The organism is Nodularia chucula CCY0103, assembly GCF_963923915.1.
GTDB lineage: Bacteria > Cyanobacteriota > Cyanobacteriia > Cyanobacteriales > Nostocaceae > Nodularia > Nodularia chucula.
On record NZ_CAWUOL010000001.1, the window covers coordinates 1 to 115,343 of the forward strand.

Annotated in this window: 88 protein-coding genes and 3 pseudogenes; 47 read left to right on the forward strand and 44 right to left on the reverse strand. The window is 41.6% G+C overall.

Going from position 1 to position 115,343, the window contains the following annotated elements:
- Window positions 1-50: 50 nt before the first annotated feature.
- Both ACM0OP_RS00005 and ACM0OP_RS00010 read right to left on the reverse strand, forming a co-directional pair.
- Entirely contained in the window at window positions 51-1,436 is a 1,386-nt protein-coding gene (locus ACM0OP_RS00005; protein ID WP_414526495.1) for an IctB family putative bicarbonate transporter, read from the reverse strand.
- Between the two features lie 123 nt (window positions 1,437-1,559).
- Complete coding sequence (locus ACM0OP_RS00010; protein ID WP_414526339.1) at window positions 1,560-3,095, reverse strand: GAF domain-containing sensor histidine kinase; 1,536 nt, start codon at window positions 3,093-3,095, stop codon at window positions 1,560-1,562.
- 427 nt (window positions 3,096-3,522) lie between these two features.
- On the opposite strand from ACM0OP_RS00010, the gene ACM0OP_RS00015 reads away from it, so the two are divergent.
- From ACM0OP_RS00015 to ACM0OP_RS00035, 5 genes are all read left to right on the forward strand, one after another.
- The gene (locus ACM0OP_RS00015; RefSeq protein WP_414526340.1) at window positions 3,523-4,680 is read left to right on the forward strand and encodes a DegT/DnrJ/EryC1/StrS family aminotransferase; all 1,158 of its coding nucleotides are present in this window, start codon (window positions 3,523-3,525) and stop codon (window positions 4,678-4,680) included.
- A 41-nt stretch (window positions 4,681-4,721) separates the two neighbouring features.
- Window positions 4,722-5,621 (forward strand): cyanoexosortase B, encoded by a 900-nt coding sequence (gene crtB, locus ACM0OP_RS00020; RefSeq protein WP_414526341.1) that lies wholly within the window; start codon window positions 4,722-4,724, stop codon window positions 5,619-5,621.
- Between the two features lie 221 nt (window positions 5,622-5,842).
- Complete coding sequence (locus ACM0OP_RS00025) at window positions 5,843-6,565, forward strand: cyanoexosortase B system-associated protein (protein ID WP_414526342.1); 723 nt, start codon at window positions 5,843-5,845, stop codon at window positions 6,563-6,565.
- A gap of 155 nt (window positions 6,566-6,720) precedes the next feature.
- Window positions 6,721-8,142: a polysaccharide biosynthesis/export family protein gene (locus ACM0OP_RS00030; RefSeq protein ID WP_414526343.1), complete on the forward strand. Its 1,422-nt coding sequence runs from the start codon at window positions 6,721-6,723 to the stop codon at window positions 8,140-8,142.
- A 138-nt stretch (window positions 8,143-8,280) separates the two neighbouring features.
- Window positions 8,281-10,440, forward strand: a complete 2,160-nt coding sequence (locus ACM0OP_RS00035) for a GumC family protein (protein ID WP_414526344.1) — start codon at window positions 8,281-8,283, stop codon at window positions 10,438-10,440.
- Between the two features lie 71 nt (window positions 10,441-10,511).
- Here ACM0OP_RS00035 and ACM0OP_RS00040 read toward each other — a convergent pair whose 3' ends face one another.
- The gene (locus tag ACM0OP_RS00040; RefSeq protein ID WP_414526345.1) at window positions 10,512-11,183 is read right to left on the reverse strand and encodes a rhomboid family intramembrane serine protease; all 672 of its coding nucleotides are present in this window, start codon (window positions 11,181-11,183) and stop codon (window positions 10,512-10,514) included.
- Between the two features lie 68 nt (window positions 11,184-11,251).
- Window positions 11,252-11,971 (reverse strand): rhomboid family intramembrane serine protease, encoded by a 720-nt coding sequence (locus tag ACM0OP_RS00045; RefSeq protein WP_414526346.1) that lies wholly within the window; start codon window positions 11,969-11,971, stop codon window positions 11,252-11,254.
- Window positions 11,972-12,192: 221 nt separating this feature from the next.
- Here ACM0OP_RS00045 and ACM0OP_RS00050 point away from each other — a divergent pair, with 221 nt between their 5' ends.
- Both ACM0OP_RS00050 and ACM0OP_RS00055 read left to right on the forward strand, forming a co-directional pair.
- Window positions 12,193-12,552 carry a VOC family protein gene (locus ACM0OP_RS00050; protein WP_414526496.1) on the forward strand — a complete coding sequence of 120 codons (360 nt, stop codon included), beginning with the start codon at window positions 12,193-12,195 and terminating at the stop codon, window positions 12,550-12,552.
- Between the two features lie 15 nt (window positions 12,553-12,567).
- The gene (locus ACM0OP_RS00055; RefSeq protein ID WP_414526347.1) at window positions 12,568-13,860 is read left to right on the forward strand and encodes a recombinase family protein; all 1,293 of its coding nucleotides are present in this window, start codon (window positions 12,568-12,570) and stop codon (window positions 13,858-13,860) included.
- On the opposite strand, the gene ACM0OP_RS00060 is transcribed toward ACM0OP_RS00055, so the two are convergent.
- Window positions 13,850-15,451 carry a hypothetical protein gene (locus tag ACM0OP_RS00060; RefSeq protein ID WP_414526348.1) on the reverse strand — a complete coding sequence of 534 codons (1,602 nt, stop codon included), beginning with the start codon at window positions 15,449-15,451 and terminating at the stop codon, window positions 13,850-13,852. The two genes, ACM0OP_RS00055 and ACM0OP_RS00060, sit on opposite strands and share 11 nt — an antisense overlap.
- A 256-nt stretch (window positions 15,452-15,707) precedes the next feature.
- On the opposite strand from ACM0OP_RS00060, the pseudogene ACM0OP_RS00065 reads away from it, so the two are divergent.
- Window positions 15,708-17,027: pseudogene (locus ACM0OP_RS00065) on the forward strand (ArnT family glycosyltransferase); the annotation flags it as partial.
- A 46-nt stretch (window positions 17,028-17,073) separates the two neighbouring features.
- Here ACM0OP_RS00065 and ACM0OP_RS00070 read toward each other — a convergent pair.
- Entirely contained in the window at window positions 17,074-17,442 is a 369-nt protein-coding gene (locus ACM0OP_RS00070) for a hypothetical protein (protein WP_414526349.1), read from the reverse strand.
- A gap of 267 nt (window positions 17,443-17,709) precedes the next feature.
- On the opposite strand from ACM0OP_RS00070, the gene ACM0OP_RS00075 reads away from it, so the two are divergent.
- Window positions 17,710-19,584, forward strand: coding sequence for a chloride channel protein (locus ACM0OP_RS00075; protein WP_414526350.1), 1,875 nt, complete (start codon window positions 17,710-17,712; stop codon window positions 19,582-19,584).
- A gap of 282 nt (window positions 19,585-19,866) precedes the next feature.
- On the opposite strand, the gene ACM0OP_RS00080 is transcribed toward ACM0OP_RS00075, so the two are convergent.
- On the reverse strand, window positions 19,867-20,289 hold the full coding sequence (locus ACM0OP_RS00080; RefSeq protein WP_414526351.1) for an AbrB family transcriptional regulator: 423 nt from the start codon (window positions 20,287-20,289) through the stop codon (window positions 19,867-19,869).
- A 448-nt stretch (window positions 20,290-20,737) separates the two neighbouring features.
- Here ACM0OP_RS00080 and ACM0OP_RS00085 point away from each other — a divergent pair, with 448 nt between their 5' ends.
- From ACM0OP_RS00085 to ACM0OP_RS00110, 6 genes are all read left to right on the forward strand, one after another.
- Window positions 20,738-21,181 carry an Rrf2 family transcriptional regulator gene (locus tag ACM0OP_RS00085; RefSeq protein ID WP_414526352.1) on the forward strand — a complete coding sequence of 148 codons (444 nt, stop codon included), beginning with the start codon at window positions 20,738-20,740 and terminating at the stop codon, window positions 21,179-21,181.
- 418 nt (window positions 21,182-21,599) lie between these two features.
- Window positions 21,600-22,592 carry an adenosylcobinamide-phosphate synthase CbiB gene (cbiB, locus tag ACM0OP_RS00090; protein ID WP_414526353.1) on the forward strand — a complete coding sequence of 331 codons (993 nt, stop codon included), beginning with the start codon at window positions 21,600-21,602 and terminating at the stop codon, window positions 22,590-22,592.
- A 99-nt stretch (window positions 22,593-22,691) separates the two neighbouring features.
- Window positions 22,692-23,234, forward strand: a complete 543-nt coding sequence (gene pyrR, locus ACM0OP_RS00095) for a bifunctional pyr operon transcriptional regulator/uracil phosphoribosyltransferase PyrR (protein ID WP_414526354.1) — start codon at window positions 22,692-22,694, stop codon at window positions 23,232-23,234.
- Window positions 23,235-23,336: 102 nt separating this feature from the next.
- Entirely contained in the window at window positions 23,337-25,505 is a 2,169-nt protein-coding gene (locus ACM0OP_RS00100; protein WP_414526355.1) for a GAF domain-containing protein, read from the forward strand.
- Window positions 25,506-25,728: 223 nt separating this feature from the next.
- The gene (locus ACM0OP_RS00105; RefSeq protein ID WP_414526356.1) at window positions 25,729-26,175 is read left to right on the forward strand and encodes a response regulator; all 447 of its coding nucleotides are present in this window, start codon (window positions 25,729-25,731) and stop codon (window positions 26,173-26,175) included.
- A gap of 19 nt (window positions 26,176-26,194) precedes the next feature.
- Complete coding sequence (locus ACM0OP_RS00110; RefSeq protein ID WP_414526357.1) at window positions 26,195-28,087, forward strand: hybrid sensor histidine kinase/response regulator; 1,893 nt, start codon at window positions 26,195-26,197, stop codon at window positions 28,085-28,087.
- 63 nt (window positions 28,088-28,150) lie between these two features.
- Here ACM0OP_RS00110 and ACM0OP_RS00115 read toward each other — a convergent pair whose 3' ends face one another.
- The 3 genes from ACM0OP_RS00115 to lysA form a co-directional block, all read right to left on the reverse strand.
- Entirely contained in the window at window positions 28,151-28,900 is a 750-nt protein-coding gene (locus ACM0OP_RS00115) for an isoprenyl transferase (RefSeq protein WP_414526358.1), read from the reverse strand.
- Entirely contained in the window at window positions 28,897-29,820 is a 924-nt protein-coding gene (cdaA, locus tag ACM0OP_RS00120) for a diadenylate cyclase CdaA (RefSeq protein WP_414526359.1), read from the reverse strand. Before cdaA ends, ACM0OP_RS00115 begins: the two co-directional genes overlap by 4 nt.
- 192 nt (window positions 29,821-30,012) lie before the next feature.
- Window positions 30,013-31,428 (reverse strand): diaminopimelate decarboxylase, encoded by a 1,416-nt coding sequence (gene lysA, locus ACM0OP_RS00125; RefSeq protein ID WP_414526360.1) that lies wholly within the window; start codon window positions 31,426-31,428, stop codon window positions 30,013-30,015.
- 312 nt (window positions 31,429-31,740) lie between these two features.
- On the opposite strand from lysA, the gene rimI reads away from it, so the two are divergent.
- The 3 genes from rimI to yhdJ all read left to right on the forward strand — a co-directional run bounded on the left by rimI (window position 31,741) and on the right by yhdJ (window position 36,535).
- Window positions 31,741-32,367, forward strand: a complete 627-nt coding sequence (gene rimI / locus ACM0OP_RS00130) for a ribosomal protein S18-alanine N-acetyltransferase (protein ID WP_414526361.1) — start codon at window positions 31,741-31,743, stop codon at window positions 32,365-32,367.
- A 698-nt stretch (window positions 32,368-33,065) separates the two neighbouring features.
- Window positions 33,066-35,537: an ATP-dependent Clp protease ATP-binding subunit gene (locus tag ACM0OP_RS00135; protein WP_414526497.1), complete on the forward strand. Its 2,472-nt coding sequence runs from the start codon at window positions 33,066-33,068 to the stop codon at window positions 35,535-35,537.
- Between the two features lie 104 nt (window positions 35,538-35,641).
- Window positions 35,642-36,535: an adenine-specific DNA-methyltransferase gene (gene yhdJ, locus ACM0OP_RS00140; RefSeq protein WP_414526362.1), complete on the forward strand. Its 894-nt coding sequence runs from the start codon at window positions 35,642-35,644 to the stop codon at window positions 36,533-36,535.
- A gap of 107 nt (window positions 36,536-36,642) precedes the next feature.
- Here the strand turns inward: yhdJ and ACM0OP_RS00145 are convergent, their stop codons facing one another.
- The gene (locus ACM0OP_RS00145) at window positions 36,643-37,395 is read right to left on the reverse strand and encodes a TspO/MBR family protein (protein ID WP_414526363.1); all 753 of its coding nucleotides are present in this window, start codon (window positions 37,393-37,395) and stop codon (window positions 36,643-36,645) included.
- A gap of 756 nt (window positions 37,396-38,151) precedes the next feature.
- On the opposite strand from ACM0OP_RS00145, the gene ACM0OP_RS00150 reads away from it, so the two are divergent.
- Both ACM0OP_RS00150 and ACM0OP_RS00155 read left to right on the forward strand, forming a co-directional pair.
- Complete coding sequence (locus ACM0OP_RS00150; RefSeq protein WP_414526364.1) at window positions 38,152-38,496, forward strand: DUF6972 family protein; 345 nt, start codon at window positions 38,152-38,154, stop codon at window positions 38,494-38,496.
- A complete protein-coding gene (locus ACM0OP_RS00155; RefSeq protein WP_414526365.1) occupies window positions 38,444-38,713 on the forward strand; it encodes a hypothetical protein in 270 nt (89 codons plus the stop codon). The genes ACM0OP_RS00150 and ACM0OP_RS00155 overlap by 53 nt, the downstream gene beginning before the upstream one ends.
- Here the strand turns inward: ACM0OP_RS00155 and ACM0OP_RS00160 are convergent.
- Window positions 38,680-38,871, reverse strand: coding sequence for a hypothetical protein (locus tag ACM0OP_RS00160; RefSeq protein ID WP_414526366.1), 192 nt, complete (start codon window positions 38,869-38,871; stop codon window positions 38,680-38,682). The genes ACM0OP_RS00155 and ACM0OP_RS00160 overlap by 34 nt on opposite strands.
- Window positions 38,872-39,074: 203 nt before the next feature.
- Here ACM0OP_RS00160 and ACM0OP_RS00165 point away from each other — a divergent pair, with 203 nt between their 5' ends.
- Window positions 39,075-39,359, forward strand: coding sequence for a hypothetical protein (locus tag ACM0OP_RS00165; RefSeq protein WP_414526367.1), 285 nt, complete (start codon window positions 39,075-39,077; stop codon window positions 39,357-39,359).
- Entirely contained in the window at window positions 39,356-39,808 is a 453-nt protein-coding gene (locus ACM0OP_RS00170) for a PIN domain-containing protein (RefSeq protein WP_414526368.1), read from the forward strand. The genes ACM0OP_RS00165 and ACM0OP_RS00170 overlap by 4 nt, the downstream gene beginning before the upstream one ends.
- A 205-nt stretch (window positions 39,809-40,013) precedes the next feature.
- Here the strand turns inward: ACM0OP_RS00170 and ACM0OP_RS00175 are convergent, their stop codons facing one another.
- From ACM0OP_RS00175 to ACM0OP_RS00190, 4 genes are all read right to left on the reverse strand, one after another.
- Window positions 40,014-40,427, reverse strand: a complete 414-nt coding sequence (locus ACM0OP_RS00175; RefSeq protein ID WP_414526369.1) for a type II toxin-antitoxin system VapC family toxin — start codon at window positions 40,425-40,427, stop codon at window positions 40,014-40,016.
- Window positions 40,427-40,648, reverse strand: coding sequence for a hypothetical protein (locus ACM0OP_RS00180; protein WP_414526370.1), 222 nt, complete (start codon window positions 40,646-40,648; stop codon window positions 40,427-40,429). The genes ACM0OP_RS00175 and ACM0OP_RS00180 overlap by 1 nt, the downstream gene beginning before the upstream one ends.
- Before the next feature lie 248 nt (window positions 40,649-40,896).
- Window positions 40,897-43,701 carry a cation-translocating P-type ATPase gene (locus ACM0OP_RS00185; RefSeq protein ID WP_414526371.1) on the reverse strand — a complete coding sequence of 935 codons (2,805 nt, stop codon included), beginning with the start codon at window positions 43,699-43,701 and terminating at the stop codon, window positions 40,897-40,899.
- A gap of 251 nt (window positions 43,702-43,952) precedes the next feature.
- A complete protein-coding gene (locus ACM0OP_RS00190; protein WP_414526372.1) occupies window positions 43,953-44,810 on the reverse strand; it encodes a hypothetical protein in 858 nt (285 codons plus the stop codon).
- Window positions 44,811-44,875: 65 nt separating this feature from the next.
- Here ACM0OP_RS00190 and ACM0OP_RS00195 point away from each other — a divergent pair, with 65 nt between their 5' ends.
- The 3 genes from ACM0OP_RS00195 to grpE are packed head-to-tail and all read left to right on the forward strand — an operon-like array spanning window position 44,876 to window position 46,358.
- On the forward strand, window positions 44,876-45,139 hold the full coding sequence (locus ACM0OP_RS00195) for a ParB N-terminal domain-containing protein (RefSeq protein ID WP_414526498.1): 264 nt from the start codon (window positions 44,876-44,878) through the stop codon (window positions 45,137-45,139).
- A 54-nt stretch (window positions 45,140-45,193) separates the two neighbouring features.
- Window positions 45,194-45,685 carry a Dps family protein gene (locus ACM0OP_RS00200; RefSeq protein WP_193997594.1) on the forward strand — a complete coding sequence of 164 codons (492 nt, stop codon included), beginning with the start codon at window positions 45,194-45,196 and terminating at the stop codon, window positions 45,683-45,685.
- Between the two features lie 37 nt (window positions 45,686-45,722).
- Entirely contained in the window at window positions 45,723-46,358 is a 636-nt protein-coding gene (gene grpE / locus ACM0OP_RS00205; protein ID WP_414526373.1) for a nucleotide exchange factor GrpE, read from the forward strand.
- Between the two features lie 76 nt (window positions 46,359-46,434).
- Here the strand turns inward: grpE and ACM0OP_RS00210 are convergent, their stop codons facing one another.
- The 4 genes from ACM0OP_RS00210 to lepB form a co-directional block, all read right to left on the reverse strand.
- Window positions 46,435-48,171, reverse strand: a complete 1,737-nt coding sequence (locus ACM0OP_RS00210) for a R3H domain-containing nucleic acid-binding protein (RefSeq protein WP_414526374.1) — start codon at window positions 48,169-48,171, stop codon at window positions 46,435-46,437.
- A gap of 65 nt (window positions 48,172-48,236) precedes the next feature.
- Complete coding sequence (ldpA, locus tag ACM0OP_RS00215; RefSeq protein WP_414526375.1) at window positions 48,237-49,340, reverse strand: circadian clock protein LdpA; 1,104 nt, start codon at window positions 49,338-49,340, stop codon at window positions 48,237-48,239.
- 89 nt (window positions 49,341-49,429) lie between these two features.
- Window positions 49,430-50,230 (reverse strand): MOSC domain-containing protein, encoded by an 801-nt coding sequence (locus ACM0OP_RS00220; protein ID WP_414526376.1) that lies wholly within the window; start codon window positions 50,228-50,230, stop codon window positions 49,430-49,432.
- Window positions 50,230-50,880, reverse strand: a complete 651-nt coding sequence (gene lepB, locus ACM0OP_RS00225) for a signal peptidase I (RefSeq protein ID WP_414526377.1) — start codon at window positions 50,878-50,880, stop codon at window positions 50,230-50,232. The genes ACM0OP_RS00220 and lepB overlap by 1 nt, the downstream gene beginning before the upstream one ends.
- A gap of 189 nt (window positions 50,881-51,069) precedes the next feature.
- Between lepB and ACM0OP_RS00230 the strand changes: the two are divergent.
- Window positions 51,070-51,334, forward strand: a pseudogene (locus ACM0OP_RS00230) (dihydroorotase); the annotation flags it as partial.
- 1,228 nt (window positions 51,335-52,562) lie between these two features.
- Here ACM0OP_RS00230 and tsaE read toward each other — a convergent pair.
- Both tsaE and ACM0OP_RS00240 read right to left on the reverse strand, forming a co-directional pair.
- Window positions 52,563-53,015: a tRNA (adenosine(37)-N6)-threonylcarbamoyltransferase complex ATPase subunit type 1 TsaE gene (tsaE, locus tag ACM0OP_RS00235; RefSeq protein ID WP_414526499.1), complete on the reverse strand. Its 453-nt coding sequence runs from the start codon at window positions 53,013-53,015 to the stop codon at window positions 52,563-52,565.
- Window positions 53,016-53,147: 132 nt separating this feature from the next.
- Window positions 53,148-54,518 (reverse strand): gluconeogenesis factor YvcK family protein, encoded by a 1,371-nt coding sequence (locus tag ACM0OP_RS00240; RefSeq protein ID WP_414526378.1) that lies wholly within the window; start codon window positions 54,516-54,518, stop codon window positions 53,148-53,150.
- Window positions 54,519-54,709: 191 nt separating this feature from the next.
- On the opposite strand from ACM0OP_RS00240, the gene ruvC reads away from it, so the two are divergent.
- Entirely contained in the window at window positions 54,710-55,201 is a 492-nt protein-coding gene (ruvC, locus tag ACM0OP_RS00245; RefSeq protein ID WP_414526379.1) for a crossover junction endodeoxyribonuclease RuvC, read from the forward strand.
- Window positions 55,202-55,217: 16 nt separating this feature from the next.
- Here ruvC and ACM0OP_RS00250 read toward each other — a convergent pair whose 3' ends face one another.
- Window positions 55,218-56,177: a glycosyltransferase gene (locus ACM0OP_RS00250; RefSeq protein WP_414526500.1), complete on the reverse strand. Its 960-nt coding sequence runs from the start codon at window positions 56,175-56,177 to the stop codon at window positions 55,218-55,220.
- A gap of 257 nt (window positions 56,178-56,434) precedes the next feature.
- The gene (locus ACM0OP_RS00255; RefSeq protein ID WP_414526380.1) at window positions 56,435-56,788 is read right to left on the reverse strand and encodes a hypothetical protein; all 354 of its coding nucleotides are present in this window, start codon (window positions 56,786-56,788) and stop codon (window positions 56,435-56,437) included.
- 304 nt (window positions 56,789-57,092) lie between these two features.
- Between ACM0OP_RS00255 and ACM0OP_RS00260 the strand changes: the two genes are divergently transcribed.
- Window positions 57,093-58,658 carry an FAD-dependent oxidoreductase gene (locus tag ACM0OP_RS00260; RefSeq protein WP_414526381.1) on the forward strand — a complete coding sequence of 522 codons (1,566 nt, stop codon included), beginning with the start codon at window positions 57,093-57,095 and terminating at the stop codon, window positions 58,656-58,658.
- Window positions 58,659-58,825: 167 nt separating this feature from the next.
- Here ACM0OP_RS00260 and nifV read toward each other — a convergent pair whose 3' ends face one another.
- The gene (nifV, locus tag ACM0OP_RS00265; protein WP_414526382.1) at window positions 58,826-59,965 is read right to left on the reverse strand and encodes a homocitrate synthase; all 1,140 of its coding nucleotides are present in this window, start codon (window positions 59,963-59,965) and stop codon (window positions 58,826-58,828) included.
- A gap of 1,146 nt (window positions 59,966-61,111) precedes the next feature.
- Between nifV and ACM0OP_RS00270 the strand changes: the two genes are divergently transcribed.
- Window positions 61,112-64,501 (forward strand): PAS domain S-box protein, encoded by a 3,390-nt coding sequence (locus tag ACM0OP_RS00270; protein WP_414526383.1) that lies wholly within the window; start codon window positions 61,112-61,114, stop codon window positions 64,499-64,501.
- Between the two features lie 17 nt (window positions 64,502-64,518).
- Here the strand turns inward: ACM0OP_RS00270 and ACM0OP_RS00275 are convergent, their stop codons facing one another.
- Window positions 64,519-64,947 carry a hypothetical protein gene (locus ACM0OP_RS00275; protein ID WP_414526384.1) on the reverse strand — a complete coding sequence of 143 codons (429 nt, stop codon included), beginning with the start codon at window positions 64,945-64,947 and terminating at the stop codon, window positions 64,519-64,521.
- Window positions 64,948-65,147: 200 nt separating this feature from the next.
- Between ACM0OP_RS00275 and ACM0OP_RS00280 the strand changes: the two genes are divergently transcribed.
- From ACM0OP_RS00280 to ACM0OP_RS00290, 3 genes are all read left to right on the forward strand, one after another.
- Window positions 65,148-65,492, forward strand: a complete 345-nt coding sequence (locus tag ACM0OP_RS00280) for a hypothetical protein (RefSeq protein WP_414526385.1) — start codon at window positions 65,148-65,150, stop codon at window positions 65,490-65,492.
- A 53-nt stretch (window positions 65,493-65,545) separates the two neighbouring features.
- Complete coding sequence (locus ACM0OP_RS00285) at window positions 65,546-67,696, forward strand: pentapeptide repeat-containing protein (protein WP_414526386.1); 2,151 nt, start codon at window positions 65,546-65,548, stop codon at window positions 67,694-67,696.
- Window positions 67,697-67,783: 87 nt separating this feature from the next.
- On the forward strand, window positions 67,784-68,278 hold the full coding sequence (locus ACM0OP_RS00290; protein WP_414526387.1) for a hypothetical protein: 495 nt from the start codon (window positions 67,784-67,786) through the stop codon (window positions 68,276-68,278).
- Between the two features lie 427 nt (window positions 68,279-68,705).
- On the opposite strand, the gene ACM0OP_RS00295 is transcribed toward ACM0OP_RS00290, so the two are convergent.
- On the reverse strand, window positions 68,706-70,223 hold the full coding sequence (locus ACM0OP_RS00295; RefSeq protein ID WP_414526388.1) for an aminotransferase-like domain-containing protein: 1,518 nt from the start codon (window positions 70,221-70,223) through the stop codon (window positions 68,706-68,708).
- Window positions 70,224-70,433: 210 nt separating this feature from the next.
- On the opposite strand from ACM0OP_RS00295, the gene ACM0OP_RS00300 reads away from it, so the two are divergent.
- The 3 genes from ACM0OP_RS00300 to ACM0OP_RS00310 all read left to right on the forward strand — a co-directional run bounded on the left by ACM0OP_RS00300 (window position 70,434) and on the right by ACM0OP_RS00310 (window position 72,707).
- The gene (locus ACM0OP_RS00300) at window positions 70,434-70,664 is read left to right on the forward strand and encodes a hypothetical protein (RefSeq protein WP_414526389.1); all 231 of its coding nucleotides are present in this window, start codon (window positions 70,434-70,436) and stop codon (window positions 70,662-70,664) included.
- A 119-nt stretch (window positions 70,665-70,783) separates the two neighbouring features.
- Window positions 70,784-71,791 (forward strand): porphobilinogen synthase, encoded by a 1,008-nt coding sequence (gene hemB, locus ACM0OP_RS00305; RefSeq protein WP_414526390.1) that lies wholly within the window; start codon window positions 70,784-70,786, stop codon window positions 71,789-71,791.
- A gap of 172 nt (window positions 71,792-71,963) precedes the next feature.
- Window positions 71,964-72,707, forward strand: coding sequence for a cobalt-precorrin-6A reductase (locus ACM0OP_RS00310; RefSeq protein WP_414526501.1), 744 nt, complete (start codon window positions 71,964-71,966; stop codon window positions 72,705-72,707).
- Between the two features lie 95 nt (window positions 72,708-72,802).
- Here the strand turns inward: ACM0OP_RS00310 and psbA are convergent, their stop codons facing one another.
- The 3 genes from psbA to ACM0OP_RS00325 all read right to left on the reverse strand — a co-directional run bounded on the left by psbA (window position 72,803) and on the right by ACM0OP_RS00325 (window position 78,893).
- Window positions 72,803-73,885, reverse strand: a complete 1,083-nt coding sequence (psbA, locus tag ACM0OP_RS00315) for a photosystem II q(b) protein (protein WP_414526391.1) — start codon at window positions 73,883-73,885, stop codon at window positions 72,803-72,805.
- A 153-nt stretch (window positions 73,886-74,038) separates the two neighbouring features.
- Entirely contained in the window at window positions 74,039-75,538 is a 1,500-nt protein-coding gene (locus ACM0OP_RS00320; protein WP_414526392.1) for an MBOAT family O-acyltransferase, read from the reverse strand.
- 355 nt (window positions 75,539-75,893) lie between these two features.
- On the reverse strand, window positions 75,894-78,893 hold the full coding sequence (locus ACM0OP_RS00325) for a DUF1574 domain-containing protein (protein WP_414526393.1): 3,000 nt from the start codon (window positions 78,891-78,893) through the stop codon (window positions 75,894-75,896).
- Window positions 78,894-79,212: 319 nt separating this feature from the next.
- Here ACM0OP_RS00325 and ACM0OP_RS00330 point away from each other — a divergent pair, with 319 nt between their 5' ends.
- From ACM0OP_RS00330 to ACM0OP_RS00340, 3 genes are all read left to right on the forward strand, one after another.
- Complete coding sequence (locus ACM0OP_RS00330; protein WP_414526394.1) at window positions 79,213-79,470, forward strand: hypothetical protein; 258 nt, start codon at window positions 79,213-79,215, stop codon at window positions 79,468-79,470.
- Between the two features lie 121 nt (window positions 79,471-79,591).
- The gene (ppc, locus tag ACM0OP_RS00335; protein ID WP_414526395.1) at window positions 79,592-82,690 is read left to right on the forward strand and encodes a phosphoenolpyruvate carboxylase; all 3,099 of its coding nucleotides are present in this window, start codon (window positions 79,592-79,594) and stop codon (window positions 82,688-82,690) included.
- A 213-nt stretch (window positions 82,691-82,903) separates the two neighbouring features.
- On the forward strand, window positions 82,904-83,209 hold the full coding sequence (locus tag ACM0OP_RS00340) for a small RNA NsiR4-regulated ssr1528 family protein (protein WP_414526396.1): 306 nt from the start codon (window positions 82,904-82,906) through the stop codon (window positions 83,207-83,209).
- A 151-nt stretch (window positions 83,210-83,360) separates the two neighbouring features.
- Here the strand turns inward: ACM0OP_RS00340 and petA are convergent, their stop codons facing one another.
- Together petA and petC are read right to left on the reverse strand one after the other, a co-directional pair.
- On the reverse strand, window positions 83,361-84,362 hold the full coding sequence (gene petA, locus ACM0OP_RS00345; protein ID WP_414526397.1) for a cytochrome f: 1,002 nt from the start codon (window positions 84,360-84,362) through the stop codon (window positions 83,361-83,363).
- A 60-nt stretch (window positions 84,363-84,422) separates the two neighbouring features.
- The gene (gene petC / locus ACM0OP_RS00350; RefSeq protein WP_414526398.1) at window positions 84,423-84,962 is read right to left on the reverse strand and encodes a cytochrome b6-f complex iron-sulfur subunit; all 540 of its coding nucleotides are present in this window, start codon (window positions 84,960-84,962) and stop codon (window positions 84,423-84,425) included.
- A gap of 233 nt (window positions 84,963-85,195) precedes the next feature.
- On the opposite strand from petC, the gene ACM0OP_RS00355 reads away from it, so the two are divergent.
- A complete protein-coding gene (locus tag ACM0OP_RS00355) occupies window positions 85,196-85,510 on the forward strand; it encodes a DUF3067 family protein (protein ID WP_414526399.1) in 315 nt (104 codons plus the stop codon).
- Between the two features lie 79 nt (window positions 85,511-85,589).
- Here the strand turns inward: ACM0OP_RS00355 and ACM0OP_RS00360 are convergent, their stop codons facing one another.
- Window positions 85,590-86,987, reverse strand: coding sequence for a cytochrome P450 (locus ACM0OP_RS00360; protein WP_414526400.1), 1,398 nt, complete (start codon window positions 86,985-86,987; stop codon window positions 85,590-85,592).
- A 283-nt stretch (window positions 86,988-87,270) separates the two neighbouring features.
- Here ACM0OP_RS00360 and ACM0OP_RS00365 point away from each other — a divergent pair, with 283 nt between their 5' ends.
- Window positions 87,271-87,849 (forward strand): hypothetical protein, encoded by a 579-nt coding sequence (locus tag ACM0OP_RS00365; protein WP_414526401.1) that lies wholly within the window; start codon window positions 87,271-87,273, stop codon window positions 87,847-87,849.
- A 137-nt stretch (window positions 87,850-87,986) separates the two neighbouring features.
- On the opposite strand, the gene ACM0OP_RS00370 is transcribed toward ACM0OP_RS00365, so the two are convergent.
- The gene (locus ACM0OP_RS00370; RefSeq protein ID WP_414526502.1) at window positions 87,987-88,874 is read right to left on the reverse strand and encodes an alpha/beta fold hydrolase; all 888 of its coding nucleotides are present in this window, start codon (window positions 88,872-88,874) and stop codon (window positions 87,987-87,989) included.
- 112 nt (window positions 88,875-88,986) lie between these two features.
- On the opposite strand from ACM0OP_RS00370, the gene ACM0OP_RS00375 reads away from it, so the two are divergent.
- The 6 genes and pseudogenes from ACM0OP_RS00375 (at window position 88,987) to ACM0OP_RS00400 (ending at window position 95,579) form a co-directional block, all read left to right on the forward strand.
- Entirely contained in the window at window positions 88,987-89,295 is a 309-nt protein-coding gene (locus tag ACM0OP_RS00375; protein ID WP_414526402.1) for a carbon dioxide-concentrating mechanism protein CcmK, read from the forward strand.
- A gap of 258 nt (window positions 89,296-89,553) precedes the next feature.
- Window positions 89,554-89,904 (forward strand): carbon dioxide-concentrating mechanism protein CcmK, encoded by a 351-nt coding sequence (locus tag ACM0OP_RS00380; protein WP_414526403.1) that lies wholly within the window; start codon window positions 89,554-89,556, stop codon window positions 89,902-89,904.
- 527 nt (window positions 89,905-90,431) lie between these two features.
- A pseudogene (locus tag ACM0OP_RS00385) lies at window positions 90,432-91,370 on the forward strand (HetZ-related protein 2); the annotation flags it as partial.
- A gap of 8 nt (window positions 91,371-91,378) precedes the next feature.
- Window positions 91,379-92,026, forward strand: a complete 648-nt coding sequence (locus tag ACM0OP_RS00390) for a Crp/Fnr family transcriptional regulator (protein ID WP_414526503.1) — start codon at window positions 91,379-91,381, stop codon at window positions 92,024-92,026.
- 138 nt (window positions 92,027-92,164) lie between these two features.
- Complete coding sequence (locus ACM0OP_RS00395; protein WP_414526404.1) at window positions 92,165-93,379, forward strand: RNA-guided endonuclease InsQ/TnpB family protein; 1,215 nt, start codon at window positions 92,165-92,167, stop codon at window positions 93,377-93,379.
- A gap of 415 nt (window positions 93,380-93,794) precedes the next feature.
- Window positions 93,795-95,579: a M61 family metallopeptidase gene (locus ACM0OP_RS00400; RefSeq protein WP_414526405.1), complete on the forward strand. Its 1,785-nt coding sequence runs from the start codon at window positions 93,795-93,797 to the stop codon at window positions 95,577-95,579.
- A gap of 139 nt (window positions 95,580-95,718) precedes the next feature.
- Here ACM0OP_RS00400 and ACM0OP_RS00405 read toward each other — a convergent pair whose 3' ends face one another.
- Together ACM0OP_RS00405 and ACM0OP_RS00410 are read right to left on the reverse strand one after the other, a co-directional pair.
- Window positions 95,719-98,745: a UPF0182 family protein gene (locus tag ACM0OP_RS00405; protein ID WP_414526406.1), complete on the reverse strand. Its 3,027-nt coding sequence runs from the start codon at window positions 98,743-98,745 to the stop codon at window positions 95,719-95,721.
- A 79-nt stretch (window positions 98,746-98,824) separates the two neighbouring features.
- The gene (locus tag ACM0OP_RS00410) at window positions 98,825-101,575 is read right to left on the reverse strand and encodes a cation-transporting P-type ATPase (protein WP_414526407.1); all 2,751 of its coding nucleotides are present in this window, start codon (window positions 101,573-101,575) and stop codon (window positions 98,825-98,827) included.
- Between the two features lie 533 nt (window positions 101,576-102,108).
- Between ACM0OP_RS00410 and ACM0OP_RS00415 the strand changes: the two genes are divergently transcribed.
- On the forward strand, window positions 102,109-102,552 hold the full coding sequence (locus tag ACM0OP_RS00415; RefSeq protein WP_414526408.1) for a cyclic nucleotide-binding domain-containing protein: 444 nt from the start codon (window positions 102,109-102,111) through the stop codon (window positions 102,550-102,552).
- Window positions 102,553-102,659: 107 nt separating this feature from the next.
- Here the strand turns inward: ACM0OP_RS00415 and ACM0OP_RS00420 are convergent, their stop codons facing one another.
- The 8 genes from ACM0OP_RS00420 to nrdJ all read right to left on the reverse strand — a co-directional run bounded on the left by ACM0OP_RS00420 (window position 102,660) and on the right by nrdJ (window position 115,332).
- A complete protein-coding gene (locus tag ACM0OP_RS00420; protein ID WP_414526409.1) occupies window positions 102,660-104,066 on the reverse strand; it encodes a cobyrinate a,c-diamide synthase in 1,407 nt (468 codons plus the stop codon).
- A gap of 290 nt (window positions 104,067-104,356) precedes the next feature.
- The gene (gene opcA / locus ACM0OP_RS00425) at window positions 104,357-105,718 is read right to left on the reverse strand and encodes a glucose-6-phosphate dehydrogenase assembly protein OpcA (protein WP_414526410.1); all 1,362 of its coding nucleotides are present in this window, start codon (window positions 105,716-105,718) and stop codon (window positions 104,357-104,359) included.
- A 158-nt stretch (window positions 105,719-105,876) separates the two neighbouring features.
- Window positions 105,877-107,406, reverse strand: a complete 1,530-nt coding sequence (gene zwf, locus ACM0OP_RS00430; RefSeq protein ID WP_414526411.1) for a glucose-6-phosphate dehydrogenase — start codon at window positions 107,404-107,406, stop codon at window positions 105,877-105,879.
- Between the two features lie 86 nt (window positions 107,407-107,492).
- A complete protein-coding gene (gene tal, locus ACM0OP_RS00435; RefSeq protein WP_414526412.1) occupies window positions 107,493-108,665 on the reverse strand; it encodes a transaldolase in 1,173 nt (390 codons plus the stop codon).
- 359 nt (window positions 108,666-109,024) lie between these two features.
- The gene (gene fbp / locus ACM0OP_RS00440; protein ID WP_414526413.1) at window positions 109,025-110,074 is read right to left on the reverse strand and encodes a class 1 fructose-bisphosphatase; all 1,050 of its coding nucleotides are present in this window, start codon (window positions 110,072-110,074) and stop codon (window positions 109,025-109,027) included.
- A 345-nt stretch (window positions 110,075-110,419) separates the two neighbouring features.
- The gene (locus ACM0OP_RS00445; protein ID WP_414526414.1) at window positions 110,420-110,677 is read right to left on the reverse strand and encodes an RNA recognition motif domain-containing protein; all 258 of its coding nucleotides are present in this window, start codon (window positions 110,675-110,677) and stop codon (window positions 110,420-110,422) included.
- Window positions 110,678-111,582: 905 nt separating this feature from the next.
- Window positions 111,583-111,801: a hypothetical protein gene (locus ACM0OP_RS00450; protein ID WP_414526415.1), complete on the reverse strand. Its 219-nt coding sequence runs from the start codon at window positions 111,799-111,801 to the stop codon at window positions 111,583-111,585.
- 135 nt (window positions 111,802-111,936) lie between these two features.
- Complete coding sequence (nrdJ, locus tag ACM0OP_RS00455; RefSeq protein ID WP_414526416.1) at window positions 111,937-115,332, reverse strand: ribonucleoside-triphosphate reductase, adenosylcobalamin-dependent; 3,396 nt, start codon at window positions 115,330-115,332, stop codon at window positions 111,937-111,939.
- Window positions 115,333-115,343: the final 11 nt, after the last annotated feature.

Here is a 115,343-nt window from a genome sequence, read left to right on the forward strand (position 1 = left end):
GACCTATATTTATCAATTCACTATTTTGTTATTCTGTCAATGCGTAACTCCTAATGCTTTTGATTTGTGGGTGTCCAGTAGCTAGCAATTACGGCCACCATTAACCACCAAAGGCTATTGACTTCAGGTCGAAACCAAATGGTATCCACAGTACCGTGAGCCAGCATTCCTGCTACAGTAGCCAATGCTCCTATTAACCAAAATCCCTCTAGATTTCTAGATTGCCGCAATCTTTGCAGTTGCACAAGTCCGTGATTTAGGGTGACAATGATCAGCCAGAGAAAACAGGCTAAACCCACAAAACCTGTTTCTACAGCGATTTGTAAGAAAAGTGAATAAGCACTTAAAGCTGTAAAACGAGGACGTTGGTATAAGGGATAGATTTGATTAAAAGAGTTGTGACCGGGGCCAATTCCGATGAGGGGGCGATCGCCAATCATCTCAAAAACAGCATCCCAAACATTGCGGCGAAAATTATTACTGCTATCTTGGCGATCTGCAAAAATACTTAAAACTCTGATTTGGACTGGCTCAACAAAAATAACTGCTAGCACCAATAAGCCAATCATCCCACCTAAAATTATTGGCATTGACCAAGTACGCCAAAAAGGAGGCATTTGCATACTCCACCAATAAACGAGCAAGGCGATCGCAGTCAAGACACTCACCACTAAACCAATCCAGCCGCCACGACTAAAAGTAAGAACCAAACAAGCCCCGTTAGCAATAAACATAGTTAACGCTAAACTCTTCTTAATCCAACTTTGCCAAGCAAAAATCGCTACCAAACTTAAAACTACAGCCGGAACAAGATATCCAGCTAATAAATTCGGGTTGCCCAAATAACTATAAACCCTCGTGGTCTTAGCCAAAGGAGATTGTGGATCTACCCAAGTAGCCAAAGCCGTAGCACCAAAAAACCATTGCCGCAACCCGTATACACTAACTATTAAAGATATATGCAAATACAGAATAATTATCCAAGACCGCAACCGGGGCGATCGCAACACCCGCGCACAAAGAGCAAACAGCAATAAATAAAGTGTTAATACCACCAAATCTTTAAACGCCGCCTGTTTTACAGGTGAAAGCGCTGTAGAAACTACCGCAATTGCCCAATAGAGTAAAACCAGCAGATGAATGGGAGTAAATAAAGGTGTATTTGCTGCCTTGGAGTCATCGGATAGAGTCAACAGCAGCCAAAATCCTACACAAGCTACTAACAATAATCCTACAAGACTACTCGATACAAAAGGGCTAAGAGCATACACCAAACTAAGTAGAGCAACTGCAATTGCATCTCCCCATTGCATCAAAAGGCTACTTTGCCGCCAAGAGCGTAAAAGCCCCACCGACAAACGATGTAAATAGCTCGTCGCTAGATATTCTTTCAGAGGTAAATAAGATAGAGTAAATCGTTGCCAGATTAAATTCATCATACCGAGTAACAACAAATTGACACTCCCACAACTAAAAGTCAGTGGGATTTTTAGGTAATAATTGCCATTGTATTCAGAATAATTTCCGGCGGATAATAATTGCGTAATTCGCCAGTGTAATTAATCGCAGATAGTGTGAGACGAAGTAGTCATCTGTAATGGTAAAGACACTACATACCTTTGTCCTGACTCTGGTGAACCTTGAACCGTAATTGTTCCCCCGTGAAATTCTGCCAGATCAACGCTTAACAACAAACCCAAGCTTTCCCGCGTCAGACTACCACAATTTGCCACCCAATCCTGAACAGAATTGATCTTCAAGGAATCTGAGTCACAATCAGTTTGCAATCTTTGATCTACTACAACCTGCATTTCTGACTCCTCCTGTCCTTCCAAATAAGTGCTATGAGTTGCAGACTCCCCCATGAAATCTAGTCCGGGGAAAGAATTAAGCTGAAAATAGGAGTCCACCTCAGTTATGCCATCTCCCAGCCAAACATGGAACACCCAAACACTAATATTCACCTGACTTTGCTGATCAGAAACATGAATCCGGACGATGCTCCCTGTAGCAGAAACTTGAATCACACTAAAAATTAAGTGATACAAGATTTGTCGCACCTTGTCTTTATCCAACAGCCAAATGCGGCTATATCCCGGTTCTATAGACAGCCGAATATTTTGCTGACGGCGGCTCGCCGCTTCTTTGAGACTATTGATAACTTGTTGACATAGCATTTCAATATCTACAGGAGATAAATTTAGCACAGATGATTCTTCATCCAGGGTTCCTAGCTCCGCAATTTCGTTAACTAAAGATAGTAAATAGCGGCCACTATGTTGAATAACATCCAGATATTCCCTCTGTTTGATCGTCAAAGGCCCATAAATCTCACGTCCTAAAATTCCCGCCATACCTAGTACAGATGTCAGTGGTGTACGTAACTCTTGAGTAATTTGTCCCAAAAGTTGCAGTTTGATTTGTTTAGTAGAACTACATTCCTTTGCCAAATCAGGAGGAGCAACCCTCACAGAACTAGTCCATTGATTATTAATTGATTTACCAGCAGGGTTTTGTAAATAAGTTTTTTCGTAATTTCTGGAGCGCAGAATGAGATTACGCTCAAATTCACTCATACACCAGCGAGCTATTATTTGTAAAAATTCAATCTCCCGATTTGTAAATTTACGTGGGACTAAATCCATCACCTCTAATGCACCCAAACAATTGCCCGCAGCATCAATTAAAGGCGCTCCTAAGTAGGCACGGATGCCATAATCCCTAACTAAAGTAAATGAGTCAGTTGATTTATGCGTATCATTAATTACGAATACTTGGGAATTTTCTATGACTTGAGTGGAAAAAGAGTCCTCCCGTGACATCTGACGGTTTTGTGCAAGATGATTCATTAGCCCCAGCCTAGATAAACCCACTGCTGACTTAAACCAATGAACTTCCTGATCTACAAATCCCAATATAGAAATAGGCAGTTCTAAAAAGTGAGCTGCCGTTTGAGTGGCTTCTTCAAATACTGGAATAGTCTCTGATTGCCGCAAACCTAATTCAGATAATGCTTCTAGGCGTTGTTTCTCCTTTGCTTGTTCAAAACCCCAACCATCATTGAAGCCAAACATTTTTTTTTCAGGCTCTACCATTGCCACTACTACCTTGATGTTTGATTAATTTTGTAATTTATATAACCCTGAGTTGGGTTTATGGTTTTCTACTTTTAAGCATTCCCCAATTTCGCTGTTAATCAACCAAATGGGAAGAAAATTTTATTCTTTATTAGTGAAAAGATGATGTAATCTGCCTTTTTTGAGGTTTTGATGGCAAATTGTGTTATGTTTATATTTATTGCGTGTAATTTAATACTAATTAAAATCTCAGAAAAATTATCTAATTTTTTATCTGTATTTGGATAATTTTTTGGTAAAATCTATCACTGAAGTTGGGAAGGATTCATTATTTTTTCTTACCTCAATAAATAATTTATGCAGACTTTACTATGACTTCATCGGTAAAGACTTGTATTTATATACAAAAATTTGATATTTATCTTTGAGGATAAATAATAAAAATATGAATTATCACATTCCTTTTGTAGACCTTAATTTACAACACGAGTCCATCCAAAAGCAATTGCAACAGGCAATACAGGATGTCTTGGCACAGGGAGATTTTATTTTAGGGAAAGCACTGTCAGATTTTGAAGCTGCTTTTGCTGTAGCATCTGGTACAGAGTATGGTGTAGGTGTGGCATCAGGCACAGATGCGATCGCACTCGGTTTACAAGCCTGTAATATTGGTACTGGCGATCAAGTGCTTTTACCAGCTAACACCTTCGTCGCCACCTTAATTGGCGTTTTAGCTGCTGGCGCTGAACCCGTCCTAGTAGATTGTGATCCCCAAACAGCCTTAATTGACTTAGAAGCCGCCGCTAAAGCCATTACCCCCAAGACCAAGGCCATTATTCCCGTACATCTCTATGGCCAGATGGTATCACCCCAAAAACTCTTAGACTTCGCTGATACTTATAAACTGCTAATTTTTGAAGATGCGGCCCAAGCCCACTTAGCAGAAAGGGAAGGATACCGTGCCGGTTCCGTGGGCATAGGAGCAGCTTTTAGTTTCTATCCCAGTAAAAATTTAGGTGCATTTGGGGATGGCGGGATGCTGCTAACCTCAAATTCAGATGTGGCTCAAAAAATGAAGCGCCTGCGGAACTATGGTGCATCCCAAAAATATTTTCATGTAGAAACAGGAACCAACAGCCGTTTAGATACATTGCAAGCGGCAGTATTATTAGCAAAACTACCACATTTGTCGGACTGGAATAGCGATCGCCTGAACATCGCCCAGCAGTATGACACTGCACTAGCAGCCTTAGAAGATGCTGGCATTATTCCCATGCAAAACCAAAGCAGCAACGGACACGTATATCATTTATACGTCATCAAAATTGATCATACTTGTACCCTAGATCGTCAACAAATTCAAACAGAACTCACAGCAGCAGGCATTCAAACAGGCATTCACTACCCCATCCCTTGCCATCTGCAACCAGCCTTCAAACACTTAGGGTATCAACCAGGAGACTTTCCCCAAGCAGAAAATCTCTGCGGACAAATATTATCCTTACCCATGTACCCAGGTTTAAAACATCACCAAATCCAAGCAGTTGTAGCAGCCATCACATCTAGTCTCAGTGATGCGAAACAAAGGTTATTATGTACTTGATTTTTAATTTTTAGCTGTTAACTTTCAATTAATTTCTGATCATGGCATTTCAGCAACAACTTAAACAAAGAAATACAGGACAATTGCTAAATATAGCAATCTGCGGATTTTTGCTCCTAATTTATGCGCCGATGTTGCTGCACTGGGTGGATGGTTGGCTCAACAAAAGCATTAGCATCGAACACGAATACTTTAGCCACGGGATCATTGGACTGCCATTTGCCGCTTATCTAATTTGGCTAAACCGAAAAAAGTGGTATCGTCTTCCAGATAAAACCCATCCTTTAGGTGCTGTATTTCTGGTAACAGGTGGGATATTTTACCTCAGTGGTGTTCCAGAGTGGGCTAATCTCTCTCTACCCACAATACTCATGGGATTATGTTTATGGTTCAAAGGTGTCAAAGGTTTGCGACTGCAAGCATTCGCGTTACTACTGATATTTTTAGCAACCCCAACCGCCTTACCTTACCTCCTAGTTCCCTATACCTTACCTCTGCAAAGCTTCATTGCCGGTACAGCAGGCTTTATCCTCAATCAATTGGGGATGGAAGTCGTGGTTGATGGCATCAACATATACGTGAATGGCCGCATAGTAGAAGTTGCGCCCTATTGTGCAGGGCTAAAAATGCTGTTTACCACCTTCTATGTCAGCTTAATGCTGTTGTATTGGACTGATTCCTTATCTTCACGGCGCACAACTACATGGTTTTTATCTTCAGCTTTAATCATTAGCATTACCGCTAATATTATTCGTAACACTTTACTCAGCTTCTTTCATGGTACTGGCCGAGAAGGTGCTTTTACATGGCTCCATGACAGTTGGGGTGGAGACCTTTATTCTGCTGGTATGCTGCTATTACTAGTGCCTTTGTTGAATTTCTTGAATAACTATTTCTCCACAGATTTAGAGATGGAGCCAGAAGCAGAAAATCTGGAATAATTGAATACACTGGCACTGGCGCACAATCGTAAACTGCAAATTAAACATCAGCCGCAGGAGACGCACAAATCAGGGTTTATGGAGTTATCGGTGTAAGTTCTATAGACAAAACCTAGAGGAAATTTCCCTGATGTTCTTCCTCTTTCGCGGAAAGATTGTATACTAAAATCCTTTAGCTGTTTTTACCAGAATATTTCGTGTCAATATGGCAAGTCTAAGCGATGAAGTCCTTATCTAAAGTTTTCCAAGAACAGCAATTCACTCAGGTCGCAGTGGTTGTGTTGTTACTACTATTATTAGTCATCGGGGGAGTTCCCGGATACTTTCAAGGACGGTGGGACTGGAAACAACCACCACCTGTTCCCAACTTAACTGCGTTGAGAGAGATACGTAAAACGGGGATCACCGTTCCTGGTTGGGAAACATTAGAACAAGCAGAACAATTTGTCAGTACTGGTAGATGGTCATTGCAGATTATCAAAGCAGAAGACACTCAAAAACAGGCAATTTTACTGTTACATCCCCAAAACGGTCCGATGGATCAACCGGAGGTAGAATGGACTGATGTGAATAGTTGGGGAAGATTGCGGTGGAAAAGATGGGATATAGCTCAATACCGTGTAGCGGAATTTACGGTAAACCAACCACCAAAATCCGGAAAAAATACTGAAACTAAGGTAAAAGCTAGATTCTTTCGCGTGTCTACCCCACGAGAAACTTTTGCTGTTTTGCAATGGTATGCTACCCCCAATGGTGGACATCCATCACCATTGCGTTGGTTTTTGGCAGACCAACTAGCACAATGGCAGAAAACTCGTGTTCCTTGGATTAGTGTTAGCATCATGATTCCTATGGAACCTCTAGGACAAGTAGAAACTACTTGGCCTTTAGCTGAGTCTCTTGGTACAACAGTACAAGGTGCTTTGATGTCTGGTCCTTTTTAAAACAATTTCAGGGTGCGTTGGTTTGTGCAGAAACAATCAATGACAAAGTTATAAGTGGCACTATACTGTTACAGATTTAAAGTATCTTCAGAGTAAAATCATCAATCGGTGAGACTTACTTTGATTTCAGTTTTACCATAATTTCATTTTTTAATATGCGTGTATCTTTAAGCACCTTGTACCTCCTGAGTTTTCCTTTAAGTATTTTATTGACAACTGCTGTCCGACCTGTTGTTGCTCAAACTTTTGCGACTCCCGACACATCCAATCAACAATTACCCGTTCTACCATCTGGAGGAGTAGATTTAGAGCAATTGTTACAACCGCCAGCACCTCCCTCTGGTGTTGTGGACTTACAACCAGGGTTACAATCTCCTGTACCTACCTCTGGTACCGAGAGTTTTAATCAAGAAACTTCTTCCCCACTCAACCGTTATCTTTTGGGACCAGGAGATGTGATTAGTGTTGTGTTTCAACGTCCACCTGGGCCATATCGCTTGGGGCCAGGAGATACAATCACGGTTGTAGTTCAACGTTTCCCTAATTTAAGTTTTCAATCTTCTATCAATCCAGAAGGAAATATTACTGTGCCACTGATTGGTACGATATCTCTACAGGGTTTGACTTTAGAAGAAGCACAGGGAAGAATTAGGGTAGCGCTAGATCGGTTTGTGATTGATCCGGTAATTGTGTTATCTCTATCCGGGTTGCGTCCAGATGCAAGTTTTCAAGCTGTAGTTGATACAGAAGGTAATATTGTAGTTCCGCAAGTGGGAACGGTTTTTGTACAAGGCTTGAGTTTGCAAGCAGCGCAAGAAAAAATTCGCCAGAGTTTAGTAGACATTTTGGTGGAACCGATGTTCGTGGTGTCACTGGCCAGGCCAAGACCTGTTCAAGTCACTATTAGTGGTGAGGTATTCCGACCAGGAATTTATCCTGTGAGTTCTTCTACACCCCGTGTGGCTGATGCTCTGTTTATTGCAGGTGGTTCCACAACTACCGCAGACCTCCGCCAAGTAAAGGTGCGTCGCAGGTTGGTAGATGGTTCTGTGATTTCAGAAACGGTAGATTTGTATGCAGTGTTGCAGAATGATGGCTCACTACCAAGTTTACGTTTACAGGATGGCGATGCGATTATTGTCCCACGTCAAGAGGTGGGTAATGATGAAGGTTACGATCGCTCCTTGGTGGCTCGTTCATCTCTGTCTGTACCACAAATTCGCGTCCGGATTCTCAACTATGCTGGCTCAGGAATTGCGACTCAAGCCCTGCCTAATGGTAGTAGTTTTGTGGATATTTTGGCAGGAATTAATCTCGACCGTGCCAACATCCGCGATATTGCTCTAATTCGTTTTGATGCTGAACAAGGTAAAGCCGTAACTCAAAAACTAGATGCAAGAAAAGCTCTGGCTGGTGATGCTTCCCAAAATGTGGCACTTCAAGATAATGATGTGATTGTTGTGGGACGAAATTTAATTGGTAGAATTACTAATCTGTTTAGCACTATTACCAGACCTTTCTTTGATGCTCAGAGCTTTATCCGCTTTTTTGAATTGTTAGATGGATCAAGAAGGTAGGATTTTGTAGTTATCAAACTAATGGCGATCGCATCCACAAAAAACCAAGGGGGTGACTAATGAAGCAGTAATAATGAATAATAAATCATAACTATTGACCATTGATTAAACTCCAATCTGTTTATATATGCTTTTGCCATGACTCCACCAATTGTTAAACGCTACTTGATTGCTTTTGATAAATACAAGTGGATGGGATTAGCTAGTTTTGCTTTAGTTGTCGCCGGAGCAACTGTAGTCGCAATTCAGCCCGAACCACCACCAAGCTATGTAGCAGATGGCGCACTTGCTTATACTCGTCCACCGGTTTCTTTCTCGGCCACTGGTACGGAAATTCAACAACAAGGACAAGAACTGAGTAAGCAAATTTTACTGTCAGACCAAATTCTGCAAACTGTATCGACAAACCTGAGTATTCCGCGAGAAACTATTAGCTCTAATGTTTCCCTAACTCTTCCTGAAAGAAATAGGTCAACAGGTGAACTGCTATCAACAATCATTGAGATTAAATTTGAGGATAGTGACGAGAAGCGAGCGCAGCAAACATTGCAAGAATTAATGCAAGCGATGATTGCTCTCAGTGGTGAAATTAATACCAGGCGATTAAACGCAATTATTGAAAAAGTTAATGAACGCTTACCCCAGGCTAAAGCCGAACTGGAAGCAGCAGAACAAAGGCTAGAACAGTATGATCGTCGAGAACGCCCGGCAATATTAGCAGCTGAAAATGGTAGCTTATTAGGTGCAGTCACTAATAGCCAAAATCAACAACGGTTAATTCAACTAACTGTTGCTGGTATTGATGCTCAAATAGGCAGTTTACAAGACAAGTTAGGTTTAAGTCCCGGACAGGCTTATGTGTCTTCAGCTTTGAGTGCTGATCCGATTCTTTCTAACTTGCGATCACAAATTTATCAGGTAGAATCTCAAATTACTTTATTAGGTAAAGATTTAAGACCAGAAAACCCCACAATGATCCAGTTGACACGTCAGAAACAATCTATTGAAGAATTGTTGCAACAACGGGCATCGGAAGTGGTAGGTGGTGACGGTACAGCCGCCCCCTTAGCTGGGAACGTTTCCGGTATCCGCGCCCAAAGTAATTTAGATCCAGCCCGACAACAATTGGCCAATCAAATGGTGGCGCTGGAAACCCAAAGAGAAACACTGGAACAGCAATTAGCCCAGCAAATTCGCGAAGAAGAACGGTTACGACAAGAATACTCGCAAATACCCAACAAACAATTGGAGCGATCGCGTTTAATCCAGGAAGTAGGCCTCAAAAAAGCCATCTTTGATCAAATGCAAGCCAAACTGACAGATGCTCAAACCGCAGAAGCAGAAACAGTCAGTAGCTTAACAGTAGCCAGAATACCTAACGTTGTCAGTAATACTGATCAACCAATGAATGTACCTCTAACTTTAGGTGTTGGTACTTTCCTGGGCTTAATAGTGGGCGGTGGAGTCATATTTTTGCTTGGTTCCCTGGAAGGAACTTTCAAAACCAGAGAAGATATCCGCGACAGCCTCAGACAACGGGAAATTCCCCTATTGGGAGAACTGCCTTTAATGCCTGTGGATGATTTAGAGCCAGGAGCATTACCTGTCATCCTTTCCCCTGATTCTCCCTATTTGGAGTTTTATGAAAAGTTGCGGAGTAATTTACGCCGAATCGGTGGTAAAAACTTCAAAGTCCTATTGATTAGCAGCACAGGTAGTAATGAAGGAAAAACCGTTACTGCTTATAACTTGGCTATAGCCTCAGCCCTAGCTGGTAAACGAACTTTGATTATTGAAACCGATTTGCGATCGCCCTCTCATGCATCATCCCTGAATATCATCCCAGATGGCGATGTCTCAGTTGAACCCCTACGCTACTACGCCAGATTGAATGAATGTATCCGCTTAGTTCCGGAAGTGGAAAATTTATACATTATTCCCAGCCCTGGTCCGGTTACTCCATCAGCCGCTATTCTTGAATCCAGCGAAATGCGGAGGCTCATGGAAGACGTGCGGGAACGTTTTGATTTAGTAATTTTAGATACCCACTACCTCGGTTTATCTAACGATCCTTTGTTAATTCAACCCTACAGTGATGGCATAGTTTTAGTAGCCCGTCCTAACCAAACCCAAGAAAATATCTTAGGAGAAGCTATTGATCAACTAGTGGAATCTGAACTAGGTTTGCTAGGAGTTATTATCAACGGTGCTGATATTCTTGTTTCTCCCTCTGAAACTTACTCAATCGACTCAGAATCAGAAATATTGTCAGAAGTGGGTGTTGGTAGCAGCATCTAGAAAACAAGAGAAAAATCAAAAACTAGGGGAGTAGAGAGTAACAATTTCTATTCTCTCACCCCCTTGAAAAATTAATCGCGCCGAAATAAGCCGAACAACGGAGAAAGAATAATCCCAAAAGCAAAGCCACCGATGTGCGCCCAGTAAGCAACTCCACCTGTTTCCACGCTCATATTAGCAGCAGCTTGTAGGCTTAAAAGACCAGACACCACATTCTGGATCACAAAAATCCCAATGAGAATAATTGCAGGGACTCTAATTGTGGTAATAAAAATCCCTAAAAACACTAAAGTTAAAATCCTAGATTTTGGGAACCGGATCACATAAGCACCCAGAACCCCAGCAATTGCACCACTAGCACCCAAAGAAGGTATAGTGGAATCCATGCTAATAAACCACTGAGATAAAGCAGCTAAAGCACCACAGCTAAGATAAAAAGTCAGATACCGGAAATGACCCATACGGTCTTCAATATTATTACCAAAGACCCAGAGAAACACCATATTTGAGATCAGATGCCACCAACCACCGTGTAAGAATTGTGACGTAAATAAAGTTGTCCATTCTGCCGCAAAGTTATTAGTTAACTCTCGTGGTACTACCGCATACATCCCAAAAAATTGCTCTAACTCTGCACTGGGTAGACTCACTTCATGTAGAAAAACTACAATATTCAAACCAATCAACCCGTAGGTTAAATACGGAGTGATTCGCGTCGGGTTTTCATCATGGAGGGGAAACACAGGTGTTTTTCCTAAATATCGATAATAGCAATATAGCCTTTAGCCCTCTAGCTTTGGGGAGTTTTCCGCTATTCAGATACAGATTCTTGATCAGATTTATCGTTAAATAAACCCAGTAGTGGCCCCAGAACTGCTCCAAATACAAAACCTGCTGCATGGGCCCAATAAGCAATACCGCCGCCTTCCATACCGATATTTGTCGGGGCTTCTAAACTTGCTATACCGTAAAACGCTTGTTGAATAAACCAGAATCCCAGAAAGAAATATGCTGGAACCCGGAAAGAGGGAAAGAAAAATCCTAAAGGTACAACACCGAGAATTTCCACTTGGGGAAACCGCAGAATATACGCGCCCATCACCCCTGCGATCGCACCACTTGCCCCTAATGAAGGAATGGTAGAATCTTGAGCGAAGAACCATTGTGCTAATGATGCCAAAGCACCGCAAGATAAATAAAATAGTAAATATTTAGCACGCCCTAGCTTTTCTTCAATATTGTTACCAAACACCCAGAGAAACAACATATTTCCCCCCAGATGCAACAAACCCCCATGTAAAAATTGTGCCGTAATTAAAGTAGCCCATTCTGGTACTGGCTGATTCACAGAGATTCCCGAAAAACTTAAACTCAGTTCCTTGGGAATCACCGCCACTAAATGAAAAAACTCATTTAATACCTGGGGAGGAAGACTGGCTTCATAAAGAAAAACTAGAACATTAGCTGTAATTAAGGCATAGGTAACATAAGGCGTAATTTGTGTAGGATTGTTATCTTTAATGGGAACCACTGGTATTTTCCTGATCTTCGACTCACAAACTCTAGATTACTTAATATTTTCAGTATTTTCTTCTATCTATGGTTTAAATTTGTCAATTATTGGTAGGGAACAGGGAACAGAGAATAGGAAATGTCCTAACTACCTTGGCGGTTGCTATGATAGGTGATCTTAAACCAATCCACACTCCCCACACTCCACACTCTGTACTCCCTACTCCCCACACTCCCCAAATGCAAATTCTCCAACCTCTCCATACAGCGATTCTCGTCACTGACTTAGCCAAATCTGAACATTTTTATGGCGAAGTTTTAGGACTTTCCAAAATACACCGCTCTTTGAAGTATGCTGGTGCATGGTACGAAGTAAATAACTATCAAATTCATCTGATAGTTGCATCTACCGTCCCCACAGATAACCCTAATGAAAAATGGGGACGGAATCCTCACATTGCTTTTGCTGTGGCTGATTTGGATGTGGCAAAACAAGAATTAATCCAGCAAAATTATCCTATACAAATGAGTGCTTCCGGTCGCGCTGCCTTATTCACTCAAGACCCCGATGGCAATATGATTGAATTGAGTCAGCTATAGTATGGGGCTGGGGTAATGAAAATTATTGCTTACTCTTACAGTAACCCCCTACTAGAACCTGCTGCTGATATCAATGATTGGGGCTGGGAGGTGGATCGAGTTTATCAAGATTTGGGTCAGAGAATCCAGTTACAACAATTAATCACAGACTGTCAAACTGAAACCACAGATTACTTGTTGATCCACCGTTTAGAGGAATTAGGAGACACTTTTGAGGAAGTGAGCGATCGCTTGCATGAATTAGAAGCAATGGGCATTATGATTATTGCCACAGAACAACCCTACACCTCGCAACATTCCCACATAGGGGGGGATTTGTGGAAATTACTTCAAGAAATTCAAAATCAACACCATAGCCGCCGCATCCGTCAAGGACACGCCTCTAATCGACTCCAAGGTTTACCCCCTCCCGGTAAAGCCCCCTATGGCTATCGTCGTAGTCAGGAGAAATATACCATTGATCGCAGCACTGCTACCGTAGTTAAAGATTTTTTTGAACACTTCTTACTTTATAGTTCCCTGCGCGGCGCAGTGCGTTACTTAGCAAAAAAATATGGTAAAAAAATTTCTGTAACGACAGGGAGACGTTGGCTAACTAATCCCGTTTATCGCGGTGATACAGCTTATCAACACAATCAAATTATTTCTGATACCCATACTCCCATAATTTCTAGAGAAGAAGCAGCCCAAATCGACCGTATTTTACGCCGTAACAGTCTATTACCATCTCGCACTGCTAGCGCACCTCGTTCTTTAGCTGGGTTAGTGGTTTGTAGTCACTGTCAGTCACATACAACAGTCACCCGTGTCACCCAGCGCCATCAAGATAAAGAGTATATTTATTTACGTCCCATTAACTGTCCTCAACTTCCCAAATGTCGGGCTATTCCCTACCAACAGGTATTAGAACAGACTATCGAAATTATTTGTCGTGACTTACCCTTGGCTGTAGATGGCATAAATTTTCCCCAATTGGATAGCATTAAAAACAGTTTAGGGCAGGCGATCGCCCGACAGCAAGAAATCCTCCAACAATTACCCAATTTAGTTACCACAGGCATTTTAGATGATCAAACAGCAAAATTAAGAGCTTACAAACTCCGCACAGAAATTTCTCAACTCCAAGCCCAACTAGCCACCCTACCCCCAGTTAACCTGCATTCCGTCGCCCAGGCTGTTTCCATTCCCCAATTTTGGTTCGATTTATCAGAAGCAGAAAGAAGGTTTTATTTCCGAGAATTTATTAAACAAATTGAAATCATTCGCAACTCCAAAGATTGGGAATTACGGATAATTTTTATCTTTTAGCAGTAGTTGTGGGTGCTTTACCTGCATTCCGCACAGACATAAATTTACTCAACACATCAAACCAAAAAGGCGCACCCATCGCAATAGCCAGCCCACTCACCATCCAGCCAAAAATCAGCCGGAAAACTTTCCATATAGAAACATTAGTTTTTTGACGATTATCCCAATCAATTTGCTGTTTTAAGTTAATCCCACTCCAACCAATAGGTAAAGCCAAATCTGCTAAAACTTGTTCAGTTTCTCTTCTTAAATTAGCTAAATTTTCCGATGTATCTAGATTACTATTCTGCACAATTTGTCCAGCATTATTAATAATAGCAGTCCGCACCGCAGAATCTTTGGATAATCTATGCATAATATACCCCGCATCAGCATTAGCAATTACCGCAATAGTCAAGCCAATTAAAATTGATACTCCTTTGGCATTTCTTCTGTACACACCAGCCGCCCGTTCCATTGATTTATCAAAATTTTGCTCTATTTCCTGTTGTAATAAATAAATTCCTGATTCTGAATTTTTAGCTTTTTTAGCGGCACGAATAGCTAAATGAGCGACATTATTAATTAACTCTGGAGGCAATTTTCTGGTAGATTCCTGTAACGCCTGGAGAGAAGCTACAAATGTTTTATAAGCCTCACTATTTTTATCACTAAATTCTTTAATTAATCCTGGATGAAAATCACCATCTAAATCAATTAACTGTACAACTTCATTAATATTTGGTCTTAACCCTTTCAGCACAATAGTTTGTTCCATATCATCAAACATATCGGCTCTGATAAATTTCAATTCTTGTAAAGCTTTGCCAGCAAAAAAATATTCTGGCATATTTTCTTGAAATAATTGTATATATCTATCTATACTTTTAGCCATCAGCTTCAGGGAAGTCAGCAAGTCAGCTTTATTTTTTTGGAAATCATCAATAATATTGGCAAAACTTTTGTCAACGATTTCGATAAAATCATTATAAATATCTACAGAGAATTTATTTTTATGATTATCCAAATTATTCACTTGTCCATGAAACTTTAATAAAATATTTTGCATCTCATGTAACAGTTCTTCTTGAAATTTGATCAGCCGGGCTTCTGTAAATTTATCCAGCAGTAATGGTATGCTTAATGTCTCTATAACTGCTGTAGCAAAAACATCCCCTGGAATATAGGATGGGGCGCTGTGTTTGATAATATTTGACTTGCCCCTGTTATCTCTGATATTCTCAGTTTCAGTATTTGTATATCCAAAAATACTTTTCTTTCTTTTTTCTCCAGATAGGGAAAATTTACCAGGAAGAGATGAAAGGAACCAAACAAAATGACGAGGTAAATTTGTTAAAAAACCTTTGGCTTCTTGATTAACACTTTTAATAGAGGGATGGTTATATAAATCATTCACAAAAGTAATTACACTATCACTGTCTGAACTGGCTGCATCACCCCCTACCAAAATTTCTAGGGATTTTTTTAGGTGAACTGCACGCCATTGTAAAACCGTAGTGATAATTTCTTGAATCTCACAAGCTAACAAACTTAAAATTAAGTAAATAAAAATTAAACCAATTGCTATATCTAAAATTAACGATAAATTCATTGACACCTTCCTCAATAAGTAGATAGCATATTTGTATTCCTACTATTTGTATCATTTTCATCACAGAATAATTGTTAAATAAATTGAACCCGACTTGGCTAAATTTCTCTAAAATTTATCGCTGGAGAGAGAAAATTAAGTTAATCTGAAAACTTAGGAATTATTCAGACTAGATATTTTGATTGGGTGACAACAACAGAGATTCCCTGAAGTCTAGCTGTAATCACACCAGCAAGTAAAATGATCATTATAGAATATGCAAGAAGGAAGCTCTATTTGGGGACATCTAGAAAAACAACATCGCCCAGTTAAGAAATGGATTGATTGGGTATGGATAGTTGTACTAACGTTGGCCGCAGTCTTATTATTTACTATCAATCTTGGGGGACTACCTCTGGGAGATGGCGATGAAACGACTGTTGCACAGGTAGCTAGGGAAATTTGGAATGCACCACCAGGCTCCACGCGATGGCTATACCCGACTCTGGGAGGTGAACCCTATTACAATAAACCCCCTTTAATTCATTTGTTGATTGCTGGGGCTTATGCTTTAGGAGGAGCAGATGAATGGACGACGCGTTTACCTAGCTCAATTGTGACATCATTATCTGTACCTTTGCTGTACTGTATTGGCAGAGAGATATTCCGTCAACCTTGGGCGGCTATTTATAGCGCTGTAATATATGTGACACTGCTACCAGTGGTGCGTTATGGCAGATTGGCCGTTTTAGATGGGGTAGTAGTCACCTTTTTCATGATCATGATGTTGTGCCTGTTGCGATCGCGCCGGGATTTACGGTACTGTCTTGGTATTGGCATCGGATTAGGGTTGATTTGTTTAACCCAAGGATTATTAGGTATATTGCTAGGTGCGATCGCCATAGTCTTTCTGTTTTGGGATACACCCAGATTACTCACCAGTCACTACTTCTGGATCGGCATCTGCATAGGTATATTACCAGTAGCTGCTTGGTATAGCGCTCAACTCCTGCACTACGGTAACAGTTTTGCTCAAGTTGGACTAATTAATCAATCCCTCAGCCCCATCGGGAGCAGCATTCCCAGAAACACCGCACCACCCTGGTACTATCTCCAGCAAATTCTCCTATGGACATGGCCTTGGTTAGTATTTTCACCCCAAACTGTGCGCCTAATTTGGGAAAATCTTAACCTTAGCTGGGCAAAACTCTTGCTGGTATGGAGTCTGCTCTATCTAGTGATCATTTCCTGCATGAGTATAAAACAACCCTGGTACTTATTCCCTATTTACCCCAGTTTAGCCTTAGCCTTTGGCGCTCAGTTAGCGGAAATAGATAATTTACCCATCACATCATCCTATCCCCGAATTTGGGTAGCTGGTTTATCAATTTTAGCGGTGGTAGCCTCTGGTGGTAGCATTTATTTCACCAGTGGCGCATTACCCAGAACCGACTTACAACTGATTTTTGCCTCTGTAGCCTTAACCATGACATTAGCCGCCATCTTAGCAGAACGGGGTAACGGGCAATTCCTCAAAGTTTTGTTGTGGGGAAGTTATGTTTCTCTACTACTACTCATGAAATCAAACTACTGGATTTGATACTTCCCCTACTAACCTAGAGGTGTAGCGGGAGATTCTTGCTTCACTTATCTTGAACATTTTCGTTAATCGGTAACTGCTGATCATAATTAGTATTTTGCTGGGTGATAGCCATCATACTGAAAACCAAAACCAAACCCACAGCCAAATTTAATATAGGACGCTTGATCAGAATAAAATCTCGTATAATTCTAGCTAAAGGACTACTTTGACGACGCAGAGACGAACAAAGCATAATTTGTTTCAGCATATACGGGTCACGGACATAATGGCCACTGGGACACACTACTAGTCTTTGATGACAATAGGGACAGCTAAACAAGCCAATATGTGATTCGGCTATTCTTTGGCTGGCATTCTTTTGACAAATTGGGCAAGCAACATAATCATTATCAAAGGTGTGTATATTCATCTACCTTGTCCGCCTAGTCTATTTACTCACTGTATAACAATAGCCATATTCCACATTGGGGGAATACTTAGTAGTTGTCGCAATTATATTTGTACGAAATATCGGTCAATGGCCGCTACACGAGTATAGCTATATTTAGCTAAACCTGTGTCAATCCATCAAATTATACTTAACTTGCCTGCTGCATCAAGAATGACTGACAATGGGAAGTAGCAGCTAAGAATTTAATTTTTTTCTTAGATTTCTAGAAAATTACCTCACCCCTGAATGACTCTCTTACCTCCCAGCGAACTGAGGAAGGTAACGGAACAACCTATATTTCCTGCACCTTCTACTCCTTTAACACAAATAATAAACAGGTTTCAACTCTCCCCAGAAACTGTCGTCCTCTTTTTAGCCCTCCTCATTGGCGGTGGTACTGGGATGGGCGTAGTCACATTTCACTATTTAATTGAGCTAATTAATTACCTGATGCAAGCCAAATTCATTGGTGCAATTAGCATTTGGGGTAATTGGACTCTCGCCTGTGTCCCCATTCTGGGGGGATTAATTGTGGGATTAATGCGTTGGTATGCTGAAGACTTTGGCCCTGGACTATCTTCGATGATTGCGGCTTCCCAGGGAACAGAACTAAAGCAACAATTACGACCAGTAACCAAAATGTTAGCTGCATCCGTATCCTTGGGAAGCGGTGCTTCCTTGGGAACTGAAGGGCCAAGTGTAGAAATTGGCGGAAATTTTGGAATGCTGTTGTCTGCAATTCTGCAAGTGTCTCAAGAGCGACAAAGGTTACTTTTAGGTGCTGGGGCGGCGGCTGGGTTAGCTGCTGGTTTTAACGCTCCCATTGCTGGGGTATTTTTTGCCCTAGAAGTAGTCATGGGAGCCACATCTTTTGCCACCTCTGCCGTCAGTGTAGTGCTGTTAGCCGCAGTAGTAGCAGCATTAATTGCTCAAATTGGCTTGGGCGCACAACCTGCTTTTGATTTACCAGTATATCAAGTCCGCAGCCTCTTGGAATTACCTCTTTATCTGGGGTTGGGTTTAGGAGCAAGTTTAGTTGCTCTCATTTATTTAGCCACAATTCGGTTCGCAAAAAATACCTTTAAGGGCTTAACTTTAGGTTTTGGGTGGTTAGGAGATATCCCTAAACCCTTTCATCCCTTAATTGGTGGTGTGATCCTGGGGGGAGTGACTTTAAAATTTCCCCAAGTTTTAGGCATCGGTTATGAAACTGTAGAAGCTATGCTTCAGGATGTAGAATTTTCTCTACAGCTCTTGCTTATCTTATTAGTCCTGAAATTATTAATCACGGCCATTAGTAGCGGTAGTGGCTTTGTGGGTGGTTTATTTGCACCAGCCATGTTTTTGGGTGCTTCTTTTGGCTCTGCTTATGCTAAAACTATAATCTTGTTATTTCCGCCAGTTGCTGAAGTGATGGCGGCTCCCCCAGCCTATGCCATGGTGGGGATGGCGGCAGTTTTAGCGGCTAGTGTCAGAGCGCCATTAACGGCTATTTTGATGTTATTTGAATTAACTCGTGACTACCGCATTGTTTTACCTTTAATGGCAGCCGTGGGTTTAAGTGTCTGGGTGACAGAACAGTTGAAGCCCAATTTTAACTCTAATTCTAATCTGCAACAAATTGGCTTGTCGGAGTTGAAAGATCAACAGGCGGAAATTGTGCAACAAATTTTAGTCGAAGATGCCATGATCACCTCCCCGAAAAAGTTACCCGCTAGTTTGGGAGTTTTAGATGCAGCTGTCGAGATGATTAGCGATCGCTGTCGTAGTGCTTTAGTAATTGATCAAGCAGAAAAACTAGTTGGTATTGTATCACTGGAAGATATTAATCGCTGGCTGTCTGCACCTTCTGTCAGCGAAATTGCTAATCATCCATCTCATCATACCCTCATGGATATTTGTACCACTGAAGTTCTTTTTGCTTGGCCTGATGAACTGTTATCAGAAGCTTTAGATCGGATGACTCTTCGAGGTTTGCACCAATTACCTGTGGTAGCCAGAGATAATTATGAATACATTTTAGGGTTACTAGAACGGGAGCAAGTTGCCTTAATATGCAGCTTGGCTGTCACACGTAAGGCAATTCAACCCTATTTATCGGAAACAATTCCTGGAATTTAACTAATATTGACATACCTCCTCTTCCTGAAGGATAGAGGATTCCTTAACGCTTCATTGGGTTGTGCTATCGAAATAGTCTGACCATCCCTCAACGTTCGTTTAAAGTCTCCCAATGCCCTATGGCGACTATATTACAATTTTAGCAGAAAGCCGTCCTAAAAGCGGCGCACTGAGCAGCTCGACAGGCTCACTGTATCACTTGCCGAAGTGAACGGGGCTTGTATCCCATTATTTTCGGTCAGTGGCCAGTGCAACATTTGACAACTGACAACTGACAACTGATTAAGCAGAGGCTTCTATGGCTTCTATGGCTTCTAAACCTTCTTTCTCATCTTCGTCTACCTGTCTCAGACGAATATGTTTTTTGCCCAGGGTGATCAAAAACTCATCTCCAGGTTTCAGATTCATCTGTTTTGTGTAAGCTGAACCTATCAGTAAATTACCATTTGATTGCACGCTAATTCTATAGCTGGCACTGCGTCCGCCACGTCCATTAGCACTGGGTGAACTGTCTAACTGAATGCCTTCAGCATCAATCAGGGCATTCAAAAATTTCATCATATTCACACGCTCTACACCATTTTTGGTAACGGTATAGTAGCCACACTGCTTGGCTTTATCGTCTTTGCTCAGGCTCTCTAGCTCTTTAACTTTCTTCAGGAGTTCTTCACCCTGTAGGGGGTCTATTTTTTTCTGTTTAGGCATCAACTTAGATGGAAAATGAGTGGTTGAAGTAGTTGAATCGATTTTATTTTAGCCGACAATGAGCTAGTAGGAACAAAATCCTTTAGTTTTTATCTCAGCTTTGCCAAGTATATTACACTCTAATGTGAAATTGTTACACAATTATCTATATTGTCAAGATAATGTATTCTCTATAATCTTGATCTAGTGATCTGCTTTGATTTATGTAGGGAGGAAGTAGGGAGTGCTGAATTTTTTCACAATCAAATATAAGTCCTATAACTATATCCACTTGGTGAATCACTGCTAAACTATATTTATTTAAGTTTCCTCAAGTCCTCACCCCAACCCCCATACTCAGTTAACTTGATCATCTTCTGTTCAGATGATCAGCAAGATTGATCTTTAATCATTTACCATTAGTAATTATTCACTGGTCAGTGGTGAAAATAAACCCACAATTCTCAGCATGAAACTAACTACCAGAGGGCATTACAGTGTAAAGGCATTGTTAGATTTAAGTTTACAGCCAGGTTATGGCCCCGCATCAGTGAGGGCGATCGCACAGCGTCAAGATATCCCCGCACCTTATCTAGAGAAGTTACTCATAGAAATGCGTCGGGCTGGATTAGTCAAATCAATTCGGGGTAGCATTGGCGGATATCAACTAGCATTAAAGCCAGCCCAAATTTCTATAGGTCAAATTTTAGAATCCGTGGGCGAAACTATTACCCGTCTACCACATCATACCCCCACACCAGATCAAACTGAAGATTGGGTAACATTCACTCTTTGGCAAAGACTCAATCAAAAACTCAAAGAGGCTTTATACAGCATTACTCTCGCGGATCTCTATTATGATGCTCGCAGTTGGCAGGCTTCTTTAGGAGAAGAAGCGAGTTTTGTTGTTTAGTGATTGCATATGAACTTTAATATGCAAAATAAATCAGTCTTATGTGATTTTGATCATTGCCGCACTACTAGATTACTGCATTAGTAACCCTGGAATTGCTCTTATGTAGTGACAGTATTACTCTGGCTAATTTTAATCAAGATGTTATTAGTTGGTAAGTTTCTTGGGAAAAAGAAGCTAATTTTGTGGTTTAGTGATTGAGCATTGCCTTTCCTATCGAAAAAATAAGATCATCTGTGATTTTGATCATTGCCGCACTACTAGATTACTGCATTAGTAACCCTGGAATTGCTCTTATGTAGTGACAGTATTACTCTGGCTAATTTTAATCAAGATGTTATTAGTTGGTAAGTTTCTTGGGAAAAAGCAGCTAATTTTGTGGTTTAGTGATTGAGCATTGCCTTTCCTATCGAAAAAAATGAAATCATCTGTGATTTTGATCATTGCCGCACTCCTAGATTACTGCATTGGTGATCCGTGGGGTTGGCCTCATCCAGTGCAAGTTATGGGGTGGATAATTTCTCGCCTGACTAAATTTTTTATTTCGGTCTGTCAGCATCCTCTTACACAACGCATAGCTGGAATTTTGTTAGCTATCACCTTAATAATTGGTAGCGGCTATTGCGGTTGGTTAATAATGAAAGTTACTCAAAAGTGGCATCCATTATGGGGAATCACCCTAGAAAGCATTCTTTTAGCCAGTTGTTTTGCTGCTAAAAGTCTCCGCACAGCTGCTGAAGCAGTTTTAGAACCATTGACAGCCGGAAATTTAGCATCAGCTCGTGATGTTTTAAGTAACTATGTAGGTCGAGATACTCAACAGCTTTCAGAACCCGAAATTTTGCGGGCTGTGTTAGAAACTGTCACAGAAAATGCTACTGATGGGGTTATGGCTCCACTTTTTTATGCAACTCTGGGTGCTTGTATACCTGGTGTGGGTTTAATTCCTCTGGCTTTAGCATATAAAGCTAGTAGTACCTTGGATTCAATGGTGGGTTATCGAGAAGCGCCTTATACTTATTTAGGGTGGTTCAGTGCTAGGTTAGAAGACTACTTAACTTGGCTACCTTGTCGCCTCACAGTGATTTCCTTGGCGCTGTTATCCGGTAAACCCTTAGATGTTTGGCGGATCTGTTACCGAGATGCAGCCAAAGATCCCAGTCCTAATTCCGGCTGGAGTGAATGTGCTTATGCTGCTATTTTAGGTGTGCAAATGGGAGGTACAAATTTTTATGGTGGAGTCCCTAAACCAAAACCACTGCTAGGAGACGCTATTCATCCCATTACTCCCAGTGACATTCAAACTGCTTTATTATTGACTCGATATTGTTTTTTATTGTGGTTAGCTATAGCGATCGCATTATTAGTCATACTAGTATCCAAACCAACACTCTACCCCTTCTCTAGCTAAACTATAGTCATCGGCTTTGAATTTCCAACTTACTTATGTGAGTGGGGAGTGGGGAGTGGGGAGAGGGAAAACGGCCTCAGAAATCAAATGGAGTCTTATATGTCTGCTAAAGTAGTTGAAATTCTTTCCTCAGAAGACCTGCGCCGCACTTTAACGCGTTTGGCCTCTCAGATTGTAGAAAAGTCTCGTGATTTATCCCAACTAGTTCTGATTGGTATTTATACTAGAGGGGCGCTATTAGCAGAATTACTGGCACGTCAAATTGAAATACTAGAGGGTGTCAATGTGGCAGTGGGCGCATTAGATATTACATTCTATCGAGATGATCTTGATAAAATTGGTCTGAGGACTCCAGCCAAAACCAAGATTCCCTTTGACCTGACGGGGAAAACAGTTGTACTGGTAGATGACGTAATTTTCAAAGGTCGGACCGTTCGCGCTGCGTTGAATGCTGTGATTGAATATGGTAGACCAGAAGTTATTCGTTTAGCCGTTCTCATAGACAGAGGTCATCGAGAAGTGCCAATTCACCCAGATTTTATGGGTAAGCAGCTACCTACAGCTAAGGAAGAAATAGTTAAAGTTTATTTACAAGATTGGGATGGTAAAGATGCTGTGGAGTTGATGAGCGCAAATAACTAAAAGCTACTGTCCTATGGGTGAAAAACAGAGTAGAATTTTGACATAACACAAAAGGCTACTGAGCGCAGCCGCAGTAAAGGTTATCCCTACTCCCTAGCAATCATGCGTGCTAATCAACAAGCGATTGTCGCGGAACTTAGTCAAAGGGCGCTAGCTGGGAGAAATTTGACTACATTGATGAATCTTTGTGTCACTCTTGTTGCCCAAAATCTCAAGATTGAATATTGCAAAATTTTAGAACTGTTGCCAAGCGGTAATAAATTATTACTACGGGCGGGAGTTGGTTGGCAATCTGGTCTGGTAGGACAAGCGACTGTCAGCAATGATATTAATTCCCAAGCTGGTTATACTCTGCTATCTGAGGAACCAGTGATTGTAAGGGACTTGAATCAAGAAAGGCGATTTAGTGGCCCAGCACTGCTACAGGAACATGATGTAGTTAGTGGTATGAGTGTGGTGATTCATGGTCAAGAATCTCCTTTTGGCGTATTAGGCGCACATACGACTAGACAGCGTGTTTTTAGTAAAAATGATGTTTATTTTCTGCAAGCTGTAGCCAATGTACTAGCCACAGCCATCCAGCGTCAACAATTTGAAGACGCACTCAAAACTAGTGAAGAACGTTGGCATTTAGCTGTACGCAGTACCAATGATGGTATTTGGGATTGGAACGTAAAAAGTAATAAGGTATTTTTTTCCCGGCGCTGGAAGGAAATGCTTGGTTATAAAGATGGGGAAATTACTGAGAATATTAATGAGTGGTGTTCGCGGGTACATCCCGAACAGGCAGAATCTGTGCAACAAGCAATTGCTGACCACCGCGCCCAGAAAACGCCTTTTTTTATTAGTGAGCATCAAATTCGATGTCGGGATGGCTCTTACAAATGGATTTTGGCTCGTGGTCAGGCGGTGTGGGATGATGATGGTTACGTGGTGCGGATGATTGGCGGGATAATGGATATTAGCAAACGCCGGGAAGCTTTGGAAGAACTGCAACAGGTACAAGCAGATTTACAACGTCAAAACTGGCGATCGCAATTATTCGCTGATATCACTCTCAAAATTCGTCAGTCTTTACAAATTGATCAAATTCTCCAAACCAGTGTGACAGAAGTACAAAAACTCCTGCAAGCTGACCGAGTATTAATCTTGCGGGTGCGAGCCGATGGTACTTACATTGTTCGCAAAGAAGCAGTAGCACCTGGATTACATGAGGTGATCGGCGAAATCATTGGGGAAAATTCCCTGGGAGCAGATCACATCGAACAATATCGCCAGGGATGGATTAGTGCTATTTCTGATATAGAACAAGCTGCACTCGAACCTGCTTATGTGCAGTGGCTACAACAATTTGGCGTGAAAGCTAAACTAATTGTGCCAGTGTTCCGGGAAAATCAACTTTGGGGATTGCTAATTGCTCATCAGTGTGATTGTCCCCGACGATGGACAGAGTGGGAAATTCAACTACTACGAGAACTAGCTGATCAAATCGGTATTGCCCTGGATCAGAGTTTAGTGCTAGATAAGGAAACTCGTCAAAGCCAAGAACTAGCCCGCTCTAATCAAGAATTACAAGAATTTGCCTTTATCGCCTCTCATGATTTGCAAGAGCCACTGAGGAAAATTCTTACCTTTAGCGATCGCCTACTCACTACCTGTAACAATGACTTAAGCCCACAAGGAAAAGATTATCTTCAACGAATGCAGAATGCCGCCTTGCGGATGCAAACTTTAATTAAAGACCTCTTGACACTTTCACGGATTACCACCAGAGCGCAGCCTTTTGTGGCGGTGAATTTAAACCAAATAGTACAAGAAGTCTTATCAGATTTAGAAATCAGGATTCAGCAAAGCAATGGCAGGGTAGAAGTGGATGATTTACCTACAATTCCCGCCGATCCCCTGCAAATGCGCCAACTCCTGCAAAACCTCATCGGTAACGCCCTGAAATTTCACCGCCCCCAAATACCCCCCGTAGTCAAAATTTATAGTCAAATTTTGCAAAATCAATCAGAAGAACTTTCTGTAGTTTCCGAAATCTGCCAAATCACTGTTGAAGATAACGGAATCGGTTTTGCTCAAAAGTATGTTGACCGCATTTTTCACATTTTTCAACGTTTACATAGTCGTCAAGAATATCAAGGTACTGGTATGGGTTTAGCTATCTGTCGCAAAATTACTGAACGGCATCGTGGAACGATTACAGCTTACAGTCAGCCAGGAGAAGGAGCAAAATTTATTGTCTCCTTACCGATGAATCAACAATTTTAATTATTCTCTCTCTAGGAGGATTACTAATAAACTGCAAACTGGCATTGTCTAACTTAAGAGATATACCTGGGGAGTGGGGAGTAGGGTAAAAGCCTTTCGATGTCTAACTTTTATAATCAGTTGATCTCCTAACCTACTTGGCAGTTGCTATATCTTTAGGAAGATATTGCTATTTAATTATTTATACTTTTGGACTTCTGTAGGGAAGAGGAGACATTTCAGGGTGCAAGGTAGCCAAGCAACTATCACCATATTAATGGCTGATGATGATGAAGATGACGGTGTATTAGTTCGGGAAGCATTAGCAGAAAGTCAATTGCCTATCGATTTACATATTGTCAATAATGGTGAAGAGTTACTAGATTATTTGCATAATCGGGGCTTATACACTGATCAAAGTCAAGCCCCTCGTCCAGGATTAATTTTATTAGATTTAAATATGCCTAAAAAAAGTGGTTGGGAAGTGCTACAAGATATTAAAACAGATCCCAAACTGCGGAGTATTCCTGTAATCGTACTGTCTAGTTCCGACGATCAACAAGACATACACCATAGTTATGATTTAGGTGCAAATTCATTTATTACTAAGCCAGTGTCCTTTATCGCTTTGGTGGAAATTATCAAAAACATAGGAAAATACTGGTTTGAAATAGTACAACTGCCACTATAAGGACTGGGAGGGAGGAAAGATGAATAACAAGCCAATCAGAGTTTTGTTAGTTGATGATGATGAAGACGATTATCTGTTAACTCGTGATTGGTTTAGGGAATTTCAGGTAGCTGGCTGCGACTTGTCATGGGTAGATAATTATCCAGATGCAGAGGATGCGATCGCCCAAAACAATCATGATATCTATCTCGTAGACTATCGTTTAGGAATTGATAATGGACTAAAGTTATTGCGTCAGGCGATCGCCACAGGTTGCGCCTCCCCCATCATCTTGCTCACCGGTCAGGGAGATAGAGAAATAGACCTAGAAGCTATGAAAGCCGGCGCAGCCGATTACCTAGAAAAAAGCCAACTCACAGCACCCTTATTAGAACGTTCCATCCGTTACGCTTTAGAACGTAAACAAACAGAACTAAAAATCCGTCAACAAGCTGCACTCCTCGACATCGCCACCGATGCCATTTTTGTCCATGATATAGATGACCCTGTTTTATTTTGGAACCAAGCCGCCGAGAATTTATACGGATGGAAAAAAGCAGAAGCGATTGGTAAAAAAACACAAGAATTATGGCATGAAACTAATCAACTTCTACTACAAAAAGCATTTGATCATCTTATCCGAAATGGTGCATGGGAAGGAGAATTACATCAAATCACCAAATCCGGCCAAGAAATCATTGTAGAAAGTCGTTGGACATTAGTTCCCAACTTCGGTAATACACCTCGCTCAATCCTAGTTGTTAACACAAACATCACCGAAAAAAAACAACTAGAATCGCAATTTCTCAGAGCGCAAAGATTAGAAAGTATTGGTACTCTAGCCAGTGGTATTGCCCATGATCTTAACAATGTTTTAGCACCAATTATGATGACAGCGCAGCTTCTAGAGTCGCAAATGCACGATGAACGCTCTCGGAGACTGTTGCCAATTTTAATCTCCAATGCTAAACGTGGAGCCAGTTTAGTTAATCAAGTATTATCATTTACGCGGGGACTAGAAGGAGAGCATACAGTTTTACAATTAAAACATTTAATCATAGAAATTCAGCAAATTATTAAAGAAACATTTCCCAGATCAATACAAGTTATTACCCAAATTCCTCCCCATTTGTGGACTGTCTCCGGTGATGCTACACAATTACATCAAGTATTAATGAACTTGTGTGTTAACGCCCGTGATGCCATGCCTGACGGTGGGAAATTAACAATTTTAGCCGAAAATCTCTTAATAGATGAAAACTATGCAAAAATGAACATTGATGCTGAAATTGGTTCTTATATAGTCATTACTGTCAGTGATACAGGCATAGGGATTAACCCAGAAATACTAGATCGAATTTTTGAGCCATTTTTTACAACTAAAGCCACAGGTAAAGGCACTGGTTTAGGACTTTCCACAGTTATTGGCATTATTAAAAGCCACGGCGGTTTTGTGAAAGTATACAGCAAACTCAAAAATGGTAGTCAATTTCAAGTTTATTTGCCAGCCCAAAATCTCATAGAAACTAGAGAAGAAATAGAACAAACTTTGCCCCAAGGTAATGGAGAATTGATTTTAGTGGTAGATGATGAACCTGCTATTAGAGAAATTACCAAAACATCACTAGAAAACCATAATTACCAAGCCATCACAGCCAGTGATGGGATTGAAGCCATAGCTTTATATGTCGAGAATCAACATCAAATATCTCTTGTTTTAACCGACATGGTGATGCCCTGTATGGATGGTATAACCACCATTAAGACATTACAAAAAATTAACCCAAAGGTCAAAATTATTGCCGTTAGTGGTCTAAATACCAACGAAAAAGTAAACGCAGTTCATAATCTTGGAGTTAAGGCTTTTCTAGGGAAACCATACACCGCTCATCAGTTATTGCAAGCTATTAGCACTATTCACAGTAATCAATAGCCTAATTCATATTTGAAATCACCAACGCCAAATTTTGCATGGTTTAGTCATGATTCCGCAGAGCTAGACTTTTCCAAACCTGCGCTCTCGTTGCTGGTAGGCAGACAAAGCACGGTAAAATTCCTGTCGGTCAAAATCTGGCCAGAGAGTATCGGTGATATAAATTTCCCCATAAGCCATTTGCCACAGTAGGAAATTGGAAAGTCGCATTTCGCCACTGGTACGGATTAATAAATCGGGGTCAGTAATTCCAGCTGTATACAGATGACGCTCAAATAAATGCTCATCGATGTCATTGGGCTGAATGACACCTTGTTGTACTTTGTGGGCGATCGCCCGACAGGCTTGTAAAATTTCTTGCCTACCGCCATAATTAGTGGCTACAGTAAAGCGGATAGCTTGATTATCTCTGGTTTCTGCCATTGAGCGGGAGATTTCTGCTTGCAGCGATCGCGGCAAATCATCCAAATTACCCACAAACTGGATTTGCACATTCTCCTTCACCATTTCCCGTAATTCTTGACGGAGAACTCTTTGAAACAAAGTCATCAAAAAATCCACCTCTTCCTGGGGTCTTTTCCAATTTTCAGTGGAAAAAGCATAAGCCGTGAGTGCCTGAATACCCCAATCTTTGCAACAGCGTAGCAAATCCTTCAGCGCATCCACGCCTCGCTTATGTCCCATAATTCTGGGTAAACCTTGACGTTTAGCCCATCGACCATTCCCATCCATAATCACTGCAACGTGTTTTGGCAGTAGTTCCCGTTTTAAGTCAGAGGGTAAAAATTGTAATTCAGTTTTTTGTGCTGTCATTTTTTATTTCGAGAAGCGGTGGATGCCAATCCGAGTAAACGTGAAACCATTAATGTTGCCTTTTGACCCATCTGACGACCGAAACCCAACAGACTAGGAGCAACAGCTTCCCGATCTACAGTGGTGGATAATTGAGCCTCCAAAGACTCTTTCAATGTCCTAATCGTCAGTGGTCTATTCAGATTTCCTCGTTCCGCCAAGGAGATAGAACCAGTTTCTTCTGATACAACCACACAGATACAATTTTCGACACGCTCAGTAATTCCCATTGCCGCCCGATGGCGTGTTCCTAACTGGCGTGAGGCAGTGCGTCCTGACAGTGGTAAAATTATACCTGATGAAACAATCCGCGAGCCACGGATCAAGGTTGCCCCATCATGCAGTAAAGTTTTTGGCTGAAAAATTGTCTGTATAAGTTCTTTAGAAACATCAGCATTCAGCTTCACCCCCGGTACGGAAAAATCCCGCTCATGAATCGGACCGGTTGTTTCTAAAATCAGCAAAGCTCCAATACGATTTTTGGAAAGTTCTTTGACCGCATCCACAATTTCATCAATTACACTATCAGACTTGGGGATTGTTAAACTAGATGGTTTGAATAATTGCTGAAATTCACCACGTCCCACTTGCTCTAGAAATCGGCGAAACTCCGACTGGAGGGCAACAGCCATAGCTACAGCGCAGCCAATCACTAACTTTTCCAGAACAAAATTTAGCAGTGGTAAACCTATCCTGCCACTTAGTGCCGAGGCTAGCATTAAGATAATAAAACCCCGCACCATCCAAAGTGTTCGCCGCTCACTAATAATAACTAGTATCATATACGTCAGCGCTAACACCAAGAAGATATCCAGAGTCCCAAGCAGCAAGGACTGCGACCATCCCAGGTTTGTCAGCCATTGCTTCGGTGAATCTCTCATGACATCTGGATTAATCGTTGTTCTCCCTTAATATTCTGTCATTTCCCTAGTTATCAGTTATCAGTCAACAGTTATTAGTTATCAGTTTTATAACTAGTGAAAGACCACACCAATTAGTGGAAAACTTTGGTGGCGGGTTTCAACTTTTCACATACGCCTGTTAACTGTTAACTGTTAACTGTTTGCAATTGCTTACTTCTGCACGTTGAGTCTATCTGGTAAACAATCTTGTCTAATCAAGTCCTGATATGTTTCACGGCGCAAAATTAAATTTGCTTCGCCATTTGCCACTAGAACAGCTGCTGGGCGGGGTAAGCGATTATAGTTGGATGACATACTGTAATTGTAAGCACCAGTCCCCATAACTACGAGTATATCCCCTGGTTCAGTTTTTGGCAGTTGGGCATTTTTAATCAAAATATCCCCTGATTCGCAATGCTTACCAGCAACTGTTACTGTTTCAGTTAAAGGCGCAGACATTTTGTTAGCTACTACTGTCCGATAAACTGACTGGTAAGTAATTGGTCTGGGATTATCAGACATACCGCCGTCAACTGATACATAGGTACGAATTTCTGGTACAACTTTCGATGATCCCATAGTATAGGCCGTGATGCAGGCTGTGGCAATTAGCGATCGCCCCGGTTCACACAACAATTTTGGCAAAGGCAGATTTTCGGCTTTACAAGCTGTTTGAATGACTTCACAAATAGCCTTGACCCATTCTGCAATACTGGGGGGATCATCCGATTCGGTGTACCTAATGCCTAAACCACCACCAACGTTTAATTCGGTAATGCTTAAACCGTAATTTGCCGCTTTTTTTAACCACTGCACCATAACAGCAGCTAAATCTTGATGGGGTTGGCGTTCAAAAATTTGGGAACCAATGTGAGCGTGTAACCCGATGCAGTTTAAGCTAGGTTGCTGACTGACAAAGGTAAATACTTCGTCTAAATCATTGGGATCAAAACCAAACTTACTGTCTAAATGTCCGGTGCGGATGTATTCGTGGGTATGACATTCAATTCCTGGTGTTAAGCGCAGCATCACCCGCATAGGAGCAGATTTTTTCCCTTCTGCTTGTGCTATCTTCACCAAGGTATGTAGCTCTTGCCAGTTATCCGCCACAATGGTGCTACCGGATTCGATAGCTAATAGTAGTTCTTCTGCTGATTTATTATTACCGTGGAGGTAGAGTTTATCAGGACTAACACCAGCCTTGAGAGCTGTGTACAGTTCTCCTCCTGAAACTACATCTATTCCCAAACCTTCCGAAGCGGCGATCGCACAAACCGCTAAACAATTCCAGGCTTTTGAGGCGTATAATACTTGAGATTCTCCCTGGTAATATTCTTTAAATGTTTCCCTATATTGCTGGCAAGCTAAACGTAGGGTTGCTTCATCTAAAATATACAAAGGTGAACCAAACTGCTCTACTAGAGTTGTGACATCACACCCACCTATTTCCAGAGTATCTTGACTATTAACTTTAGCAGTTATGGGTAAAAGTTCCTGGTTGGGGGAAATATTGCCGTTGGAGTTGGGTTGTTGAGATAAATATTGACTACCAGCATCTTGAATGCTAGCGGCTTGAGTCGATACCATAATTTTTATAAATTGTCCTTGCTCAAAGTTGAAATTTGTTTGGGCGTGGTGTGGCTGAATGTCCCGATTCTCAGTTTACCTAAAAAAGGAAAAACTGAATCTAGTCTACTTTAGTAGACTTTTGTTATTCGCCAGGAACTAAAGTTCCTGGCGGAATATGGATTCAGCATCATAATTTTCGACTTCTGTGTACACGGTAGCCCTCTCTGGCGGGGTGGGGTGGGGTCTTATGGCAAAAAAAACAATTCCCGACTTGTGTGTACAGCGTAGCCTGCACCCCTGCTTACTCGATAAAACCCATTCTCCAAAAACGTGACATCATTAGATTTAAAGCTGCAATCCCTAACTTCAGAGCATCTTAGTAACATCTTGGAACTAGACCAAATTTGTTTTGGCGGTTTGTGGACTCTGGAGGGCTATCAAAGGGAGTTAAATAGTCCTAATAGTGAATTATTGGGCTTATTTTCCCCGGTTCATCCTTCAAAATTGCTAGGAATGGGTTGTTTTTGGGCGATTTTAGATGAAGCCCATATCACAATTTTGGCGGTTGATCCCCAATATCACCGTCAAGGTTTAGGACAGGTTTTACTATATTCTTTATTGGAGAGGGCGAGAGATCGCGGTTTAGAACAAGCCACCTTAGAAGTTCGGGCTTCTAATTTAGCCGCTATATCTTTATATCAAAAATTTGGCTTCCGAATAGCGGGACGGCGTAAAGGTTATTACCAAGATAATGGCGAGGATGCACTGTTGCTGTGGCTATCGGATTTACAATCTGCTCAACTTGCGGATTCTTTGGAAAAGTGGCGGATGACAATTAGCGATCGCTTCCAGGCTATTGGTCATTGGTCATTAGCCCTTGGGTTCAGAGTAAATATTGGTCAAGCAAGAGGACAAGGGGCAGGGGGCGGGGTGCAGGGAGGAGAACCCCATGCATAAATACAGGGGCTTGGGAAAAGGACGCATTATTTTTCGCACTTGCGCGTCTCGTTCGCGCAGCGTGCCGTAGGCATAATAAATATTTTGATGTTTGGCATACATAAATGCAGGGGCTTGTATCCCTGTTGGCAGGGGAATTAAAAATCCTTCTCCCTTACTCCCTGCTCCCCTACCCTTCGGGATGCTACGCAAACGACTGCGCTCAGGGCAAGCCTGCGCCCTGCTCCCCTGCCTCTTATCGTCATTGAAAATACATTTCCCCCTTGCTCCCTGCTCGCTACTCCCCTGCCTCTTTCCCCAGGCTGCTATCAAGATCACATTAATGAAAAAAAATTTAGGTTTTCACCCAACTTTTTATTTAAATATTTAATCAATTAATAAACTAACTTTAATAAAAGTAATTTGAGTTTACATATTCTTGACTAAGTATCAGGGAATATGTTATTACTGGTTTTTTGTAAATGGTTAACAAAATAATTAACCAAAATAGCGTGCTATATAGTCGTCAAAGCCAAAAACACTGGTAAACTCAAGCCCCTCAGTATAGCAGCTAAAAAAAAAGTCATACATAGTTAATAATTACGCCATCACATTCGGCGAAACTTTTTGGTAGCCTATAATCTTTATACAGGCATCCAAAAGCAGAGCCTGTGCTAAAATCAGCATACCGGCACGACGCAGGTGATGGGAAAAATGCCATGTTTGAACGCTTCACAGAAAAAGCCATTAAGGTAATCATGCTGGCCCAAGAAGAGGCCCGCCGCTTAGGTCACAACTTCGTTGGAACCGAACAGATCCTCTTGGGTCTGATTGGGGAAGGTACAGGAGTTGCGGCCAAAGTGTTGAAATCAATGGGTGTCAATCTTAAAGATGCCCGCATTGAGGTAGAAAAAATCATAGGCCGAGGTTCGGGCTTTGTAGCCGTGGAAATTCCGTTTACCCCACGGGCAAAGCGAGTTTTAGAACTATCCTTGGAAGAAGCGCGCCAATTGGGGCATAACTACATTGGCACCGAGCATCTGCTGTTGGGCCTGATCCGGGAAGGGGAAGGTGTGGCAGCCAGGGTGCTAGAAAATCTAGGGGTGGATTTATCTAAAGTCCGCACCCAAGTTATCCGTATGCTGGGAGAAACAGCAGAAGTTTCAGCCACAGGACCATCGGGACGCACCAAAACTCCAACCTTGGATGAATTTGGCTCGAACCTAACCCAAATGGCGGTAGACAACAAGCTAGACCCAGTTGTAGGACGCGCCAAAGAAATTGAACGAGTGATCCAAATTCTGGGTCGCCGGACTAAAAATAATCCAGTATTGATTGGTGAACCAGGGGTTGGTAAAACAGCGATCGCTGAAGGTTTAGCATCGCGAATTGCCAACAAAGATATCCCCGATATCCTGGAAGATAAGCGCGTAGTCACTCTAGATATTGGCTTGCTAGTAGCAGGAACCAAGTACCGGGGTGAATTTGAAGAACGCCTCAAAAAAATCATGGATGAAATCCGCTCGGCAGGTAATGTCATTCTGGTGATTGACGAGGTACACACCCTGATTGGTGCAGGTGCGGCGGAAGGAGCCATTGACGCAGCAAATATCCTCAAGCCAGCTTTGGCTAGAGGCGAGTTGCAGTGTATTGGAGCCACAACTCTAGATGAGTACCGCAAGCACATCGAGCGAGATGCAGCCCTTGAGCGACGCTTCCAGCCAGTAATGGTCGGTGAACCGTCAGTTGATGAAACTATTGAAATCTTGCATGGATTGCGCGAACGCTACGAGCAACACCACAAGCTAAAAATCTCTGATGAAGCTCTTGTAGCGGCGGCGAAATTGTCTGACCGTTACATCAGCGATCGCTACCTTCCAGACAAAGCCATCGATTTAATTGATGAAGCTGGTTCTAGGGTACGTTTGATTAACTCCCAATTGCCACCAGCAGCCAAAGAGTTAGACAAAGAACTACGTCAAATCTTAAAAGAAAAAGACGACGCTGTACGCGGACAAGACTTTGATAAAGCTGGCGAACTGCGCGATCGCGAAATGGAAATCAAAGCCGAAATCCGGGCGATCGCTCAAAGTAAAACCACCGCCACCGGCACAGAAGGTGAAGAACCTGTAGTTGGCGAAGAGGACATTGCTCACATCGTCGCTTCCTGGACAGGCGTACCGGTGAATAAACTCACCGAATCAGAATCCGAAAAGCTGTTGCACATGGAAGACACCTTGCATCAGCGCTTAATCGGTCAGGAAGACGCTGTGAAAGCAGTGTCCAGAGCAATTCGTCGCGCTCGTGTCGGTTTGAAAAATCCGAATCGACCCATCGCTAGTTTTGTCTTCTCCGGTCCCACTGGTGTAGGTAAAACCGAATTAGCGAAGTCCTTGGCTTCTTACTTCTTTGGTTCCGAAGAAGCAATGATCCGCCTGGATATGTCGGAATATATGGAACGCCACACAGTTAGTAAACTGATTGGTTCGCCTCCTGGTTATGTCGGATATAACGAAGGCGGTCAATTAACTGAAGCTGTCAGACGGCGACCCTATACAGTGGTGCTATTCGACGAAATCGAAAAAGCTCACCCCGATGTCTTCAATATGCTGCTGCAAATTTTAGAAGACGGTCGCTTAACTGATGCTAAAGGTCGCACGGTAGACTTTAAGAACACCTTGCTGATTTTGACATCTAACATTGGTTCTAAAGTAATTGAAAAAGGCGGCGGCGGTATCGGCTTTGAATTTGCCGATGATGCTACCGAAACTCAATACAACCGTATTCGCTCTTTGGTCAACGAAGAACTGAAACAATACTTCCGTCCTGAGTTCCTCAACCGACTAGATGAAATTATCGTCTTCCGTCAGTTGAACAAAGCAGAAGTCACACAAATTGCTGACATCATGCTCAAGGAAGTATTTGGTCGTCTAACTGAGAAGGGTATCACTTTAGAGGTTAGCGATCGCTTCAAAGATCGCCTGATTGAAGAAGGTTACAGTCCCAGCTACGGTGCAAGGCCGTTACGTCGAGCGATTATGCGCTTATTAGAAGATAGCCTAGCAGAAGAAATTCTCTCTGGGCGCATCAAAGATGGCGATACAGCCTTAGTTGATGTTGATGAAAATGGCGTTGTTCAAGTTAGTTCTCAGCAACGTCGGGAATTAATGTCTCAAGGCATTGAATCTTAGTTAAAATTTGTCAACTTTAAATAAACGGGAGGGAATTTCGGTTCTCTACCGTTTTTTTTGTGTCACGCAGAGGCGCAGAGACGCAGAGAGGAGGAAAAGGATTAATGATTGAGCGCTATGAGAATCAACAGCATACCATTTTTCACGGTGATACTATTACGACTTTATCAAAGTATATTTCTTCAGAATCAGTAGATTTAATTTTTATCGATCCTCCCTATAACATAGGCAAAAAATTTAGTAATTTTCATGATAAATGGGAATCAGACGCAGAATATCTAAATTGGTCATATCAATGGCTAGATGAGTGTATTCGCATTCTCAAACCAAATGGCACAATTTATCTCATGACAAGCACCCAAACAATGCCTTATTTTGACATTTACTTGCGGAAAAATTTAACTATTCTCAGTCGCATAATATGGCATTATGATAGTTCGGGAGTACAAGCCAAAAAATACTTTGGTTCCATGTATGAACCTATTCTTCATTGTATAAAAAATAAAAACAATTATATTTTTAATGCCGATGATATCAAAATTGAAGCTAAAACAGGCGCACAACGTAAATTAATAGATTATAGAAAATCTGTACCTATTCCTTATAATACAGAAAAAGTCCCCGGTAATGCTTGGTATTTTCCCCGTGTGAGATATCGCATGGACGAATACGAAAACCATCCTTCACAAAAACCAGAATCCTTACTAGAAAGAATTATTTTAGCCAGTAGTAATAAAGGAAGTTTAATACTAGATCCCTTTGCAGGAACCTTTACAACTGCTGCGGTGGCTAAACGCTTAGGGAGAAAATCTATCAGTATTGAACTACAAGAAGAATATTTAAAAATTGGTTTGAGAAGGGTTTTAGAATTACTCGAATATCACGGAGAGGAACTTTTACCACCGCAGAAAAATCATCAGGTAAAACATAGATATGGTAAAGAAATTGATTTAGATTTTATAGAAGGGAGTCTTTTTGATGCAAATAGTAAAGCATGATTTAATTAAATGATAGAGAATTAAATTTTTCTCTACCATTTTTGATGTATCGTACCCAAAAAACAACTGACATTTTTCGGGGTTTTCCTATACTAGTATTTGAGTATTTATTTCTCCACAGGTGCAAGTTTTAAAGGATACAATGGTTCAGAGCCATTTAATTGCCAAATTTTAAATACCAATGCAGTAGCTACAGTTAGCCAAACACAAGAAAAAGATAAAATCATTCCCGCTAAAGGAACTGTTTGCCAATATATTGCTGTCACCACTAGAGCAGATAACCAAGGGCCTAAAATCACTACAGGAACAGCAGCGCCTAATCTCCGTTCTACAGTAAAAATCGTATTCCAAGTATCACCTAAAGCCAGATGTACCACAAACAGAATTAAAGGTAATACCAAAAATTGGTGATTCATTGCTTGCCAAATCAATACTGAAGAAATTACGCGCAAAACTGCAATTATCATCCAAACGATGGGAAATGCTAAAGGTGGAGGAGACCACCTGGGTCTAATTACTTGGTCATAAGTTGTACGAGAACGGGTATTATCTAAAAGTGAAAAAATTCGGGAACGGATACTTAAGACAGCAAAAAATAATGCAGTCAATACAGTGCTGAACCAACTAGGAAAGGCAGAATTATTATCAATGAACATGATTAATTTTTCCATTCCCAGCAACACAAGAATCATCACTCCTATTTGTAGGACAGTTCCTAGTTTGTAAACTAAAACTGCATTGATATCTAGTTCTTGTGTGGTAGCTGCTGATGCATTAGGAAGTTGTTCTTTACCAGGTTTCACCCCCATTACTGTATTGACAAACTTTTCCAGTATTCCAGTATTGTTGGCTTGGTTCATAATTAATAGGTTCCAAGTAGTTTATAATCATCAACAATAATTCATTATATAATAGTGGGATGGTTAAAAAATAGCTTTTTGCAGTTGTGACAAGAAATGAAGTTGAAATTTATCTCATAGAGCGATATAAAAATCTGTTTAATTTAAATAAATGGTGATAGTATTTTTATTCATACTGATATAAAAATGTACGAAAACAAGCGCGAATAAAATTGATTCATGGTAGGATGATTACATAGGAATATATTAATCTGGTAATCGTATTCGTCAGCCTTTGTTGGTTTTACATTACTTGAAAATATTAGCATTAATTGATTGTAATAAAGTTTGTGCAAATTGCCAGCCTTGACTGAACTGATGTTTATTGAATAAACATAAAAAAATTAATTTTATTTAAAAAACTTTTTTTTAATAAATAAACTAATACTCACAATGAAAGTTAATAGCCAAAAGACTGTCAAGAACCAGTTTACTTGCATTCCTTAAATAACCATTCCGAAACCAGACAGAAGAAATCCGCAGGCAATAGAGGCCATCACAAGGGCTATAAATCCACTATATCCACCGTAAAAATCCATTTGCCTATTAAGTTTTTCAATTTGCTGCTTCAATTGAAGCGGTAACGTACGTCATACTTTTTGACATTCCAATAGTAATATCACTACCTATGATAACGGTATTCTCCCATGTATACTATTTTGCCGCATATCTACACGTCAGTAAGTTGGTTATGTCAAGTTAAGCTGTAAAAATTAAATGAACTCGAAACTAATTAATCGTCAAATTACCCTTGACGCTAGACACATTGCCAAGCATCTACCAGGAACACCCCAAATGCAAAGACTTCTGAAAAAAGGAATTGCCGCTCATGTATTTAATGATGAAAATACCATGAATCAAGTTGCTCAGGGCATAATAGAAGAAGGCGAGTTTATCGGCAGCATTCGAGAATATGAACGTTATGGAATGTTTTTTACTGAACCAATAGGTTATAGAATTAGTCCAGATGGTAGCCGTATTCCACTTTACTATGGCGAGATGAAAATCAATGCAGACAACCAATACCACGTCATCCCACGCACAAGACCGAGTAAAGAATAACTGGGAATTTACTGAAGTATGGATTGATCCGATGTTATCACCTCCATATATTCTTTTATTACTTTGCGACAGTGAGGGAAACTGTCAAATTTCTGATCCAAAACAGGGCGATAAGGTGATATTTTCTAGTAATAATTATGAAACTGCTAAGTTATGGTTACTTGAAGATGAGTATGAACCAGTTCAAGGTAGGCTTTTAGCTACGGAATTATTGTGAAGTGTACCTTTAGCAATACCACACAGTCGGGATAAATTACCCTTGTTTGAGACTGGTTGAGTTTCTTGTTGGATTGATTCTAATAAAGTTTGTACCAATAGCCAACGTTGACTCATTGGTAATTTCAAGACTTGTTTTTGCAATTCTTGTAATGTCATGAGCAGATATTTGAGTTTGTTTTATCTCAATCATACATAAGCGCAAAACATCTCTCTCAGTTAACCTTCAACCAGTCGCTCTAAACCTTGGATTTCCAAAGCATGGGGGTTGGTTGCATTGGTGGAGATTGTGCGATCGCATACCTTACCGTAGCTATCTCTTTCATTACTTTAAAATAGAATTTATATCTTCCAAAAGGCTTATGACCCTAACCCTTAACCTACCACCAGAATTAGAGCAATATCTTTTGCAAGAAGCTAGCAAACAAGGACTTTCGGTTGAGGCGGTGACATTGCAAGTTTTGGCAGACTCTATTTTGTTAAAACAAAAGCGAGCTGAATCGGTTAATATACTTCAGTCTTGGCTTGATGATGAGGATGTTGAAGAACAGCAAGAAACAGGCCATTACCTCATTAATGCATTAGACGAGGATCGGCTGTCTGAACGTAAGTTATTCCCACTTGAAATGAAAGGGATTACTTGGTGAACCGAGCCATAGTATTAGATACAGGACCCCTCGGACTGATCACCAATCCAAAACTGTCCCCTCAGAGTGTTGCTTGTACTCAGTGGCTCCAACTTCACCTCAGTTCAGGAAGTCGCATTATCATTCCAGAAATTGCAGACTACGAAGTTCGCCGTGAGTTGTTGCGAGCAAACAAAACAAAAGGCATTGCTCGTTTGGATGATTTAGCCAAATTAATTGAATATTTGCCAATTACAACGCTTGCAATACGTCAATCTGCACAACTTTGGGCAAAAGCTCGTCAGCGAGGGCAACCAACCGCAGGTGATAAAACGATTGACGGTGATATGATTCTGGTGGCTCAAGCCATGACTCTAGAAGTTTCAGATGTAGTAATTGCGACAACTAATGTCGGGCATCTATCGAGGTTTATCACCGCCGAACTTTGGCAGAACATCCCCCCAAGTTGACCTTCAACCAGTCGCTCTAAACCTCGGATTTCCAAAGCATGGCGGTTGGTTACATTGGTGGAGATTGTGCGATGGCGTAACCGCCCAGCGTAGCTGCTCGCCTAACCGCACCTAATATCCATACTTCTTTATATTTGTCAAGTTAATTTTTGTGCGGGCGATCGCCTAGCTTACCGAATATATCGCATCTGTTAGAAATACCTTTTCACTCGCTAGAAATATTACATAAATCCCCAGCTAACATCACTGGAATTTCTGAACCTACAAATCCAGACACATCACGAGTTACAATCACATCTACCGTAGATATCATCGCACAAGCGTACTGCACAGCATCCTCAAAATCTTTAAAATTTAAAGATATTGCTTGTTCTAAAACATTTTTATCAACCGCACAAATGTGTAAATCTGAGAGAATTTGTGATATTGCATCTTCAGCAACTTTTACACCTGCGGCTTTACGAATAATATAATAAATATTAGTAATTGTGGTAGCAGCAATAAACCCTGTAATTTCACCAGCATCAATTTTTGCAAATAACTTGACTGCATCTTCCACAAAAGGCTCTCGTTCAAGTAAAAAATCAAGAACAACATTCGTATCAATAAAAACTCGCATCACTGGTATTTCTCAGTTAAATAACTGACATAATCTGCAACAATATTTTCATTACTTGATATGTCTGTACCTTTAGCAATACCACGCAGTCGGGATAAATTACCCTTGTTTGAGACTGGTTGAGTTTCTTTTTGGATTGATTCTAATAAAGTTTGTACCAATAGCCAGCGTTGACTCATTGGTAATTTCAAGACTTGTTTTTGCAATTCTTGTAATGTCATGAGCAGATATTTGAGTTTGTTTTATCTCAATCATACATAAGCGCAGAACATCTCTCTCAGTTAACCTTCAAGCAGTCGCTCTAAACCTTAGATTTCCAAAGCATGGCGGTTGCTTGCATTGGTGGAGATTGTGCGATCGCATTAATCAAATTACATACTTATTTATAATTGTCAAGTTAATTTTTGTGAGGGCGATCGCCTAGCTTACCCCAAACTATCCCATCATTCAAAATCATCTTTCTCAATTCTCAAGTTCCTTCCCGGTGGACTTGCACAATAATTCGCTTTCGCAATTCGTCAGCCATCAAGATCAACGGCGGACAAATCAATAATATCAGCCAATGAAATGGCTTTAAAGGTGCAGTTGAGAAGATTTTTTGTAGGGTAGGAGAGTAAATAATTGCCAGAATCAGAACCCATTCCACAGCAATTCCTACCCAAATGAAGGGGTTGCTAAAAAATCCCAAGCGGAAAATTGACACCCGTTCGGAACGACAAGCAAAAACATTACCATCTTGACAAGCCACAATTACAGCTAAAGTCATTGTTGTGGCTTGATGATAAATAGCCATTGTGGCAGCATTAGCTGAGTGAGAAATAATACTGGGGGTGAAGGCTTGCAATTGGGTAATATTATAACCATGAGTCCACCAAACTAAGAAAAATCCTGTCATACCTGCCAATCCTTCCAGTAGTCCTAGAAAGCAGTAAGCACGCAGCAGCAAGGGTAAATCTAACAGTGGTTGAGATTTTTTGCGCGGAGGTAACTCCATTGAACCAGTTTCTGGTTTTTCTGCACCTAATGCCAGTGCGGGGAGCATATCTGTACCTAAGTCAATGGCTAATATCTGCAATATTACTAAGGCTGGAGGTATCTTGAGAAACACCATTGCTAGAAAAGGTATAAACTCAGCCATATTAGAAGCGAGAATATAAGTCATGAACTTGCGGATATTTTGATATACTGCCCGACCCTGTTCAATTGCTGAAACGATAGTCGCAAAATTATCATCTATCAAAACAATATCCGCAGCTTCACGGGCAACGTCTGTACCGCTAATTCCCATTGCAATCCCAATATTAGCAGCGCGTAAAGCAGGAGCATCGTTGACACCATCACCAGTTACAGCAACGACATGACCAAGGGTTTTATATGCTTCCACTAACCTGAGTTTCTGTTCTGGTATGACTCTGGCAAATACTAACCCAGTTTTATGCTTGTGGAGTATTTGCCGCAATTGAGTATCAGAAAGATGTCCTAATTGTTCTCCGGTGATGATTCTAGCTTTGCCGTTGACTAAACCAATACGTTGCGCGATCGCATTTGCTGTTAACCCATAATCACCTGTAATCATGGTAACTTGAATACCTGCACGATGACAAAGGGCGATCGCATCGGCAACTTCTGGACGTGGTGGGTCAATCATCGCCACCAACCCCAAAAAAGTCAAGTCCTGTTCTAATAAATTATTATCTTCTGGGTTTAACTCCGCCCCACCTTGACTGGTTGCCACCCCTAATACACGATAACCAAGACTAGCCAATTGATCATTAGCCGCCAGCACTTCCTCTCGCTGAGTTGGTGTCAGTTCTAGCTGTTCTCCTCCAGACCATAAATACCGCGAATGTTGCAATACATCTAAAGTTGCACCCTTGGTAAAAATTAGATACTGGGAATTTACAGTATTATCCAACTGCAAATGCCCTTCTAACAAAACCGTCATCATCCGGCGCTGGGAATCAAAAGGTATTTCTCTAATTCTGGGTGCTTGCTGTTGCAACTCCTCCAACTTCAACCCAGCCTTAATTGCTGCCACTAATAAAGCCGCTTCCGTAGGATCACCCACTTCTTGCCATTGATTAGAATTAAGTGGATGATTTAACCGCGCATTTGAACAAAGTGCCGCACCAGCCAACATTAGCTGCACCTGAGACTCATATTCAGGAGAAGGAATTTCCACTTCTCCCTTGGGTTCATAACCCACCCCAGTTACGTTAATCAGAGTATTGGGAATCCACAATTGGCGGACAGTCATTTCATTTTTAGTCAAAGTCCCTGTTTTGTCGGTGCAAATAACAGTGACTGCACTCAGAGTTTCCACCGCAGACAGACGACGCACCAAAGCATTTTGGGTAGCCATGCGCTTCACACCAATTGCTAAGGCTAGACTCACAGTAGGTAATAAGCCTTCGGGGACAAATGCCACAATAATGCCAATAGCAAAAATGAAACTTTCTCTTAGTCCCATTCCTACCAGCAACTTAGTGAGTAAAAATATCACCACACCCATACTTAAAGCAATGATGGTAATGATGTGAACGACTCTGGAAATCTGCACTTCTAAAGTGCTGGCTTCCCGCTTCACATGGGCTGTCAGATGTGCTACTTGACCAAATTCTGTATGAGTACCTGTTGCATAGACTACCGCCAGTCCCCGACCAGCCGCCACAGTAGAACCTGCAAATACTAAATTACTCGCTTCAGAAGCATGGATATTTTCTGCGGTAACAGGTTCGCAAATCCGGGGAACTGGCAAAGATTCCCCTGTAAGTATAGAGACATCTACATATAAAGACTGACTTTCCACAATTCTGGCATCAGCAGAGATTTTGTCGCCCTCTTCTAACTGCATCACATCTCCGCTAACTAACTCACGGGTAGGAATTACAGACAATTTTCCATCCCGATAAACTTTGGCTTGGGAAGGTAAGATTTTTTTTAAGGCGGCTAAAGCTTTTTCGGCTTGAAACTCCTGCCAAAAGCTAAAAATAGCATTAATCCAAATCACAGCCCAAATTGCCCAACCTAATTCTGCTGTGTGGGAAATAAAAGCTAAAATTCCCGCTACCCACAACAGTAACGCCATAAAATGGGTTAACTGATCGGTAAAACGGAGAATTAAAGGGCGTGTTTGCGGTTCGGGTAGTTCGTTGTAACCGGATTGTTTTAATCTTAAATTGGCTTCAGCCTCGCTGATACCTTGGGGAGTAGTTGTGAGAGTCTTGTAAACATCTGTAGGTGTCAACTTCCAAATATGAAAATTTGAGTTCATCTTATACCCGTTCCTACTGTCAGCACCAATCCTGTTTTCATAGCCTAGATGCTGAGTCCATACCTTTTCATCTGTCTGAGAGGATGGAGCGGCAGTGTGAGGTTAACTTGAATAAGTTGCGTATCCCCTCACTAAGTAGTATGTAGGGTGCGTTAGGAGCGCGAAAATATCATAAACTATACATTAAATTATATACGCGACGTAACGCACCAAAATTGATTCCAATTGATTTAATAAATTCATGTCGCGTTTCATAAATTACCTGAGAAAATTTTATTTCTGTTATCTCTATCAGAAAACATTCTAGTGAAAGTAGTTGCAATATATTGAGCGATACTATATCCAAACCATAATTCAGATGTTTTCCATTCTTTAGCTTTGTAACGTTCACTTATTGGTGGAAAGAAATTTAATTTATCTTTTAAAATTTCTAAGTGTTGATTATTTGCTAGTTTTATACATTGCTCGACTGCCTTATCTAAGTCATGACCAATTTTTCTTACTTGAGTTTCATCATTCCAACCGTTTTTAATGATTAAGATTGCTTTCAAGTACATTTCTACTGCCATTCTAGAAGTCTCAATGGCTTTTGCTTGAGGACTTTCCTCCAATAAAAGAGACACTTTGGCTTGCAACTCTTTATGGGCGCTTTTTATAAAACTCGTAGCTAACTCATTAAACGTATTTAATTGTAAGATATCGTTATATCCATAAGCATAATCTACACAGTTTAACCAGACTGCAATAAACTCTCTTAAAATTTGAGGTTTGGCTTGAATTTCTTTCTTCAAATTGTCTGGCATTAATGTCAGAGAATCAAACGCCTTCACAGGATAACAGCCTATTCCAATAGGAATATCAATTTGCCAAAAACACGAGTCAAAGTAGAATGTCCCTTTGTACAGTGAGCCAATCTTATGAGAACCAGGTTTAGTATTTTCATCAAACCAGGTTTCAATTGTCTTATCAATATCTGATGGGGATATCCAAGAACAATTAAATTGCTTTGAATATTCTAAAATAGCCAAGATTGGTCTTGCTTTAGGTGGTACATCTTCACTACGAAATTTTTCATTTATTGCTCTAAGCCAATCTTCGCTTGGTTTCATATATAATTCACATAACGATTATGATTTAAAGATGACACAAAACAAACGAGTTCAGTAAATTCCTGATCATGAGAGTTGAAGAAATTCCCTTGAATCAAATTAAACGGCCTTTACCCCGTGTCAACGATGCCAATAAAGTCCAAGCCTTAATGGAATCGATAGCAGCTATTGGTCAGCAAGAACCCATTGATGTCCTAGAAGTAGAAGGACAGTATTATGGCTTTTCTGGTTGCCACCGTTATGAAGCTTGTCAGCGTTTAGGCAAAGAAACAATTATCGCCAGAGTTCGTAAAGCTCCACTTAGCGTCCTCAAGATGCATTTAGCGTGATAATAGATGTTAGATATGAAATTTCTCAAACATATAACCAATTAGGAGAAAAATATGTCACCTCAAGCAACGGCCAAAAATGTAAATATCGGTATTGACGATGCAAGTAGGGCGAAAATTGCCGAGGGGCTATCTCGCCTATTGGCTGACACCTATACTTTGTATCTTAAAACACATAATTTTCATTGGAACGTTACAGGGCCGATGTTCCAAACTTTGCATTTAATGTTTGAGACTCAGTATACAGAACTAGCTTTAGCGGTTGATTTAATTGCCGAAAGAATCAGAGCGCTGGGACACTATGCACCGGGAACCTACAGCGAATATGCGAAACTCAGTTCAATTCCCGAAACTCCCGGAGTTCCCAAGGCTAAAGAAATGATTAGCTTGTTGGTGGAAGGACAAGAAGCAGTAGTGAGAACTGCACGTTCTATTTTTCCTCTATTGGAAGAAGTCAATGACGAACCCACTGCCGATTTATTAACTCAACGGATGCAAGTCCACGAAAAAACTGCTTGGATGTTGAGAAGTTTATTGGAAGAATAAAAAAGGGAGCAGGGAGCAGGGGAGAATAAACTTTCCAATGACTAATGACACTGAGAAGTTGCAAAATCTGATGCAACGTGTAAATATTTGTAGTTTTAAAGCTTTGAGTCGTGATGCTGGTGTTTCAGAACGTCAAATTTTGCGGTTGCGACAAGGGAAACTAGAACAGATGCGGGTGGATGTGCTGCTGAAGTTATCGCAAGTGTTAAAGATTTCATTGAGTGAATTAATAGAAACTTTTTCAATACTCAGCACTCCCCACTCAGCACTCCCCAAAGAACGAGAAATTGCAGAGTTAAAAATAGAGTACCAGCGATCGCAACTGCAATTAGCACAACAACAAGAAATATTAAAACAACAATTCCAGCAGTCGAGTTTACAATTACTGGAATCTTTATTATTACAATGGCCGACAGCAGCCCAGAAAGCTACGGAAAATCCTCAGTTAGCAGCCATTAAAATTGTGCCTTTGGTGCAGAAACCCTTAGAAAGATTATTACAGGATTGGGGAATACAAGCGATCGCACCAGTAGGAGCAGAAGTACCTTATGATCCTCAAATCCACCAATTAATGGCAGGAACAGCAGAACCAGGTGAAACAGTGAAAGTCCGTTACACAGGCTATCTACAAGGGGAAAAGCTACTGTATCGCGCCAAAGTCAGTCCAGTTTAGGAAACAGGGAGCAGGGAGTGGAGGAAAAGATTTGAACTATATACCCAGTCCCCAGTCCCCAGTCCCCAGTCCCTAACTAAGCTGGATAAATCCGCAAACGCCGATTTGGTTCTTCGCCAAAACTATCAGATTTGAGTCGATAGTGTTCTACCAACTCATGCTGCATTTTACGGACTTGGGAAGAACGGGGTAATAACTCGACCGGCTGGCCTTTGGGAATCACAATCTGCTCCACAGCAAGTCTGGCTTCTTCCAGAGCATCCATCTCATCATCAGTGCCACGGTGCAGAAATAATTGCAGTTCTCGGTCATCAGTCATGTCCGGATCTTCAATGTTCAGCAACCGTCTTAACCCACGGGTAATTTGGGGAATTGTACTAGACTTAATGATATGAATTGGCACATGACGGGCTTTAGCCATTTGCCTTAATTTAGCGTGGTTTTTGACGTGCGATCGCAGAGCTAAAATAGCATCCGCAGTATCAATATCTTTTGTCAATACCACTGGTAAAGTTAGCACACCAATCACCTGTTCTAATTGATGGCGACTGACACCATAAGGATAAATGTGTAAGGGTAAATCTTCACCATTTGGTCCCGCGTGTCTACTAATCTCAACATCAATAGCCTCAGAGTAATTAAAAGATTCATCCAGCAAGCGGTCAAACTCACTACGTCCAGTCACCCGCTCCCGCTCCAAAGACAAAGGAGGCAATGCTACCATTTGTCCTGATGAACGCCAACCATTCATAGGACGGGCTGGTGTCAAAGATGGTTCACTGGGGGGAACTTCCCCACCACGACCATTGACTACAGATAACTGTCGTGTAATCGCCACTTTACCTTGGTCATCAACAGTTCTAGTTTGTGGATTGGGTTGACGACCTCTCAGCAGAGTATCTACCGTATCAGCCACACTTTCATGTATTACCCAGCGCTGACGTTCCAACATTTCCACAGCAATTTCAAAAGTCGGGGGAGCTTTCCGTTCCAAAACCGTCTTTTGACTGCCTCGCCTCCTAGCTTCCTCATCCCCTAAAGTTACAGCCTGAATACCCCCAACCAAATCGGAAAGAGTCGGGTTTTTAATCAAGTTTTCGATTTGGTTCCCGTGGGCAGTACCAACCAACTGGACACCCCGTTCAGCAATGGTACGTGCCGCTAAAGCTTCTAATTCCGTGCCAATTTCATCAATGACAATCACTTCTGGCATATGGTTTTCCACCGCCTCAATCATCACCTGATGTTGCAGTTCTGGAGTGCCAACTTGCATCCGCCGCGCCCGACCAATAGCTGGGTGAGGCACATCACCATCTCCGGCAATTTCGTTGGAAGTATCAATAATAACTACACGCTTATGAAAATCATCAGCCAAAACACGGGCAATTTCTCGTAAAGCAGTAGTTTTACCAACACCTGGCCGCCCCAGCATCAGAATTGATTTACCGGTTTCCACCAAATCACGAATCATACCAATTGTGCCAAATATTGCCCGACCCACGCGACAGGTCAAGCCAATAATCCGACCACTCCGGTTACGGATAGCGCTGATCCGATGTAAAGTTAGCTCAATGCCAGCTCGATTATCTCCGCTAAAAGTTCCAACACGCTGAATGCAATCATCAATTTGTGCTTGAGTGACAGGTTTTTCGCTCAGATACTCAGCTTGATTAGGAAACCGAGCCTCTGGGAAACGACCTAGATCCAAGACCACTTCTACTAAACTATCTATTTGGGGATGATTCTCTAGTGCTTGTCGCAGGTCTTGGGGCAAAATGTCCAATAACTTTTGAAGGTCTTCTTTAATCGTCATGCTTTCTATGGTGACGTTTGTAGAGATAACGTTTACACGCTCGCGCAGCCGAAGTGAACGAGGGGTTAGCGCTCCTGCTGTGACTTGATTTGGGAAACCAGAGAATGGGCAAGCTGCACTGCTGGCCAGAGTAATTCGGGTTCTGCTTCCAGGCGCACTTTCGCCTTCATACTAGTTAAACTCACCTCCTGATTCTCTAACTGATCGAGAATTGGTGACAGCAGCACACGGGCATAGCTACCGTAAGCGATTCCAGAGACATAGTGCTGAGGGTGGTATTCACAACCTTTTAATAGTTCCATTGCCTTTAACTTAGCAACAGTGTAGCTATTAGTGCCACCTGCTAATTGCACATATCCTGGTAACTGAGCTGTCAAAACTTTTTGCCCTAATTTCACCGTTGCTAAAGTAGTACCATCCCCAATATCACCACTCATAGGACGGCCATCTGTCTGCCAAATTAAGGTACTACGCAATGGAGTAATTATTTCAATAATTGCTTTTAGGTAGTCAATCATACCCTCACCGTCAGGGCAGCTAATAGCTAACACCTTTAGTTGGTCAGCCCAAGGTAAAATTACTTGCCATAGTTCCCGAAATTTTGCCAAATGTCCGACTTTTGTATGAATTTCTACAGCATCTATTACCTTTGACATAACCAATGGGGCGATCGCACAAGGGGTAGAAATATATGATTTTGTATAAATTTTACCATAAGGACAAACAGGTATGCAACGTCCACAGCCGTAGCACTTTTCGGCTTCCACTCCCGAAAAATCTCTAGGGTTAAATACGATTGCTTGTGCTGGGCAAATGGTTTCACAGGGTCTAGGGCAATCTCTAGGACATTCACTAGAGTTAAACTCTGCTTTGCGAAAATGGGGATCTTCTCCATCATTCAAGCTGACCATCAATAAAGGTAAGCTACCTTGATAGACATAACCTCGTTCTTTCGCATCATTAAGCAAATCCTTAGCTGCTTGTAACCCTTCCTGGGCTGCGGCTATCACTGCTGGATCAGCTGCCACATCTATACAGTCAGCACCTGCCAATGTGTAGGCTAATGCTAAACTTCTCACCGACGGCAGATGTTGGAAGCTGGCTCCGCAGATCAGTTTAAACCAGTGGCCTGCTTTCAAGGATTGTAGAGGGGCTAATAAATCAGTCACATTTCTATTATGCGTTTACCAAACTAAAAATACTAGTTTCTCATAGGGAAAATTAATACTTGTGCATATTTTCAATCGGCGATACACCACTAGGCTGATGGTCTGGGCTGAGGAATTATGTTAACTTTGTTACCAACTTGCAAAATTTTTCCAGTTTCTGATGGTCTTAATCGTGTATTCACACCCAAGCGATAAAAATGATTAAAGTACGATGAGTCTACCCAGTCTGGTAAAGTTGCTTGTCGCTGCTGCACAAAGATTTTTTGAAAGTTGGGGTAAGCTTCTCCAGAGTCAGGATTGCGGATGGGGACGATACAACGCTGACAGGGGTTGACTCCAGATAAACTCACATCTCCCAATTGCAAAGAGACTGTATCGCCTTGTTGATTAAATAGCTGATCTTCCCAAAATGCTGGTACACCACCAATTTCTATATTGGCACGGATACGGCGACGCAGATCATCAACGTTCAAACCAGGGAACCAGGAAGTTACTTCTGTTAAAGTAGCGGTACTAATTACTGTTGGCCCTGGTGAGTTGAGATCATCGGGAAAGCCCAATACAGTATTTTTCCCCAATGTTACAGCAAATCCCAAAAAAACACTGAGGCTTGCTGCTATCTCTTCTTGTTCTACATCTAAATGCAAGATTTGTGGCGATTCATGCTGAGGAGTTTGCAGGGAGATGGTTCTATTGAGAATGTCAAACTGTGATCTAATTAAATGGATTTTACTATTGCGCTTCCCATTAACAAATTTACCTTGTGCATCGAAAATGGCAAATTCGCGGTCATATTCTAATGCTCCACTAGCCAGAATCTTTGCTTGCTCCACTTCAACACCATCTAGTGATTTAATCGGGTAGAGTATAATTTTGGCTAAGTGTGGCATTAATCTATGGATGGAGGTAGCGGTGGTTTATCTAGTCCACCAATATTATTCAGAGGCCAAAAACGGACTACAGCCCGACCGATGATGTTTTGTCGAGGAACCACACCCCAACAGCGACTATCGTAGCTACTGTTACGGTTATCTCCTAAAACTAAGTATGAGTTGGGGGGTATAGTTTGGGGTTGGGCTAAGAAAGCTGGCTGTGAGCCTGATGTACAAACATCAACGGCTGTTTGCTGATCAGGGGTCAGGTAAGTAACTTCATCCAGGGGTTGATTATCAATGTAAACTTTGCCGTCCTTGAGTTCTACTTTTTCTCCTGGTAAGGCGACTATACGTTTAATAAAGGCATCGTTGTATTGTTCGTTTTGCAGTGTTTCTGTAGGTGAAAAAACGACAATATCTCCCCTCTGCGGTTGAGAAAATCTGTACTTCAGCTTATCCACAATTATTTTATCTGCCTCCCACTGGTTTGGAGTACCGTTGAGTGTAGGTTCCATAGATCCGGAAGGAATCCAGCGAGCCTCTGCTACAAAGGTACGAATGCCAAGGGCTAGGACAATACTAAGGACTACTGTTCTAGCTAGTTCGGCCAGCCAGGAATTATCGGGTTGTTGACTAGAGTTGTTATCAGACACTTGATTTGGCATGAAATTACTGGGATAAGGGAAAAGTGCAGTAATTAACTGGTTGGGGGAGACGATATTCTTTAATCTTAACCAGTAAAGTCTGATTTCCTGATGGAAATTTTTTTGTTGAGGATATGCAAAAATATATGACGGCGATCGCAATCAAGTTTAACCTAAAAGCATAAGTATCTCTCTAAATTCTGTTCACTCATGTCATCTCTACACAGTTTACTGATTCGCCGCGCTAGTATTATTCTCCCGAATGGTCAGTTAATGGTAGGGGATGTGCTGACGTGCGATCGCCGCAGGCGGGGCTTTGCCCATCGCCAAATAGTTGAAATTGCACAACAGCTTATCACCCGTAACACCGACTATAGAAATCGACGCACAAGAGTTAACTTTGTTGCCGGGAGTCATAGATCACCAGGTACATTTCCGGGAACCAGGACTAGAACACAAGGAAGATTTGTTTACACAATTGGTACTCTGGCACAGATAAATCCACCATTGCGATCGCCCCACGATTATCGGTGGTGAAATTGTTTATCAGCAAGGCAAAGTAAATACAGAAGTACGCAGACAACCTTTAACTTTTGTCTAACACATATCAATTTTTATCAAACTTACCTAAATTTTGCGTAAGTCCCAAGCTGTTGTGCGATCGCGTCATAATTTCTATGACGTGATATTTTTTATATTCCAACACTGCGTATAGCAACCGGTTTTACCCCACTCGCCACTCCCTACTCCCTACTCCCTCAATAGAATTGGAAATTATTTTCATTACATTCACCACGAGATAGACAGAAACATATAAGTATAACTTCTTATAAAAATTAGTTGAATAAATTAATCTAATTAAATTACAATCAGTCATTTTTGCTTGATATATTCCCAATTTTTCAGGAAAATCCTTAACCAGAACATAACTTCAAGCAATAAACCAATAAATTTAACCATTTAACTTTTAACTACAATCTTTTTGTATTTAACTATCCGGATTTTTTCTCGAAATAACTGTAGAGAATTAGTAGGGTTAAGTAAACGGGCAAATTTCTGTGAAAACTATGTTTGATACATATAAAAATTTTCTAAGCACCGAATTTGTACGGTCTTAAAACTTAATTCTGACACTTGTGATTGTTTGAAATTTCCGTCCGGAACTTTAGCAAAAATTGTAATATTTGGCCTTAAACCGGGGCAATTCCAGACAAATTAGCATCTTAGCAAACAAACTTAATCACTATTTATAGAGATAATCAAAGCAATGAAGCAATAGGAATAACCTTAGTGTAAGCAGATGAAAAAAATACCAGTATTCACTGAGTCAGAGAAATTCATCTAACATCCCTATTCACAAATATCATCCTCTAATGTACAGATTTATGTTACCTCTCAACTAAATATGATTTCCTTTGAGGATCAGCATTCAAAAATTCTAGCAGTTTGCTAGATATGACCGATAAGAGCAATTTGCATTCATCTACTAGGAAATTATCTGCCAGAATACGCCAGTCCTAGCTAACCGCAGTGGTCACTTAGATGGTCGAAGTGCAACCAGCTAGTAGATGTGAATCATAACCAGTTCTTATGTTGAAAAATATTTCATTGATTTTTAGATAATGAAAACAACAATGTTAGTAAATTTCCTGGATGAGCGCGGTAGTGGTAGATAGAACGAGTGTGGCATTCTCCCTCGACTATCAGCAAAAATTATCTAAGTTCATGGTGCAATTAAAGGGTGTAACGTTGGCTTGACGAGTACCGTCAGCGCCATGAGTTAATATGATGCTGAGATAACTATCTGGCTCGTATGGCATTCTTTCGGCCCATTCAATAGCCACAATTCCTGGTAATACCTCAATACCTTCCCAATAAGTTTCCAGATTCAAACCTACAACTTCCGAAGGTTCAAGGCGATATAAATCTAAATGGTATAGAGGGATACGTCCAGATGTATACTCATTAATCAGAGTAAAAGTAGGACTCACAATTGATTCAGTGATGCCTAAACCTTGACCAATTCCCTGTACCAGCGTAGTTTTGCCACTGCCTAAATCACCTGATAATAAAATTACACTACCAGCAGTCAAATTTTGACCAAGTGTAATGCCTAAGCGTAGAGTTGCTTCTGTATGTGCAAGTAAAATATTCATGGAAAAGTCAAGAAGAGATATTTTTGCCGAATCCATTTTATAGCAACCGCCAAGGAATTTAGGACAAAAACAGATCATGAAACCCTTACAGTTTAGGAGTTTCAAGGCTGCTCCCTGCTCTCTGCTATAAATTTACTTCCCATGATTAGTTCTACTGTACCACCGCAACAAAACCCGTGCTAGTTTCTGGGGATTGTGACGGACACAACCTGTTTCATCTTCATATAAGACATTTGCTAGAACAATTCGCCGACCCAATAGGGTGACATTTTCCCTATCCAAGAATACTGGATGGGAATTTTGTTGAGCATAGCGCATTAGTGATTGCTCAGAGGGAGATTTTTTGTGTACTAATACAGCATCAAACAGCTGTCTTTCGCCACAAGCAGTGTCAATCGCTTTAATGTGGTCAGCAACAGTATATCCGTCAGTTTCTCCCGGTTGAGTCATGATATTGCAGATGTAAATGCTAGGGGCTGTAGATGTGGCGATCGCATCAGCAATTTCTGGTACAAGTAAATTAGGAATCAAACTAGTATAAAGACTACCCGGCCCCACAACAATATAATCAGCTTCTTTAATCGCCTTAATAGCTGCGGGTAAAGCCGGAGGAAGAGCCGGTATACAACCAATCTTGACAATTTTCCCCCCAGCTTTAGGAATACTAGACTCACCCTCAATACGACGACCATCGTCTAATTCTGCCCAGAGGCGAACATCACTCAAGGTAGCTGGTAAAACCTGTCCCCGCACCGCCAGCACCTTAGAACTAGCCGCCACAGCCCGTTCTAAATCCCCAGTAATATCAGTCATAGCAGTTAAAAACAAATTGCCAAAACTATGACCAGTCAAACCGTCCCCAGCCTTAAACCGATATTGAAATAACTCTGTTAATAATTTTTCTTCATCTGCCAAAGCAGCCAAACAATTACGAATATCTCCTGGTGGTAAAACCCCAAACTCCTGACGTAACCGCCCAGAAGACCCACCATCATCAGCCACAGTCACAATGGCGGTAATATTAGCACTATAGGTTTTTAATCCCCTTAATAACGTAGAAAGTCCCGTACCACCGCCAATTACTACTATTTTTGGCCCCCGATACAAGCGACGATGTGCCAGCAGCACGTCAATTAACTCCTCTTCGCTATTTGGTCTTAGCACCTGAGTAATTGAGCCGACAGTGCGAGTTTGTCCCCACAGCAGCAACAGCAAGCCCCCTAGCAACACCAAAGGGCCGCTGATATAGTGAGGTAAAATGCCAGCAACTACTCCCAGAAAATTCCGCACCCATTCCATAGCCCAAAAAATAGGGGTTAGCTTCACCGATATCGCCAACCCCAATATTGCTAGCAGTACACCTCCCAAGCTAATTAACATCCAGCGTTTGATAGCTAGTCCAGGAGATAACCATTTGAACCACTGGTTAACACGATGGGAAGTGCGACGGCGCGACTGCTTTTGCAGGGCTTTGAGGGCTTGTCTGAGAAAACCAATTGACATACCTGATTCGGAGCAGTGCTACAAACTAAATAATTAACAGCAAATTTACACCACTTGGTATTCACACCAAATGTACAATTCTGAAAGTTCTTAAGGACTTTAGATTAGCAGCAAGTTGTCAAACTTGCCAGTGTTGGGGCTAAATTAACAGTCTCTCTCCTAGCATCCAAGGTTTACTCGCAGATTCTCTCATGGAAAAACGTATTTTAGGATTAGATCCAGGATTAGCCATTGTCGGATTTGGGCTAATTACTTGTCAGCAAATACCCGCTAAAATTCCGGAAACATCCGTGAGTATGGTTGATTTCGGAGTTATCCAAACTTCAGCCAAAATGGAGATGGGACAGCGCCTGTGTACTTTATTTGACGATTTGCATACGGTGATACAGGAGTTACAGCCAGATTTGGTCGCGGTGGAAAAATTATTCTTTTATCGCATGGCAAATACTATTCTGGTAGCACAGGCTAGAGGTGTACTTTTGTTAGCTTTGGCACAGCATAACCTGCCCTATGTTGAATTTACTCCTGCCCAAATTAAACAAGCCCTCACGGGTTATGGTAATGCTGATAAATCTGAAGTACAAGATGCTGTGGCGCGGGAGTTGGATTTAGAAGAAATTCCCAAGCCAGATGATGCTGCTGATGCTTTGGCGGTGGCTTTGACTGCTTGGTATCAGATTTAGGTTTTCCATGAATGATCTATTTTGAGGAATTAATCGGAAATTTACCTGAAGTCACAAACTTTTTAATATATAAAAAATAACAGGCAATGCGTTCTGTTTTGCGGAAACCGAAAATGTTTTGCATAAATTTATATATAAATTTATCACTGTCTCCATCAAATTCGGGGAAGCGAATTAAGGTTTCTTCTAAAAATTTTAAATATTGTGAGTAATCAATCAATAAAGAATGTCTAGCCAGTTCAAAATATGATTTAGCTAAAGCCTGACGATACTTTATAGAAAGTTTGTTTAATTGCAATAATTTTTTTTCAGTTCTATCTACAACTATATAGTGGTTTTTTACCCAACGAATTGTAGAAGAAGTAGAAACTGTAACTGATCCATGTCTTCTATAAATTGAATAACAGCCAGGTTGGTATACAACTTTAGCTTCATTCATTGCCACTGAAATAAAAAAAGCTCTATCTTGTGCAGCAGTCAAACTTTCATCCCAAACGCCACTATTTTCTACTACATTTCTTTTATAAAGTAAAGCACTTAAAGCCACCCACCAATTAGCTAATAAAGAAGCCAAAATATCTGTTTGATATTCAGAAACTTGAATTTTATCTAATACAATAGAACCGTTAGATAAATGGCGTTGATATCTCCAATCACTATAGACAACATCGGCTTCTGTTTCTTCTAAGAATTGTACCTGTCTTGCTATTTTTTCAGGTAAAATATAATCATCTGCATCCAAATACTGAATATACTGACCTTTCGATAATTTGAATCCTTTATTTCTGGCATAGTTACCACCTTGATGAGGTAAATGCTGCCAAATTATTTTATCTCCATAACTTTTAATAATATCTAAAGAATTGTCGGTAGAGCCATCATCAATTACTATAATTTCAATATGAGGATAGGTTTGATTTAAGCAACTATTAATTGCTTCTGCTAACCATTTTTCTGCATTAAAACAGGGGATGATGACTGAAACTAGTTTTTTTTTTCATAGTAATTTTCCTACATTTTTGTTAAGGTTAGCTATTACATATACTTTTGTGAGTGCAAAAGTTCAATATCTCTAATAAAAATGCAGGCCAAGAGTTCGCCAAAGCTTAAAGGCTCCTGCTTGAAAAACATGGGAAAATTTGATTTGTCTTCTTGAATCACAAATTTTTCTAGGACTGGCTTGGTCATCAATATAAAGGTGATTTTGATGTTGATTGCCTTGGCAAAAATTTTTCAGGTTTTTTTCCTGGGTTTTTTAATCCTTTTGTTGACCTGACTGTTGAGTGTAATGGTAGTCTTATGGTCAAACAACAGAGTGATTCCAGTGGTGATTTTTTCTCTGTTGGCTGTCAAATGCTTGGTTTGAGCCACGAACCTACCCCAACTCTTCAGGTTGGCTATCCCAGGAAATTTCTGATGATCAAAAACGCCAAAATTAACTTTCAACTGATAACGTGGGATCATATCCCTGTTATCTGTCTCAGTTGTCCCAGAAACCTGATGGAAAAAAAGACCGATGATTGGTGTTTTCTCCCAGGATTTATGTTCCGGTTTTGTCTCCTCAAGTTTTGCTTTAACTACCAACATGATTACGTTAATTTAACTAAAATGATTTTATCATGAAGTTCCAGAAAGCACCTGGGAATCTAGGCATTGATGCCATATCTAGAATCATAAAGTATGTGTGGGAATGGCTGTTACTCATGATCTGAAGACTTTCATGGGTGTAATTTTGATACAGCCAACTTTTAATTTACTTATTTTATCTATATGTAATAAAACAAAGTCGGAATTATTGATAACTCATGATCACTGACTTCAACCCTAAGTTTATTTAGTAAATGTTTATACTCTAGAATTGATAGTATTAGTGGCTGGGAATTAACTAAATATGTCTCCATCTCTAACTGAAAAAGTTCTCTCTCAATTACCGGGCGATGTTTTACCAGGTTTACGTCAAGCCGATCGCCTGTTAACATCTGTGAGAGAGAATACCATACCCGTTCCCACTGTAGTTGAAGAAAGTCAGCAACCCTTAGAGGTTGTGGAGTGGGATGTAATTGTTTGTGGTGGGACTTTAGGGATTTTAATTGGTTGCGCCTTAGCGGTGAAGGGACTGCGGGTGGCGTTGATGGAAAGGGGAATTTTAAAGGGTAGAGAACAAGAATGGAATATTTCCCGCCCAGAATTAGAAGCATTTGTGGCGTTAAACTTACTCAGTCCTGAAGAATTACAGCAGGCGATCGCAACTCAATATAACCCAGCACGAGTTAGTTTTGCTAGTGGTCAAGAAATTTGGGTAGAAGATGTTTTAAACATCGGCATAGATCCAGTTTACCTGCTAGATACATTAAAAACCCGATTTCTTGCCCTGGGAGGAAAATTATTAGAAAATACACCCTTCACCGCCGCCATAATTCATCCACAGGGAGTCGTAGTTAATCAGCAATACACCACTCGCCTATTAATCGACGCAATGGGAAATTTTTCTCCCATCACCCGCCAAGCACGCCAAGGTAAAAAACCAGATGCTTTGTGCTTAGTAGTAGGAAGTTGCGCCCAAGGTTTCTCCCCCAATACCACCGGTGACTTATTATTGTCATTCACATCCTTAAAAAATCAATGTCAATACTTTTGGGAAGCATTCCCCGCCAGAGATGGGAGAACGACTTACTTATTTACCTACATGGATGCAGAACCACAACGCCTCAGTTTAGAAGCATTATTTGAAGAATATCTGCGACTATTACCAGAATATCAAGGTGTAGAACTAAACCAACTACAATTTCAACGAGCGCTGTTTGGCTTCTTTCCCAGTTATCGCCAAAGTCCCATCAAAACCCCTTGGAATCGCCTGTTAACAGTGGGAGACAGCAGTGGTAATCAATCCCCCTTGAGTTTTGGTGGCTTTGGGGCGATGGTACGTCACCTGAAGCGGTTGACATTTGGTATAGAGGAAGCACTGCAAACAAATCGACTATCAGGGCAAAGTTTAGCCCTTCTGCAACCCTATCAACCAAATCTCACCGTTACTTGGTTATTTCAAAAAGCCATGAGTGTAGGGATAAATCAAAAAATCTCCCCAGAGCAAATTAACCAATTACTCCAGGCGGTATTTCAAGAAATGCAACAACTGGGTTTACCAGTCTTAAAACCTTTTTTACAAGATGTAGTGCAATTTTCAGGACTGACACAAACACTGTTAAAAACGGGTTTATTCCATCCCCTATTAATAGCCAAAATCATTCCTCAAGTTGGTTTACTTAGCTTGCTGGATTGGATGATACATTACAGTAATTTAGGAATTTACACTGGCTTACATCAGCTAACCCCCATACTAGAAACATGGATTAAAAATCAGCCCAGAGAAAAACAATATCATTGGCATCGTTTAGTTGATGCTTGGAAATATGGTTCTGGTGCTGACTATGTTGGGGGAATAGGGAATAGGGAATAGGGAGTAGGGAGTAGGGAGTAGGGAGTGGGGTAAAAGCCTTTCGGTGTCTAACTTTTATGATCAGTTAGTTTATGTCCTAACGTTTGGCGGTTGCCATAACATCTATTTCATATCACAAAACCACAAGATATAAATATAAAACTGTTCCCTGTTCCCTGTTCCCTGATTTAGAATTTGAGACTACTATGAATCTGCTGGTGTGCTTGTGCTAAATCCAACATTTCCTGGGTAGTTAAACTGCGTTTTTTCTCCGTTGATGCTTGTCGCACAGCATCTAATACCGATTGCATCCCTTCTGGATTCAGAACAATCCCCTGTTCCCGCAACAGGTTAGTCAATAAATGTTTTCCCGAATGCTTACCTAAAACTAAACGTCGCTCTCCCCCTACCTCTTCTGGTGCAAAAGGTTCGTAGGTATCAGGGTTTTTCAGTACACCATGAGCATGGATACCTGATTCGTGAGCAAAACTATTTTCTCCCACAATGGCTTTCCAAGGATGGACATTGTACCCGGATGCTGAGGCCACAAGTCGGGAGAGTTCCAGTAAGCGAGAAGTATCAATATTTAAATTAATATTATAGATGCGTTTAAGAGCCATTACTACTTCTTCTAAAGCCGCATTTCCTGATCTTTCCCCTAAACCGTTGACTGTTGTGTTGACTGATAAAGCACCGGCTTTGATTCCAGCGAGAGTGTTAGCGGTGGCTAAACCAAAATCATTATGGCTATGCATTTCTACGGGGATGGATAATTCTGTGACTAATTGTTGAACTTGTGTGTATGTACCGAAAAAATCCAAAATTCCTACGGTGTCACAAAAACGAAACCTGGATGCACCACATTCTTGAGCGTAAAGCGCTACATCTAAGAGAAATCCTACATCGGCTCTAGATGAATCTTCGGCTCCTACGGAAACAAACAAGCCATGATCAAGGGCAAAACTGATACTCTCTCCTAGTTTTTGCAAAACTAGTTCTGCTTTTCCCTGAAATTTCGCAGCTATTTGGATTGTAGAGACGGGGATCGATATATGCACTCGCTGCAAACCACAATTTATAGAAGCTTGAATATCTGAAATTACCGCACGGTTCCAACCCAGGAGATCAGCTTGTAACCCTAAATCAGCAATGGTGGCGATCGCCTTTTGCTCTGCTTCACCCATAGCGGGAATACCAACTTCTATCTCCTGAACTCCAATAGCATCCAGTAGTTGGGCGATCGCAATTTTTTCTTCCAAGCTAAAGGCTACACCAGCAGCTTGTTCCCCGTCACGTAAAGTTGTGTCGTTGATCACAATTTGATTCATTTGCGTAGTGCCTCGTTTATCATATTTAATATACAGAAATTTTTCTCTGTAGTAAGTAAAACTACAATTCTGGCTAATAATCATGGAGTCAATAAAATCACACCCCATTTTCCAGCTATTTTTTCTTTGACATAAGACTCTAACGCATATATGTCTGAGTTTCTGGCTTCATGAAATAACTTAAATGTTGGTTAATTTACCTTCTACTATAGTCGTCGGTATATTTCCACTCGTCACAATGATGTGAAAAAAATCGGCGGAAGTCTACTGAAGGAGGTAGTGTTTTTGATTCTGTAGATGGAGGAAGTAACCAGGATACTCTCGTTAATATTTAGTTTTTATCTGAGATCAGCAGTTGTCGTTTACATCTGTTGATATAGCTTTTTGCTGCACAAGCAACACCATCTCAAAGCTAAAGATAATAGACAGAATTGATGAGAAGATTTTTGAATGATTACCATAAATTTTGTGCATCTAAAAGCACAGAAAAATCAACTGACTCATCCATTCAAATATTCCTTTTGAAATCAATTTAAAATATTTTGATGCTTTTTCCGTAATAGTATACCAAGGATACCGTAATATAAAAATTAATTATAAATACTTGGTTAATTAAATTGGCTCACCTGTTAATATTCCATATTTCGCCAAATTTAAGCAATATTTGAGTCTGAAGCGATTTTTTCAAAGGTAAAATTATCTTAATTAATTTTAACATAGATGGGTAATTATGTCGGAATTAAAAATTATTCATAAGTAATTAAACATGAATACCCTATTAATCAAGTATTTCTATAAAACAGAACCAATTCCGATAAATGTATGATTAATTACCTAATTACTTCTAAAGAATACACATAGGTGGTTTAACCCCCTCATAGCCAAATCATGAATTAGTGTAACCTCTTTAGATATAAAGATCATCTATCCTTGATTCGATAATACAATGGGTTTGAGAACTACAAAAACTACCCCAACAGCCCAACTTGTATACTGACTGCGGATAGAGCCACGACAGATTTTTTACATCCCAGAATTTTATCTTTCATAACCTCAATTTATAGTCTCCTTTCCATTAATCATCACCGATGATTAACAACTTGCTCAATATATCTGAAGCTATGTAGTTCTGATCACAGTCAGATAATGAAAATTGATGAATTGACTATGAGATCCCACAATCAGCTAATTGATTTACCCAATTTACATCACGTTATTTATCCGTATCCTTTAACGATTAGCCCTGATAGTTATATAATCGATGCCATTATCTTGATGAATCAAACTCCAGACATGACTTGTGTCTTAGTTGTAGATCAAAGGAAGTTATTAGGGATTTTTACAACTACAGATGTCATTAAAGTGACGGCGCAACGGATCAATTTATCTCAAGTCACAATGGCTGAAGTCATGGTGCAACCAGTCATTACCCTAACTGCATCCCATTCCCAAGATATCTTTAAATCTTTATCACTATTACAGCAATATCAAATTAGCCATTTGCCGATTTTAGATCAACAGGGGCAACTATTAGGAATAGTTACAGAAACTAGCTTACTCAAAACCTTTGAAACCATAAACATGGTTAGTTTTGCTCCAGACTCACCACCTTTACACACAGTCAATCACCCGCCGCAAAACTCCCACTGTCAAAGTCACAGCCATTTAAAAACATCGTGGGAAAGACAAACAGATGCAGTCATGCAAATTAATGAAGAATTGCAGCAAACTCTGGAAGAACTCCAAGTAGCAGAAGAAGAACTGCGACAACAAAACGAAGAACTAGCAGCAGCGCGTGAAATCGCCGAATTAGAGCGCCAGCGTTATCAAGACTTATTTGATTTTGCACCTTATGGTTACTTAGTTAGTGATGCTATGGGTGTAATTCAAGAAGCTAATCATGCAGTATCCACCTTGCTATCCGTACCCCAAAATTATCTAGTAGGTAAACCCTTAGTGCTGTTTATTGCCGAAGAACATCGCCAAGATTTTCTCAAGGAGCTACTGACTTTACAGCAGGTAGAAGATTGGGAAATTCACCTTCAGCCACGGGGAGGTTTATCTTTCCCAGCTAATGTGAGAGCTGCGGCCATATACGACTCACGGGGTAAGCGCCAGGGTTGGCGGTGGTTGCTTTGTGATATTACTGCCCGGAAACAAGTAGAAGCAGCATTATCTCAAGTTACCTCTGAGTTAGAACATCGCGTAGTAGAACGGACAAACAAACTTTTAATTGCTAACCAGCGTTTACAACAAGAAATCATTCAACGTCAACGGGTAGAAGAGTCATTAAAGAAAAGTGAGAAACTATACCGCCAGTTAGTAGAAACTCAAACTGACTTAATTATTCGCATCGATTTACAGGGACGGTTGACCTTCGCTAACACAGTAGTTTCCGAAGCAGTAGGTAAGGAATTGCCCAAATTACTGGGTGAGTCCCTGTGTCAGTTTTGCCATCCAGATGACTTACCTTCAGCCAAAAAAATTCTCAGCCGATTGATATCCCCACCCCATCAGGAAATCACCTATGAGCAACGTCTATTGACAGTTAAGGGTACGCGCTGGCTGCAATGGAATATGGCCGCAATCGAAAATGAAAGAGGAGAGGTTTTAGAATTGCAGGGGGTGGGGAGAGATATTACCCAACGGCGAGTCACAGAGGAGATACTGAAGCAGCAAGCACAAATTATTGACCAAATCCATGATTCAGTAATTGCCACTGACTTGAAAGGCTATATTGCTATTTGGAATCAAGGTGCAGAAAGATTAACTGGTTACTCAGCTACCGAAGTCATGGGTCAACATATCTCGCTGCTCTATCCAGATGAACTGGCTGATATACTAGAACATCAAGTGATTGCGCCTCTTTTAGAGAAAGGAGAGCATGAAACTGAAGTGATTATGCAAGATAAATTTGGCAATCGATTTGATGCCTTGGTATCACTTTCATTGCTACGTAGTCCCAATCAGAAACCCATTGGCATGATTGGCTACTCTATGGATATCACAGCCCGGAAACGAGCCGAAGAGAAAGTTAGAGAACAAGCTGCTTTACTGGATATTGCTACTGATGGGATTCTAGTTCGAGATTTGCAAAACAAAATTGTCTTCTGGAATCAAGGTGCAGAACGCATATATGGTTGGCAAGCAGAAGAGGCTTTGGATAAAGATCCCCAGCAATTGTTGTGCCTCAATACCCAGCAATTGGCAGAACCTGTGAAAACAGTGATGGAATCTGGTGCATGGCAGGGTGAGTTACGCAAAGTTACCAAATCAGGTAGAGAAATTATTGTAGAAAGTCGTTGGACTTTGATGTATGATACCGCCGGACAACCGAAGTCAATCCTTTCCGTTGACACTGATATTACAGACAAAAAACAACTAGAAGAGCAGTTTTTCCGCGCTCAACGCCTGGAAAGTCTTGGTACTTTAGCCGGGGGAATTGCTCACGACTTAAATAATATTTTGACCCCAATTTTGGCAGCATCTCAACTGCTACAGGTGAGATTCCCGCAAGAAAAAGAACATTATCAGCACCTATTAAAAATTGTTGAAAATAACAGTAAACGAGGTGCGGCTTTAGTAAAACAAGTTTTGTCATTTGCGCGGGGATTTAAGGGAGAGCGCACCATAGTTCAACTCAAGCATCTGATTTTAGAAATTACTCAGATAGCTCAACAAACGTTTCCCAAGTCTATTGAGTTTGCCATCACTATACCAGAGGATTTGTGGGCTGTTTCTGGAGATGCGACACAATTACATCAAGTGTTGATGAATCTGGTAGTTAATGCCCGTGATGCTATGCCAGCAGGTGGTATGGTGAGCATTATTATGGAAAATATGTTTATTGATCAAGCCTATGTCCAAATGAATCTGGATGCTAAAGTTGGTAATTATGTGGTGGTGACAGTTAGGGATACAGGTATGGGAATACCACCAGAAATATTAGGAAGAATTTTTGATCCCTTTTTTACGACTAAGGAAGTTGGAAAAGGGACAGGATTGGGTCTGTCTACTGTGCAGGGAATTATCAAAAGCCACGGTGGTTTTATTAATTTATCTAGCACAGTGGAAGAAGGAACTGAGTTTAAGTTGTTCTTTCCTGCGGTGGAAGTCACTCAATCAATGGAAATGAATAATAATTCAGAAACATTCTGTCCTGGACAGGGGGAACTAATTTTATTTGTGGATGATGAGCCGGAAATCTGCCAGATTGCCAAAATTGTCCTGGAAAAATACAATTATACGACTCTCACTGCTAGTAATGGGATTGAGGCGATCGCACTTTATGCCCAACATAAACATCATATCAGTGCCGTTTTCATCGATATCATGATGCCAGAAATGGATGGGATTACAGCAATTCGCACTTTACAAAAAATGAATCCGCAGGTAAAAATCATTGCTGCTAGCGGTGTTAACCCCAAAGTGGCTTTGGCAAATGCTGATCATATTTCTGTAGATTCAGTGATTTCCAAGCCTTACACCGCCCAGGATTTATTAACCAACCTACGCCATGTACTCAGCCCAAATTAGAAAATCTACTGAACAAGCTAATTTTGTTGCGAAATTGAGAGGCTATAGTTATACTGATTCTGAGATAAATCACCCACGTAAAGTGAGTATTCTCCTGCCATGAAATAACCAGTGATTTCCGGCTTGTTTTCAGATTCACTATCTGCTAAGACGCAAAATCGCCCTCCAGGGCCATCAATTAGCAGTGTTGGCTGTCCAGGACTATCAATAGTTAACCGTAAGTATGGTAGTGGATTTGTTAAGTAAATAACTTGGTTGGGTGTATCAGCAATATTGCCGCAATCACTGGCGACGGTTCCCCCGGAAGTGCCGTTTAGAACCAGTGGATCGGAATTTAAATTTTCTTGAATTTGTAGCCGTGCAACGTCAGCCAAATTAGCCTGACTCATCATCAAGCTGATTGCCATAGCTATGGGAACAACTGTGAATAGCCTCAGAGTCTTCATGATCATTACGCTCCCGACTATTTTTATTGTGATCTAAAGGTTCTAGTCTTAAAGACGAACTTGATTTGTCTAGGTTCCGGTAACAATTTTTGTGGCTTGAGTAGTTATTAGTGCTTGAAGGTGCTGTTAACTAACATATAATTTTCAGGATTTGGTAGGTTGATTGTAGAACTAGTGATTTAAGGTCAAGGTTAAAAGATATGAATCCTCAACCTGAAGAAGACTTTCAGCGTCGCCTCCAGAATCTAGAGGCAGAAATCAATTCTAAATCTGTAGGTGTGGAACAACCACCCAAAAATACAGAAAAATTACAGTCGGTATTTCTCAATTTTAAAGCTCATATTGCCAAATTTCAGCTTTGGTTTGAGAATTTGAACGGTATAACTAAGGTGATAGTTGCGGGTGTCGGGGTGATATTGGCATTGGGGATGCTCCAAGCAGTGCTGAAATTGGTTACATCTGTAATTAGTCTGGCAGTGTTGGCGTTCTTCATGTATCTTGGATACAAATTTTTTGTATCTGGTAACGGGCAAAACAAGCAATAGCTTATTTTAATTTGGCGAGAGCCACCTAAAAATAAATTCAAAGGAATTATGCAATGGCGACCCCAGTTGTGAGGACAAGTGCTAGTGAATCTAACCAGTCAAATCAACCGCGAAAAGTTAAGTCACGGCCATTAACCACTAGACGTTTGGCTGCATGGGTTACGGAAATAAGTTTAGTGGTGGTGAGTGGAATAGCACCTTTTGGCCTTGGTGTTTATCTCAATTCTCGCAGTGATCTCAAGCGTGTACCTCTTCACCCAGTGTTAGTAGTGACAGAACGGGCGATCGCCAGACCTTTGGCTCTACCTGTCAGCTATGGTATACGCAACGTTGCAGCCCCCACCAATTTTTTGTGGATTATCGCCTTGTTAGCCCCTGTCACCCTGTCATGGTGGCAATTATATTTACTGGGTAAAACAGGTAGCACTCTGCCTAAACGTAAATTTGGGGTACGAGTTGTTAATGATGCAGGTCAGTCCCCTGGAATAGCCTCAGTGGTGGCGCGGGAAGGAGTTGGTAGGTTGACTGTACCTGTTTCCATTGCTTATATTCTTTGGCGCTACAGTTTTGCTTTTCCTAATTTAGGATTGTTCACATTTTTGGCAGTGTTGATGGTGTTGGGAGAAGGACTGGCGTTACCATCTCGTCGAGGTCGTCGCGCCTTCCATGACTGGTTGGGAGGTACATACACAATTGATGCAAATCGTCCTTTACCATCTTCTGTTCAGGTTGATAAATCTCAACAGCCGCAGCCAGGTGAGGAATTAGCTCCTGTATCTATGTCTATCCTCACAGGGGATGTTAACAGTGTGCCTAACCTGTGGCAACGGATGCGGCAAAATCCCAGTTTGACTTTATTTGCTGTCTCATTGGTCAGCATGGTGGCTGTCTTGGGAACTTTAGTTGCTACCCAAGTTTATATCCAAACTCAACAAAACCAACGAGAAACTGAGCAAATAAATAGCCAAAAGTTTCTGGTACTGGTGGAAAGATTGAGTCCTAATTCTAATGCTACTACTGAGGAGCGCCAAAGTATAATTCTCGCTCTAGGTGGTTTGGATGATCCGCAGTCGATCCAATTTCTCACAGACTTGCTGGTGAAAGAAACTAACCCCATTCTCCAGAATACAATTCAACAAGCGCTCACAAGTGCGGGGCTAAAAGCTATCCCGGAGTTAAAAAAGAAGAATCAGTTTTTAGCGTCTGAATTAAAGTCTGTGGGTAGTAATAATTCATCTTCAGCAGGAGAATTGCCACAAAAGCGGTTACATCTTAATCAGCAGACAATTAACAAAATTCTCAGTGTTTACAGCACTCAAGCCACAGGTGTGGATCTGAGTCGGGCGGAATTAGGTCAAAGCGGTACTCCCCAAAGTTCATTTTTTAACTTGGTTTTAGATAACGTTGATTTATCGGGAATTAACTTTAAATCGGCAAATCTTAACCAAGCCAGCTTTAAAGGTAGTATTTTTCGTTCCCCTGGTGAGGATGGACGCTGGGATACTTATGATGATGCGATCGCCGATTTTAATCAAGCTCAACTGCAACAAGCTAACTTCAGCGATGCTAACCTCAGTCGCGTGATCATGAACCGGAGTGATTTAAGCCGCGCTACCCTCAACAGAGCTAATTTATCCTATGGGCGTTTAATCGGCACAGACCTTAGCAGCACTCAGCTAGTAGGAGCTAATCTGCGCGGTGCATTTCTAGAAAAAGCCACCTTTACCGGGGCTGACATAGGTGATGCTAAATTCAACGAAGCCAATTTGTATGCAGCCCGTTTAAGTCGAGTGATTGCCATTGGCACACATTTATCCTATGCCAACTTAACTAACACTGATTGGCGAGGCGCAGACTTATCTGGAGCCTATTTAGATCGAGCTAATCTCACCAACGCCAACCTCAGCGCTACTCGCCTGACTAATGCTGTTTTACGTTCTGCTAGGTTAGAAAATACCAATTTACAAAATGCTGACCTCAGCTTTGTAGATTTACGAGGAGCAAATGTCACAGGTGCTGATTTTAAAGGAGCAATTCTAGCTCCCGTACCACAAAATCCCGCAGACCAATTTGTGCAAATGCCAGAGTTAGGCTCAGTTTCTGCGGTAGTCCAAGGAGTTGATTTTTCTCAAGCCAAAAATTTAGACTCCAGACAAATAGCTTACATTTGTACTCAAGGAGGTCGGCATACCAATTGTCCATAGAACTGAGATCACATAATGCAACTTGAATAGCGATAATATAAGTATTGAAAATCACTTATCCATTCAAGATGGTGTGAGGCATCGGTAATGAAGCAGATTGGTTATTTAGTTACAGGGTTGCTAGTTGGTTCGGCTTTGAGTCTGGCAATCAATCACCAACCAGCACAAGCTCAAGTAGCTTACGGCAGCTACGTGGGTGTTGGTCCCACTGTGGGTGTGATTGATGATATGCAAGTAGGGGGTGTTGTCGCTGTCCGTTACAAGCTGCTAAAATCACCAATTTCTTTCCGTACTCAAGCTTTGATTGGTAAAAATACCGCAGTTGTACCTACAGTTTCTTACGATGTCCCCCTCAACTGGCAAACTGATGCCTACTTGGGGGCTGGTGTCGTGTTGGCTGGTGGTGATAATTCTTCACCTCTAGGTAACAAAGTTAGTTTCGCCTTACAACCAGGAATTGATTACGTTGTCCCCAATAGTAATACGGTGATTTTTGGTAACGCCATTATTGCTTTTGATGCCTATCGGGATGGAGGTGGCGCGGCTGTCTCTGTACAAGGTGGTGTTGGGTATAGATTCTAATATCTAATTAGCTTTGATCCCCGTAGTATAGTAGCGGGGTTTATTTTTTTATTTAAGAATTGAATTATCCACATTCATATAATTAATTAACTGCCGCGCCCAGGGCTGCTAAACGGAGGGCTAAAGGCTTATTAACGCTGATTAATTAATTAGGGTTGGCTGAATAAATATAAAACCCAGATAAATCAAAGGTTTGAGGCTGATAAACCCGAAAGTAGGTGCAAGGTTTTTGAAGGGTATACCATCAAAAGTGTGAATTTTGGGTTGAATAAATCAGAAAATTGGGGGATGACAGATCACTGAAACTGTTCCCTGTTCCCTGTTCCCTACCCCCACTAGAAGACTTTTTCCGCAAGCACTAATTAAATTAAGCCTTTTGGTAATTTCTGCGTAAGTCCTGTAAATTTTGATTTACCATGTACTTTATTTACCTGCAATCTGCTGTAGAAGTGAGATATTTTTGAATCAAACTACCAATAATTTTGATTCCTTGCTCAATATTTTCTGGTGTGTGGCAAAAGTTTAACCGCATTGCTACATAACCTCTTCCTGGAAAAAATACTGCTCCATTGGCAATGAGGACATTGTGTGATATTGCTTCTCGGCAAATTGCTTGAATAGATAAATGGTTAGGCAGATGAATCCATAAAAATAAACCACCTTTAGGAATAGTCCAGGCGATCGCGCGGAGTGCAGTGCCGGAGGCGATCGCATCGGGAAAATAATGCTCTAGTGCTTGCAGCATCATATTTCGTCCTTGTAAATTGCTACTCCTTAAACGACTCAAATGACGGCGGTAATGTCCCGATCCTAAAAATTCGCTGACAATTGCCTGAGATACAGTAGAAACGTGCAAGTCATTGAGTAATTTTTGCTTGACTAAATGCTGATAATGTTCACCTGTCACCACCATGTAACCTACTCTTAATCCTGGCATCAGGGTTTTGGAGAATGTACTAATGTAGGTAACTAAATCGTGGCGATCATCGCTGGCTTTGATGGGAGCCGGAACAGGTTCAAAATTTAACCCTTCGTAAGCATTATCTTCCAAAATGTGACATTCGTACTCTTGTGCTAATGCCAGTAATTTTTGGCGATGTTCCTGGGAAGTTGTGATCCCTGTGGGGTTATGTAGTGTGCTAATGGTGTAGATTAATTTTGGTCGGTGACTATTGAGATATTGCTCCAGTAATTCCAGATTCATCCCCTGTGCAGTCATGGGAATGCCGATGACTTTAGCGCCTAAGTTTTCCAAAATGCCCAATGCACCATGATAAGTTGGTGTCTCCACAATCGCCCAATCCCCTGGTTGGAGATAATATTGCATTGCTAGCGATAATGCTTGTTGTGAACCAGTAGTAATAATTATTTCTTCGGGAGAAACTACTAATCCTGTTTGCACTAACATCTGAGCAATCAACTGTCGCAGCAGAAGTTGTCCTTGAGGAAAGTCTTCTTTAAAAAGAATATCTCCTGCTTTAGCTAAAGCACGTTTGGCAATCCGTTGGAGATTTCCTAACCCAGGATTATGGGGAAATCCTGAACTGAAATCAATCATATCTGCTTGCCGTCGAGCCTGAATAGAAGCTGTATATTGCTCTAAAAAAGATCCTCCCCCTTCAGAAATTATTACCTCTTGGGCTGGGGCGAAGTGTGTAGATGCAACTAGGCTTGTCGCTCGATATTTTAAGTTAAAACTAGAGTTAATAATAGAGTTGACAAAATATCCTGAACCTTGACGAGCATGAATCAATCCATCGGCTTCTAGAAGACTATAAGCTTCAATTACAGTTAACTTGTTGACTTGAATACTTTCAGATAAAGCTCTAATCGAGGGCAGTTTTTGTCCAGCCGATATTTTACCAGATTGAATCAAACGGCTCAAATAACTGCGAATTTGTAGATAAATAGGGTTTTGTGAGTGCCGATCTAGGGGAATAATCACAGCGCCACCCTTCCTTAAAGACGAAAGCAGGAGAATACAGGCAATATAAGGGATTTTTCTGTGATTTAACCAGTACAGTTGCGTTGAATTTAACTATAACAGTTGAAAATCCGGCTACTGTACCAGACTAAATTTGATCAATCTGTACCTTCTCCCGCAGCTATGAACAAGGGAACCTAGAAGAAGGTATAAGAGTGAAAAGACATTTTTATGAAGATAGTTGAAGTATGGTTGCGCTTAGAGTCAAAACTTAAAATATTTTGGCAAAAATCAGTTATGGCACTGTCAGCTAGTTCAGAATTGCAAGTTTGGCAAAAACGCGATCGCAATGGTCATATTTATTGGCGAGGTTACAACCCTATCACAGGCCGTTCTGCTTGTTTTGGCTCGGAAGCAGAAATGCGAATGTGGATTGAGATGCAATATTACCAAGAAATGTGACAATTAGAATTGATGGTTATTTCCGCAATACAAGTAAAAGCGTAACAAACTAATACTTTGGATATTTTTCCATATTATTAGCAACTATAATCATCATAAATATGATCCAGTCGTTGATTATGTCATCTATAAATCCTGCTGATACAACCGATGTCCTCCGTTACCGTCCTCGTCGTCTGCGCCGGACTGAAGCTTTACGAAAAATGGTCAGGGAAACTACCCTTACTGTTAACGACCTGATTTATCCCATGTTTGTGACAGAGGGGGAGGGGCAAAAAGTTGAAATTGCTTCTATGCCTGATTGTTATCGCTATTCCCTAGATTTATTATTAAAAGAAATTCAGGAAGTTTATGATTTAGGGATTAATGCGATCGCACTGTTTCCAGTAATTCCCGAAGAACTAAAAGATGATACTGCTACTGAAAGCTACAATCCCAATGGATTAGTACAGCGAACAGTCAAAGCTATTAGACAAGCAGTTCCGGAAATGATTGTCATGACTGATGTTGCCTTAGATCCCTTCACGAATCATGGCCATGATGGTTTAATCGATGACCAGGGTACTATTTTGAATGACCCCACTGTGGAAGTGTTGGTAAAAATGGCAGTTTCCCAAGCAGCAGCCGGAGCCAGTTTTGTTGCACCTTCTGACATGATGGATGGTAGAATCGGCGCAATTCGTCGGGCTTTAGATGTAGAAGGTTATACTGATGTGGGAATTTTGGCATATTCAGCCAAGTATGCTTCTGCTTATTATGGCCCCTTCCGCGATGCTTTAGATTCTGCACCGAAATTTGGGGATAAAAAAACCTATCAAATGGACCCAGCTAACGCTAGAGAAGCTATCAAAGAAATAGAATTAGACATTGCTGAGGGAGCAGATATGGTGATGGTGAAACCTGCTCTAGCTTACCTGGATATCATTCATCAAGTCCGCAATGCCACACATCTACCTGTAGCAGCATATAATGTGAGCGGTGAATATGCCATGATTAAAGCTGCTGCCCGCATGGGTTGGATTGATGAGAAAAAAATCATTTTGGAAACTTTAACCAGCATGAAACGAGCTGGCGCTGATTTGATTTTGACTTATTTTGCTAAGGAAGTGGCTTTAATGTTGGCATAAACTTCTCTTATTCATTTCTCTGTGGTTTGTTTCTTTCCTGAGTTTATTTCTGGGAAATGCCTAATTCTAATTTTTAACGAACCGCAAAGAGCGCAAAGTACACAAAGAAAGAAGGGAAGAAGGGAAGAAAGTTATTGTTGCTTTAGAGACATAACCCAGAAAAAATCAAATGATGCGAGTTTTAATTCTGGGTGGAACCGGAGAAGCGGCAGAATTAGCTGCCAAAGTTGCTAATATCCAGGGGATTGAGGTGATCTCATCTTTAGCCGGTCGCACCCGTGAACCTTCAATCCCATTGGGTGATTTCCGCGTTGGGGGTTTTGGGGGTGTGGCTGGACTAGCTGAGTATCTGCATCAGATGAATATCAATTTGTTGATTGATGCTACTCATCCTTTTGCTACTCAGATGGCCTTGAATGGGGCTGATGCTGCAATCAGGGTGAACATACCTCGTCTGAAATTAATGCGCCCACCTTGGAAAGCAGTAAATGGCGATCGCTGGTTGGAAGTTGATAATATAAAATCTGCCGCATCCGTTCTGGAAAATCAATCCAAACGCGTCTTTTTAACCATTGGTAGGCAAGAAATCGGCACTTTTGCCCATTTAAATCAAATTTGGTTTTTGATGCGGATGATTGACCCGCCAGAGCAAAATGCTTTAGTCCCACCAGGAGTATTTTTGTGCGATCGCGGTCCTTTTCTTCTGGAGAATGAGAGAGAAATTCTGATTCAGCATCGAATTGATACCATCGTCAGCAAAAATAGTGGAGGCGTTGCTACTTATGCCAAGATTATCGCCGCGCGGGAACTAAAACTTCAAGTTGTGATGGTGAAGCGTCCACCTGTACCCCCAGGAGAACAAGTTACAGATGTTGATGCAGCTGTGACGTGGTTATTACAGCACTCGCATGGGTGAATTTCACGCAGAGGCGCAGAGAATGAGAGTTAGGGAGATACAAAAAAACGCCCCCCATTTCTGAGAGGCGCTTTTTATTTAGCTAAACTTTGAGATTAGCCGTTGATAGCAGGTGCTGTTAAAGCAACAGGAGCAACATCAGCAGCAGCCAAATCTAGGGGGAAGTTGTGAGCGTTACGCTCGTGCATTACTTCCATACCCAAGTTAGCGCGGTTGATTACGTCAGCCCAGGTAGCAATAACCCGACCTTGAGAATCAATTACTGATTGGTTGAAGTTGAAACCGTTCAAGTTGAACGCCATTGTGCTGATACCCAAAGCGGTAAACCAGATACCAATTACAGGCCAAGCAGCTAGGAAGAAGTGAAGTGAACGGCTGTTGTTGAAGGAAGCGTATTGGAAGATTAAACGACCAAAGTAACCGTGTGCAGCTACGATGTTGTAGGTTTCTTCTTCTTGTCCGAACTTGTAACCGTAGTTGAGTGATTCAGTTTCGGTTGTTTCACGTACCAAGGAAGATGTCACCAAGGAACCGTGCATTGCGGAGAACAAAGAACCACCGAAGACACCAGCTACACCCAACATATGGAAGGGGTGCATCAAGATGTTGTGTTCTGCTTGGAACACGATCATGAAGTTGAAGGTTCCGGAGATACCCAAAGGCATACCGTCAGAGAAGGAACCTTGACCAATTGGGTAGATCAAGAATACTGCTGTAGCAGATGCCAAAGGCGCAGAGTAAGCTACACAGATCCAAGGACGCATACCCAAGCGGTAAGATAGTTCCCACTGACGACCAAGGTAGCAAGCGCAACCGATCAAGAAGTGGAAAATTACCAGTTGGTAAGGACCGCCGTTGTACAACCACTCATCTAAGGAAGCTGCTTCCCAAATGGGGTAGAAGTGCAAGCCGATAGCGTTGGAGGAAGGAACAACTGCACCGGAGATGATGTTGTTTCCGTAGATTAAAGAACCAGCTACAGGTTCGCGGATACCATCGATGTCTACTGGGGGTGCAGCAACGAAAGCGATGATGAAGCAAGTTGTAGCAGCTAGTAGGGTGGGGATCATGAGAACGCCGAACCAACCGATGTAAATGCGGTTGTCGGTGCTGGTGATCCACTCGCAGAAGCGATCCCATACGTTAGCGCTTTGACGCTGTTGTAAGGTTGTGGTCATATTTCTATGATTGCGATATGTGTAATGATTCAGACGCACTGTTTGTTTGTCTGTTCTAATAAACTTAACATGAATTTACGTTCAGTAAAGTATTAATTTTATTATTAAGTTCGCTGCAAACATTAGATTTACTTATGTTATGTGTGTGAAAGTTTAAAAATCAAAGTAAATATAGGGTAAGCTGCCTTCAGGAGATAACAACCATACGGCATACAGGCAAATTGGGACAAACAACAATTTCACAGGCCAGTTGAACTCTAACTTCAGCCTGGCATTAAAGCCATAGATGATACTCATCAAGAGAGCTAGGGTTGCTAGGATTGCAGTCAGTTGATATTGGTTCATATTCAGAGATTCCACATAAACTTTCTGCACAAATTGTGAATCAGCCCCATGACCCCAGAGATGCTGAATTACCCAAGCGGAGTCTTGGAGGTTGGGGAGACGGAACCAAATCCAAGAAGTAAAAACCATTAGTTGGGTTAAAACCCAAGCCGAAACTATCCCCAGGGGATTTTGCCAGAAATCTGCTAAAGTTTCATTGCGATCGCTCATAGCATCTGTAGCACGATGAACTCCTAAAGCTAATCCGTGCAGTATCCCCCAAACAACAAAACCCCAGGCTGAACCGTGCCAAATCCCCGCAATCAGCATGACAATAAATAAATTTCCACAAGTGCGAACCAAGCCTTGACGGGAACCACCCAAAGGAAAGTAAATGTAATTGCGTAACCAATCCCCCAACGTAATATGCCAGCGCCGCCAAAAGTCAGCAATACTGGTGCTGAAATAGGGAAAGTTAAAATTCTCAGGTAAAACTAAGCCGAAAAGTAAGGCACTACCACGGGCTATGTCTACGTAACCACTAAAATCTAAATACAACTGCAAGCCGTAGGCAAATGTTGCCAACCATAAATCAGCACTACCAGCCCTTTGCAGATTGCCAAAACATAAGTCAACAAATATTCCTAAATTATCTGCTAAAATCCCTTTCTTCACTGCACCCTGAGAAATTAACCAAAGGGCTTGTGTTACTCTTTCCGCAGAGAGTAACTCTGGTTTATAAAATTGAGATGTCAAAGTGTGATAACGAGTAATTGGACCGGAAATTAGTTTAGTAAAAAATAATTTATATGTAACAAATTTCAGCAAATTTTTAGTAGCTGGCGCACCGCGATAAACATCTACTAAATAAGCGATGCATTCAAATGTAAAAAAAGAAATTCCCAAAGGTGCAATTAATCTAAATTCAGAATTGGGGGAATTTATTTGTAACCCGAAAACATATTCTCCTATAGCTGGTAAATATTTAAATCCTAATAATAATAAAACATTTAAACTGACACCCAACCACAATAATTTGAGACGGCGACGATTCCAATCACTTTGGGCAAATTGCCACTCTTCGTTAGAAAGTTGCCAATCAACAGCATATTTTCCCTGTGTAGTATTGTTACCAATTTCTCGTCCTAACATAAAGTTAATCCAAGTCAATACTAATAACAAGGGAATATACTCAGGATTTAAAGAACCATAGAAAACTAGGCTAGCGATTAATAATGTCCATAACCGTAAAGTTTGGTTAGGTACAGACCAATAAATCCCTAATGTACTTAGTAAAAAGAGTCCATAGAAAATTGATATAAAGTTCATATTTTAGTTATTATAGCTGGGGAGTAGGGAGTAGGGAGTAGGGTAAAAGCCTTTCGGTGTCTAACTTTTATGATCAGTTTATGTCCTAACGTGTATGTGTAGGGCTATAATTATTGGTCATTAGTGATTGGATAGGACTTACGCACTCGTTACGAGAAATCAGGTGTTTGGGATTGCTTCCTTACGTCGCAATGACTGTTTTTACGTTGTTCTTGCATAGCATAAGTCCTATCTAAATTCTCTGGGCTTTCTACAGCCCTAGCGGTTTGATAAATCAAGATTTTGGCAATTGCGTAAGTCCTGTAGCTGTTTTAGCCAACGCTAAATTATTACCCAGTTTCCTGTACCATACACTTTAATTTCTTGGCCAAGCAATCATGGGATCATTAGCTAGTCTTCTAGATACTTCGTAGGCTCCAAATCGGTTGAGGTGACTGGGGTCAGAAAAGTAATCATTTATTTCTGTCCAAATTTGACTGAAATCTCTATATATAAAATTGGGATTTCTGGCTTGGGATAACATATATTCTTGAAATATTTGCTCATATTTTGTGCGGACTGGATCTAAATAGTCAGATGTCAAAGGCATATTAATAAATACTAGAGGAATATTGCGGGACTGAGTGTATTGTAAAACTTCGGCAAAAGCATCATTTTGTTCTCCTTCTATCTGAAAATCTCGATAGTCATTGTCATAATTTCCAGCGACTCTAGGATGTTTTTGGTAGTGAGTTATGGGATTAAATCGTATGGATAAGGCTAAAAATCCATCAAAATCTACTGCATGATCATTAGTGTTGATCTCCGAATTTTCTCCTACTAAATCTGTTTGTAAGCCTATATTTTTAGTTTCTCTAATTAATGGCATTGACAGGATTCTTTGCATTAAAAATGCTTGGATTTGCTCACGATTGCCATAGCTCATAGAAAGGGTAGATAATCCCTGATTTAAAGAATCATCGACTGCTTGATAACTACTAGCTTTTGGGGTTTCAATGACTGGAGACTGAACTGGATAATTTTCTGGGGATTGATCACCGTTGTCTGCTGCTAATGCTTTCTGCAATACTTCTCTGTAACCTGGGGATGTAGCGATCGCCTCAAAAGTCGCATCTTGGCGGTTACTATTAAAAGCGCGGGAACCATCAGCCCACAGAATCAGTTTTGGTAGTTCTGATGGCTGTAGGACTTGACGAATAATCAAGTTAACAATTTGGGCTGTAGCACCGTTAATCCCAAAATTAAAGACATCAAGATTGGGATAACCCTGATTTGCTAAAGCCTGAGAAAGTGCCACCGGGTCAATTCCTCTCAAGGCGCGGGAAGAACCAATAATTAAGACATCGGCCGGTTTACCATTGGTGGCAATGCGCTGTTTATATAATGCAAGTTGTTCATCTAACTGTCGAGAATTAAAACTAGGTATTTGCCCCCGTGCTGCTAATAAAATCGCTACTGCATTAGCTCTAGGTCTGAGGGAAGCGGCGGGTAAAGTCTCATCATCACCAGTAAATCCAGAATCATTAAACGCTCCTCCTTGACTACCAGGAAACTTTGTTTGCAACTGGTCATTTCCAAAATCTTCATCTTCACTGGTTTCTGACTGGGAAGGAACAGGTGATAAGGGGGGAGAAACCTGAGTTACTGGTGATGCACTTGCTTGATAGCGAGTCATGACATAATTCAAAATGCCGTCAATTTGTACAGTCAGCAATAAACCCAAAGCACCCCAAACCAGAGCTACTTTTAATCCTCGATGATCAGGGTTTTCTATGAAAACTTGATTACTGGTTGTAAATATTTGTGTTTCTATGAGCCACTTTCTGAGATTAATTGCAGATAGACGATGAATCGCGTCTGTCTTCCAATTGCGTGCGGCTTCTGTCACCAAGTTGTGAACTTCTGCTGAAGTTAAATCCTGACGTAAAATTGCTTCTTGATTTTCACTGGTGATCAGATCCTGAACATATTCGGCAGTAGCAGCAAATTCTGGGGTAGCTTCTGGTACTAAACGTTCACGGGGGACTAAATCTATACCATAATGCCAAGATGGTTCCTTATGACCACCACGGCGACCGTAAACTCGCACTCCAGCGATCCCTGGCATTTTTAACTTTTGTAAAAAATCGGTAACTTTTTTAGCTACTTTGGCACGGGATGGACAGATGGGTGCATCACACATGACGTGTAACAGGTCTGCTTTCGGTAGCAGCATCACACGAATACCACCAGTTTTTAAACGCCAATCTAAATCAGTATTGAGTAAGCGCTCTAGTAAAAAAATAATTGCTGGATGATCACCATCACTGGCCAATTCTAGGGGTAATGTCGCTAGATCGGGATGATGGGTAGCAGGTAAAGTCAGCCATTGTACCCAAGTTGGTGGTTCGTCTAAGGTTTTTTGTCCATAAACAGTGGCGGCGAGAATACCTTGGGGAGCGATCGCCTCTAGCTGTCGAGAAATAATTTTTAAACATTGACCTTGAACTGGTGCAGAGGTATTTTTTGCGGGATCACCAGCGAGAATACAAAAGATATGTAAAGTGGATTGTTTCAGAGAAACTTGGACTGCAACTTGAAAATCCTCTAATTTTGACTTTAACAGCCTAGTAATGGCTTGAATATCTCCCCACCTTGCCCATTCCTTCAGCATCAGTTCTGGGGGACGCAAATCCACTCTCAGTCGCCAATCAGATCCAGTTTCCCCACTTACCTGAGACACAATCACGGCATCTTGATAGCCGACCAGTTTTAAATTTCGTAACTGCTGGGCGATGGGTTCAGCTAATAGTGAGGAATCAGGGCTATAACTGGAGTGACAAAACACCCACAAACGATTAACTGGGGGTTGATTGCTGTCTTTTGACTGATAGGGCTGAGTTTGGACTTGTACCGATACGCCCAAAGAACTGAGAGTTTCGCTGAGGTAGCGGGCGATCGCATTGGGGTCTCCCCGACGGGCCAAACTTTCATTAGAGAGAATTAAAGCCCCGCCTGTATGGTTGCTTTTCGAGCCTGCTAAGGCTTGGTCTACCTGTTGGAGATGTCGTTCTAGTTGGTTTAAATAAACTCGATGAGACCATTGGGGGCGATATTCGCCTTTCTGTCGCCCATAGACAAATACTTGGTATATTGAGGGTTGTTCTTCACTAGTCAAAAGATCCAAATCTATTTGCTGTAGTGCGTGAAGCAAATCAGACAGAGTACGCCAGCGCTGGGGGGAGTCGAAACTTTCACAAAGAATGTGGAGGTCATTTCCCCGCAATCGAACTTTGACTCCAAAAGAGTTGATTCCTGTGGCTTTGCTTACCCACTGTACTAGTGATTTTTGACTATCTAGTAATGCTGTTTTCATGAACAGTTAATTTTCGTCATTTGTTATCAGTGATCAGCCTTTCTCTGGGAGACGCTACTCTCAGGATAAATAATTGGTGAATAAAACCTTTATTGTAAAGAGGCAATTAGTTAGCTTTGTATGCAGCATTTGAAAATGGTGTTGCTGGGACTTGTAAACTAGAAGCATAGGTCTATCACACTTTGCAGTTTTTTTTAAGATTTTTGTGACTTTGTGGACTTGTAAAATCGGCCAAAATAGACATAGGGGTCTGCAAGTCTCACAGATGGTCAATGTGCGTGTTTCCTTTAACTCATTTGCCCACAATTAAGAATTAGCGATGACTTCTACTACCCCAAAATCTTCAGATCATACCGGATTTGATTTCCCTTGTTGGAATATTCCGCAATTTTTCCTGTTACAAATTGGTACAGCGTCTATAGTAATGCTCGTGACTACACAAAAAGCGACAGTAAAAACTCTAGAATCTATAGGGAAAGCCAGTGAAGAATTATTTCGAGGCGATCGCCTACCAATTCTCCCATTCCCAGAGGACAATACTGGGTATACACAGTCCAGAGGCGGAGAAAGAGGTTAAAAAATATATTTAAAACCTAAAAACCTCATGGTTTTACCCTGAGAATTAATTGTCTTGCACAGATGCGATGAATCGCGTCTCTAGGATGTAAACAGTACTTAGCTTGACAAGAGCAGAAATTATGAGTTCCCTTTTATACAGTTTGTCTCATGCAGCAAATTTTTACCCTGCGTCGGAATTATTTCTGCGTCATCGTCTCCAAGTAGTTGAGGAATTGTGGGAATCCGTACTCCGACAAGAATGCGGCCAAGCAATGGTGGATTTATTGCGCCAATTACGAGACTTGTGTTCGCCAGAAGGACAAGCAACCAACGATCAAGCCGCATCTGCTGTGAAGTTGATTGAACAACTGAATATCAACGAGGCCATTCGAGCAGCTCGCGCCTTTGCGTTGTATTTCCAGTTGATTAACATCATAGAGCAGGAATATGAACAACGTCAGCAATTAACGCGCTATTCCGAGGGGGAAACAGAAACCCTCATTGTAGAGGAGACTTTATCAAATGCTACCTACTCCTCCAATCAAAACGAAGATGATGCCAATGAAAATAGAAGCAGAGAAACTCGTACAGATACAATTAATCCATTCTCTACAAAAAGTTCAATAAGTAAATCGGTAGCGGAACAAAAAGGTACTTTTGCCACTTTGTTTCCTCATTTATTCAAGCTGAATGTCCCACCGCAACAAATTCAACGGCTGATTTCACATTTAGATGTGCGTTTAGTGTTTACAGCTCACCCCACCGAAATAGTTCGTCACACTATCCGCGAGAAACAAAGACAGGTAGTCAGCCTGCTGCAAAAATTAGATGCAGTGGAAAAACGCACAGAAAACACCCTGGGGGGATATCCTTGGGAAGCGGTAGAATTACGACAACAATTACTAGAAGAAATTCGCCTATGGTGGCGGACAGATGAACTGCACCAGTTTAAACCAACGGTAGTGGATGAGGTGGATTATGCTCTGCACTACTTCCAAGAAGTATTATTTGATGGGATTCCTCAACTATATAAGCGGTTGAAATATGCTCTGGGTAAGACATTCAGTTGGCTAGAACCGCCGCATAAAAACTTTTGTTCCTTTGGTTCTTGGGTAGGTTCAGATCGGGATGGAAACCCATCAGTGACACCAGAAATCACTTGGCAAACCGCTTGCTATCAGCGCAAAATGGTTTTGGAAAGATACATTCGCTCAGTCAAAGAATTAATTTCATTATTGAGTGTGTCCATGCACTGGAGCGATGTTTTACCAGACTTGCTGGAATCGTTGGAAGTGGATCAGTCCCAGTTAAGTGATGTGTATGATGCGTTGGCGTTGCGTTATCGCCAGGAACCCTATCGCTTAAAACTATCCTATGTGCTGAGACGGTTAGAAAATACCCGCGATCGCAATGTTTCTTTGTACAACCGCGAAACTTCCAGCAATGAAGATGTCCCCATGTATCGTTCAGGGACAGAGTTTTTAGCAGAACTGCGGTTAATTGAACATAATTTAACGGAAACAGGTTTAAGTTGTCGGGAGTTAGAAACCCTAATTTGTCAAGTGGAAATTTTTGATTTTAACTTGACTCAGTTAGATATCCGCCAAGAATCCAGCAGACATTCTGATGCTATTAATGAGATTTTAGAATATCTGCAAATCTTACCCCAATCCTATAACGAGCTATCTGAAGAGCAGCGTGTGGCTTGGCTGACAGGGGAACTGCAAACCCGCCGGCCATTAATTCCAGGGGAGTTACCATTTTCGGAAAAAACTAATGATGTCATTGAAACTTTCCGGATATTGCGATCGCTGCAACAAGAGTTTGGTGTCAACATCTGCCAAACTTACATTATTAGTATGTGTCGGGAAGTAAGTGATGTTCTGGAAGTTTTGTTATTCGCCAAAGAATCTCGACTGTTTGATCCAGTAATGGCTGTGGGAACTATTCAAGTTGTTCCCTTGTTTGAAACGGTAGAAGATTTACAACGCTCCCGTAGCGTCATGCGACAGTTGTTTGAACTACCGTTATATCGAGCTTTATTAGCAGGTGGCTATGAAGCACTGAAAGCGAGTCAAGAAGAAGGATCTGTATCCCCAATTATTCCCGCTACAGCTTCTCCCCTCACCCCAAATTTACAAGAAGTCATGCTGGGGTATTCTGATAGCAATAAAGATTCTGGTTTTTTAAGTAGTAACTGGGAAATTCATAAAGCTCAAAAATCACTCCAAACAATTGCAGAAGAATATAGCTTAAGTTTGCGAATTTTCCACGGTAGAGGCGGTTCGGTGGGACGAGGTGGTGGACCCGCTTATGAGGCGATTTTGGCTCAACCAGGACTGAGTATTAATGGACGGATTAAGATTACTGAACAAGGGGAAGTATTAGCTTCTAAATATTCATTGCTGGACTTGGCTCTGTATAATTTAGAAACAATCACCACGGCTGTAATTCAAGCTAGTCTGCTGCGGACAGGGTTTGATGATATTGAACCTTGGAATGAGATTATGGAAGAATTAGCGGTGCGATCGCGTCAACATTATCGCAATTTGATTTACGAGCAACCAGATTTTATCGACTTCTTCCACCAAGTTACTCCCATTGAAGAAATTAGCCAGTTGCAAATTAGTTCTCGTCCGGCGCGACGACCTTCAGGGAAGAAAGACTTAAGCAGTTTAAGAGCTATTCCTTGGGTATTTAGCTGGACACAAACCCGGTTTTTATTGCCTTCTTGGTATGGTATTGGCACAGCTTTACAGGGATTTTTGAATGAAGCACCAGAAGAACACTTGAAATTGCTACGCTATTTTTATCTCAAGTGGCCTTTCTTCAAAATGGTGATTTCTAAAGCAGAAATGACCCTGGCTAAAGTAGATATGCAAATGGCACATCACTATGTGGCAGAATTAGGAAATCCAGCAGATAAAGTCAGACTAGAAAAGGTATTTGAGCAAATTGCCAATGAGTTTTATCTCACAAGGGATTTAGTCCTCAAAATCACTGGTCACAGTCGGCTGTTGGATGGTGATCCTGTGTTACAACGTTCAGTACAATTACGCAACGGAACCATTGTACCTTTAGGCTTTATCCAAGTTTCCCTGCTGAAACGCTTGCGACAGTCCCGGAATATTACTGCGACTTCTGGGGTGATTCACTCTCGTTACAGCAAAGGTGAGTTACTGCGAGGGGCGTTGTTAACTATTAATGGGATTGCTGCTGGTATGAGAAATACAGGCTGATCACAGGGCGAAAATAAATTACCCCAAAACCGTAGGGTGGGTTAGCGTAGCGTAACCCACCAGATTAGTTCTATAGCACTACGCATATACGTTAGACACCGAAAGGTTTTTACCCTACTCCCTACTCCCTACTCCCTATTCCTCAACTATAATTGTCTTTTTGGGATCAGTAACACTGGTAGAATCTACTTGTAGATTAAAGAATAATTCGCCATGCCTGCTGAAACTAATGAAGTGAAGAATACAATCAAGGGTGCTGATGCTATTGATGAGGCGATCGCCCAAGGAATCGATTTTGATGGTTCGCCCATTCCCACTGCCAAGCTAGAATTATATAGTACAGTCATGGGGCTAGAGGGAAATAGACAGCGTAGTGGAGTATCTAATACCATGCGATCGCGCATTGTCCGAATTGGCGCGAAACACATTCCTCAACCAGAACTAGATAAAATGCTTGTAGAAGCAGGTTTTGCTCCCCTCAAAGACAAAGAAATTGCCTTTTTTTACGGCGGTAAATAATAAAAATCTCCAGGGAAGTTAGGATATAAACTGACCATAAAAGTTAGACACTTCCCACACTCCTCACACCTCCCACACTCCCCACTCCCCACCTATACTAAAAAAGACAGACTTTAAGCCTGTCTTCAAAAGTTTTAATTGAGCCAAGAATTTAGAAATTAAGTTCAGCAGCTTGAACTTTTTCCACTTGTTTCTTCTTCAGAACAAGCATTACTTGAGCTAACATTACAAGAGCAATGAAAGCAATTAAGCCTTGAACTCTTGTAGCATCTTGCAATACAATTTCTACATCTTTTTGACCAAATCCACCAACATTGGGGTCATTGGTTAAAGCATCACCAGCAGTTACAATTTGCCCTTCAGAAACAATCAATTCTGGGCCTGCGGGAATGGTATCAATAGTAGTATTGCCAGATTCTGTTTGGATGTTTACAAGATATTTGGCATTACCATATTCATCTTCTTCTTTGGCAATTTTGCTGATTGTGCCAGTAGCAGAAGCATTGTAAACGGTATTATTGCTCTTTTCGCCAGTGGGATAAACTTGTCCCCGTCCCCGGTTTGCGCCCAGGTGAACTGAATATTTACCGAAGTGAATATTTTTATCCGTGGCTGGGTTGGGAGAAAGAACTGGGAAAACGATTTCTTGATACTGTTCGCCGGGTATTGGTCCCACAAGAAGCACATTTTCTTGATCTTCTGTGTAGGGTTGGAAGTAAACATCGCCTACTTCTTCTTTCAATTCTTCCGAAATCCGGTCTTCAGGGGCAATTTTAAAGCCTTCTGGTAACATCAGAACAGCGCCGACGTTCAACCCAACTTTAGAACCATCAGCGCCAACCTGTTGTATGTTGGTGTCGTAGGGAATTTTCACCACTGCTTTAAACACAGTGTCAGGTAGGACTGATTGGGGAACTTCTACTTCTGCTGGTTTAGCTGCTAGGTGACAGTTAGCGCAGACAATCCGCCCTGTTGGTTCGCGGGGAGTTTCTGGATAGGTCTGTTGCGCCCAGAATGGATATGCTGCGGCGGTTTGGGGCAAGGCTAGATCGCTAGTGAAGTAAAATGTCAAGGTAGCGATCGCTATGAGCAATGTTTTGAGCATTGCTTTAGCTGTGCGAGTTAAACTCGCTGTGGTACGGGCATTTCTCATCTCTATAAGGACAATGATTCTCTGGTTAATTGGTCATTGGTCATCAGTCTCAGCACTTAATTAAGACCACCAAGGTTCTTCATCGGTGCGGAAATCGGTTTCAGTCCAAGGTGTCAAAACAATTTTGTCGTTTTCGGTTTTGGCGTGTGCGAGAGCCAAAGACTTAGGTGCAGGGCCTCTGACTACCTTACCAGTTGCATCGTACTGGGAACCGTGACAAGGACATTTAAACTTGTTCTCTGCGACATTCCAGGGGACAACACAACCTAAGTGTGTGCAGATAGCATTGATACCATAATCGGTAATGGCTTCTTTACTTTCTACCACGATATAGGTGGGGTCGCCTTTTAGCCCTTGAACTAGGGTGCGATCGCCTACGTTATGACTTGCTAGAAAGCCACTGACACTAACATCATTACCTAGTTCGTCTTTTGCATTTGTACCACCACCAGCGCCACCACTAGCAGGTGGAATGAAGTATTTGACTACAGGATACAATGCACCTAAAGCCACACCTGTCACAGTTCCAAAAGTGAGCAGGTTCATGAACTGACGACGGCCCATATCTGGCACGTCCATTGATTCAGAAAATTGAGCCATATTCTACGCGCTCTGTGTGTATTTTTTTAAGCATTCTTACAAGGGTAGCAGTAAGTAGTGCAGCTACTCCTGTTTGAGTCGAAATGCCAACGCCTACAACGATGCTAATTTTCTTTATTCCAAGATATATTGAGCATCTCTTCTGTTAGCATTACATTTCTTTATATGTCTATCATACTTGAGTTACGGAACGTAACATCATAACTAAATGTAAAATCTAATGGAGGAAAGTCATGACAGGACTGGAATTAAGGAAACTGTTACTGGATAAATGGGGATATTCTTATGATCTCCAGTTTCGGCGTACTAAAGGCAAGATATTTCTGCAAGTAATGTGGAAGTATCTCGAACAGGCTTCTTTTCCCTTAACTGAGCTAGAATATCAAGAACATTTGGATAGCATTGCTAATTATCTTCAGGCTTTAGGCGGCACTTTGCAAGTCCAAACATTTATTGCTCAAACGCGCGATCGCCCCAGATTGGGTAAAGCTGTAAGTATTCCTCTGGATTTAGATTTAGGTGAACGCGCCTCAGAATGGATTGTTTAAAATAGCTTAATTCACTATTATTGCTCATGCAGCAGCGCAGAGAGGAACAGATGAGCAAATTGTGCTTTCAGTATGCTTTCTACATAGAAGTTGTCAAAGGTGAAGTTGTCAAAGGTATATTTGCTGTTTTCACTTGAATTGTGGGTATCATTTGCATTCTCGATGGTGCAGCCAAGGTGAAACCACGTCGCACAGGATATACAGGTTTTTGGTTGACTAGAGATAATTCAAACTCTGCCAGAATAGTAGCTAAAGCGATTTTCATTTTATCCTGAGCAAAAGCCAAGCCAATACCAGGTCGATTTCCACCCCCACAAGGTAAATATTCATAAGGGGAAAATTGCCTTTCCAAAAAGCGTTCTGGTTGAAATTTCTGCGGTTGTGAGTAAGTTTGCTGACGATGATGGGCTAAATATATACTCGGAACAATGATGGTTCCTATTGGTAATTGATAACCCATAATTTTTATCGGTGTTTTCACAGTTTGCGGCAATCCATTGACTAAAATTGGATAAATTCTCAAAGTTTCTTGGCAAACTGCTGTTAAATAAGGCAATTTTATAATCTTACTGGATTCTGTATTTATATTTATAGTTTCTAGCTCTCGCTGTAACTTTTCTCGGACTTCTGGTAATTGTCCCAACCAGTAAAAAGCCCATGTCAATGCAGAAGCGGTGGTTTCGTATCCTGCAACTAATATGGTCATTAGTTCATCTCGTAATTCAATGTCTGAAATCCCTACACCGTTTTGATCATGGGCTGAAATTAAGAAGCTGAGAATATCTTGACGATATTGTCCAGATTTTATCCGGCGTTTTTGAATGAGAGTATAAATTAGTTTATCTATTTGCTGTAACAGTCTCACAACTCGCCCCCCAGGACTCCAAGCACCTAAATCTTTACCCATGAAAAAAAACAACGTGCTGGACATCAAGGGGGAAGCAATCAAGTCTAAAAGGGAAGTGATTAATCGCCCCAATTCCTGACAAATAGGTTTTTCATCTATACCAAATACTAACCGTAAACTCACTCGCCAGGTAATTTCTGACATAGAGAGGTGAATATTCAAAGGTTTCCCAATTATCCATTCGTTACTGACTTCTTGGGTAATTTTGCGGATGGTTTGACCATAACTTTCTCTTCTTTCCTCATAAAAATGTGGTATCAATAATTGCCGTTGGCTTTGGTGAAGCTCGCCATCTAGTAAAATGCCAGAATTATCCCCCAGCAAAAATTCTAAACCCCTGTTTCCTCTCACAGATTGAAAACAGCTAGGATCAGCATTAAAAATTTCTTCTAGTGCTTGGGGATGACTAAAGTATACAATGTGCTGACCACCGCGATTTTGAATAGTGAAGTTGTCACCATACACTTTGGCAAAATCTTCTACTTGTTTGACAGACTGGGTAATGAATTTAGCCAAACGCAGATAGCGCGGTAATGTGGGTCCATCGGGTAAGTTGTAAATTGATGTCATCTGATTGTTATTTTTACGAGTTTTGATCTGACGGGAGGCGACACAAAGCGATATATTTAACTAAGGGAGCCTCAGAAGTCAGGATTGCCAAAATCATCGTCACCCTTGATCATCAGGGACGAGTCGCTAAAACGAATATGGCAGTTAATTTAGCCGCATAATTTGGGCAGAAAAACAAGTTTATTCTCATTTATGCAGATATTCAAGTTTCTCCCAGTTATTGATGACACAACAGAGAGTAACCCTGGGTGGCTGATGAATGACAGCGTGATTGGAGAAAATAATGGTTAAGAAGCATCTATCTGATTTAGTACAAGAAGAGCCACAAAAACTGATACCACTGGCAAATCAATCTGTGATTGAGGTGAAAGCGGAGAAAATTACTGAAGACAATTCTTTGACAATTGATAAATTACCGACACAGACACCCAAACCAACTGCGGTCAAAGAAACTATGTCTAGTAATCATCATTTAGAAGCCACGATCCAAGAATTAAAAAAATCTCTCGCACAATCTCAAGATAAAGAAAAAATTCTGCAACAGCAAATTGTTGATTTACAATCAGCTTTGTATGAAAAGCAAGTATTAACAGAGAAGCTGACAACAGACCTGCACGCAGCTAAACAAGATGCGTTACACTTGGCAGAAGCTAATTCTAAACTGATTGCTGAAAGTAATTCTCATATTTCAGCACAACAGCAGCAGCCTAATATTACACAAAAAGAGAATAAATCAGCTATCCAAGTCAAGGAAAAATATAACCCAGTTGGTTATAAAAAATCCCATAGGGTTCCGGAACATTTATTAGAACGTCAGAAAGAGAGTGATAACTTTGCTGATAATACTTGGTTATACGACTAAGGTAACTTGCCATATCAGCCTCAGCAAGTAGAGCAGTACGCATACACATCAGGACATAAACTGAGCATAAAACTTAGACACCGAAAGGTTTTTACCCCACTCCCTACTCCCTACTCCCTACTCCCCAGCAAGTATGATCAATCACGAAATTGCAAAATGTGTTGGGCGGTAATTTCTGGCTGTTCCAAGTGGGGGACATGACCAGAGTCGGTAATCCAAATAAGTTGGCTCTGGGGAATGGCCTGTTGAAATTTCTTAGCATCAACAGTACCTAAAATTTGATCTGTATCACCCCATAAAATTAAGGTTGGTGCGACAATCGCTGAAAGTTGCGGCAATTTAAAAGCAGTGTAACCACCGCTTTTAGTAAAAGTTATGATGGACTGACTCCAATAGGGCATTTCTAGGTGTGATGCAGCACAGCATTGAGCATCCAGTGAGGCCAGGAGCTTGTTTTTGTAAGCAGCACGGGAAATGCGATCGCGGACTTGAGGATTACGCAAAAAATTAGCGGCGAAAGCATCTAAAGGGGGAAACATGAATTTGGTTAAGGGTGAACCCCCTTTTACTCCGGCGCTATCTATTAACACCAATTTTTCTACTACTTCTGGGTAAGTGAGAGTGAAATCAATCGCAGCTGCACCCCCCATTGACGCACCCACCACAATCACAGGTTGATTGATTAGGGTTTTCCAAAAGTGGTAGAGATGAGTTTTGATGGCGAGGGGACTAAATGGTGTACCGGGGATTCTTTCTGTAAACCCAAAACCCAATAAATCCACCGCCCAGGTTTCATTCTCTCTGGCTAGGAGGGGCAAAAGCCGACGAAATTCTAATACAGAACTGTCGAAGCCGTGAATTAATAAAATAGGTGTACCACCAGTACCTTGCTGCACATAGGTTGTGGTAATTGCTTGATTTGTTAAGGGGGTGGCGATCGCCTGACTTTGAATATTTTCAGCCAAGGTGATGGAGGTAGATTCGGTCAATTGCCCCACTGTACTGGGTAAAAAACTAGGAAACATCATCTTTAGTTTACGGCAGAGGATCAGAGAAAATTTTCTCAAATGTCAAAATTGGTACGAAAGCCTCGTACAATTAATATCACTTAATTTTTTCGACTCAGGAGCTAATGCCATGCCAATGGCGGTTGGCGTAATTGAAACCTTGGGCTTTCCTGCTGTGCTAGCAGCAGCCGATGCTATGGTTAAATCTGCCGCAGTCACAATTGTATATTATGGTCAAGCCGAAAGCGCTCGCTTGTTAGTAGCTGTTCGGGGACGTGTTTCGGAAGTTAACAGAGCTGTAGAGGCGGGGATAGTCGCCGGAGAACAAACTTTCGGTGGTCAAGTAATTACCCACTACATTGTTCCTAATCCTCCAGAAAACGTGGAGACCATTTTACCCATCCACTTCACCGCAACATCTGAACCTTTCCGTATGTAGGCAAATTTATGATCTGACATCTGGCATCATTTGCCATCATCTGAGGGTGAATACTGAAAAAAATATCAAAATTAAGGTTTCACCCTATAAAAATTGTCTACAAAATCTAAGCCCCCAAAATGGGCGATTTCAAACTCCAAATCCTTACTTTGTAGGGGTTTAAAAATGTGTTTTGGGAAATTCATTCAACTTCCTAAGATGACTGCGGACAAAAGATTTGTCCCCCCCACATACATTTATTCATACAGGAGATTACTAATGTCATTACAAGCCGTTGGAGCGCTCGAAACAAAAGGTTTCCCTGCTGTATTAGCAGCAGCTGATGCGATGGTGAAAGCTGGTCGTGTCACCCTTGTGGGTTATATCAGAGTCGGTAGCGCTCGTTTTACAATCAATATTCGTGGGGATGTATCTGAGGTCAAAACTGCTATGGCTGCTGGTATTGAAGCTGCCGAAAATGTTCATGGTGGTACTTTGGAATCTTGGGTGATTATTCCCCGTCCTCATGAAAATGTGGAAGCCGTTCTACCAATTGGCTATACAGAAGAAGTCCAAGAATATCGGGATTCTGTCGAAAACCCCATCGTGCGCTCATCTAATCGGTTATAAACTTCAATTCATCAGTTGCTAGTCAAAAGTTAAGGTGTTAATTATTGATTTATATTAACCTTTGACCTTTGACTATTAACTTTTGTTGCAAAAAACGATATTAACTGAATAAGTATAGGAATTATATAGCCTTTCCGAGTCTAATGAAGTACACACCAATTTATTCTCTGTTCCCTGTTCCCTAAAACTAAAAAACTTTGTACCTCACCAGCATGGGAACTGCGATATTTGATTTTTGTGGGCATAGCCTATCCTATGCTCTGAAAATCTCTGGATAGTAGAAACAAGTTTTTCCGACCCCTACTCCCAAACTCAGCAAATTTAATTAAAGAAAGAATAGAAATTGATAGGATTAATGAGGATTTTGGGTATATTTGAGTAATACTGAAACTGTAATTTAGCAAAAGCTACGTAAGTATTGCCTAAACTTAATCAATCTAAATGTAATTGAGAGTAGAAGCACTAAGATATCTTAATGTTAAAGATTTACTCATGAGCTACTACCCAAGCATCAATGAAGTATGAAAATGGGGGTTGTGATGCCAACTTTAATACAGGGTTTTGAGGAGCGCAATCTCGCTATGACCAAGGAGGTAGAGAATTTAACCAGTTTGTGGCGTAAGCGTTTAGCTGTGGAGTGTCCAGAACAAAGTTTAGCCAATAGAGAAAGTATTATTCTTTGGCTTTTAAGCACTGACTTAAAAGGCTTTGACGGTCTCAATTCGACAGAACGCCACATTGCTCAACAATCAATGGAATATCGGTGGAGAATTTTACATCAACGCTACTTAGATAAAGGGCGAGAACGTGCCTACCGGAACCTGATTGCTCGTTTGGGAAGTTTAGTTACATTACGCAATAAGATTCAGACTTGGATTTCTCTGAGCCGCGATCGCCAACGTAGTGTGATGGATGTTTTGCAAGAAGTGGTACAAGAATTACTGCAAAACGATAAATATATGCAGCAACAAATGGTTGATATCACTGAATTTACCAGTGATAAGCGACTGCGGGATGCTCTGCTGTTTGCCAGTATCGAAGAGTACGCTATGCGTCCAGTACGAAATCAACCCCTACTGGTATATAGATTTGTCAACTATCTGCGGCGGATGCAGCGTGGTGGCTTAACCCAAGTACCGGGTGGTGATTTAGTTAAGCTAGTTTCTGAAGAAATTCTGGCAGATGATGATGATTATCGGGTCAACTTAGCGGATCATCAGGCGATCGCCGAATATCAAGCTGCACAACAACTAGAAGAACAACAAACACTGCGACAGGTAGTGCAAGAAGAATTTTCCGATTATTTACAAGCAAATTTGGGACAAGAAGCAGTAGACTGGCTGCAACTGTATTTGCAAGGTAAATCTCAAGATGAAATCGCCAAAAAACTACATAAACCAATCAAAGAAATTTACCGTCTGCGAGAAAAAATTAGTTACCATGCAGTACGGGTTTTTGCCCTCAAATTCCTTTACTGAGTACAGCCAACCCACAGACCTTGGAATGGCTACTCAATGTGGCAATTGAACACGAATACCCTGTAGGGCGAGCCGTGTTGATGGAAGATGCCTGGGGTAACGCAGTTTACTTCCTCGTTTCCGGTTGGGTGAAAGTTAGACGCATTTCCGGAGATGATTCTGTTGCGCTGGCTATTTTAGGTCGGGGTGATTTTTTTGGCGAAATGGCTATTTTAGATGAATCACCCCGTTCTACTGATGTGATTGCCCTTTCTCCGGTCAATTTGTTGAGTATTTCTAGAGAGCGTTTTATTCAAATACTATTTAAAGATCCGCAGCTACATCACCGGATGCTGCAACTGATGGTGCGGCGATTGCGACAAATCAACCAACGCTTACAAATCCGCTCTTCTCCCCCTGCGGTTAAACTTGCCCATACCTTAGTCAGTTTAGGCGAAAGCTACGGACAACAATCTAGCAAGGGTAAGGAAATTTTGAATATTCCTTTTAAAGATTTAGCGGAAGTAACAGAAATTGGTGTGGCAGAAACTACCAAAATTATGGAAAAGTTGCATGAAAAAGGCTGGATCATAATTGATAGTGCCAACAATATTATTGAACTGGTTAACTGGAAACAATTGATTAACCTCGCTGCGAAGGTGTAAACTCAGTTTTATGTGTTTACCGAAAATAGTGGGTTTAAAGCCCCGTCATTCTAGGACGGCTTTTTATTTGAGCAGTTTTTATCTTTCATTCTAGCGATAGGTAAACATAATCTATAATCTACCCAAGAGGTGATAAAAGTGTTTAACCTAACCTACGAATTTAAACTCAAACCGACTCGAAAACAATCGCATACTTTTGAGCAATGGCTTGAGATTAATCGTCGAGTCTATAACTATGCTTTGCGCGAACGTAAAGATTGGTATAAATCTCGTAGTTGTCAGGTTAATGCTTGTTCCCTCCGCTCTGAATACATCATTACTGCCGAGACTCCCCGTCCCACCTACTCTAGTCAATGCAAATCATTAACCGACGCGAAAAGGACTAATCCTGATCTCAAATCGGTACAATCTCAGGTCTTGCAACAAACGTTAAAACGACTTGAAACCGCATTCACAAGTATGTGGGAACAAAATCATGGATTTCCTAGATTTAAAAAATCTGGAAAGATGCGTAGTTTTGTCTTCCCGCAAATGAAGGGGGATAGATTAAGTGATGGGAGAATTAACCTACCTGTAATTGGTTGGGTTAAATTCCGCCAATCCCGTTCAATCCCAGATGGGGGAGTAATAAAACAAGCCCGTGTAGTCAAGCGTGTTTCTGGATGGTACGTAATGTTAACTATCCAGTGGGATGTTAGTCTACCCCAACCCATGCCACAGGGGGAAGCAGTAGGAATAGATGTCGGGCTAACAAATTTTATTGCCACTTCTCATGGTCTTTTAATCAAGCGTCCGAGGTTTTTTGTAGATGCCCAACGCAAGCTGAAATTGCTGCAACAGCGTGTCAAGAGAAAACGATTAGGCTCGAACAATTGGAAAAAAGCACAAAAGAAAGTTGCTTCATTGCATGAGTACGTTGCTAATTGTCGTAAAGATTGGCACAGAAAGCTGTCTCACCAAATTTGTGACAGCGCCGGGATGGTGTTTGTTGAGGATTTGAATTTAGTTGGCTTGTCCCGTGGAATGCTGGGTAAACATTGCCTGGATGCTGGGTTCGGTCAATTCTTTAATATTCTTGAACAAACTTGTTTTAAGCGTGATGTCTATTTTCAAAAAGTAGATGCACGGAAAACAAGCCAAATTTGTCCTAACTGCGGAATTGAGACAGGAAAGAAAGAACTTTCTCAACGTACTCATGTTTGCTCGAATTGCGGCTATACCACTGATAGAGATGTTGCAGCCGCTCAAGTAGTTCTAGTTAGTGGACTTGCAGCCGTAGGGCATACGGTCAAGATGCTTGCAGAGGGTAAATTCATTGGAATCCCTAAGAAGCAAGAATCCTCGTACCTTTAGGTCGAGGAGTATCAACCTTTCTGCATGATGATAACTGTAATGGTTTGGACATGGTATTTATTAAATGTGGGAAAATACTTGTATTAGGGAAATCTTAGTCTAGTTAAATGTGTTCAGAAGTTGACCGTACTCATGTTCGTTGTAATTGCTGCAAAACAACAAATAAAACTGTGGCAAACACTCAAGACCTTCTCATTCGAGGATGTAGCGGTTCCGTAGGGTATAGGGTCAAGATGCTGGTTGGAAACAAATTCCTCGGAATCCCCATTCCATTCCACAAGCATCTTCTGGCTGTTGAGCATGGGGAGTGTCAATCAGTCAATAGTGGACAGTTGTTAACTATTGACTATTAACCATTAACTATTGACGATTGTCCATAAACTATTGACTCAAAATTTATAACTCTTAATTACAGATGACCGAAGCAACAGCACCTCGTATCGAGATTGGCATCCAGGAAACACTACCAATGATTCATTATCTGGTGGCAATGCCTCAACCAGAAACACATCTGTTTGAGGTGACACTGAAGTTAATCAATCATTCATCGACAATTCTTGATTTGAAAATGCCTGTATGGACACCAGGTTCATACTTAGTGCGAGAATACGCTAAAAATTTACAATATTTTGCTGCTTTTGCTGAGGATAAGCCTCTGCCTTGGCGGAAAATCAGTAAAAACCACTGGCAGGTAAATACAACTGGTGTTTCAAATTTAACTGTGCGTTACCGAATGTTTGCCAATGAGCTATCGGTACGGACAAATCATTTGGATACTAGCCATGCCTATTTTAATGGTGCGGCACTATTTTTTAGACTCCCTGGTTGGGAAAATTTACCAATTCAGATTACCGTTGTACCACCACGGGCAGACTGGCGGGTAACTACTCCCCTACCATCTGTGGGTGAGCAAGAGTATACTTTTTCGGCTGCGGATTTTGATACTCTTGTGGATAGCCCTTTTGAAATTGGTAGCCACAAATCTTATTACTTTGAGGTTTTGGGAAAAACCCATGAATTGGCAATTTGGGGAGAGGGTAATTTACAATTACAACGGGTAATTGCTGATATCCAGAAAATTATCGCAGTTGAAGCGGAGATGTTTGGGGGTTTGCCCTACGAGCGATATCTTTTTCTGCTACATTTGTTTGCTCAAGCTTATGGAGGTTTGGAGCATAAGAACTGTTGCTCATTAATTTACCAGCGTTTTGGGTTTCGCTCTCAGGAGAAGTACGAACGCTTTTTGCAGTTGGTGGCACATGAATTTTTCCACTTGTGGAATGTGAAGCGGATTCGTCCTCAAGGTTTAGAGGTGTTTGATTACGAGCAGGAAAACTATACACCTTCTTTGTGGTTTTGTGAGGGAACTACTAGTTACTATGACTTATTGATTCCTTTGCGGGCTGGGATTTATGATGCTAGGTCTTATTTAAATCATTTGGGTAAGGAGATTACTAGATTTCTCACAACCCCAGGACGGAAGGTGCAATCGCTGGCTGAGTCAAGTTTTGATGCTTGGATTAAACTTTATCGTCCAGATGCTAATAGTAATAATTCCCAAATGTCCTATTATTTGAAGGGCGAGATGGTGTCTTTATTGCTAGATTTGCTGATTAGAGCGCGACATGGTAATCAGCGATCGCTCGATGATGTGATGCGGCAAATGTGGCGGAAATTTGGTCAACCAGAAATTGGCTACACCCCTGAAGAATTGCAAGAGGTGTGCGAATCAGTGGCGGGTGTAGATTTGACGGATTTCTTTGAGCGCTACATTAACAGCACTGATGAATTACCTTTTAATCACTACTTGCAACCTTTTGGTTTGCATTTGTTAGCGGAACGGGAAGAGGAGCCTTATTTAGGTATCAAGGTAAAAACTGAATATGGCCGAGAAGTAATTAAATTTGTGGAAGTCGGTTCACCTGCACAGGTAGCAGGTATTGATCCAGGTGATGAATTGTTGGCGATCGCCGGAATTAGGTTAACAGCTCATCAACTGAGCGATCGCCTCAAAGATTACCAACCAAACGATACTATTGAAGTCACGGTTTTCCACCAAGATGAATTACGGACTTATTCTGTCACCCTTAGTACACCACATCCTACCAAGTTTCAGATTGTCCCAGTGCATAATCCCGATCCTTCCCAGAAGGAGAATAGCGCAGGGTGGTTAGGCGTACCGATAGTCCATCTCCGTTGATAGGCAAATCCCTACACTGTATTGGCGCGGTGTAGGTTCTTCCAATAATTAGGCTTAGTTGAGGTTAGAACATAAAAAATCGCCCGCCACTTCAAAGAAGGGCTAAAGCTATTTTTGGGTCTTGATTGAGGTTTGCTGCTTATTCTGAGGGTGCAGTTTCCTCTAAAGGACGAATAATGGCGGGTGCTGGTGTCACTTCTGCTTGAAAGATTCCCTGTAATGCTTGTTCTAGGGTAGGAGCCATGACAATGCGGTTTTCAAAGGCGACGATGACCCGGACTAGGGTGGGTAGTCTGTTTTGGGTGGCTTCTAAATAAATTGGCTCGACGTACAATAAGGATTGTTCAATGGGGATAATTAAAAGATTACCTTGAACTGCTCTTGATCCCTGGCGATTCCAGAGGGAAATTTGTTGAGAAATTATCGGATCTTGGTTGATTCTGGCTTCTATTTGCTCTGGTCCGAAAACTAAGCGTTCTTTCGGAAAGACATAGAGTAATAATTTACCGTAATTTTCGCCGTCTGACCGTGCTGCTAACCAAGCGATTAAGTTGGAGCGTTGTCTAGGTGTGTAGGGTAATAGTAGGATAAATTCTTCTCTGCGAGGGGCGGCGTTAGCCAAGGGAACTGTAGGAAGACTGGTGATTAAATAGTAGGGGTCTACTGGACGGGCTTCACTACCATAGATTTCGTTGGGTATTTGCCATTGGTCTTCTCGGTTATAAAAAACCTGGGGGTCTGTCATCTGGTAGGTCATCAATCGCTCAGATTGAATTTTGAAGAAGTCCACAGGATAACGAATATGGGTCAGAAGGGTATCTGGGAGGTCGCTGAGGGGTTTAAAGGTGTTGGGAAATATTTTTGACCAGGTGTTAATAATGGGATCTGTGGTATCGGCAATGTAAAAGTTAACTGTGCCGTGGTAAGCGTCAATTACTACTTTGACTGAGTTGCGGATGTAGTTGATTTCTTCGCTGGTGGTGTCGGAGTAGGGATAGCGATCGCTGGTGGTATAAGCATCGACAATCCAGTATAAATAATTGCTATTATCCGGATCTGAACTGGCATCGGCGGCGACTAAATAGGGGTCACTATCAAATTTTAAAAAGGGTGCGATCGCCTGAATCCGTTCTTTAATATTCCGCCGAAATAATACCTTGGTATCTGGCAAAAAGTCCCGTGTAAATAACATCTGCCAATCTCGCAGATACATGGCAAATAATAATCTCCGCCAGCCTTGACCAATGGTAATACCCCCTAAACCATCGTAAATGTTATAAACATTATCACTACCACTGGGATAATCCAACTCTCTAACTCTTGTGCCAGTCATCACATAGGTATCAGCGATTTCACCAAAGTAAATGCGGGGTTGTCCAATGGGAACGCTGTCACGAATTGCTTCACTGGAAGTAGTGAGGGGGTTTTCGTCGTCACCAGCGATATCTTTAACAAAGTATTCTGGTAGTCCTCCTGGACCGACTGTGTTCACTGGACTCATGGTAAAACCGAAACCGTGAGTATAAATTAAATGGCGGTTTACCCAAGTTTGTGCTTGTTGGGGTACGGCAGTATAATCTAGTTCTCTAGCAGCAATTAGTACCTGTCGCCTTTCTGTGCTGTCATCTTGTTCTGGGTTATCTTCTAGTTCTGCTGCTCCGGTGGGTCTTTGTGCGGGTACTTCTCTTAATAGTCTGTAGCGGTCAATATCAGCATCGGGGAAGCGGTAGTAAAGGCGAATTTGTTGCAGTTGACGGTTAGTTTCTAACAGGGGTTGTTGATCCCAAAGGCGAATATTGCGAATTGTCAAATCATTTCTTTGGATATCTGCTTCTGTTAAATCGCCTGTGGGGTTGAAGGTTTGCACATCGATGTCATCTAAATCAAATGCTTGACGAGTTAAGGCGATGGTACGCTCAATATATGGTTGTTCTCGTTGCAATTCGTTGGGCTGAACTATTAAATACTGCACTACGTTAGGTATAACAAAATCAGCTGCTAAAACTACTAATAGATATAGCCCCAACCCATAAAATACATATTGGCGATATCGAGACTGGGATTTCCAAGCAAATGTCCGCCAGAGTAGATAACAAGCGACGACAAAGGCTAAAAAGCACAAGAGGGTATAGGCTGGTAAGACGACGGTGACATCGGTATAACTAGCACCGTAAGTTACCCCACGGGGGGAATAAACTAGCTCGTAACGACTTAGCCAATAACTGAAGGCGACGACTAGCATGAATAAGCCGCCCAAGCCGTATAAATGACGCTGTTGCTCGGAGGAAAAGCCGGGAAAAATCCCTTGACTGAGGCTATCGCCGGAGAGAAGATAGGTGAGGCTGACGGAGAGAAAAGCGTATAAAAATAATCCGATCAGCCAGAGTTCTAGGAGTTCCCAAAATGGCAGAGAAAATATATAAAAGCTAATATCTTGACCAAATAAAGGCTCTGTGGAGTTGAAGGATGTGGGGCGAAAATATTGGAGGACTCTAGCCCAGTTGTGTGATATTAACCAAGCAAACAGGATACTAAAAGCCAGGGCGATCGCATTTAAGAAAAAACCAGGATAAGTTATGATGGCGATCGCCACCCCTACAACCAAACCCACATACCAAACCTGGGAGAAAATCTCCACACTAATTATTTCCCAAATTCTCCCAGGTCTAAATAAAGGTGGAACAGGTGGAATATCCCGAAGAATGGGAGAATGCCAATAAGTAACAGCTACATGACCGTAGTGAAACAGCATTAATCCCACGAAGAGGCTAAATACTAAAGTGACAGGTAGCAGCCAGAGTAATCTTAACGGCTTAGTCCGAGATTTAGGGGTTTTTATTCCATCCCCTTGAGGATAGTTGGGACTAAGAAATTTTTCTAATACAGTGTTAAACCCTGCTTCCTCACGGCGGACTTCAGCAATTTTCAGCGACTGTGCATACTTTAGTTGTTTTGCTACAGAGAGATTTCCCCAGAGAAATGTAGCAGTGACAGCTGCTATCAGTATCCACAAACCACCCTTAGTTACAATTCGCAGCAGAAATACTTGCAAGTAGCCAACATTCTCAAACCAGAAAATTTCTGCTCCCAGACGAGACAGTAGGTCTAAGGTTAGCCAAAGTCCGACAAATATTATGAGTAATCTCAAGCACCATTTCCAGAACATGACATTTTGGGGGAGTGGGGAGTGTGGGAGGTGTGGGAGGTGTTATTTCGACTCCGCTCAGTAACCGGGGGTGTGGGAATTATTCAGCCGGGTCTATGCGATTGACAAATAAAGCCACAGGAATCATCGGGACAATGGGAATCAGACAAATTAGCCACTGCTCTAAATTCAATGGCGCAGTTTTAAACAAAGTATTCATCACACTCCACTGACTAAAGATAATTTGCAGAACAATTGTACCCAGGATGGCAAAAGCCATTGATTTACCATCATTAAGGTTAGCTTTCTGACCCTTAAGTGTCCGAAATAGGGTATTTCCTAAGTGGCTGATGCTCAATAAATAAACAATTCGACCGGCTACTAAGGCTTGAATTGCCATTGTTCGGGCTAAAGCTAGATTATTTGTGTCTTGATACACCCATTGAAACATTCCAAAAATCAGAATCCAGTTAAATATAGAAACCACAGCGATGCGCTGAAACAACTTACCGGAAAGTAATGGCTCCCGTGGGTTGCGGGGCTTACGCTTCATGACTCGCTCAGATTTTGGCTCAAAGGCTAAAGGTACGGTCATGGCTACTGAGTTGACCATATTTAACCACAGCACTTGCAGTGAGAGAATGGGTAAGGGTGCGGCGATTAAGGCACTAATCAGAATGGTCATGGATTCACCACCATTCACAGGTAGAATAAAGGCGATCGCTTTGCGTAAGTTTTGATAAACTGTGCGTCCTTCTTCCACTGCGGCTTCAATAGAAGCAAAATTATCATCGGTGAGCAACATATCAGAAGCCTCTCTAGCCACATCTGTACCTGCGCCACCCATTGCGATCCCAATATCAGCCTGTCTCAGCGCTGGTGCATCATTCACACCGTCCCCAGTCATAGCGACAATTTCCCCTTGAGATTGCAGTGCTTCCACTAAGCGCAATTTTTGTTCGGGAGCAACTCTCGCAAATACTACACCATGTTCGGCCGCTTGGGTAAGTTCAGCATCATTCATTGCAGTGAGGTTTTTACCTTCAAAAGCCACTACTTTGCCGTCTTTTTCTATCCCAATCCGTTCGGCGATCGCCCTAGCTGTGATAATGTGATCACCTGTAATCATCTTAACTTGAATCCCCGCAGATTTACAGGCACGCACAGCCGCAATTACTTCTGGTCTGGGGGGGTCAATCATCCCCTGTAGCCCTAAAAACATTAACCCCGCAGCAATATCTTCATGATCTACAGTATTTCGGTCATCTGGGACAACTTTTTTCCCCAAAGCCAAAACCCGCATTCCCTGACTAGCCAAAGCTTCTACCTGCTGTTCAATTAATTCCCGGCTAACTGGTTCTGCTTCCCCGTTAGCATTTAGCATTTCCTGAGAACGGCTCAAAATTGCCTCTACAGAACCTTTCACATAAATAGTTCTGATTCCATCCCCAGATTCCTGCAAAGATTCATGGCTATCATGCAACGTCGCCATATACTGAAACTGAGATTCAAAAGGAATACCATCAATGCGGGGAATTAACTTCGCCATCTCTGACTGATTCCACCCGGCTTTATTCGCCACTGTAATTAAAGCACCTTCAGTAGGATCACCCACTACAGCCCAAGTCCCATTCTTTTGTTCTAAATGAGAATCGGTGCAGAGTAAACCCGCCATCAAACAAGCTTTGAGAGTGGGAAAATTCCCTGATCCTAAATCAACAGACTGCTGCTCAAATAAAACTTCCCCTTCAGGATTATAACCAGTGCCACTAACAGTAAATGTCTGACCTCCGGCATAAATTCCCTGCACAGTCATCTGATTTTCTGTTAAAGTTCCCGTTTTATCAGAACAAATTACCGTTGCACCGCCTAAAGTTTCCACCGCCGGTAACTTACGAATAATGGCGTGACGGCGAGCCATGCGGTCTACCCCAATGGCCATTGTGACTGTCACCACCGCAGGTAAACCCTCCGGAATTGCACTCACAGCTAAAGCCACAGCCGATTCAAACATTGCTTCCCAATCTTGTCCTCGTCCTAAGCCCACAGCAAAGGTCATAGCTGCCAAGCCGAGAATTAGGTAGAGTAATTGATGACTAAACTTCTCAAACTTCCGAGTTAAAGGGGTACTGAGATTAGTTTGACGTTCTAGAGATTGGGATATCCGCCCCATTTCTGTAGCATTGGCGGTGGAAACCACAAACCCGCTTCCTTGTCCAAAAGTGACAAAACTCCCTGCATAAGCCATGTTCACCCGCTCTGCTAGGGGTGTATCTTTCTCTACAGGTGTGATGGCTTTTTCCACAGGTACAGATTCCCCTGTCAAGGCTGACTCATCTACCTGTAAATTGCGAGAATTAAATAACCGCAAATCAGCCGGAACCTTGTCACCAGAAGTCAAAAGCACAATATCCCCAGGGACTAATTCTTGGGAAGGAATGCGCGATTTCTGCCCGTTACGCAGGACTGTAGCTTCTGTACTCACCGCTTGGGCTAAGGCGGCGATCGCCCCTTCCGCTTTTGATTCCTGAACAAAGCCAATAATGGCATTAATTACAGTTACGCCCCAAATTACTCCGGCGTTAGTCCATGAACCTAATACCGCTTTGATTAACCCGGCTACCAGTAAAATGTAGAGTAAGGCTTGATTGAATTGCAATAAAAATCTCAACCAAGCAGGCTTTCCCGGTTTACCCTTGAGTTCATTCCTGCCAAATTCTTCTAGTCGCTTGTCAACTTCAGTAGACGTTAAACCAGTCTCTGGGTCACTATTGAGGGTGAGAGCAGCTTCTGCTGCTGGTAGTGCATGATATTGGTATGACTGTCGGCCACCCATTTCAGTTGCAGACATAAATTTTCCGAAGTACTAAAGTTTGCAAAATTTGGGAACTGTTGAATATTAAGCGATGCTCCCAACACTTCTGGGTTTACACATATCTTGCACCAGGCGACTGGAAGTCACGGCTACACAGGCGAAACCCCTTCGGGTTCGGGAGTTCGCAATCGACGGGAACCGCCAAGACTGCGACTCCCTCACCGCCTACGCGGGTTAAAAACCTTAATTTTATGTTAGTCCGCGCAGGCGGACTTTGTTTGTATAGCCGCGATTTCTAATCGCCAGGGCTAGGTGCAAGATGTGGGTTTAATAATTTATCAACAACTTTATTAGGGCATAGTTTTGTTTATATACTACTATTTTTGTGTTCCCGTTGCTTCTCCCCTAAGCTATAGCCTCTTTTTTCAGGGAAATCGGGCTTTTTGAGTGACTAGCTAGGTTAACAAAATTTAGATAGTGGAGAATGAGGATGGTGACTATCAGGAAATCGATCATCCTCTTTAGTACCATTTCTGTTATTTTTAATGTATAAGTTGTAACTATTAAATATGCTGAGTAGCGTTGATCGTTTATTATTTGTGCGGCGAGTGCCGATTTTTAAAGAATTGCGAGATGATTTTATTGTGCGACTGACTGCGGTGATGCACGAACTCAAGTTTCCGGCTAATCATACTATTTTTCGTCAGGGAGAAGAAGGGCGATCGCTTTATATTGTTGTTTCAGGTAAAGTTAAAGTCCACCTGGGAAATAAACAGATTGCAGAGGTAGAACAGGGAAAATACTTTGGTGAAATGGCCGTATTTGATATTCAACCTCGTTCGGCTTCTGTCACCACTTTAGAACCCTCAGAATTTTTGGAATTAACCCAAGAGCAGTTGTATGATGCCATTGAAGAAACTCCGGAAATTGCAGTAAATATCATTCGTGAGTTGTCCCGTCTGGTGCGGAGATTAAACGATGATATGAATGTTAAAACTTCCGGGAATCCTTAAGACTGGGGATTGGGGACTGAGGATTGGGTATTAGGTATTAGGTATTAGGTATTTAACAATCTTTCCCCCTCCCACACCTCCCACACTTCCCACACTTCCCACACTCCCTACTCCCTACTCCCCACACCTCCCACAAACCTGAGACATTGCTTGATAAACTGCTTGGGAATCTCTATACTTTCTCCCCAGTGTGTATGAATATAAGAAGCGTAAATATTTTGGGGGAAAGCCCATCCTTCAGTTCCCATATTTTCTGCACAATCATAGCGATAGGTTTCAAATAAGGGTTGGTGAGGACTTACACTTAAAGAAGAGCGATGAAATTCATGTCCGTAAATGTTCGTACCTGCTGATACTAAAAAATTATCTTGTAAAGTGACAGCGCGACGATAGCCTAAAGTTAAACGTCCACCCATGACCGCAGATGTGGGTAATACTCCCGCCATTGGCCAAGATTGACCTTCAAAGTCCACAATTTGCTCACATAGATACATTAAGCCGCCACATTCAGCTATTGTGGGCATTCCTGCTAAAATTGCCGTTTTTACTGTTTGCAGGGTATTCCTGTTGGCTGCAAGTGCCGATGCAAAGACTTCTGGGAACCCACCACCAAAATACATTCCTTGTACATTCTCTGGTAGTTCCCCATCTGCTAAGGGACTCCAAAAGACTAATTCTGCACCTAAGTTTTGCAGTAAGTCGAGATTATCTTGATAGTAAAAATTAAAGGCGCGATCGCGTGCAACAGCAATTTTTATGGGGGAGTGGGGAGTAGGGAGTGGGGAGTGGGGAGTGGGGAGTGGGGAGTGGGGGGATTTTAACAGGGGGAATAATTTTGACCAGTCAAAGCAGGTATCCCCTAAATCAGCTAAACGATTAATTACACCATCCAATTCGGGAATTTCTCCGGTGGGGACTAAACCCAAGTGACGATCAGGTATGGTGATGTTATCCTGGCGACGTAATACGCCGAGAATGGGTAATTGTAATGCTTGTAGAGAATCTTGGAGTAGGGATAAATGGCGATCGCTACCCACCCGATTTAAGACCACCCCAGCAATATTAATTCTAGAATCAAAAGAGCAATAACCGTGGGCGATCGCCGCCACAGAACCAGACAAACGACTGCAATCAATCACCAACAGCACAGGTAAATCTAACAACCTAGCCACGTGTGCTGTACTAGCAAAATCAGTATTAATTAAACAATCTTCCTGACTTACAACTCCCTTCACCCCATCAAATAACCCCATCACCCCTTCCACCAGGGAATATTCACACCCTTGGCTATGAGCAGCGAAACATCTTTGAACATAAGCCTCAGAAGTCAGCACCGCATCTAAATTGCGACAAGCACGACCAGTCACATAGCTGTGAAACATCGGGTCAATATAATCCGGCCCCACCTTAAAAGATTGTACCGCCGAACCACGACGACATAAAGATGCTAAAAGGGTGAGCGTAACCGTTGTTTTGCCCACCCCACTACGTTCTCCAGCAATCACTAAAGCCATAGACTGGGGTTGTTGTCCAGGTAATTAATCACTCTAATTATCCCATTCCCCATTACCCCTTGAAAAGTCAAGACCGTAATCATCTCAACCGTAATCCGTAAAAACTTAGGACTCGCCACTGAGAAAAAACAACCAAATCAAAAATGATAATACAAGCTTATCCCTCTTAAATAGGACTTACGCAAGAACTCTCTGAAACCCTCTTAACTTAGTGTCCTTAGTGTCCTTTGTGGTTTGTTTCTTCTTAATTTTGCGTAAGTCCTGTTAAATTACGCATTACGAATTACGAATTAACTACCTAACTTCAGAGTCTTAGCAATCACCGCCAAACTTTCCTCAAACAGTGACTCCCGACCCCAACGCTGTACCTGCTGACTCAGCAAAGCCTCAGCCTTTTGTTCCGAAAGTGAACCCACCTGTTGAAACAAACCAGCTGCTTGTGCGCCACCGTGGGTTTCCATTCGCATACAACCGCCAGTTTCCGAACAAATTACCGTTCCACAATCTGCTTCCAGATTCGTTGAACTCAAGCGCAAAGCAATTACATCACCCAGAATTTCACCCACATCAGCCACTGGAACACCAGCTAACTCAGCTTCCACTTGTCTTTGGTCCTGGGAAACAAAGCGAATTTGAGTGATTTCATAATCACCCGTCTCCTTTTTATAAGCAACTGGCGACCATTCCAATCGACTAGCCAGCCAACCTAAAAACAGCAAAGCTTGGGCGGGATTACCCTTTTCATAGTCAATCGTCACCCGGTCAATTTCTTTGAGTGCAGCGCGACGATTAGGAGAGTCATAAGCTTGAGCCGTCAACTCTTGCCATGCAGACAAACGTCGCCAGTTCAAATCAGCCAAAGGAATATTACACTTGACCAACTCTTGCAGACTCAGTAAATCAGTTTCTGGCTCATTAAAGTCGCAAGAATCAACAATCACATTATTGCAGATTCCCGCCAGGCGCTTGAACAAATGATTTTGAGGATCTGGTGTCGCCTTCCACCAAAGAAACTTCGGCAAACCACCAATTAATAAAGCCGGAATCATACCTCCCACCCGTTCCAAAGCAGCAGCAGTTCCACTCAAAGTAATATATTCACAGCAAATCAGCGTACTTGAAGATTGCTTTTGAATTGGGCAGTAAGCAGAAACTTGAGCCTTTACCCCCTCATCTTCCCCAGAAATAGGAAACAAAGCAATAATCCGGCAAGGATTCCGCAAAGCAATTTCATCCGCAATTGTGGGACTAGTGGGATTGAAATTATAACTAACACTTTCTCCAGTTGCCCCATTTCCCTGACGTTTAGCGAACTCTTCCCTCAATACAGCCAGGGTTTCAGGTGTAGCTGTGCCAGTTTCCGGTAATCCGTGTTTAACCTGTACTTGCCGTAAAGCTGCCACCATTTGTGGCCCTAAAATGCCATCAATCGGACCTTCATAAAACCCCAAAGCAGCCAACAGATACTGAGTTTCTTCTGGTTCGTAAACCACCAAAGTAAATGTTGTCGCCCTAGTAGCAGCAGGAAGTCCACCATCCTCACCCGTAATACCGTAACCTTGCCAGATTTGATTCAATTCGGTTTCTATTTCACTAACCGAAATATCCTTGGGAGCCTGAAGTGAAAAAATTGTAGGAGCTTGGGAAATCATAGTATTTTAGTCATTATTCATTGGTAATCTAGTCATTAGTCATTAATCATTAGACCCCTTGCATAAATAATCATCAACGTTTATTGACGGATAATTATTACCCTTCCAGAGTTTCGCCAAAAGTCTATTATTCATGAATAACAACTAATGACTAATTTCTATAGTCTGCGCCAGTTACGACCATCTTGGTTCATCAACAATTCCGCCTCTGCTGGTTCCCAAGTACCCGCTTCATAGCGAGGAATAGTAGCAGGATCTGATGGCGCATCCCAAACAGAAAGCGCTGGAGTTACTACCTGCCAAGCAGCTTCCACCTCATCCGCCCGTGTAAACAAAGTTTGGTCGCCCATCATACAATCAAGAAATAGGCGGTCATAGGCATCAGAAGTTGCTTGAATACCAAAGGAACCATAACTAAAGTCCATATCCACAGAACGAGTGCGGAACTCTGCCCCTGGCATTTTCACATCAAAACGCAAAGAAATTCCTTCATTCGGCTGAATCCGCATTGCTAAAATGTTGGCATTTCGCTGTTGAGAAGCAGATTGAAACATCCGAGAAGGAACATCGCGGAAATGAATGGAAATTTCACTAACTTTTTTCGGCATCCGCTTACCTGTCCGGAGGTAGAAAGGAACACCCTGCCAGCGCCAGTTGTCAACCATAAACTTCATGGCTACATAGGTTGGTGTCCCGGAATTGGGGTCAACTCCCGGTTCGTCGTGATAGCCAGGCACTTGTTTGCCCTTCATCCAGCCACCACTATATTGACCGCGCACTGCTGAACGTGACAGGTTGGGAACATCAGCTAAACGAGTAGCTTGTAAAACTTTAACTTTTTCTGTACGAATACTATCAGCATCCATCGAGTTGGGTGCTTCCATTGCCGTCAGACAGTACAGTTGCATGAGGTGATTTTGCAACATATCCCTGAGTGCGCCGGCTTTTTCATAGTAACCAGCCCGGTCTTCTACCCCTACGGTTTCTGCTACAGTAATTTGTACATGGTCAACAAATTGACGATTCCACAACGGCTCAAATATGGCATTGGCGAAGCGGAACACTAGCAAATTCTGAACGGTTTCTTTACCTAAGTAGTGGTCAATCCGGTAGACTTGATTTTCTTGGCAATATTTTTGCACCACTTTGTTAAGGCTTTGAGCTGATGCTAAGTCTCGGCCAAAGGGTTTTTCAATTACCAGACGATGTTTGTCGGGGTCGTCTAGCATTCCGCCTCCCCCTAGTTGCTTGATAGCTTCCGGGAAGAAGTTAGGAGCCACCGAAAGGTAGAACATCCGGTTTCCCCGTGTGTTCCGTTTTTCGTCTAATTCGCTTAACAGGGTTTTCAGCTTTTGGTAGCTTTCCGGGTTGTCTATGTCCCCAGGACAGTAGAACAAACCTTGAGAAAAGTCTTGCCAAAGTTCCCCTAAAGGGACGCTAGCATGAGCTTCTTTCATCCCCTTTTCCATTTGCTCACGGAAGTAGTCGTGGCTCCACTCACGACGTGCTACGCCAACAATTGTCGTTTCTGCGGGAATGCGTCCTTCACGACGCAATTTGTACAATGCTGGCACTAATTTACGCCAGGTAAGGTCGCCAGAAGCGCCAAAGATGACTATAATTTGGGGTTCGGGCATCCCTTGTTGTTGCAGTCCAACGCGCAAGGGATTTTCTAGCAAACTAACCATAGAAGTTTTCAGTGGGGTGTTGAGTGGTGTGTAAATCAGACAGAGAGTTGTACCCTTCGGCTACGCTCAGGGTAAACTTTTAGGGTCTACACTGGCGACAATAACTTAACTTTGTTCTCTAAAGAGTTCATCAAGGACTGGTAGGGTTGGATGAATTTGTCAATCCCTTCCACTAATAGTTCCTCCATAACAACGTTAAGATCAATGTTAATGTCTGGTTCTTTCAGGCTTTCCATGAGGTGGTAAGCTTCTGCAACTCCTGTTTCTAGACGATTGGCTACATGGCAATGGTCAGCACAGGCGGCAATTGTTGCGGGTGGTAAGGTGTTAACGGTATCGGGGCCAATCAATTCGTCAACATACATCACATCGCTGTATGTTGGGTCTTTGGTACTGGTACTTGCCCAGAGTAACCGTTGTACTTGCGCTCCTTTAGCGGCTAAGGCTTGCCATCTTTCGCTGTGAATGATTTTTTTGTATTCCTGGTATGCAATTTTGGCGTTGGCGATCGCCACCTTCCCCTTGACAGCTCGCAGTTTTGCTTCATGGGAGATATCATCAATACCACGCTTCAATTTATCCTCAATTTTGCCATCAACATTACTATCAATCCGACTGAGAAAGAAGCTAGCCACAGCAGCAATTTTGCTAATGTCTTCACCTCTTTCTGCCCTTGTTTCTAAGCCACGCATATAAGCCTCTGCCGTGTTGATATAACTATCGACGGAAAACAGCAGCGTTGTATTAATATTGATACCTTCTGATATTGCCTGTTCTACTGCTGGTAAACCAGCAACTGTACCAGGAATTTTCACCATCACATTTTCCCGCCCAATTTCGTGAAAATAGCGTCGGGCTTCGGCTATTGATGCTTCAGTATCATGGGCAATGGTTGGTGGTACTTCTATACTCACATAACCATCCAGTCTATTAGAGGCTTCATATACCGGGCGCAGAAGATCACAAGCATTGCGAATATCTGCAAAAATGAGGGATTCGTAAATTTTATATGTGGGTAATTCAGCACGAATACCAGTTGCGATATCGGCATCATACATCGCATTATTGGCGTTGACGCTTTGCGTCTTATCGCCAGATATCGCCTTTTCAAAGATGGTTGGATTAGAGGTAATCCCAGATATACCCTGATTTTCTACCAAGTCTTTCAGTTCACCTGATTTAATAACTTCACGATTCAAGTTATCCATCCAGATGCTTTGGCCATGTTGTTTAATTTCTAGTAAATGATTAGTTGCCATAGCTCTAATTGCACTCCTGTTAATGATGTTTCTAAGTGAAAAAACGCAAAACAGATGACATCTTTATGCTTACTTTGAATTGTGACGTTGACCATCACTTATGACATCAACCAACTGAGGTAATTTTTAATTCATCACCAGAGCTATTCTGCATCCCAAATCCTAGATATTATTCAATCACACAGCCAAAATAACTTCTTATTACTGGCAGAGTTTCAACCTATCTCATACAGCACTGTGTAAATAAACGAGACATTACAAGTCAATGAAACGCTTATGGTGTCGGAATCACGTTCGCGTAGCGTGCCGGAGGCTCTATTACGAATTACGAATTACGAATTACGAATTTTGCCCTGCGGTTAGTGTCCGTTTTGAATAAAAGACTCCACCTTCGCAACATCTTCCTTACTACCAATAATTAAAGGTGTGCGTTGATGCAGTTTCTTAGGTACTACATCCAAGATATCTACTAATCCTGTAGTAGCACGACCACCGGCTTCTTGAATTAACATCGCCAAGGGAGCAGATTCATAAAGCAAGCGCAATTTACCTTCTGGGTTTTGAATTGTGCCGGGATAGAGAAATACGCCGCCTTGCACTAAAATTCGATGGATATCACTCACCATCGCGCCACTATAACGAGCCGTATAACCTTCAGTCCGATGGACATAGCGGATATATTCCCGCATAGATTCTTCCCACTGCCAAAAATTCCCTTCATTAACGCTGTAAACAGAACCGTGGTTAGGAATTTTGATATTTTCTTCCGAAAGGATAAATTCCCCTAAGCTGGGATCAAGAGTAAAGGAATGAACGCCATTTCCCATAGTATAAACCAGCATTGTGCTAGGGCCATACAGTATGTATCCGGCGGCGATTTGCTTACGTCCGTTAGTCAAAAGGTCAGTGGCTTTATGATCAAGATCATCGCCTTGTTGTTGACGAATAGAGAAAATAGAACCCAAACCCAAATTAGTATCGGTGTTTGATGAGCCATCAATTGGGTCATACAATAAGGTATAGCGACCAACGGGGCAGTTTTCTGGGATGTAGTAGGGTTCTTCCATTTCCTCAGATGCGAGGCGACAGACTAAGCCACTTTGCTTAAATACTGAGATGAATACATCATTGGCATAGACATCCATCTTTTTGACGGATTCGCCTTGGACATTCACATCTCCAGAAAATCCCAGAACACCTTCCATTAAACCAGCCCGGCTGAGGCGACGAGCAACTAGTTTACCAGCTAGAGCGATCCGATTCATCAGCGCACTCAAATCTTGTGCATCTGGGGAAAAATTTTTAAATTGTTGGAGTACGTGACGTGATAACGTTGTACAATCACGATCTAAGCTTTTATTTGTGTCATCATTCATAGACAAATCTAAAGATTCTGGCGCTTGAGTCATTTTGTTACTCCCTAGCTGGTGGGTCAGGTTTATCAGTGGCAATTTTTAGTTGCTGTCTCTATCTTAGAAAGGTATTTTGATAACTTAAATATGATTTTAGATAAACTAAAGAATTGAAATTTTGCAGATGTATAGCAGATAACAAAGAAAAACCATTAATTATCATAAAAATACCCGACTAGCTGGAAAAATTACTGCTTGTTCACAACTAGCCGGGTCTATTTTGCTGTTTTCTAGTAACTTGAAACCTAAAAACCTAATTTAGGAACTAGAAAATAATCTGGATGAGCAGAAACAAACTTGATGAATAATGTTGTTTTCAGTCCAAATCCCCGCCCGACTATCTTAGCGTCGGTTATCCTCCCTTGGTTTGGCTTTATTGACTCTCAGTTGACGACCCATCCATTCAGCACCATCTAACTCACTGATAGCAGCATCTTCTTGGGCATCTTCATTCATTTCCACAAATGCAAAGCCACGCATCCGCCCTGTTTCGCGGTCAGTAGGCAATACTACTCTTTTGACTTCGCCGTAATCTGCAAATACAGAGCGTAAGTCATCTTCAGTAGCTTGGTAAGAGAGGTTTCCAACGTAAATAGTCATTATGGGTCACGTAATTTTCAACAAAAAGCGATTAGTTCAGATGAAGAAATAACACAGCGATGTGATGCTGGCTGTCTTCTTCACCTCAAGACACCAAGGGCTGAACTGTAGAGCCACTAGGCGACATTGGGTTTTTATACAGGTTGATTACCCCTCCTGTTGCAGTAATTTTAACTTGAACCTCCCATGACTAAAAATCATGGGATTCTTGCTGCAATGATCTCTGCCAGAATTTCTTCAGGTCTGACCAGTTCTCCAGAGGCATTTTTGCAGTCTCCATCTCACCAACGGAGACCTTAAACAAGTACCTAAAAAGTTAAGTATGTTTAACTTCTATACCTTAAAGATTTTACCAATTAGAGGAACGATACCAAAGTATCTATTACCTAGTAGAACCTTTATCTTGAGTTTTCGTGGTTCAGTTGAGCTTGATTTTCGCTATATGCTAATTTTAACTGAATAGGGTCATGTTTAACTCATTAATGGAAGTCACGAGGGTGCGACTTGGATAAATCAAAGCTCCCTTGAGGGTGCATCTAGTTTACCCTGTGATCAGCAAGCTAAATCCTTGTTTTTCGAATACCTGATAGGCAACTAATTTGCTGTCTCTCAAAGGTTTTTGGTATATTCTTTATAACTGATTGTGACATTTTTAAAAGTATGAGATTTGACAATCTTTCATAAAATGAAATTAAAGGTTTTTATATGTTTTCTGGTATACATTTTTTATTTTAGTCACTCAATTCACTTGACTGCAAAAGTATTTTTAAGCCAGGGCAATATATCAATTCCCAGTAAAGCCTGGGGGGATAGCTACATTTACCTCGGTGGTTCACCGGAGACATTAACTATATGCAGTTTACCCCATCAAGGCTTAATGAACTATTAAAACTGTTCTCTGAAACTTAATCAATGGAAATTTGCTGAGGCCCGTTAGCTTTGCCGTTATGGGAGTGATTACTGGGGGTAATATAACCAGTGGAGTTGATTTGTTTATCTAGCCAGCTTTTTACGGGATCATCGTTAAGGTTTAGTCGCAGCACACCTGAAAAGAATCCCCCCATAAATGAAACTGGGTGCTTGGTCAATTGTTGAAATATTGGTGATAATTCATCAATGAACATATTTGAGAGCCTCTTGTTATTTGAATTTATCCTAACTTGGAAACTTGCTGACGAGGATGCATTTGTTTTCTCATAGAGATAGGGGAAGAAGATTTGAGCCAAGTTGACTTCTACCTCTCCCCTGTTTTTTAGTCTTTAAGACATTGGCCCCTGGTCGGGAAACATACACTTGTCAGAGTCACAGCCACTGGGGCCAGCTTCTGTTAACTCTCCGGAATCATAGCGGCTGAGAACTGCACAGAAATCATCTGTGTTACGTCGCTCTTTCACTTCTTGACTTAAACGCTCATAGGTGAGTTTGTCTATGGGTTCAAATGGTAGCCGGGGGAATGATTGCAAGTCGTCAAACCGGGCTAAAAGTGCGGCTGAAATATAACCCTCATCATTTTGGATGGTTTCGTAAATTTTCTGTCCCAGTCCTTCAACTTCTTCAGAGCGCAATTCTAAGGTTGCTGATGTGTTGTGAGTCACATACCAGCGCTGAACTTGCAGGACAAAATCAAATTGCGCTAGTACAGAAAACTGAGAAACATCAATTTGATCTGCTCCTGGGACATCAGCCCAAGATACAGCTACGGGGATTTCTACTAGCCATTCGCTCACGCGAGGGTCAAAGGGATCATTGAGCAAGTTACCCTGTTCATCTTTGTCAGATTGGGAGGGGATTACACTGTAACCATAGTCAATGCAGGCTAAGGCTACGGGGTCATTTTTACCGAAAGTGATCCGGCGAATAAATCTTTGGGCTTTGGGGGGATGCCAGCCAGAACTAGCACCTGTGAGCAAGGATTTAGTGCCACTGGGTTGGACTGTAGTACAGCGATTAGGTCGTTTTATTTGATGGCGATCGCAATATTCCCACACAACTCGATGCACGGTATCTTTCCAGAAGGTTAAATATTTCTTTTCCTCCTGCTTAAAGACTAATCCTTGGGGAGTTTCCGGTCTTCCTTCTGACCACCACCGTAACCAGTCAACACCAAAAGCATGAACAAAGAAATCAAATAAACCTGTGAAAGAAACCCCCACAATCGGGTCAAGTTCTCGACTATATTGATAGCGAGGTTCTAGGAATTTGTGATTTAAAAGTGCGGCTACAGATAACGCCCCAGCCGTGAAAGCTTCCTCTTGTTCTTTATAGTTCTTTGGGTCAATTTGATTTAAGTGTATCTCCGCCAAATTACAGTGAAAATTGCTACCAATAATTTCTCCGCAGTTGTGAGTAATGCAACCGTTAGCAATGAAGGAATGAGTCAGGGGAACATGAAGATCATAAACAGGTTCTTCGCCAAATTCTTCTATGCTTTGAACTTTTGAACTGAACCTACGGCTAATAATAGCTTCACTATATTTCCTTGATGATGGCTTGGTAGCCAGTGTTGTTAAACGTCCTTGCTTATCAGGTGTGAGAGGAAAACCAATAAATTCCCAGAATTTTCTGGCTTCATTTCCTGAATAAATTATTAGTCTCCAGCTACCCCGATTTTGACTGATTTTTTTAGTTCCATCTTTTAATGTGTATGGAACTCCTATACTTCCTGGCTTTTGTTTGATTAGGAGACTACTTTTAATGCCTAAGTTAAGTAGAATAATCTGAATTTGACTTAGTAATTGCCGTGAACGATTACGCAGTTCAATATTTCTACCTTTGACATTCACGCAACCGTCTGCGGAAAACAATCCCTGTAGGAAACCAATGATTACCTCTCTTGATTGAGAGAAAAATTGATCTGGTAAACAGTCTTTTGACTGTACACCTAGTTTCTTGAGAAATGAATCCATTAAAAATGAGCCACTATGAAATGTATAAACACCTTTCACCAGACTTGGCTTGTGACTATAACCTGTCAAAGATTCCACGGCGGAGTTCAAAAGAGGAAAAGCAGTTTCGTATTCATTTGTATTGATGTAGAATACAGCGTCTAATCCTTTAGAACCCTTGTAAATTGAGCCATCACCGTATAACCAACCAAGCATTTGTGCTTGTTCAACCGTGATAGTACCCTCACCAAAGTATCCTGCTCCTTTTTGGATATAGATATGATGGTCAGATGTTAAGTCTTTAGTTGTTACCCATCCGTGATTGGTAAAATGTTGATGATCAGCCGTGCATCTCATTTGCTGGCCATTTGCTAAAGTAATTACATAAGTTGTTTGTACTCCTGTGGGAAAAGCGATCGCATCAGTTAATTTGACTCCATCTAATCCTACAGAACGCAAGTCAACTAAAGCTTGAAATGGTTTACCAACTAAATCTTTAATGGGTACTAATCCCTGATTAGTAGATACTAAGGTATCACCTGCATGACAGGGGTTTAAGCCGTATCTACCCAAACGATGTGTTAATTCTTGAGCATCCATATTTGGGTAACGTTCTTGCATCCATTCTTTGGCTTTTCCTTGGTGATATGCTTGCAGAAAATCTGTTTTCAGTTCTGGTGTATTTAGCAAATCACAGTTGGATCGAGCAACTGCTTCACCTGCCCATTGAATCGCACCTTCGCCACTGTAGTATTGTTTACGTACAGCTTCTACACATTCTTCTAATGTGGGCTTATGGTGAAATACACGGCTATGGTTGGCCATCCGTAAAGCGTCACGCTCAGGATCAATGCGCCAGTTGCCATTTTCATCCTGTTGCCAGAGGTTATCTTTGGCAGTACCTCCTTGTTCATCGTCAGAAATAAACTGACGAATCCCCGCGCTTCTCCGTATGTTTCCTGCAACAATTGTTACAGCAGCTTGATCGATTAATAAACAGCATTCTACTGAATTTAATTGTCGTCCTCTGGCTTTATTGAGGATGGATACACAACGCTGATAGAGTCCAGGCAACTTAATAGGATTAGCCACCCCTCCAAAGCCCTTGAGAGTTTCTCCCGACTGACGAACATCGCTCAGATCAACGACTACTTCCACTTCTGCGGTAAATCGTTCATCTGTGGAAAGTTCCAATAAGCTTTTATAGGATTCTACCCAACCTTCACGGCTATCTCCCACATGGATGATAACGTTGTTACCTTCTATTTGGGTTTCAGTGTATTCACGACGTAATTCTGGAGATGTGCTACCAATATCTCCATTTACCGTCACATTTAAGTAATTGCGGATGGGAGGTAATTGATTAATATATTGCGGTTCTATAACGGCTCCCGTACCACAGCCCATCATGGCTAAATCCATCATCAACCCGAAGGCGCTCCAGTCTTGCAGGTTGGTGGAGGTGCAATTATAAGCTCCGGAAAAGTTTTTGGGTTTGCTCACCCAGTCTGTACCACCTACCCATAACCAGCGGCCACTGGGTAAGGCTTTAAGGTTACGTTGCATATTCTCTAGGATGGCAATTTCAGCAGGGGTGAGCTTCCCTAACTCAATGATGCCTTGAATAGTGCGATCGCATACCTCATCCCATGTTTCCCTTAACCCTGCCTTTGTCCGGCGGCTATAGGTTCTAAAAAATACAGGATTTGCAGCTGGGGCGGTTTCTGGAAACCTTGCACTCTGACGTTTTTTTTCTAACTCTCGAACCATAATCAAGTTTT

Bases quoted from the DNA above. Each gene is read 5' to 3' on its own strand.
- ACM0OP_RS00330 (WP_414526394.1), top strand. From the start codon at position 79,213: ATGACTTCTACTACCCCAAAATCTTCAGATCATACCGGATTTGATTTC.
- ACM0OP_RS00360 (WP_414526400.1), bottom strand. From the start codon at position 86,987: ATGACATCAATTTACAACTTACCCGATGGACCCACATTACCGCGCTAT.
- ACM0OP_RS00240 (WP_414526378.1), bottom strand. From the start codon at position 54,518: ATGTCAATTGGTTTTCTCAGACAAGCCCTCAAAGCCCTGCAAAAGCAG.
- ACM0OP_RS00005 (WP_414526495.1), bottom strand. From the start codon at position 1,436: ATGAATTTAATCTGGCAACGATTTACTCTATCTTATTTACCTCTGAAA.
- ACM0OP_RS00185 (WP_414526371.1), bottom strand. From the start codon at position 43,701: ATGAACTCAAATTTTCATATTTGGAAGTTGACACCTACAGATGTTTAC.
- ACM0OP_RS00085 (WP_414526352.1), top strand. From the start codon at position 20,738: ATGAAACTAACTACCAGAGGGCATTACAGTGTAAAGGCATTGTTAGAT.
- ACM0OP_RS00055 (WP_414526347.1), top strand. From the start codon at position 12,568: ATGAAAATTATTGCTTACTCTTACAGTAACCCCCTACTAGAACCTGCT.
- ACM0OP_RS00260 (WP_414526381.1), top strand. From the start codon at position 57,093: ATGTCTCCATCTCTAACTGAAAAAGTTCTCTCTCAATTACCGGGCGAT.
- ACM0OP_RS00175 (WP_414526369.1), bottom strand. From the start codon at position 40,427: ATGCGAGTTTTTATTGATACGAATGTTGTTCTTGATTTTTTACTTGAA.
- ACM0OP_RS00310 (WP_414526501.1), top strand. From the start codon at position 71,964: ATGCGAGTTTTAATTCTGGGTGGAACCGGAGAAGCGGCAGAATTAGCT.
- ruvC (WP_414526379.1), top strand. From the start codon at position 54,710: ATGGAAAAACGTATTTTAGGATTAGATCCAGGATTAGCCATTGTCGGA.
- ACM0OP_RS00370 (WP_414526502.1), bottom strand. From the start codon at position 88,874: ATGTTTCCTAGTTTTTTACCCAGTACAGTGGGGCAATTGACCGAATCT.
- ppc (WP_414526395.1), top strand. From the start codon at position 79,592: ATGAGTTCCCTTTTATACAGTTTGTCTCATGCAGCAAATTTTTACCCT.
- ACM0OP_RS00110 (WP_414526357.1), top strand. From the start codon at position 26,195: ATGAATAACAAGCCAATCAGAGTTTTGTTAGTTGATGATGATGAAGAC.
- ACM0OP_RS00325 (WP_414526393.1), bottom strand. From the start codon at position 78,893: ATGAAAACAGCATTACTAGATAGTCAAAAATCACTAGTACAGTGGGTA.
- nrdJ (WP_414526416.1), bottom strand. From the start codon at position 115,332: ATGGTTCGAGAGTTAGAAAAAAAACGTCAGAGTGCAAGGTTTCCAGAA.
- ACM0OP_RS00180 (WP_414526370.1), bottom strand. From the start codon at position 40,648: ATGACATTACAAGAATTGCAAAAACAAGTCTTGAAATTACCAATGAGT.
- ACM0OP_RS00010 (WP_414526339.1), bottom strand. From the start codon at position 3,095: ATGGTAGAGCCTGAAAAAAAAATGTTTGGCTTCAATGATGGTTGGGGT.
- ACM0OP_RS00160 (WP_414526366.1), bottom strand. From the start codon at position 38,871: ATGACATTACAAGAATTGCAAAAACAAGTCTTGAAATTACCAATGAGT.
- ACM0OP_RS00270 (WP_414526383.1), top strand. From the start codon at position 61,112: ATGAAAATTGATGAATTGACTATGAGATCCCACAATCAGCTAATTGAT.
- ACM0OP_RS00100 (WP_414526355.1), top strand. From the start codon at position 23,337: ATGCGTGCTAATCAACAAGCGATTGTCGCGGAACTTAGTCAAAGGGCG.
- ACM0OP_RS00050 (WP_414526496.1), top strand. From the start codon at position 12,193: ATGCAAATTCTCCAACCTCTCCATACAGCGATTCTCGTCACTGACTTA.
- cdaA (WP_414526359.1), bottom strand. From the start codon at position 29,820: ATGAGAGATTCACCGAAGCAATGGCTGACAAACCTGGGATGGTCGCAG.
- psbA (WP_414526391.1), bottom strand. From the start codon at position 73,885: ATGACCACAACCTTACAACAGCGTCAAAGCGCTAACGTATGGGATCGC.
- ACM0OP_RS00015 (WP_414526340.1), top strand. From the start codon at position 3,523: ATGAATTATCACATTCCTTTTGTAGACCTTAATTTACAACACGAGTCC.
- ACM0OP_RS00320 (WP_414526392.1), bottom strand. From the start codon at position 75,538: ATGAACTTTATATCAATTTTCTATGGACTCTTTTTACTAAGTACATTA.
- ACM0OP_RS00405 (WP_414526406.1), bottom strand. From the start codon at position 98,745: ATGTTCTGGAAATGGTGCTTGAGATTACTCATAATATTTGTCGGACTT.
- grpE (WP_414526373.1), top strand. From the start codon at position 45,723: ATGACTAATGACACTGAGAAGTTGCAAAATCTGATGCAACGTGTAAAT.
- ACM0OP_RS00365 (WP_414526401.1), top strand. From the start codon at position 87,271: ATGGTTAAGAAGCATCTATCTGATTTAGTACAAGAAGAGCCACAAAAA.
- lysA (WP_414526360.1), bottom strand. From the start codon at position 31,428: ATGGTATCGACTCAAGCCGCTAGCATTCAAGATGCTGGTAGTCAATAT.
- ACM0OP_RS00155 (WP_414526365.1), top strand. From the start codon at position 38,444: ATGCAGACAACCAATACCACGTCATCCCACGCACAAGACCGAGTAAAG.
- ACM0OP_RS00030 (WP_414526343.1), top strand. From the start codon at position 6,721: ATGCGTGTATCTTTAAGCACCTTGTACCTCCTGAGTTTTCCTTTAAGT.
- ACM0OP_RS00290 (WP_414526387.1), top strand. From the start codon at position 67,784: ATGAAGCAGATTGGTTATTTAGTTACAGGGTTGCTAGTTGGTTCGGCT.
- crtB (WP_414526341.1), top strand. From the start codon at position 4,722: ATGGCATTTCAGCAACAACTTAAACAAAGAAATACAGGACAATTGCTA.
- tsaE (WP_414526499.1), bottom strand. From the start codon at position 53,015: ATGAATATTTTACTTGCACATACAGAAGCAACTCTACGCTTAGGCATT.
- ACM0OP_RS00075 (WP_414526350.1), top strand. From the start codon at position 17,710: ATGACTCTCTTACCTCCCAGCGAACTGAGGAAGGTAACGGAACAACCT.
- ACM0OP_RS00355 (WP_414526399.1), top strand. From the start codon at position 85,196: ATGACAGGACTGGAATTAAGGAAACTGTTACTGGATAAATGGGGATAT.
- lepB (WP_414526377.1), bottom strand. From the start codon at position 50,880: ATGCCAAATCAAGTGTCTGATAACAACTCTAGTCAACAACCCGATAAT.
- ACM0OP_RS00300 (WP_414526389.1), top strand. From the start codon at position 70,434: ATGAAGATAGTTGAAGTATGGTTGCGCTTAGAGTCAAAACTTAAAATA.
- ACM0OP_RS00135 (WP_414526497.1), top strand. From the start codon at position 33,066: ATGTTTGAACGCTTCACAGAAAAAGCCATTAAGGTAATCATGCTGGCC.
- ACM0OP_RS00220 (WP_414526376.1), bottom strand. From the start codon at position 50,230: ATGCCACACTTAGCCAAAATTATACTCTACCCGATTAAATCACTAGAT.
- ACM0OP_RS00340 (WP_414526396.1), top strand. From the start codon at position 82,904: ATGCCTGCTGAAACTAATGAAGTGAAGAATACAATCAAGGGTGCTGAT.
- ACM0OP_RS00210 (WP_414526374.1), bottom strand. From the start codon at position 48,171: ATGACGATTAAAGAAGACCTTCAAAAGTTATTGGACATTTTGCCCCAA.
- opcA (WP_414526410.1), bottom strand. From the start codon at position 105,718: ATGATTTCCCAAGCTCCTACAATTTTTTCACTTCAGGCTCCCAAGGAT.
- ACM0OP_RS00035 (WP_414526344.1), top strand. From the start codon at position 8,281: ATGACTCCACCAATTGTTAAACGCTACTTGATTGCTTTTGATAAATAC.
- petC (WP_414526398.1), bottom strand. From the start codon at position 84,962: ATGGCTCAATTTTCTGAATCAATGGACGTGCCAGATATGGGCCGTCGT.
- ACM0OP_RS00080 (WP_414526351.1), bottom strand. From the start codon at position 20,289: ATGCCTAAACAGAAAAAAATAGACCCCCTACAGGGTGAAGAACTCCTG.
- pyrR (WP_414526354.1), top strand. From the start codon at position 22,692: ATGTCTGCTAAAGTAGTTGAAATTCTTTCCTCAGAAGACCTGCGCCGC.
- ACM0OP_RS00420 (WP_414526409.1), bottom strand. From the start codon at position 104,066: ATGGCTTTAGTGATTGCTGGAGAACGTAGTGGGGTGGGCAAAACAACG.
- yhdJ (WP_414526362.1), top strand. From the start codon at position 35,642: ATGATTGAGCGCTATGAGAATCAACAGCATACCATTTTTCACGGTGAT.
- ACM0OP_RS00280 (WP_414526385.1), top strand. From the start codon at position 65,148: ATGAATCCTCAACCTGAAGAAGACTTTCAGCGTCGCCTCCAGAATCTA.
- ACM0OP_RS00150 (WP_414526364.1), top strand. From the start codon at position 38,152: ATGAACTCGAAACTAATTAATCGTCAAATTACCCTTGACGCTAGACAC.
- petA (WP_414526397.1), bottom strand. From the start codon at position 84,362: ATGAGAAATGCCCGTACCACAGCGAGTTTAACTCGCACAGCTAAAGCA.
- ACM0OP_RS00445 (WP_414526414.1), bottom strand. From the start codon at position 110,677: ATGACTATTTACGTTGGAAACCTCTCTTACCAAGCTACTGAAGATGAC.
- tal (WP_414526412.1), bottom strand. From the start codon at position 108,665: ATGGCAACTAATCATTTACTAGAAATTAAACAACATGGCCAAAGCATC.
- nifV (WP_414526382.1), bottom strand. From the start codon at position 59,965: ATGAATCAAATTGTGATCAACGACACAACTTTACGTGACGGGGAACAA.
- ACM0OP_RS00200 (WP_193997594.1), top strand. From the start codon at position 45,194: ATGTCACCTCAAGCAACGGCCAAAAATGTAAATATCGGTATTGACGAT.
- ACM0OP_RS00145 (WP_414526363.1), bottom strand. From the start codon at position 37,395: ATGAACCAAGCCAACAATACTGGAATACTGGAAAAGTTTGTCAATACA.
- hemB (WP_414526390.1), top strand. From the start codon at position 70,784: ATGTCATCTATAAATCCTGCTGATACAACCGATGTCCTCCGTTACCGT.
- ACM0OP_RS00380 (WP_414526403.1), top strand. From the start codon at position 89,554: ATGTCATTACAAGCCGTTGGAGCGCTCGAAACAAAAGGTTTCCCTGCT.
- ACM0OP_RS00275 (WP_414526384.1), bottom strand. From the start codon at position 64,947: ATGAAGACTCTGAGGCTATTCACAGTTGTTCCCATAGCTATGGCAATC.
- ACM0OP_RS00415 (WP_414526408.1), top strand. From the start codon at position 102,109: ATGCTGAGTAGCGTTGATCGTTTATTATTTGTGCGGCGAGTGCCGATT.
- ACM0OP_RS00190 (WP_414526372.1), bottom strand. From the start codon at position 44,810: ATGAAACCAAGCGAAGATTGGCTTAGAGCAATAAATGAAAAATTTCGT.
- zwf (WP_414526411.1), bottom strand. From the start codon at position 107,406: ATGGTTAGTTTGCTAGAAAATCCCTTGCGCGTTGGACTGCAACAACAA.
- fbp (WP_414526413.1), bottom strand. From the start codon at position 110,074: ATGACTCAAGCGCCAGAATCTTTAGATTTGTCTATGAATGATGACACA.
- ACM0OP_RS00410 (WP_414526407.1), bottom strand. From the start codon at position 101,575: ATGTCTGCAACTGAAATGGGTGGCCGACAGTCATACCAATATCATGCA.
- ACM0OP_RS00060 (WP_414526348.1), bottom strand. From the start codon at position 15,451: ATGAATTTATCGTTAATTTTAGATATAGCAATTGGTTTAATTTTTATT.
- ACM0OP_RS00255 (WP_414526380.1), bottom strand. From the start codon at position 56,788: ATGTTGGTAGTTAAAGCAAAACTTGAGGAGACAAAACCGGAACATAAA.
- ACM0OP_RS00400 (WP_414526405.1), top strand. From the start codon at position 93,795: ATGACCGAAGCAACAGCACCTCGTATCGAGATTGGCATCCAGGAAACA.
- ACM0OP_RS00025 (WP_414526342.1), top strand. From the start codon at position 5,843: ATGAAGTCCTTATCTAAAGTTTTCCAAGAACAGCAATTCACTCAGGTC.
- ACM0OP_RS00450 (WP_414526415.1), bottom strand. From the start codon at position 111,801: ATGTTCATTGATGAATTATCACCAATATTTCAACAATTGACCAAGCAC.
- ACM0OP_RS00115 (WP_414526358.1), bottom strand. From the start codon at position 28,900: ATGACAGCACAAAAAACTGAATTACAATTTTTACCCTCTGACTTAAAA.
- ACM0OP_RS00375 (WP_414526402.1), top strand. From the start codon at position 88,987: ATGCCAATGGCGGTTGGCGTAATTGAAACCTTGGGCTTTCCTGCTGTG.
- ACM0OP_RS00285 (WP_414526386.1), top strand. From the start codon at position 65,546: ATGGCGACCCCAGTTGTGAGGACAAGTGCTAGTGAATCTAACCAGTCA.
- ACM0OP_RS00165 (WP_414526367.1), top strand. From the start codon at position 39,075: ATGACCCTAACCCTTAACCTACCACCAGAATTAGAGCAATATCTTTTG.
- ACM0OP_RS00070 (WP_414526349.1), bottom strand. From the start codon at position 17,442: ATGAATATACACACCTTTGATAATGATTATGTTGCTTGCCCAATTTGT.
- cbiB (WP_414526353.1), top strand. From the start codon at position 21,600: ATGAAATCATCTGTGATTTTGATCATTGCCGCACTCCTAGATTACTGC.